Genomic DNA, 111245 nt, shown 5'->3' on the forward strand with positions numbered 1-111245 from the left:
GCGGCGTCGATGAACATGGAGGAGACGGCGTTCGCCATGACAGCGGGCGTCATCGGCCGGCTCTACCTGTCCGGTTTCCTGGGCGGGCTCAGCGACGAACAGTTCGCGCTGGTAGGCGAAGCCGTTGCGCTCCACAAAGACTGGCGCCACCGCATCGCCGGGGCGCATCCGGTGTGGCCGTTGGGGCTCCCCGGCTGGGATGACGACGTCATCGCGCTGCAACTGAACACCGGTTCCGAGTCGTTGCTGGCGCTATGGTCGCGCGGTGAGGCTAGGGAGATCACGCTGCCAGGGCTGCGCGGGCGGACCATGGAGCAGGTCTATCCGGTCGCTTTGCCGGAGTGGACCCTCCGCGCGGCTGAGGGACTACCGGTCATCGAGGTGCCCGCCGGTCCGGCCGCAAGGATCTTCGCGGTACGGTGACGGGCTGACGACGTCGGCCATTTCACGAATGCGGGCAAGTATTGTTTACGTCCTGAACAGAAAGAGTGATCCAGACCGATGACTTCCAGCCGTGAGTATGCGGGGTACCTCTACGTCCATTTCAAACGCGAAGCAGCGGACGGTGAGCAGGTCTATTTCGCCCTGAGCGAGGGGAACCACCCGCTTCACTTCCACGACCTCAACGGCGGCAAGCCGGTCCTGCACTCGGCTTTGGGTGAATGCGGCGTCCGCGACCCGCACATCGTCCGTTCCCCTGACGGCGAGCGCTTTTACATGGTGGCCACGGACCTGTGCCTCTACGCGAACCTTGACTGGGACCGGCATCAGCGCTGGGGCAGCCGTTTCATCATGATCTGGGAGTCGACGGATCTGGTGGACTGGGGAGAGGGCCGCCTCGTCGAGGTCGCACCGCCCGAAGCAGGTAACACGTGGGCGCCGGAGTCGGTCTGGGATCCCGGGCAGGACGCCTTCCTCGTGCACTGGTCATCGAAGCTCTATGACAACGCTGAACACGAAGGTGAGAGCTATAACCGGATCATGTACGCCACCACGCGCGACTTCCGGGAGTTCTCCAAGCCGCGCGTCTGGATCGATCGGGGTTGGCCTACCATCGACACCACCGTAATCGGCCACGACGGCCTGTACTACCGCTTCCTCAAGGACGAGCGCACCCGCAGCGGGGAGGCGCCCAACGGCAAATCAGTCTTCAGTGAGACCGCCGATTCCCTGACGGCGGCAGGCTGGAAGCCGCTGACTGAAGGTATCGGCCTCGACGGGATCAGCAGGGGCGAGGGACCCTTGGTGTACAAGTCGAACACCGAGGACAAGTGGTTCCTATGGTTGGACGAGTTCACGCCGGAACGCCGTTACGTTCCCTTCGAGACGACTGACCTGGCCGGCGGCCAGTGGACTCCCTGCAAGGACGTCCGGCTGCCGGAGGATCCCTGTCACGGTGTGGTGCTGCCGGTGACGGCCGAAGAGTACGCGCGGCTCAGCGCCGCGTGGGGAGACCGGGTTCGCAGCAGCGTGTCGCAGGGCTCACTGGGGAGGTAGCGGTACCGCCCGATCGGGCGTCTCCGGTGTCCGCAGTCCGCTGTAGGCTGTACCGACACCGGCAACGAATATGAGGACGGCGAGATAGACCGGGCCCAGGTGCTCAAGCGTCGCCAGGCCCCATGGGTAGTGTGCGGGGACGGAAATGGCGAGCCCGACAACCGGGACGATAATCGCCGTGGCGAAGGCCCACCGTTCTCCTCGTCGCACGCCGTACCAGGACAGGCCAACGATGGCCAGTCCGGTGGCCGCAATGAAGCCGCTGATGGCAAGGTGGAGATGGCTGATGTAGTGATACAGCTGTGGGCTGAACTCCTCCACATCAGCCTTCCCCTTGTCCACTTGATCGGGGCCGATGCCCAACTCGAGGAAGATGCCCGTGAAGTTGAGCACCAGGAAGACTGCCGCGTAGCCCACGAAGGCGAGCCCGGCCAGCGTCATGAGGGCGGCACCCGTGCGGAGGCGGCGGGACTGTTTCCCGTGGAGAGCTTGTACAGGAGACATGGCCACCGCACCTTTCCAACACAACGGGCTACCTGAATAGGAAGCCGTCTACTTCAAGCCTGAACCTAGCCTTGTCCGCAGAACAGGGCCTTGAAGGCTCGGATTCGCCAACAAGCCTAGGAACCGTGCCAGGCGGCCAAGTAAAAAGCAGCCCAAGGCGTTGACAGGAATCAACTAACGCGCGTAACCTAAATCACAACGCCGCTGGTAACGCGCGTTAGTAACTCAGACTAGGCCGGTCTCCCGACTGGCTCCAAGGCAGAATTCCGGAGCATTCAATGGCGAACAGCAACGCACGCGCACAGGCTGTGGGTGGGGGCGCGGCCGCACCGTCGGCTTCGGGAACCCCCGCGCAACGCGGCGTCACCATGGCGGATGTTGCCAAGCATGCCGGAGTGTCCCGCACCGCCGTCTCGTTCGTCCTGAGCAACCGCGGGGACACCAGCATTTCGCAGGAAACCAAGCACCGCATTCTCGAAGCCGTCCAGACCCTGGGATACCGGCCCAACGCCGGGGCCCGGGCCCTGGCCTCGCAACGGAGTGACTGGTACGGAATCGTCACGGAGATCGTCACGGCACCGTTCGCCGTCGACATCATCAAGGGCGCACAGGACCAGGCCTGGCTGGACCGCAAGTTCCTGCTCATCGCCCCGTCAGACCAGGCCGACGCCGTAGGACCAAACCAGGGCCTGGAAGATGCCGCCGTGGAAAAGCTGCTGGAACAAAGGGTGGAAGGACTTCTGTACGCGGCCACCTTCCACCGGCCCGTACACGTTCCGAAAAGCACCCACGAGGTGCCCACCGTCCTGATCAACTGCTTCGACGCGGACGGGAAGCTGCCCTCGATCGTCCCGGACGAACGCGGGGGCGGCCGGGTCGCCGTCGAACGCCTGCTCCAGGCCGGACACAAGCGGATCGGTGTCATCAACCTGGATCCGAACATCCCCGCCGCCGTCGGGCGCCTGGAAGGATGCCGCGAGGCACTCGCCGGTGCCGGCCTGGAACTGGACCCTGAACTTGTAGTCTCGGGATACGCGACGGCGGACGGCGGCTACGAGGCAGCGTGCGAAATCCTCGACAGATTTCCGGCCGATGCAGGCAGGCCAACGGCACTGTTCTGCCTCAATGACCGGATGGCCATGGGCGCCTATGACGCCATCAAGGAACGTGGACTGGCCATCCCCCAAGACATCGCCGTGATCGGCTTCGACAACCAGGAACTCATTGCGGCCTACCTCAGGCCCAAACTGACAACGGTTGCGTTGCCCTTCCAGGAGATGGGTGCGCTGGGTGTCCAGACACTCGCAAGCCTTACAGCAGGACAGCCGATCACCGCACACCAGCAAATGGTCGACTGTCCGCTGCTAGAACGCTTTTCAGTCTGACGGCAAATCAACAACTGAAGAGCAACCCCAACCACACCTTCACCTTCAGCGATGAAGAGAGGAAAGAGATATCCATCATGACACAATCGCGATTCCTCAGGTCTGCCCGCATCACCGCGGCCAGCCTGGCAGTAGGTGCCCTACTGCTCACCGGCTGCTCGGCCAACCAGGGCGGCCAGTCCAACGCCGGCGGTTCGGCTGAAAGCGCCCTCCTGACCATTCCGCGGGAGGACATGGGCACCTTCGTCAGGAACTTCAACCCGTTTGCCCCCACCGTGGCCCCCATGACGCAACAGGCCATCTACGAATCCCTGTTGATCTACAACCCCGCCAAGGGTGAAACCACGCCGTGGCTTGCCAGCGAGTGGAAGGCTGCAGAGGACGGAAAGTCCGTCGTCTTCACGCTCCGTGAGGGCGTGAAATGGTCCGACGGCCAGCCCCTCGTTCCCGCTGACGTGGTGACCACCTTCGCGCTGCAGAAGAAGATCAAGGGCGGCTACGAGTACCTGGACACGGTTGCTGCCGAGGGCACGAACCAGGTGAAGTTCACGTTCAAGACTGCCTGGTCGCCGGCCCTGTTCGACCTGGGCCAGCTGAGTATCCTGCCCGACCACGTCTGGTCCAAGATCGCCGATCCTGAGAAGGACGCCAACGAAAAGCCCGTGGGCACCGGCCCCTACACCGAGGTGGACACCTTCCAGGCGCAGTCCTTTGTGCTGAAGAAGAACCCCAACTACTGGCAGCCGGAAAAGCAGAAGATCGCCGGCATCAAGATGCTCGCCTTCGCCGGAAACGACGGCGCCAACCTCGCCGCCGCCAACGGCGACGTGGACTGGGCTCCGCAGTACATGCCCAACATCGAAAAGACGTTCATCTCGAAGGACCCGGACCACCGCAGGTACTGGTTCCCGCCCACGGGTTCGATGATTAACTGGCAGCTGAACACCACCAAGGCCCCGTTTGATGACGCCAACGTCCGCAAGGCCCTCAGCATGGCGGTGGACCGTGAACAGGTCACCAAGATCGGCATGAGCGGCTACACCAAGCCCGCCGACTGCACGGGCCTGTCCGGGAACTATGAAACGTGGAAGAACAAAAAGGTCCAGGAGGATTGCGACTGGACCAAGCTGGACGTTGACGCGGCGAACAAGCTGCTCGACGAGGCCGGCTACGCCAAGGGCGCGGACGGCAAGCGTTCCTTCAAGGACGGAAAGCCCTTCGAATTCAAGATCTCCGTGGGCGCCGCTTCCTCTGACTGGCTCTCCGTGGCCAACGTGATCGCACAGAACCTTGCCGAGGTGGGCGTCACCGTCAAGGTGGATTCCCCGGACTGGGCCGCCGTGGTGGCCGGTTACGAGACGGGCGACTTCGACTCCGGCATCGTGTGGAGCGCCAACGACCCCAGCCCGTACAAGTACTTCGCGGGCCTGATGGGAACGTCCACGGTGAAGCCGGTGGGGGAGAAGGCCTTCGAGAACTACCACCGCTTCGGTGACCCGACGGCGGACGGCCTCCTCACCGAGTTCGCCGCCGCGGCAGACGAGGACACCCAGCACGCGGTCGCGGACAAACTCCAGGAGGAGTACAGCGCCGAGGCCCCGGTCATCCCGCTGTTCGCCGGCCCGGAATGGGGCGCCTACAACGACACCCGGTTCACGGGGTGGCCCACCGAGGACAACCCGTACGCCACGCTGTCAGTCCGGGCGCCCACCACTGTGCTGGTCCTGACGTCGCTGGAACCCCGCAAGTAATCCCCACCGCCACCCTGGCGGCGTGGGCCTAGCGCCCGCAACTCCCCGCGGGCCCGCGCTGCTGCTCAACGCAGCAGCGCGGGTCCGCCAGCCAAACTTTCCGCAATTCCCGAATGGAGGGAAACCGTGCGCTTTATCCTGCGCCGCCTGGGTTTCTACCTGATTGCCTTCTGGGTGTCCATCACTTTGAATTTCCTGCTCCCGCGCTTTATGCCCGGTGATCCCGTCTCCCGCATGTTCGCCCGCACGCAGGACCGGATGCAGCCCGAACAGATCGAGGCGCTCCGCAAGCTCCTCGGCGTGGACGACCGGCCCCTATGGGAGCAGTACATCGGTTACCTGCACAACATGCTCACCGGGCAGATGGGTGTCTCCATCTCCCGCTTCCCCACACCGGTGACAGAGGTGATTGCCTCCCAGGTGGGCTGGACGCTCCTGCTGGGCGGGACTGCACTGGTGATTGCCGCCGTCGTGGGCAACCTGCTGGGAATCCTGGCGGCGTGGCGGCGTGGAGGCGCCATCGACTCCGCCCTCCCGCCGATCCTGATTTTCATCGGATCCTTCCCCTACTTCTGGCTCGCCATGGGCGCCCTGTACCTGTTTGGCGTCACCCTGGGCTGGTTCCCCATCCGGCACGCCTTCAGCGACACCATCGAGCCCAGCTTCAGCTGGGAGTTTATGTCCGACGTCGGCATGCACCTGGTGCTGCCGGCCCTCACTATCGTGCTGGTCTCGGTGGGCGGCTGGATGCTGGGCATGCGGAACACCATGATCGCCACCAACGCCGAGGATTACATCACGATGGCAGAAGCAAAAGGCCTGCGGCCGGGGCGGATCATGTTCCGCTACGCCGCCCGCAACGCCATGCTGCCGTCGGTCACGAGCTTCGGCATGAGCCTGGGTTTTGTGGTGGGCGGCGCGCTCCTGACAGAGGTGGTGTTTGCCTACCCCGGGGTGGGCTACCAGCTCCTGAACGCCGTGCAGGGCCTGGACTATCCGCTGATGCAGGGCCTCTTCCTGACCATCACGGCCGCCGTGCTGCTGGCCAACTTCCTGGTGGACATCCTGTACGTCCGCCTCGATCCGCGTGTGCGCAGCAACTAGGAAGGACGGACCATGACAAGCTCCATCGCAACCACAGCCTCCACCATTTCGGCGGAGACCCTCGCCGGCTCCCGTCCCGGCAAATCGTCAGGACAGTCGTCCGACGGCGGCGCCGGACTTCCGCCCCAAGGTTCAGTCCGGCAGCCCAACAGGACACTCCTGCACGGGCTGCTGACCAACAAGAAGGCCATGGCCGGCACCGCCATCCTGCTCACCTTCATCGCCCTGGCGCTGCTCGCCCCCGTGCTGTATCCGGACAACCCCTCCAAGATCACGGGCATGGCATCCCAGGAACCCGACGCTGAATTTTGGCTGGGCACAACCGCCAAGGGCCAGGACGTCCTGGCCCTGACCATCCACGGGGCGCGCAGCTCACTGCTGGTGGGCCTGACCGTGGGTTTTGCCTCCACGTTCATCGGCATCCTGGTGGGGCTGGCCTCGGCGTACTTTGGCAAGTTCATCGACGAAGCCCTGTCCCTGACCACCAACGTGTTCCTGCTCCTGCCGGGACTGCCGCTGCTGGTGATCCTGGCCGCGTTCCTGCCGCCGGGCCTTGGGACAGTGATCCTGGTCCTGGTGGTCACCGGCTGGGCGGGATCGGCCCGGGTGCTGCGCTCGCAGGCCCTGTCCATCCGCTCCAAGGACTTTGTTGCCGCTGCCGTGGTGACCGGTGAACGGCCGCTGCGGATCATGTTCCGGGAAATCCTGCCCAATATGGCCTCCATCGTGATGGGCACGCTCCTTGCGTGCATCATCTACGGAATCGGCGCCCAGGCCGGCCTGGAGTTCCTGGGCCTGGGGGACGTCAGCACGGTCTCCTGGGGCAACAACCTGTACTGGGCAGGCAATGAAGGAGCCCTGCTGACAGGCAGCTGGTGGGTGTTTGTGCCGTCCGGCCTGTGCATTGCCCTGGTCGCCTTCTCGCTGTCGCTGATCAATTACGCAGTGGATGAAGTCACCAACCCGCGCCTGCGGAAGATCCGGAAGACCAAGCCGGCAGCCACTAAATCCGCTACCTCCGGAAAGCGAGCAGCAGCATGACCGTCTCCCAAACCTCCTTCGGCTCCCACGAACCGGTGCTGGAGATCAAGGACCTCACCGTGAAGTACCGCGGTGACACCCGGTCCACCACCGCCGTCGACCGCGTTTCCTTCAACATCGGTGTGGGCGAAATCTTCGGCCTGGCCGGCGAGTCAGGCTGCGGCAAATCCACCATCGCAAACGCCATCATGCGGTTGCTGCGGGACCCCGCGGAGATCTCCGGCGGCAGCATCCGATTCGGCGGCAGGGATGTCCTGTCCATGGGCAGCGAGGAGCTGCGGCGTTTCCGCTGGCAGGACGTAGCCATGGTGTTCCAGTCGGCCATGAACTCGCTGAACCCGGTGATGACCATCGGGGACCAGATCGTGGATATCTACACCACGCATGCAGGCTACTCCCGCAAGGAGTCGCTGCGGCGGGCTGCGGAACTGCTTGAGCTGGTCCGGATCGACCCCGCCCGGCTGAAATCGTATCCGCACCAGCTGTCGGGCGGGATGCGCCAGCGTGCGGTCATCGCCATGGCCGTGGCGCTGAAGCCCTCGCTGCTGATCCTGGATGAGCCAACCACCGCCCTGGACGTGGTGGTGCAGCAGGAGATTATGGCCCAGATCAAGGAACTGCAGCACGAACTGGGCTTCTCTGTCCTGTTCATTACCCACGACATGTCCCTCATGGTGGAGCTTTCGCACCGGATGGCTGTGATGTACGGCGGCCGGATTGTGGAAACTGCCCGGGCCAAGCACATCCATACGGCTCCGCTGCACCCGTATACGCAGGCCCTGATGGGGGCCTTCCCGCCGCTGACCGGCCCGCGGGTCCCGCTGACAGGCCTGGCCGACGGCGTGAAGTTCAATGACATCGCGGACCTCCAGGAAGTCTCTCCCGGGCACTTCGTCTCTCCCCTTCCCGTTCTGCAAGGAGCGCAGCCATGAGCACCAACACCCCAGCCCCCGAGGTTCCAGCCCTGGAGGTGCGCGGCCTGGTCAAGGACTTCCACAGCGGCGGACTGTTCTCCCGGGCCTCCGTGCGGGCCCTGGGCGGTGTGGACCTGGCCATCGGCAAGGGCGAGATCGTGGCGCTTGTGGGCGAGTCCGGTTCAGGCAAGAGCACCCTGGCCCGCTGTGTGGCCCGGCTTGAAAAGCCCACGGCCGGCCAGATCCTGGTCAACGGCGTGAACGTCCTGAAGCGGGACCGCTTCCAGGCCTCCAGGGAATACCGGTCGCAGCTGCAGATGGTTTTCCAGGACCCGTTTGGTTCGCTGAACCCGGTCCACCGGATCGAGCACTTCCTCACCCGGTCACTGACCCTCCACGGTAAGGCGGGGACCCCGGACCAGCTGCGGACGCGCCTGGATCAGCTCATGGCCACGGTGGGCTTGACGCCGGACATGCTTAACTCCTACCCGCATGAGCTTTCCGGCGGCCAGCGGCAGCGGGTAGCCATCGCCAGGGCGCTCGCCGTTGAGCCGGACGTGATCCTGGCTGACGAACCGACGTCCATGCTCGATGTCTCCGTCCGGATCGGAATCCTCAACCTGATGCGCCAGCTGCGGGAAAGCCAGGGGATCTCCATGCTCTACATCACCCATGACCTGGCGTCTGCCCGCTATCTGGCGGACCGCATCGCCGTGATGTTCGCTGGTGAAATTGTGGAGGAAGGCGAATCGCTTGACCTGCTGGCCAACCCGGCCCACCCCTACACCCGACTCCTGGTCTCCGCCGTGCCGGACCCTTCACGCACCGGCTCCTACGATCCCGCTGAACGGGCAGCACTGCGGGCTGCGGTGATGGAATCGGCGTCGTGCGCTTTCGACGGCGACCCGCAGCAGCGCTGCTCGGCCACCGAACCGGTACGGCACGCCGTGGGTGATGCCGCCAACCGGCACTGGGTCCGCTGCCACCTCTACCGGCCGCCGGCCGCCGCGGCCGGCCACGCACTTTCGTCCGATGCCTCAGCCCCCCTCGCGGCGGCAGACGGCTCCCTCACAGAATCAAAGGCATCCGCATGACTGAACTGACCCACCCCCTGGCCACCGTCCCCCGGGACGAGCTGGTGGCCCGGGCCGAGGCGGACCCGCACCGGCCGCGTTTCCACTTCGTCTCTCCCGGCGGGTGGCTGAATGACCCCAACGGTGTGGGCCAGTGGAACGGCACCTTCCACCTCTTCTACCAGTACAACCCGGAGGGAGCATTCCACCACCGCATCCTGTGGGGCCACGCCACCAGCGGGGACCTCGTGCATTGGACGGATCAGCCTGTGGCTTTGGAACCCACTGCGGGGCCGGATGCTGACGGCTGCTGGTCGGGAGTGCTGGTAAACGACGCCGGGACGCCCACGCTGGTCTACTCCGGCCGGCACGGTGAGCGTGAACTTCCCTGCGTGGCAACAGGTTCCCCCGACCTCGTGACCTGGACCAAGTCTGATGCGAACCCCGTCATCGCGGGCCCACCCGCGGGCGTGGAGATCACGGCCTACCGCGACCACTGTGTGTGGCGCGAAGGATCCCGCTGGCGGCAGCTGGTGGGCTCGGGCATCCGGGGGAGGGGCGGCACCGCCTTCCTCTACGAGTCCGAGGACCTGCGGGCCTGGACGTACGTGGGGCCGCTCCTCATTGGCAATGCCTCCGCCGGAGACCCGGCAGGCAGCAGCTGGGAAGGCACCATGTGGGAGTGCGTGGATCTCTTTCGCGCCGGCACCGGGACACTGGGGGACGGGGCCGACGGCGGCGACGCGCAAGTGGACGCCCTGGTCTTCTCCGCCTGGGACGACGGCGCCACCCGCCATCCGTTGTACTGGACCGGCCGCTACAGCGGGGATTCATTCACACCACGCCAATTGCACAGACTGGACTACGGCGGCCGCTACTTCTACGCGCCCCAGTCGTTCGCTGACGAATCCGGCAGGCGGGTGATGTTCGGCTGGCTCCAGGAGGGCCGCACGGACGAGGCCATGGTGGAGGCAGGCTGGTCCGGGGTGATGAGCCTGCCGCGCATTGCCACCCTGGACCCGGCTGGGGAGCTGGTGTTTGCCCCGGTACCTGAAATCGAATCCCTGCGCTACGGCCACGTCCGGCTGGGCCCGGAGGCTCTCAGCGGCTTCGAGGTGCTGGACGGCGTCGACGGAAACCAGCTGGATCTTGAACTGGATCTGGAACTCGAACCTGGAAGTATCTTCAGGCTCGGCGTCCTGGGCACGGCCTCGGGAACCGGGGACATGGCAGAGGAAACCGTCATTGAGGTGGGGTGCCAGGCAGGCGAGGGTTCTGACGGGTCATATATCCGGCTGGACCGCACGCGAAGCAGCCTGGACACGTCGGTGGACGTTGAGGAACTCTCCGGCCCGGTTGCCCTCCCCGACGGGGGACTGCGGCTTCGCGTCATCGTGGACCACTCGGCGCTGGAGGTCTTTGCCAACGGTAAACCCCTGACAGCGCGGGCCTACCCCACCCTCGGCGGCGGGAGCGTGCGGCTGTCCGCTGCCGGGCCGGTGCGGCTGCGGCAACTCGACGCCTGGCGGATGGAAGACGTTTTCGACGGGCCTCGCCCGCTCTTTCCCTGAAATTTCCGCGGATACTCCCTGCCTGCCGCTCAGACCTTCTTCGTGGTGAAGCCCATGAGCGGCAGGGAGGGGTGCACACCGCTGCCCACATTTCCCTGGATCAAAGGTGATCTGAATGCCGAAAAGACTTGTCGCAGGAATCGCCGCAGCCGCCCTTGGGCTCGGCACGCTCACCGCGGGGGCCGTGCTGGCTCCGGCAATCCTCGCCGGCCCTGCACAGGCTTCGGGCCAGGCGCCCGTAACAGCCAACAGCACCAGCAGTCCCATTCCCGACGCCGTTGCCCTGCCGGACAGCGGCACCTGGACCCGGACCGCGGACGCCGGGTACACCGCCGTCGTCCCGGCCGGACAGAACGGCACGGCCATCAGTGAACAACGGATCAGCGGCACCGCCCGGTACACCGCCGGGGTGTCCGTCGATCCCGGGACGCCCTACGGTGTGGGGACGCTGCTCTTCAGGGCCGCCGCAGACGGCAGCGGCGGGTATGCGGTGGCCATCGATCCCAACCTGGACAGGGTCAGGCTGTTCGACCTCGCCACCGGGGAAGACGTGGTTCCGTCAGCCGCAGTGCCGCTGGACACCGGCCGCACCTACTCCGTGGACGTTCATGTGGACGGCCCGCGCATCTACGTTGCGGTGGACGGCGTGGAACGCCTGGATGCCCTGGACCAGCGGTATCAAAGCGGGCATCTGGGCCTGCTTGCCTACAACGGCAAGGTCCAGTTCGGGCAGCCCTCAGCCCGCTCTGTGGAGGCGAACGTCACCGGCTGGACCAGCTCCGGCGCCGGCTGGCAGGCGTCCGCCACCGGCTTGCGTGGCTCGGCAGGGGCCGGCGCCAACCTCCGGACCGTTGCCACCGGACAGACCCCGCAGGTCACCGATTTCACCGCGGACATCCAGATCCGTTCCGCGCACGCCGTTGGAGCGTTGCTCTTCCGCAGCAACAGCGCCGGCAGCGCAGGTTACGCCGCCGAGGTGGACCCGAACGCCGGCCGGCTGCGGCTCTACCGGATCGGCGACAACGCGACTCTGGGCACCTACAACACACCCATCACGGTGAACGAGGTTTATCGGCTCCGGGTGACGGCCGACGGCGGCAAGCTTGCCGTCCACTGGCAGACCGGCTTCCTTGACCCGAACGGCTACACCCCGGTCATTACCGCCCAGGACGCCTCCCATGGTTCCGGCCACGTCGGACTTCTGTCCTTCAATGGGGAATCGGTCTTCCAGGGGATGACGCTCAAGGGCCTGGAAAGTTCCCTCCAGGGCTGGCGGACCGCAGCCGGCAGTTGGGAACCTGACACCAGGGGCATGCGCGGCGCGGTGGACGGCTTGCCGGCGGGTGGGGAAGCCGCGCGCTTTATCCCGGCGGTGGCATCCGACGTCGTGGTGTCCCTTGACCTGGACGTTGCGGCCCCGGCCACGGCCGCTGTGGTGGTCCGCGGCAATGCTGACGGCAGCGGCGGCACAGAACTGAGGATCGACCCCAGCGCCGGGACCGTTCTCCTGAACGACCGGGCGAGCGGAACTGTCCTTGCCTCCGGCGCAATGCCACCGCACAGCTTTGCCGCCGGCCAGCTGAACCGGGTCCAGCTAACCGTTCAAGGGACACAGGCCACTGCCCTGGTCAACGGCATTCAAGCGCTTAGCGGGACGGCCGGGACTGCTGCAGGCAAGGGCTTCGGGCTGCGCGTTGGCGGCGGCGGAGCCTACTTCCAGAACGTCCGGGCGGACGATGTGGCGGCGTACATGAACGGCCTGTACCAGCCCGGCTACCACTACAGCCAGAACTCGGGCAACAGCTCAGACCCCAACGGGCTGGTGTACTTCGACGGCGAATATCATCTGTTCCACCAGGACCGGGGCCGCTGGGCCCACGCCGTGAGTACCGACCTGCTGCACTGGAAGCAGCTGCCCATCGCCCTGCCGCACCTGGCAGCCGGCGAATCGTGGTCCGGGTCCGCCGTGGTGGACGCCACGGACGCCACCGGACTCTTCGGCGGCGGGCAGGGCCTGGTGGCTTTCTACACCAGCTTTAATCACGATGCACCCAACGGGAACCAGTCGGTGCGCGCCGCCTACAGCGCCGACCATGGCCGTACCTGGCAGGTGGCCCAGGTCCCACCCGTAGTGCAAAATCCCGGAGGGTCCGACGGCGGCTGGGACTTCCGGGATCCGAAGGTCACCTGGGACAGCGCCACCGGTAAATGGATCATGGTGGTGGCCGCCGGGGACCACCTGCGGTTCTACACCTCCACAAACCTGCTGCACTGGACCTTTGCCAGCACCTTCGGTTACGGCAATTGGCTGCGCGGCGGAGTGCTGGAATGTCCGGACTTTTTTGAACTTCCCGTCGAAGGCCAGCCCGGGGTGAAGCGCTGGGTGCTCTGGTGGAGCACCGGAGCAGTGCGGTCGACGAACGGCTCCGCCGCCCAATATGTCACCGGCACCTGGAACGGTACCGCATTCACATCTGATACCGGTCCTGACCAGGTGCTGCAGGCGGATGCCGGCCGGGACTACTACGCCGCGATGAGCTTCTTCGGCGCTCCGGACGGCCGGCGCATCATGCTCGGATGGATGAGCAACTGGGACTATGCCTTCAGCCCTCCCACGGGCCGCTGGAACGGCCAGCTGAGCGTTCCGCGTGAGATCAGCCTGAAGGACGTTCCGGGCGCCGGGCTCCGGCTGGCCCAGGAACCCGTTCCGGAGCTTGCCGGCCTGCGGAGCTCCTCATGGCAGGCCTCGGATGTCCTGGTGACGCCGACGTCGGCCAATCCCCTGACTGGAGCCTCCGGGCGGTCTTTCGAACTGGAGGCCGAGGTGGCCGTTCCATCATCCGGGGGTGCATCGGCCTTTTCCTTCGGACTTCGGAAGGGGATTGCGGGGGGTGTGGTCCAGGAAACCCTGCTCCGCTATGACACCGGCGCGGGAACGCTCACGCTGGACCGCGGCCGGTCCGGCCGGGAGGATTTCACCAGGTATTTTGCCGCTGATCCGGCGGACAACGCCGGCACACGGTGGAGTTCCTCCACTGTTGCGGCGGCAGGCGGCGGCACGGAACGCCGGGTCAGCGTGCGGGTACTGGTGGATTCCTCATCCGTGGAAGTCTTCGGCGGAGACGGAACGGCGGCCATAACATCGCTCATCTTCCCCGGCCCGGACTCCACCGGACTGTCCCTGAACGCTTACGGCGGGAACGTCAGGCTGGTATCCGCCACCGTTCATCAGCTGGCTGACACCGCCCGGCTGACCAGCGCGCCGCCGTCGGCCGTTCTGCCGCCGGCAACGGGCGCAGCACGGCATAACATGGGCGCCTACACAGTGGTGCCCGGTGGCCGGTGGGAAAGCACTGGAGCGGGGCTGGCGGGAACATTCGACAAGGACTCAACGGCATTGAGCGCGGGAACCTACGCCAATGTCAAGGTGGAGGCCACCGTGCGCTTCGGCGGGGAAGCCTATGCCGGGGCCATGCTCAACAGCGATCTGGCGCCCGAGCGCGGGGACGGCGGTGCCGGATCCGTGCTGCTGCGGGCGTCGGATGACGGGTCTACCGCCTACTACGTCAATCTGGATCCAAACCTGCGGTTGGTGCGGATTTTCAAGCTTGAGAACGGCTCCTTCAATCCCGCTACCAGCATCCTGGCCAGCGTCCCGGTGCTGCTCACCCACGGCGTGAGCTACCGGCTCGAGGCCCAGGCCGACGGCGGCAGGCTTACGGTGAACCTGGACGGCGCCCGGCTGATCGACGTGGTGGATTCCAGCCTGGCATCGGGCAGGGTGGGACTGAATGTCTTCGACGGACGGGCGGCCTACCAGGACGTGAGCATCACGGCCCTGTCCTGACCGGAAGGGGTAGCGGCCAGGCCCCGCGCCCCTGTCTACTGGCTTATAACAGTAAGGCGGTACACACGCGCTTCAACAACCTGGCCGCGTCAACCACGGGAGTTCCTGCACATGGGTCCATCATCTCCCTTCAACGTTGATCGGCGCATGCAACGCCGGCGGCCTCCGCCGTTCTGGACCCTGTTACTCCTTTTCGGAGGTAACGGGTTGCAGGCTGGGTGCTACACCTTGCTGGTAGCGGACCTCGCCCAAGCGCTGCGGCTGTCTCCCGGGCCCCTGGGGCTCGCGCTGGCGGCCTTGTCTGCTGGTGGCATGATCGGCGTGCTGGTCCTCGGCCGTCTCATGGACACCTGGGGCCGGCGCAAGGTCCTGGTGCTGGGATGCGCAGGCGGCGGAATGTTCTTCATTGCCCTGGGCCAGGTGAACACCCTGCCGATGCTGATGGTTCTGATGTCGCTGGGAGGGGCCCTGTTGTCAGGGTTCGACTTGTCGCCCACCACCCTCGGTGGCGACTACGAGCGTGAACATGGAACAGCAGCGATGAACCCATTCTTTGCTGCCCAGGATCTCGGTGGTGCAATAGGAGCCGCGGTCTGCGGCCTGTCCCTTGGCCTGGGAGTCAGCTACTCCGTCCTCTATGCTGCGCTGGGATCACTTCTCGTCATTCTTGGACTGGCGTCGTTCTTCCTGCCACTGCCCAATCCGCCAACGGCGCTTGCCACGGCAGCTTCCCACGCTGTGGCCGCGGCACCCATGGAGCCAGGACGGCGGACCCGTGTGGAGTCCGCCAATGTCTTAGTGAATCGCGGAGTGCTTTCGGCTCTGGCGTTCGTCGCACTTATCTCTGTCATCGACGCCGCCATGGAGGGCTTTTCAAGTCTGTACTTGCGGGACACCCTCGGGGCAGGACCCGCTTTGGCAGGGCTGGCCATCGCGGCCTCCCTGGTTGCCAGCGGTGCCGGACGCCTGGGCGGGCACAAACTACTGCAGCGCCTGAGTGAACGAAAGGTAATGCTGATTGCTGCGGGAGCCACAGCACTGTCAATCGCCGTGATGATCAGCAGCAGTTTCGCCGTTGTGGCTGGAATCGGTCTGCTGCTTCTGCGTTTTAGCCAAGGACCAATTGTGCCAGTCGCTCATTCATTAGCTGCCCGTTCCACACATCACCGGGCCGGTCAGGCCTCCTCGCTTGTGTGGGTGGCGCTCTACGCAGCCTTCCTCAGCGGCCCGCTCCTCGTTGGGGTTATTGCCGAAGCCGGAGGCCTCCGGCTCGCGCTCGGGTGCTTCATCAGCGCGGCCGTCCTTATCGGGATACTGGCAACAACCCTGGCTAAACCCGTCCTGCGCGACGGGCCCACAAAGTAGTTCCTTGTCAGGTGAGGACACTGTCAGTCAGAACAGTCAGTGCAGATCTGACTGTTCTGCGCCAAATAAGGAACCCGGTCCGGGCTAGCGGATTTCTGTCCCTGGGTTCTGGAGGTCATACAGCTCGCGTGACGCGCCTATTGCTTCTTTGTTGTCCAAGGACCAGTCGGCGAGCTGTTTGACCAGCTGAACGAGGCCGCGTCCGCGTTCGGTGAGCTCGTAGGTGACTTGGGCAGGGACGGTTGGGTAGACCGTTCGGGTGACCAGGCCATCACGTTCCAGACGCCTGACCGTGAGCGTCAGCATGCGCTGTGAGATCCCATGGATCGTTCGCTGCAGTTCCCGGAAGCGCCTGGTGCCGGACGCCAGTTCCACGATGACCAGCACGGACCATTTGTCACCGATCCGGTCCAGGACGTCACGGATGCCGCAGTCCGGATGGTTTTCGCCTCCGCATGGTGCCGGCACTGCGGTTACTTCAGTGTGACTGCCTAACACCAAAGTGCCTCCTTGTGGGTCATCGGCCGCTTGCCGAAGGATGAGTCTGGATATCGAAAAGTACCAGTGAAATGAGCATGCCCATGATTCTTGTTACCGGGGCTTCCGGCAGCCTCGCCTCTGCCATCCTCCGTCACCTTTCCAAGGCAGGCGTTTCTGCATCCGGGGCCACCCGCAATCCGGCTCAGCGTCCACACCTTAGGGTGGTCGACTTCGACTCACCCGAAAAACTTTCCTTCACTGGCGTGGACACTCTCGTCCTGGTTTCTGCCGGAGCGGAAGAAGACGACGTGGTCATCGGCCGCCACGGGAATGCCATCACAGCGGCAGAGCGTGACGGGGTGAAGCACATCGTGTACACGAGCCTCGCCGCCGCCGGCGACCATCTGGGATTCGCCCTGGCCCACCGCTGGACGGAACGGCGCCTGCAGAACGGAACCGTTCGGTGGACGATTTTGCGGAACGGCTTGTACGCAGAGCTGGTCGGCCAGCTCCTGGCTCCGCGGGAGGGAGTCATCTCGGCTCCGTTTGGCCAAGGCGGCGTCGCCGCGGTGGCCCGTAACGATCTCGCAGAAGCTGCGGCTAAAATTGCCGCTAACCCGGAAAAGCATCACGACAGGATCTACGACCTTGTCGGAAATGAAGTCATCACCGCGCAGAAAGTCGCTGACAGGCTGGGTGCAGCCTACCGGCCGGGCACACTTGGCGAACTGAGGAAGGCCTTGGATTCTTCATCCCTTCTGCCATTCCAGCTTCCGATGCTGCTGTCCATCCATTCAGCTGCATCCCATGGATTCCTTGAAGAGACCGGCACTGACATCTCCGACATCCTTGGACGGGAGCTGGCGAATCCCCTGGATGTTGCCTCAGCCGCGGCCGGCTGAGGATTTATCGAGGGCAGGCAATAGCTTGGTGGTAATCAAGGTGCTCAGCAGCGTTCTGTTGTCAGAAGAAGCTGTCCAAGGGATATGAGTTCGCTGCGGAGAGCTTCATCGTCTATATCGGTCAGGGCGGGATCAATGCCGACGCTGGCAATTCCTCCGCCAAACAGGGAAACAGCCACCCTGCGGCGGGCGTCTGGTTCCGGCCCCAAGAGCATCCTGCCTAACTGCAAAATGAGTTCGGCTGCCTCGCTGTGTGTCTCGAGGAAGCGGCGGACTTCCGGATCATGGCTGAGTGCCGCCACCACTTCCCGTTGAGCGATCACGAGGCCGGAGATTCCCACGATGGCCGCCTCCTCAGGTGACTGCGAAGCTTCGGCGTCGGCGATGATGCGGCGCATCTGTTCGAAGGCGGGCGCGAGGACCGCTTCGATGATGCCGTCCTTGGTCCTGAACTGGTAATAGACGGCGGCTTTCCCAATTCCCAGGCGATCGGCAATCATCTGCAGGGAGGTCCCGCTGACGCCCCGCTCGGAGAAAAGTTCGAGGGCTGCCGCCACCACTCGGTCGCGTCCCTGGCCTCGCGGTGCTTTTGGTTTCCCCACAGTCCCCCCCTGATCGTGGCAGGCACGATTCGCCTGCACCGCTCCGTGTCCGAAGCGGCTGTAACCCATTCTACTCACAAGTTAGCCGAACGGCTTGTAAATATTGAGCCGATTGGCTAACTTGATAGTTAGCCAATCGGCTTGGATGTCAAGAATCCTGCATCCACCACAATCCCTTTCAGGAGGCCCTGTTATGGCCGCTTTTCTATACCGTTTTGGGCGCCGTATGTTCCGGCGCCGGCGTCTGGTCCTCATCCTGTGGGCCATCGTTCTTGCCGGGCTGGGGGTCGGCGCCACAACGTTGTCCGGCCCTGTATCCAATTCGGTATCGATTCCGGGTACGGAATCGCAGCGGGCGCTGGACTTGCTTACGTCGCGGACGGGGGCCAACGCAGATTCGGCTACAGCGAGGGTGGTATTTGTCGCCGCTGATGGCCAGACCCTGGCAACACCGTCAGCGCAGGAGGCAATCCAGACTGCGGTGAAGAACATCTCAGAGCTTCCACATGTCAGGGCCGTGGGAGATCCTTTCGTTTCACGCGCGGTTTCACCTGATGAGCGCACTGCATTCGCCACGGTCAGCTATGCGGTGAAGGCCTCCGACCTGGGAACGGCAGAGCGTGAAGCGCTGTTCGAAGCAGGTCGCAGCGCCCAGTCAGCGGGCCTGACTGTTGAGTTCGGTGGCGATGCTGTCACGGCATCCCCGGAGCAGAGCGCCACTGAGGGAATTGGCGTGATCGTGGCAGCCCTGGTTCTCCTGATCACCTTTGGAGCGCTCGTTGCGGCCGGACTGCCGCTGCTGACTGCGATTATCAGCGTTGGTGCCGGGATGCTCGGCATCCAGATCGCCAGCGGCTTCTTCGAGCTCGGTTCCAATACCGCGTCCCTGGCCCTCATGCTCGGCCTGGCGGTGGGAATTGATTACGCCCTGTTCATCGTCTCGCGGTACCGGCATGAGCTGATCGAAGGTCATTCCCCGGAAGAGGCGGCGGGCCGGGCGGTTGGTACGGCCGGATCGGCGGTTGTGTTCGCAGGGCTGACCGTCATTATCGCCCTCGCGGCGCTGTCTGTGGTGGGCATCCCGTTCCTGATGCAGATGGGCCTGGCCGCCGCTGTTACTGTCCTGGGCGCAGTTGTTATTGCCGTCACCCTGCTTCCGGCCCTGCTTGGCTTCGCCGGAGAAAGTGTCCTTGGTCGGAAGGGCCGCGCGGCCCGGGCAACCGGAGGAACCGAAATGCCGGAGAGCCTGCGGCTCCGGGCGCCCTTGGGGGAGCGGTGGGCCCGCGGCGTGCTCCGCCACCGCGTCCTTGCGGTGCTGGGTGTCATCATCACGCTCGGCGTCGTGGCAATACCTGCACTGGACATGCGCCTTGGGCTGCCTTCCGACGCGACAGCCTCTGCCCGGACCACAGAGCACAAGGCCTACCAGGCACTGGCTGACGGTTTCGGGGCCGGCTTCAACGGCCCTCTGGTGATCGTTGCCGACCTCGCCAATGCCGGGGCGCCCCAGCAGGCGGCACAGACCATCGGCGCGGACCTGGCCAAGATCGCCGGTGTCGCCGTCGTAACGCCGGCTGAGTTCGGACAGGGCGGCGACATCGCAGTGATCACCGTTATTCCGAAGAGCGGGCCAACCAGCGTCCAGACGGAGGACCTTGTCCATGAGATCCGTGCAAATGCCGACGACTGGAGGTCCCAGACCGGCGCGCAGGTCTACGTGACCGGAACCACCGCTGCAGGCATCGACGTCTCGCAGAAACTCTCCGATGCCCTCGTTCCTTATCTTGTTGTCATTGTCGGGCTCGCATTCATTTTGCTGATGCTCGTCTTCCGCAGCATTCTCATCCCGCTCAAGGCCGTCGGCGGCTTCCTTCTCAGCGTTATGGCAGCTTTCGGCGCCGTGGTGGCGGTATTCCAGAATGGGTTCGCCGCGGATCTCCTCGGCATCGACAACCCCGGACCCATCATCAGCTTCCTACCCATTCTCCTGGTGGGCATCCTGTTCGGCCTCGCAATGGACTATGAAGTATTTCTCGTGACCCGGATGCGCGAGGAGCGCGTCCACGGCGCCACCGCCGACGAATCGATCGCTCTCGGATTCCGACACGGGGCGCGCGTAGTCACGGCCGCCGCCCTGATCATGGTTGGCGTGTTCGCCGGGTTCATCACGGCTACCGAGCCCGTGGTCAAGTCCATCGGCTTCGCCCTTGCCATCGGGGTATTCGCCGACGCGTTCCTGGTACGGATGACCCTCGTTCCTGCCCTGATGTCCCTGCTCGGCAATAGGGCGTACTGGCTGCCCCGGTGGTTTGAGCGTGTCCTGCCCGACCTTGATGTGGAAGGCAGCAACCTCACCAAATCCCTTGACACGGCGCCCGCGACATCAGCACCTGCCAGCCAAAACGACGGGAACGACCGGAAGCCCGCGGCATTGCGGCACTGATCCAAGACCGGCTTGCTCGACGGCTGTGGCAGTGAACGCCCTGTAGTGAGCACTGTGCTCGCAACTGCCCCTGCTCGTCCCAGCTGCGCGACAGGCCGCCACAAGGTCTCCCTGCCGAAGATACTAGAGGCCGTCTCGTTGGCACCAGCCGTCACCGATGGCTGGTGCCTCCGGAACTCACTGGGGGCCAGGTTCAGCGCTTACCGGTGGGAATCCGCCAGTCGGATAGACCGTGATTCCGGTGATTTGGGCCGGTACCTCGGGACCAACCAGGACAAAGTTCTTGACCTCCAGGGGCGAGGCATCATCGAGGTAGGCATCCGAGAGCTCAATGAACTTGTTAAACACTTCGGACGGCGTATCCGGGGGGAGCCTGCGGCGCAGATCATCGACGTAGGGGCTGGCTCCTGCATACTTCAATTCCCTGCCTTCAGGAGTGTAAATTCTCAGCGAATACATGTTGATGGCCTTGGTTCCTTTCCGGTTATCAACTGCTGCCGAGATGTAGGTGACGGGTGGGGCGCCCACCATCGTCCGGAGCTCCTCAATGTCGGAGGCGGCCGGGCCAGGTACGTGCAGTGTGCCGGTGCCGCCGCCGTCGGCCGTGAAGGTGTAGGTGCCAGGGCCAGTGATCGATCGAGGTTCTGAAGAAGCCGTCGCTGCCGTGGGAACTGGTGATGACTGTTGAGTGGGGTCCACAATCGATTCGCCGTCGCAGCCTGTGAGTGCGATCAGCAGCGCGGAGCCAGCCAAAGCAAGACGAGCTTTCACTGATCTGCCTTTCAGGTGCGCCAAAGGCGCGCACCGCCAGGAGGTGGCCAAATCTTCAATACAAAAAAGTCTAGAACAGGACTGTTTTAGAAACACACGTCCCTCCATTCCCATATCCAAAGGGCATAGAGGACGTGAATCTGCTCACTAACCCGGATTTTCCAGGCAACATTTGACGTTCGCCAATCCGCTATGGCACGCGCGCGCGATTGCGGTATGTAAGCGCTTGCATTTGTTCACGCTCACATGAATTTTGGCCGTCCGAAACCGGGTTTTGAAAGGCCCGCGGAGGCTGCATAACGTGGAGGCAGGCCAGGAAGTCAGCATCATCCTGAGCCATCATCCGGGGCCCTACCCAAGCCCCGTACCCCTCGACACAATGGCGTCCTCGATGACGCCTGCCGTGTTGTCGGGTCCGCCGGAGTTTCAAGGACCAGGGCACCTGCCCGTCTTCCACGAACAGTTTCAACTCCGCGAGAAGAGCAAACATGCACAAGCACCCCAATTCACCCCGGATGCTGCGGTGGCGTTCTGCCGCCGCAGCACTGGCGGCAGCCGTAGCCGCATCGGCTTTCCTGGCCGTTCCGTCGGCGCAGGCCAACGAACCGTCCGATCCGCCGGCCGCACAGCAGATGCCGGCCCCCACCCCCGGCTTCCCGCTCCCTACGACGCACACGCAGCAGGCCCATGACCCGGCGTCGGACTTCACCGCAAAGTGGACCCGCGCCGACGCCAAGCAGATCATGGCCCAAAGCGATTCCACTGTGACTCCCGGCGAGAACTCCATGAGCCCGGACGTCACCATGCCGGAAATCCCCGAGGATTTCCCCACCATGAATGAGGATGTCTGGGTCTGGGACACCTGGTCCCTGACGGACGAGCACGCCAACCAGATCAGCTACAAGGGCTGGGACGTCATCTTCGCGCTCGTGGCGGACCGGCACGCCGGCTACGGCTTTGACCAGCGCCACTGGAACGCCCGGATCGGCTACTTCTTCCGCAAGACCAATGCGGACCCCGCCACTGACAAGTGGAACTACGGCGGCCACATGTTCGCCGACGGTGCCTCCATCGGAAACACCGAATGGTCAGGGTCCACCCGGCTGATGCAGGGTGACCAGGTCAACGTCTTCTACACCGCCACCACCTTCTACGATGTGGCCGAGCGCAACGCAGGCGGCGGCGGAATCGCCCCGGATGCGGCCATCGCCAAGGCGCTGGGCAGCATTCACGCCGACAAGAACGGCGTCACCTTCGACGGCTTCGAGCACACCAAGCTGCTGGAACCCGAGGGCAAGATGTACCAGACAAAGGAACAGAATCCGGGCTTTGCCTTCCGTGATCCCTACACGTTCGCGGACCCGGCGCACCCCGGCAAGACCTTTATGGTCTTCGAAGGAAACACCGGCGGCACCCGCGGCGAGTACCGCTGCGAGCAGGAGGACCTGGGTTACCAGCCGGGCGATCCGAACGCTGAAAGCCTGGAGCAGGTCAACAACACCGGCGCCTGGTTCCAGACTGCCAACGTGGGCCTCGCTGTGGCTGAGAACAAGGACCTGACCAAGTGGTCCTTCCTGCCTCCCATCCTGTCGGCCAACTGCGTCAATGACCAGACCGAGCGGCCCCAGATCTTCATCCAGAACGAAGATGGCAAGAACAAGTACTACCTCTTCACCATCAGCCACCAGTTCACCTATGCTGCCGGAATGCGCGGCCCCGACGGCGTCTACGGCTTTGTGGGCGACGGCATCCGCTCCGACTACCAGCCGATGAACAACAGCGGCCTTGCCCTGGGCTCCCCGACGGACCTGAACCTGCCGTCCGAATCACCGGAAAAGCCGACCGCCAACCAGAACGGCCGCCAGTTCCAGGCCTACTCGCACTACGTGCAGCCCGGCGGCCTGGTGCAGTCCTTCATCGACAACGTGAACGGCGTCCGCGGCGGATCCCTGTCACCCACCGTGAAGATCAACTTCCGCGACGGAATCTCGCAGGTTGACCGCACGTTCGGCCAGAACGGCCTCGGCCCGTTCGGCTACCTGCCCACCAATGTCAACGTAGGCGGTGCCGGCCACTACAAGTGACCGGAGCTTGGCGGCCAGCGCCCTGACGGGGCGCATGGGGTAATGCCTTGAGTAAATGGGGACGTCCGCGACTTTGCGCGGGCGTCCCCATGTTCGTCTTCACCTGTGACAGGTCTTGCAGTGGATTCCCCCACGTTGTCACACGCAGGGGATAGGGTTGGGATCAACAGAAGGGGGAGTGCCTGATGGAATACCAGAACCCACAACCCGATGCGGGTGTCCGTAACCACGTCGCCGCAAGTCCGACGCAGGCGCCGGTTCCGGGCCACGGCCGCACCGTCATCTCTGAAACTGCCGTTGCCAAGGTCGCCGGCATTGCCGCCCGCGCCGTACCCGGCGTCTACTCGTTGGGTTCCGGGTCCTCCCGTGCGCTCGGCGCCATCCGGGACGCCGTTGGCAGCTCGGACCATGCTGCAGGCGTGCACGCAGAGGTGGGCGAGACCCAGGTGGCAGTGGACATCAACCTGGTTGCCACCTATGGCACGCCCCTGCATTCGCTGGCAGATCAAGTCAGGTCTGCCGTTTACCGGGCCGTCGAAGAGCTGGTGGGACTTCAGGTCATTGAGGTAAATGTTGAAATCACGGACGTGTATGTGGCGCCGCCGGTGAAATCCCCGGCTGGGACCGGAACGGCCGGGGCAGTGGGCACCACCGAAAGAGAGGCACTCCTGTGAACCTGACCGTCGTGGGAATCGCCATTGGCGCCTTCGTAGCCTTTATGTCTTTTGCTTTCGGACTGTGGGGCTTTCTGGTTTCGCTGCTCTTTATGGCTATTGGTGCCCTGCTGGGCCGCGCCGCCGAAGGGAAACTGGATCTTCGCGGCGTCCTGGATGCCATCACCGGCCGGCGCTCCTCGTCATGAGCTCGCCGGCACCGGCCTTACCCGGGCAGGTATTGAACGGCCATAACCGCATCAGCACTCAAGCCCTGACCAGCCTTGCCAAGGCAGCGGCCGCCGATGCGCTGGGCGTGGACGCCGAGGATATCCGGGCAGACTGGTCCGACGACGACGGCCTGCTTGCGCTGTCTCTCGTCGCACCTATCAAGATCCCGCCGCTCAAGGCAGTGGCACGGGACCCCGGCCGTGTGGCCGCCTTCGGAGGAACCATCAGGGACCGGGCAGTCACGGCCAAGGCTCAGATCCTGGCGACTGTCGCCGCCCTCAGTGGTGCCAGCCTGAGCAGGGTGGACATTCGGATCAGCGGTGCCCGGATCAGTGAAGGAGGCCGCGTCCAGTGAGGCAGGGGCAGGATGACCTGGTGTCAGTGAATTTGAGGCCACGTCGGCAGGACCGGGAGAACCCGGGCGCCGACCAACCGGGGCCGGACATGCGACGTATCCTGCACCGCGAGACCCATTCATCCCGTGCGGCAGTTGCCACGCTGGCTGCCGTCTTGGTGATGGTGCTGGCCGCCTACGGCCTTCTCGAAGCTGCGGTGCACGCCATTGGGCAGCCGGCGTGGCTGATCGAACCCCAGTTGGCTGCGGAGCGCATCGTGGCGCTGCCGGCCGGACTGCCGCCCTTGCTGCTCGGCGTCCTGGGAGCTGTCCTGGCGATGGTGGGGCTGTTCTTCTTCCTCAACGCTGTTCTTCCCGGCAGGCGTGCCAGGCATGTGCTGAACGGCACCGGCCCGGATCCGGAAAACGCACCGGCAGTGGTGGTGGATGACGAGGTCATTGCTTCGGCGCTGGCCCGCAGCGCCAGGCTCGCTGCGAACGTTACGCCGGAGCAGGTCATGGTGGTGGTCTCCCGGCGCCAGGTCATCGTGAATGTCCGCCCCACGTCAGGGGTGCCGGTGGATGGAACCGCTGTCCTTGCCGCAGTTCAGGAAGAACTTGGCCAAATGGCCCTGGTTCCGTCGCCTGAGGTGCAGGTCAATGTCGCCACATCGGGGGTGATTGGCGCATGAACAGTACACCCGCGCTGCTCAACCGGATCCTGATAGGCATCCTGGGTGTTAAGTTGCTGGCTGTTGGCCTGCTGCTGATTCTGCTGGCTACGGTGCCGGCCGTCGCAACGTGGTGGCATTCGTGGTCCGGCTCAGCCTGGAACGGAATCAGGCAGGCATTCGATAGCACCCGGTTCCCTGGCAGGCCCGAAAGCTGGTTATGGATCCTGGTCGCGTTTGCCCTGTTGGTGCTGATTGGGCTCATGGTTGCCTGGATTGCCCAGCAGGGAAAGGGCCGGAGCAACCTGCTGGTCTCCGAATACGACCCCGGTACGGTGCCCGGTGACGTGCGGATTGGTGGAGGTGTGGCCGAGCAGGCCCTGAAACAGGCCCTCGCCGGGCGCGCAGACCTCGCCGGTGCCACAGTCACAACCTACGACGTCCAGGGCAGGCCTGCCCTGAAGGTCAGGCTGCAGCCACGTCAAGGAGTAGCGCCCCACCTCCTGGCAGCCGAAGTGGTTGCCCTCGTGGATGCCCTGGACGCCGTGGTGGGCAAACGAACCCCCGTTCTGATCCACATTGGTGCTGGCGCCCGGACCCGCTTCAGCCGGGCTGAGCGGGTCCGCTGACCTCCGCTGCACCTCGCTTGCCCGCATTACCGGCCTTGCAGGCTTTGTCATGTCAACAAAAAGGGACGCCGCGCTCCGGATGGAGCGCGGCGTCCCTTTTAAAACCTCAGTCCACCAGCAGGTATACCGTGCAGTCTGGCTGCACCTTGGTGAGGCCTGCGGCAACCTGCGAAGCCGGGCCGCTGGACAGTGCGGGTGAGTAGCCGGCGGGAACAGGGACCGGCCCTTCACCCAGGTTGCAAACCACGAGGAGGTCGCCGTTATGGAACGCCAACACGCCCTCCGCTGGCCGGTGGATGTCCGCCCAGCGGAAACTTCCGGCCCCCAGGCGACGGTCGGCGCGCAGTGCCAGCGCTGAACGGTAGAGCTCCAGGGTAGACCCGGGCACTCCGTCCTGCCTGTCGGCGGCCAGCTCACCGAAAGAGTCAGGCTGCGGGAGCCATGGGGCCGCCGGGCGGTCCGGACCGCTGCCGCTGGGGGCGGCGCCGCCGTCGTCTGGAGTGCCGGCGTCGTGCCTTACAGCGCCGGTGAACGCCTCGGAGAAGCCGTGACCGGGCTCGTTCGCTTTCCACGGAAGCGGGACCCGGCAGCCGTCCCTGCCGGTTTCCACGCCTCTTGTACGGAAGAAGGTGGGATCCTGGCGGGCCTCGTCCGGAAGGGTGGAGTGCTCGGGAAGGCCAAGTTCCTCGCCCTGATAGATGTAGGCGGAGCCGGGCAGGGCGAACATCACCAAAGTGGCGGCGCGGGCGCGTGCCAGGCCAAGGGCAGCGTCCGGCTGCTCGTCCCCGGCCGCAATGCCGTTAGGGAAAATGGTGGGGTCCTTCAGGCCGAAGCGGGTGGCATGACGGACGGTGTCGTGGTTGCTCAGGACCCAGGTTGAGGGTGCCTCCACGGAAGCGGCCGCCTTCAGCGACGCGTCGATGGCATTGGCCATGCGCTGGGCATTCCAGCCGGCCAGGAGGAAATCGAAGTTGAACGCCTGCTGCATTTCGTCCTTGCGGATGTAGCGGGCCAGTCGTTCCGCCGGCTCCACCCAGGCTTCGGCCACGAGCATCCGGTCTCCGCTGTAGGTTGCGAGCAGCCGGTTCCAGTCACGGTAGATGTCGTGGACCCCGTCCTGGTCAAAGAACGGCGACGGCGGGTAGAGCGGCGATCTCGCCCGGTGTGGTTCCTCGGCGTCGGTGTGGGCCCCGGGCGCATCACCTGTTGTGGTGCGGGGTTCCGGGACAGCCGGGGAGGTACCCTCCACCATGGCCGCCACCCCATCCCAGTCCGGAAGGCCCTCCGCCTTAACCATTCCGTGCGCCACGTCCACCCGGAAACCGTCCACGCCGCGGTCAAGCCAGAAACGCATGACCGAGCGCATCTCCTCCCGGACCTCGGGATTGTTCCAGTTCAGGTCCGGCTGTTTGGTGTCAAACAGGTGGAGGTACCACTCTCCCGGGCTGCCGTCGGCCTCGGTGACCCGGCTCCAGGCAGGGCCGCCAAAGATGGACCTCCAGTTGTTTGGTGCGGCGTTTCCATCGCCGGACCCGGGAACCCTGTCCCGCCCCGGGCGGAAGATGTACCGGTCCCGCTCCCTCGACCCAGGGCCGGCGGCGAGGGCCTCCTGGAACCACACGTGTTCGTCCGAGGTGTGGTTCGGAACCAGGTCCACAATGACTTTCAGTCCCAGGCTGTGAGCCTTCTGCAACATGGTGTCAAAGTCAGCAAGAGTCCCGAATAAGGGATCCACCTCGCGGTAGTCCGCCACGTCATAACCGGCATCAGCCTGTGGGGATTTATAGAACGGTGATAGCCAGATGGCGTTGACGCCCAGGCGCTGAAGATAGGACAAATGCGCCGTAACTCCGGGCAGATCGCCCATCCCGTCACCGTTGGAGTCAGCGAAGGAACGCGGGTAGATCTGGTAGACGACAGCACTCGCCCACCACGATCCTAACGTGGAATCCGGGGCGGGAACGTCTGTGTGGACCATTTGGTTCCTCTCATGTAACTATTTGATGTAAACGCTTGCATTTCTCACGGCAACGTTACTAGTGTGATGGTCACCACATCAAGCGCACTGTCGACATACTTGTCACTCAGCGAGGAGCCTCAAGCAAATGAAAACCCGTAAATTCTTACTCCCGGCGGCAACTGCCGGCATTCTGGCCCTCACGCTCTCCGCCTGTGCCGGTGGCGGCGGCGGGGGCACTACAGGCGGCGGCGATGCCGAAGCCAACCTCGAGGGCCGCGGCCCCATCACGTACGTCCAGGGCAAGGACAACAGCAACGTGGTCCGTCCCCTCCTGGAAAAATGGAACGCTGCCCACCCCGATGAGCAGGTCACCTTCAAGGAGCAGACCGACCAGGCTGACCAGCAGCACGATGACCTGGTCCAGAACTTCCAGGCCAAGAACGAAAACTATGACGTCGCCAGTGTTGACGTGATCTGGACTGCCGAATTCGCAGCCCGCGGCTGGCTGCAGCCTCTCGAAGGCGACATGGCAATTGATACCGAAGGCATGCTCGAACCCACTATCAAGGCCGGCACGTATCAGGGAAAGCTCTACACCGCTCCTGTTTCCTCGGACGGAGGCATCCTCTACTACCGTAAGGACCTGGTCCCGACGCCGCCCAAGACGTGGGACGAAATGATGGAAATGTGTTCCGTCGCCAAGGCCAACAACATCGGCTGCTACTCGGGACAGTTCAAGCAGTATGAGGGCTTGACGGTCAACGCCTCCGAAGCAATTAACTCAGCCGGCGGCTCGGTTCTGGATGACCAGGGCAAGCCGAGCCTGACCACCTCTGATGCCGAGCAAGGCCTTCAAAACCTGGTTGACGCCTTTGCCAACGGGAACATTCCTGCAGAAGCCATCACTTACCAGGAAGAGGAAAGCCGCCGTGCCTTCCAATCCGGCAACCTGCTCTTCCTCCGCAACTGGCCGTACGTCTATAACCTGGCAACCACTGAAGGTTCCTCAGTTGTCAAGGACACGCTGGGTATGACAGCCCTGCCAGGCGAGGACGGCCCCGGTGCATCCTCGCTCGGGGGACACAATGCCGCGATCAGTGTCTACTCCAAGAACAAGGCCACGGCACGGGATTTCGTGAAGTTCCTGATCGAAGAAGAACAGCAGAAGTTCTTCGCCACCCAGGGATCGCTGGCCCCGGTCCTCGGCTCACTGTATGAGGACCAGGAACTGGTGTCCAAGCTGCCGTACCTGCCGGTGCTGAAGACCTCCATTGAGAACGCGGTGCCGCGTCCCGTGACACCCTTCTACCCGGCAGTGTCCCAGGCTATCCAGGAGAACTCCTACGCGGCCCTGAAGGGTGAGAAGTCCGCGAAGCAGGCTCTGGAGGATATGCAGAAGTCCATCGAGTCCGCTGGCGCAGGATCGTAAGTTCGTCATGGCAACCGAATTGGGCCCGACGCCGGTAAAAGGGCCGGCGTCGGGCGGGACTCCGATCCACCACGCACCTAAGGGTGTTGGGGAAGACAATAAGATTCTGAGCCAGGGCAAGTGGGCTTCCTGGCTCCTGGCCCCCACCATCATCGCGCTGGGAATTGTGATCGTTTATCCGATCGTCAGCGCCATCGTCATGTCCCTCCAGAAGGACGCCGGCCTGGATCCCGCCACCGGGTTGTTCACGGCCGGCGGTCCAGCCGGAATCCAGAACTATGTGAACTGGCTTGGCCAGCAATGTGCCGCCCCAGGCGGCGGCACCGTCGCCTGTCCTCCCGGAACTCTGGGCGGCCAGTTTTGGTCGGCAACAGCAACGACGTTCTTCTTCACCATCGTCACCGTTACGTTTGAAACCATCCTTGGTTTCTGGATGGCAATGATCATGGCCCGGACCTTCAAGGGCCGGAGCATGGTCCGTGCAGCTGTGCTGGTGCCGTGGGCCATCCCCACTGCCGTGACGGCCCAGCTGTGGCTGTTCATCTTCGCGTTCGAGGGCATCGCCAACAAGCTGTTCAACGCGTCCATCCTCTGGACCGGGAGTGAGTGGCCGGCCAAGTGGGCTGTGATCATCGCAGACACGTGGAAGACCACCCCCTTTATGGCCCTGCTGATCCTGGCAGGCCTGCAAATGATCCCTGCGGATGTCTATGAGGCTGCCAAAGTTGACGGCGCCTCGGCCTGGCAGCGGTTCCGCCTGATCACCCTGCCGCTCGTCAAGCCGGCCCTGATGGTGGCCATTCTGTTCCGTACCCTCGATGCCCTACGGATGTTCGATCTTCCCTACATCCTGACGCAGGGGGCCAACAACACCACCACACTCTCGATCCTGGTGATCAATCAGATCAGGCAAGGCTTCAACTCGGCCGCTGCCTTGTCCACGATTACGTTCATCATCATCTTTCTGGTCGCTTTCATCTTCGTCCGCTTTCTTGGTGCGAACGTTGTGGAGCAAAGCGGCGCAACCGGTAAGGGGAAGAAATGACTTCGGCTACAGCCACGGAGTTGCGCGTCCGGCAGGACAAGGGACGCAAGACCGCCCAGAACCGGGAGAAGTGGGCTCAGGCGAGGACGTATATCAGCGCCGGGGTCATCCTGATCTGGTGCCTGGCACCGGCGTACTGGATGGTGGTCACGGCGTTCCGGGAGGTTGGCTTCACGTACGACACGTCAATACTGCCCACGCATGTCACCATGGACAACTTCGCCACAGCCTTCGACACGTCCTTCGGCAACCGCTTTGGACAGGCGCTCCTCAACAGCGTCATCATCGGCACGGTGGTCACGGTCGTTTCCCTGGTGATCGGCGTTTTCGCCGCTTACGCACTGGCCCGCCTGAATTTCAGGTTCAAGTACTTAGTGCTGGGATTCATCCTTGGCGCTTCGATGTTCCCAGGCGTCGCACTCATCACGCCGCTGTTCCAGCTCTTCACCAACATTGGCTGGATGGGTACATACCAGGCCCTGATCATCCCGAACATCTCGTTTGTGCTTCCGCTGACCGTCTACACCCTGACATCCTTCTTCCGCGAAATGCCGTGGGAATTGGAGGAATCAGCCCGGGTGGATGGTTGCACGCAGGGTCAGGCGTTCCGGAAGGTGATCATGCCGCTCGCGGCACCGGCTATCTTTACTACGGCAATCCTGGCCTTCATCTCCTCCTGGAATGAATTCCTGATCGCCAGCCAGCTGTCCAATGATGCGACGCAGCCTGTGACCGTGGCCATCGCCAGCTTCGCAGGTGCCCAGCCCAACCAGATCCCCTACACCGCCATTATGGCCGCGGGAACCATCGTTACCATTCCCTTGGTGATCCTGGTGCTGGTGCTCCAGCGTAAGATCATCGCCGGCCTGACGGCGGGTGCTGTCAAGTGATGCAGTCGTCAGGGCAGCGCGGGCAGAACGAAGGTCTCGTCCGCCCTGAACGCCGCAGGGCGCGGTCCGGTGAGGACTTTGACATCATCATCGGATTCCTCGGCTTTTGGGGCGTGGTCCTGCTGGTGGTCACTGTCTGGATGGAAGTGACAGGACAACCGGCGCTCGGCTGGGCATTGGGCCTCCTGGCCACCCTGCTGGCGATCTATGGGATGGTGCGGCTCCGCCGTCGGCTTCCCGCCAGGCGGTAGGCCAAAAGCCAGCCGGCCCACAGGCCAGCCATCCTGTCGGTAGTCCACCCGCTGGCGCCGCGCTCTCCGTTGGGGGAGGGCGGCGCCAGCAGTTTTCCTCCCGCAGGTAACACTGCGAAGTAGGGGGACGCGCAAAATACTATGACTTGGGGGTATCTGGGCATTACGGATGCCCACCGGGCCGATAAGGGGACACCGTGGCACGCATTACTGAAAGGTCCCAACGGGGAGGGCACAGCGGCGTCAGCATTGAGGATGTCGCTGCAGCCGCGGGCGTATCCACCGCCACCGTGTCCAGGGCCGTCCGGGGACTGCCCCGGGTATCACCGGCCACCCGGGAGAAGATCCTGGAAGTGGCCGGCGCCTTGGGTTACGTTGCTTCATCGTCGGCTTCCGGGCTTGCCACCGGGCGCACCAAAACCATCGGCGTGCTGGCTCCCTTTGTGAGCCGCTGGTTCTTCTCCAAGGCCATTGAGGGAGCGGACCGAGAACTCCATGCGCGGCACTACAACCTGTCGCTGTTCAACCTCGGCGGACACGGCAGCAACCGCGAACGGCTCTTCAGCAAGACCATGGTCTATAAACAGATTGATGCCCTGCTGGTTCTTTGTATGGCGCTGACGCATGACGAGCTGGACCATCTCCAGAAGATCGACATCCCGCTGGTGGTCGTGGGCGGCCACGTGGAGGAATGCGCCTACATCGGCATTGACGATTACGCCGCGGCTTCAACCGCCGTGATGCACCTGATCGATCTTGGGCACCGGGACATCGCCCTCCTTCATGGCGACGACGAAACAGACCTTAATTTCGACGTTCCCCGTGTGCGCATCCTGGCATTCAAGGACGTGATGACGGCCTCCGGCCTGCCCACCCGTCCCGAATGGGATGAGTGGGGAGATTTCACCGTCCGGAGCGGGCAGGAAGCCTTCCGCCGGCTTTGGGCGCGGAGCGGCCCCAAACCCACCGCCATTTTCTGCGCCTCTGACGAAATGGCCATGGGTGTCATTTTTGAAGCAGCCAGGATGGGAGTCCGCGTGCCGGAGGAGCTCTCCGTGGTGGGCATCGACAACCATGACTTCGCTGACGCCGTGGGCCTGACCACCGTTGGGCAGAGGCCGGACGAACAGGCCGAACTCGCCACCAAGATGCTTCTTGACGAATTGGATGGTGTTGCCGGGGCGGTGCAGTCCGCCGTCGCTCCCCATCAGCTGATTGTCAGGCGAACCACGGCCCCGCCGCCCTGCTAAGCCGCCCCCTGTGAACGTGTCTGTCAAACGTTTGGGAGGAACTCCGGAAACCTTTACGGCGCTAGGACGCGCGGGCCAGTTGGCGGATGGGGATCCAGCGGGATGCCAGCCTGCGGTAGGCTGCCGCGGCTCCTGTCATGTCTCCTTCGGCAAGGCACTCGATACCCAGCCTGATGTCCATGGGGGACTCGTCGGGGTACACCTTGTCCGCCACCGCTCCATAGTCCAGTTCCACCATGGAATTCACGTGGAACAGCTCCAGCCACTCCGTGAGTTGGGCGAGGTCATCAAGCATGTCCAGGTCAGGCGCCGCCAGGGCCAGGTTGGCCACTGCGTAACGGGCCCGCTCCATCGCCTCGGTGATCGGGGCCCAGACCCTTACCGTCAGGATCCGTCCGCCTGATTCGACGACGTCTTTGGGATCTGATTCCATAAACAGCGAGAACCAGCTGAACGGGATGCCCCAGGTGGAGGCGCGTGTGTGCACCCGGATGGACCCGTCCCGGGCCTTGACCTGGTCGATCCGCTCCTGGTGCTTGTCCCGCTGTTCCTCGGGTATCAGCATTTCCGCCAGGGGGCCGTGGATGCCTTCCATCAGGGCGTTGGCAGCGAGACCGGCGCGCAGGACCAGTTGGCTGGGGCAGTACAGCAGTACCTGCTCCGCCCCGGAGCCGGATGACGAGCCGGATGAAGCGCCAGGGGCGGCGTCGCCGTCGGCCGCTTCTGCTTTGGGCGTATCAGCTGGGGGGACTCCCGGAGCGGTGGTGACGCGCACGAGGTCGGTTCGCCCGGTGGGAAAGGGATCCCCGCCGGATCTGGTGATACGGCCCAGGGACGCCAGCAGTTCGGCGTTTTCCACCGCCGCGCGGGAGGCGGTGCGTGCGCCGGCGGCCTGGATGGCAGCGCGCTGGTCCTCGGGGAAGGCGTCCAGGGGTTCGTAGACCCGCAGGGTGGAGGAGAACGGCAGCCCAGCCTGGCCCCGGTACAGATTTCCGGTCATTGTTCCCTCCCTGTCGCGGTCCAGGACGCTACCATCAGTCTGCCAGATCCACCACAACGGGGGCGTGGTCGGAGGCGCCCTTGCCCTTGCGTTCCTCGCGGTCGATCGAGGCGCCGGTCACCCGGGCAGCCAGGGCGGGGGAGGCGAGCACGAAGTCGATCCTCATGCCCTCCTTCTTGGGAAAGCGCAGCTGGGTGTAGTCCCAGTAGGTGTAGACGCCGGGGCCGGAAGTGTAGGGACGGACCACGTCGTTGAAGCCGGCCTCCTCAAACGCATAGAAGGCCGCGCGTTCCGGCGGGCTGACGTGGGTATACCGGTTCGTGACGAACAGGTCGATATCCCACACATCCTCATCCCGGGGCGCGATGTTCCAGTCGCCCATCAGGGCCACCTGGGCGTGCGGGTCCGACGTGACCAGGCCCTGGGCGTGGTTCTTCAGGGAATCCAGCCACTTCAGCTTGTAGGGCATGTGCTCATCATCGAGGGAGCGTCCGTTGGGGATGTACAGGCTCCAAATCCGGACACCGCCGCAGGTTGCCGCCATTGCGCGGGCTTCCTGGACGGGATCCTTCCCTGCCTTGCCGAATGCCGGCTGGTCCAGGAACGTCCGCTCAACGTCCTCCAGCCCCACCCGGGAGACGATGGCCACGCCGTTCCACTGATTCACGCCGAAGTGGGCCACCTCGTAGCCCATGCGCTCGAAGAGTTCCCAGGGAAAGTTCTCATCCGAGCACTTCGTCTCCTGGATAGCCAGGACGTCGCAATCACTGCGCTGAAGCCAGGCCTCCACGCGGTCGGCACGGGCACGGAGGGAGTTTACGTTCCAGGTAGCAATCTTCACATCCCCTAACTTACCGAACGCCGGCGAGTGTTGCGGCGGAAACGGGGCACTATGGCGCGGACACGCCACGAGATGGCGCGTCAATGCTCAAAATGACGGTCAAAGTGCCCCACGACGGCGGGGCGTCAGCTTGGCGCAGGAGGGCTGCGGGACGCTGGAATTTAGTAGGAAGTCCGAGTATATTCGCTTCCAGAGATGACCTGGATCACATGCGAAGGAGCAGTCAGCCATGGTGCGCGAGCTATCCCATTACGTAGGTGGCCAGCGGGTGAACGGGACATCCGGCCGGTACGGGGACGTTTTCGATCCCTGCACGGGACAGGTCCAGGCGCGGCTGCCCTTGGCTAGCCGCGCGGAAGTCCAAAACGCGGTTGCCGCCGCGGAGAAGGCCCAACCGGAGTGGGCTGCCATGAACCCGCAGCGCCGGGGCCGCATCCTGCTCGCGTTTGTTGGGCTGGTGAACAGGAACCTGGACGAGCTGGCCACCCTCCTGTCCTCCGAACATGGCAAAACACTTGCGGACGCCAAAGGCGACATCCAGCGCGGCATTGAGGTGGTGGAGTTCGCGGCAGGCGCTCCGCACCTGCTCAAGGGCGAGTTTTCCACCGACGCCGGTGCGGGCATCGATGTCCACTCCCTGCGCCAGCCCCTGGGCGTTGTCGCCGGCATCACCCCCTTCAACTTCCCGGCCATGATCCCGCTCTGGAAGTCCGGGCCGGCCCTCGCGGCAGGCAACGCCTTTATCCTCAAACCGTCTGAACGGGATCCGTCCGTGCCGCTGCGCCTTGCCGAGCTCTACTCGGAGGCAGGGGTGCCCGACGGTGTGTTCAACGTGGTCAACGGGGACAAGGAAGCCGTGGACGCGCTGTTGGAGGATTCCCGCGTAAAGGCGATTGGGTTTGTGGGCTCAACACCCATCGCGCAGTACATTTATGCCACCGCCGCCGCCCACGGCAAGCGCGCCCAGTGCTTCGGCGGCGCCAAGAACCACATGGTGATCATGCCCGACGCCGACTTGGAAATGGCCGCCGATGCCCTGATCGGTGCGGGATACGGCTCGGCGGGGGAACGCTGCATGGCCGTCTCCGTGGCGGTGCCGGTGGGCGAGGAAACCGCCAACAGGCTGGTGGCCAAACTCCAGGACCGGGTCAAAGGGCTCAAGGTGGGACCCAGCCTGGACAAGGACTCGGACTTCGGGCCGGTGGTGACAGCGGCCGCCAAAGAACGGATTGAAGGCTACATCCAGGCCGGACTGGATGAAGGCGCCACACTGCTTGCCGACGGACGCGGCCTTGCCGTGGAAGGACACGAAGGCGGCTTCTGGGTTGGTCCCACCCTCTTTGACCACGTCACCCGTGACATGAAGATCTACCGGGAAGAGATCTTCGGACCAGTCCTCAGTGTGCTCCGGGCCGCCGACTACGACGAGGCCCTCAGGCTCTGCAGTGAACACGAATACGGCAACGGGGTGGCCATCTTCACCCGCGACGGCGACGCCGCGAGGGACTTCGCCAGCCGGGTCGAAGTGGGCATGGTGGGCATCAATGTCCCCATCCCGGTCCCCATCGCGTATTACACCTTCGGCGGCTGGAAAGCCTCCGGATTCGGCGACCTCAACCAGCACGGCGCGGACGCCTTCCGCTTCTACACCAAGACCAAGACCGTCACCACGCGCTGGCCTTCCGGAATCCGCCAGGGCGCCAGCTTTGTGATGCCGGAAGGAAGCTGATGCCGGACAGCCGCAACGACGTTGCGGGAACAGAACCCGGCGCAGAATCTGTCACATCAACCAGCCCGGAAGTGATCTTCGAGCGGCGCGGCCATCTGGGTGTCATCACCCTCAACCGGCCACAGGCCGTTAACGCCCTGACCGCAGGCATGGTGGAAGCCATCCGGGTGCAGCTGAGCGCCTGGGCAGAGGACGACGGCGTGGCCACCGTTTTGGTGCAGGGCGCCGGTGAGCGGGGGCTGTGCGCCGGGGGCGACATTGTGGCGATTTACCATGACCTGCTGGCTGGCGGAACGCAAACAGCGGACTTCTGGCAGACGGAGTACAGGCTGAACTCGCTGATCTCCCGCTACCCCAAACCCTATGTGGCCCTGATGGACGGGCTGGTCCTGGGCGGAGGCGTTGGCATCTCGGCCCACGGCTCGGTCCGGCTGGTCACGGAGCGGACCCGGATGGGCATGCCGGAGACCACCATTGGCTTTGTGCCCGACGTCGGCGGCACCCTGTTGCTTTCCAGGTCACCGGGGGAGGCAGGCACCCACGCCGCCCTGACGGGTGCGCATTTAAGCGCGGCAGATGCCCTGTTCCTGGGTCTTGCGGACGGCTACGTTCCGTCCGAAAGCCTTGCCGAGCTGGCGGTGGCGCTGGAGCGCGAAACTCCGGAGGACGCCGTCGAGCGCTTCCTTACAGCGCCGCCGGCGTCCGGCCTGGAGGCCCAGCGGGAGTGGATTGACGAGTGCTACGCCTCCTCCGACGCCGAAGAAATCCTCCGCAGGCTGACCGCGGCCGGGGGAGAGGCCGCGGAGGCCGCCCGCACCATCGAGGCCAAGTCGCCCACTGCCGTAAAGGTGGCTTTGGAATCGCTGCGCCGGGTCAAAGGCCTGACGCTGGACGAGGCGCTGGCCCAGGAATACCGGGTGGGGCTCAGGTTCCTGGCCGCTCCCGACTTCCGCGAAGGGATCCGGGCACAGGTGGTGGACAAGGACCGCACACCACACTGGAAGCCGGCCACCCTGCGTGACGTGCGGCCGGAAGACGTGGAACAGTTTTTCGTGCCGCTGGGTGACAGAGAGCTGAACCTTCACACAAAGGAGACGGACCATGCCTGAGAACAGCACCATCGCCTTCCTGGGCCTGGGCCACATGGGCGGGCCCATGGCCGTCAACCTGGTCAGGGCCGGATATCAGGTGGCCGGCTTCGACGTGGTGCCCGCCGCCCTCGAGGCTGCCAAGAACCAGGGCGTACCCGCCGCGGCCAGTGCTGCCGACGCCGTGTCCGGCGCGGGCGTGGTGCTGACCATGTTCCCCAGCGGCCAGCATGTGCTGGACGCCTACCGCGGCGCCGACGGGCAGCCCGGACTGCTGGCCACCGCCGCCCCCGGGACCATGTTCCTGGACTGCTCCACCATCAATGTGGACGAGGCCCGGGAAGCTTCCACTCTCGCCATCGACGCCGGCCACCGTGCGGTGGACGCTCCCGTTTCCGGCGGCGTGGTGGGGGCCGAGGCAGGCACCCTCACCTTCATGGTGGGCGGCGGGCCTGAGGACTTTGAGGCCGTCCGCCCCCTGCTGGAAGTAATGGGCAAACGCGTGGTGCACTGCGGGGGCCATGGCGCCGGCCAGGCAGCCAAGATCTGCAACAACCTGATCCTGGGGGTCTCCATGATCGCCGTGAGCGAGGCGTTCGTCCTCGGCGAGAAACTGGGACTGAGTCACCAGGCACTGTTCGACGTCGCCTCCGCGGCGTCAGGCCAGTGCTGGGCCCTGACCACCAACTGTCCCGTTCCTGGTCCCGTCCCCGCCAGCCCCGCCAACCGTGACTACCAGCCGGGATTTGCCGGCGCGCTGATGGCCAAGGACCTCAGGCTTGCAGTCAATGCACTCCGCAGCACCGGGGTGGCGGCCCGGCTGGGGCCACTGGCGTCCGAAATCTACGATACGTTTGCCGCGGAAGGCGGTGCTGGCCGGGACTTCTCCGGCATCATCACCGATATCCGCGACAAATCACAGGAGGACGGGAGCCAGGCATGACGGAATACGCAAACATTCTTGTGGAGCGGCGCGGCAGGGTGGGCCTGGTAACCCTTAACCGGCCCGAGGCATTGAACGCCCTTAACCGGGCCACCATGGAGGAACTGGTGTCCGCTGTCGGGGGCATGGACGCTGATCCAGGGATCGGGGCAGTGGTGATCACCGGTTCCGGCAAGGCCTTCGCTGCCGGGGCGGACATCAAGGAGATGGCCTCCCAGACGTACATGGAGATGTACGCCGCCGACTGGTTCCGCGGCTGGGAGGACTTTACCCGGCTCCGCATTCCCACCATTGCTGCCGTCTCTGGCTTCGCGCTGGGCGGCGGGTGTGAGCTCGCCATGATGTGCGACCTGATTTTCGCCGGGGACAACGCGAAGTTTGGCCAGCCTGAGATCAACCTTGGCGTGCTGCCCGGGATGGGCGGATCGCAGCGGCTCACCCGTGCCGTAGGCAAGGCCAAGGCCATGGATCTGATCCTCACCGGCAGGTTCATCGGTGCCGAGGAAGCTGAGCGCTCCGGCCTGGTCTCGCGGGTGGTGCCCGCCGAGGATGTGGTGGACGAAGCGCTCAAGGCCGCCGAGGTCATAGCTTCCAAGTCAAAGCCAGTGGCCATGGCGGCAAAGGAAGCCGTAAATACCGCCTTTGAAACGGGGCTCGCGCAGGGTGTCCTTTTCGAGCGCCGGATCTTCCACTCCCTCTTCGCCACACAGGACCAAAAGGAAGGCATGGCCGCCTTCACCGAAAAGCGGCAGCCCGAGTTCAGGCACCGCTGAGGGTGAGGGATTCCTGGTAGGCGGTGACATCCCGGCGGAGTTCCTCCGCCATCAGATCGTTGTTAATCGCGACGGCGGTCCAGGCCGCCGCTGCCGCCGACGCCAGCACCTGTGCTTTGATATCCGTTACGTTGCCGGCCGCCCATACACCCGAAACGGCTGTCGCTCCGTCGGCGTCAGTCTCCAGGTAATCCCCTACGCCCATCGGATGGGGTGACAGCGTGAGGCCAAGCCCGGCAAAGGCGTCCAGCCGGGCGCCGACCTGCGGACCCACCACTACTGCGTCCACCGCCACCTCCGGGCCGCCCGCAAGGGCAACCCCGCGGAGGGAGTCCTGTTCGACGCGAAGCGCCTCCACGGTTCCCTCCACCACTTTGATGCCCCTCGCGGCCAGCTGCTCCAGCTCCACGTCCGTGGGGTTGGTCCTGTTGTTCAGGAACAGGGTAATGTTGCTGCTCCACTGCCGGAACAGCAGGGCCTGGTGAGTGGACCAGGGCCCATTCCCCAGGATCCCGATCGCCTGGTCCTGCACTTCCCAGCCGTGGCAGAACGGACAGTGAAGCACGTCCTTCCCCCAGCGCTCGCGGATTCCTGTGATGTCCGGCAGCTCGTCCGTCAGGCCGGTGGTGACCAGGAGGCGGCGGCCGCGGACCGTGCGCCCGTCCTTAAGGGAGGCCGTAAAGCCTGACTCACGGCTGCCTTCTGCACGGGACACCTCGCCGTCGACGACGTCTGCGCCGTAATGCTCCGCCTCCGCGCGGCCTATCCTGAGAAGTTCCGCCGGGCTGATGCCGTCCCGGCTGAGGAATCCGTGGACCCCTTCGGCAGGGGCGTTCCGGGGACTCCCGGCGTCGATCACCACCACCGACCGCCGGGAGCGTCCCAGCATCTGGGCCGCACTCAGCCCCGCGGCACCGCCGCCGATGATCATTACGTCGTATGGTTCTTCAGCTTTTTCCGTCATGTCATCATCATGTTGTGCTCCCCACACGCTTGGCAAAGATCCTTGCCGGAATGGCAAAATGATCGCATGGATGAACAGTTAGACGATGTCCTGGCCGCCGTGGGCCCCCGTCTGCGTGCGCTGCGGATGAGCAGGAACACCACGTTGTCGGCACTTGCCGAAGCCACCGGCATCTCGGTCAGTACCCTGTCGCGGCTGGAATCCGGGCTGCGGCGGCCAAACCTCGAGTTGTTGCTGCCGCTGGCCAAGGCGCACCAGGTTCCGCTGGATGAACTGGTGGGTGCCCCGGACATGGGGGATCCGCGCGTTCATCTGCGCCCCATCGTCCGCAACCGCATGACGATTATTCCGCTGACACGGCGGCCCGGCGGTATCCAGGCGTACAAGCACATCCTGCCGGCGGGCAGGCTGGAGGAACCGAATCCGCAGGTCCATGAAGGCTATGAATGGCTCTATGTTCTCAACGGCAGGCTGCGGATGGTTTTGGGTGCGCAGGACCTTGTCCTGGGCGCGGGCGAAGCCGCAGAATTTGATACCCGGATCCCTCATTGGTTCGGCAGGGCCGACGGGAAGGCTGTGGAGTTCCTCAGTCTTTTTGGACGCCAGGGCGAACGGATGCATGTGCGGGCCAAACCGGGGCAGCCAGCCGCGGACTCCTAGCCTTTTTGCAGGTTCCTCAGGTAGACACGGCACTGGATGCAAAACGGCTTTGGGAGCGGAATGGGGGAATTATGTGGGGAGCATCCGTAGCTGCAGCCGGCACGGCGGACAACCTGGACGGACTGGTGGGGGTGGCTGCGCGGGCCATTGATAACCTCGGCGAATGGGGAGTGGGCCTCTTTACCCTTGCCGAGACTGTCCTGCCGCCAATCCCCAGCGAAGTGATTCTTCCCCTGGCGGGCTTCCTCGCCAAACAGGGAGATTTGAACGTTGCCCTCGTGTTCGTCACCAGTACCCTGGGTGCTTATGTTGGGGCTCTCCTGCTCTACTGGGTGGGGTCGAAACTGGGCCTTGAGCGGTCCATCCGTGCTCTGTCGAAGCTTCCGCTGATGGATCGGGAGGACTTCGAAAAGGCCGCGGACTGGTTCCGGCGCCACGGCAGATCTTCGATTTTTTTCGGCAGACTGCTTCCCGGCGTCCGGAGCCTGATCTCCCTGCCGGCCGGTGCCTCCAACATGCACCTGGCCACTTTCAGCCTCTACACGCTCGCCGGAAGCGGGCTCTGGAATGGTGCACTCATCGGCCTGGGCTACCTGCTGGGGTCCCAGTACCGGCTCATCGAACAGTATTCCCGCTTGCTGAACTACGCCGTGTACGGCGCACTGTCGGTCCTGGTGGTTTGGCTGGTTGTGAGAGGTGTCCGCCGCAGCAGGGCCCGCCAGCGCTAGGGACCGGTTCAGAGGTCTCGCGGGATTTCCTGTTACTCAATCTCCTGGCAGCAGCCGGGGAACATCAGGGGAAGTGGCGGCCGGCATGCCCTGCCACCTGCTCATCATGGCCGGGAGCTCTTTCCCGTGTTCAGACCTGGAGGACAGCACGGACACCGGCGATGGGGCTTCCTTCCAGAACTGGACGAGGTGCCGTTCGACGGAGGATTCCACCACCAGGTCATAGGCCGCATCCCTTCCAGTGGTGTGGAGGCGAGCACGGTAACTGCCGCTCTCGATGTCCCGGATGGTGCCCACCTCCTTCATGTCCCAGCCTGTGGGCTCGTTGAAGAAGTGTGATGCGAGGCCCTGATCTCAAAAGCTGCGGCTTCAATCACCGTCAGGGATTTCGCCGGGCGGCGGTGCGCCGGGATGACAGGCCCTCGGCGACCCCGATGAGCAGGACAGAGGCGATGACAGCCACAATAAAACCGACGAAGTTAAGTTCGAAGATGTTTCCGGTGCCCAGGAGGTTAGCGATGACGCCTCCAATGACAGAGCCGGCCAGCCCGAGGAGCAGCGTGGCGAGGATGCCCAGGTTCTGTTTGCCTGGTTTGATCAAGCGGGCCAAGGCACCAATGACGAGGCCGGCAACAATGAATCCGATCATGATGTTTCCTTTCGTCGTACTGAACAGCATGCTTCCGGATCTGCTGGCGCTTTGGAGGCAGCGCCTGTGTCGATCATAAAACGTGAAATCCTCCTGTCCTCCTGTCCTGCTGTCCTTCTGTCTTTATAAGGCGCTCTTGCCTGCAGCCGCAGACGCCTTGGAAAGCTGCCGCCGGGCCGGCGCCAGCACGCCAGCGAAAACCATCACCAGCAGGCCGGCGGCGGGGACGATGAGCAGGCCGAGCCGAAGGGATGTGGCATCGGCTATGGCGCCGACCACCGGAGGGGAGAGGAGGAAACCCAAACGCAGCAGCCAACTGACGATGGTGAGGCCTGTGCCTGGGCGGAATCCCGGCAATTCATCCGCCGCGTGCATGGCGGCAGGGATCAGGGTGGCAACGCCGAACCCGGCAAGGCCGAACCCGGCGATGCTTCCCATGACAGACGGAAAAGCGAGGGCCACGCCCATCCCGAGCAGCACAATAAAGCCGCCGGCTCGGGCAACAGAGCGTTGACCGAAGCGGTCCACCAGCCGGTCACCAATGATCCGTCCTACAAACTGGGTTCCCTGCAGGGCAATAAAGCCCGCGCCGGCGATGAAGGCGGACGCGCCGAGCGAACCCGAGAGATAGATTGCGGACCAGGAGCTGCCCGAATCCTCGACGAGTGCCCCGGCGGAGGCAATGATGACCAAGGCAAGGAGTGCTCCATACTTGGTCACACTCTTGCTGGCGGGCTTGCCAGTTTCGGCGGCGCGTTCCAGGCGTTCACTGCCCGTATCATCGTCGCCAACGGAGTCCAGAGGTTCAGGGCCGGAGAGCAGCAGCCTGTACGAAAGGGCAGCCATGAGGCTGAAGACCACTGCCGCCATGCCGAGGTGGAAGAAGCGGGACACGGCCAGTTCGGCGGCAGCGGCGCCCAGGACGCCGCCCGCCACAGCGCCCACACTCCAGACGGCGTGGAAGGAGTTGAGGATTGACCGTCCATAGAGACGCTGCACCCGAAGACCATGCGAGTTCTGGGCAACATCGGTGATGGAGTCCATGGCACCGGCGAGGAAAAAGCCGGCAGCCAGGGCCGCCCACGCAGGTGCGCCGGCAGCCAGCAGGATCCCCAGCGATGCCAGCACGGTGGCGACAATGGCCACTCTTGAGGACCTGAACCGGCGCACCAGGAAGCCTGCGCTCAGGCCCGCCAGCAGTGCACCGAACGGAAAGGCAGCAACAGCCAGTCCGAAGACGGCATTGGTGAGCCCGAGGTCCGTTTTGATCTCCGGGTATCTCGGCAGCAGGCTGGCGAAAATGGCACCGTTGGTGAAGAACAGTACGTTTACTGCGAATCGTGCACGGCGGGCCTCCCTAGCGGGCTGCCGGGCTAGAAGCGGTGCGATGGCCATCGGGATTCCATTCCTCTTTGCAGGTGGCGGGCTGCCCGCGCGGGGCATACCGTGAACGTTCACGAAACCGTGGTCAACGGTACGGGAGGGTAGGGATTTTGACCAGAGGGTGACGCCTCAGTCGGTGAAGTCGCCGGCCTTGCGGCGGAAATCGGCGAGGATCCGGATCAGGTGGCCAATGTCTTCGGGGGTGAATCCGGACTGGCCGAAGACCTCGGCGTTCAGTACCGCCGTCGCGCTTTTCGCGAGAGTACGGCCTTGGGCGGTGAGTTCAATCAGTGTGGTGCGGCCATCTGTGGGGTGCGGTGAGCGGGTCACCAGCCCCGCGCTTTGGAGGCGGTCGACGGCGTTGGTCACCGACGTCGGATGGACCTGGAGAAGGGAGCTTGCCTTGTTCATGGGCAGTGCGCCGCTCCGGGTGAAGCTGAGCAGAGCCAGCAGTTCGTACCTGGCAAACGTCAGGCCGAAGGGCTTGAGGGAGGCCTCGATCCTGGCCGTGAGGATTTGCTGGGTGCGCATGATTGCGGTGATTGCAGCCATGGGGGCGGCAACGTCAGCCCAGCCGTGCTCCTCCCAGTTGTGCTGGGCGTCCGAGATGGGGTCGCGCGGAAGCGGGGAACCCACGGTCAGCCCTTCAGCCCCTGGCAGCCCATGTTATGTATGGCCCAACTAAGTAGCTCCAACTGTCGTTTTGACCCCTCAAAACGACAGTTAGCGCTACCTGGTTGGGTTGCTGCGGGAAGCGTAGGGCGGTATCCGGCGGTTCCGCCGTCTTGAATGGCTGACATGGAGGACCTTTCGCCACAGTGATGCGCATCACTAAATCACCAACCCTGTGCAATATACTAGGACATCCAAGGGTTCGGTAGAGCGAAGGGATCACTGCCCGTGCAGCCACATGGACACGAGAAGGATGCCTTTCCTGGAACTGGCGGCACGCCACCCTTTCCTGATGCGGACCTGCTGTACATCGTGGACCTTTTGCCCGAGTCCGAGCGTCAGCGATACCGTGCCATCCGGACCTTCCTTCAGTCCTCAGTGCGGCACGCATCCATTGACTACTGGAACCGTGAAGAATTCCCGTTCGGGCTGCTTGCAGAGATGGGCAAGCACGGGCTTGGCGGACTGCAGACGGACGGCAGCTCCAAACTTTTCAAGGGCCTGATGTACGTGGAGCTGGCGCGGGCCGACGTATCCCTCTCCGCCCTGGTGGGGATCCATAACGAACTCATCGTGGGCATGATCAATGAACTCGGCTCCGAGGAGCAGCGGCAGCGCTGGCTGCCGGGCCTGACCTCCTTTACCCAGCTGGGAGCGTTCGCCCTGACGGAACCGGACCATGGATCAGACATTGCGGGCGGCCTTGAAACATCTGCCCGGCTTGAGGGCGGCGAATGGGTGATCAACGGCGCCAAGCGCTGGATCGGCGCCGGAACCATTGCCGACTTTGCCCTGGTATGGGCCCGCGACCAGGCCGACGGGCGCATCAAGGGCTTCATCGTGGAGACAGACCGCCCTGGTTACCGGGCCACCAAGATTTCCAACAAGATCGGACTGCGGATCATGCAGAATGCGGACATTGTGCTGGACGAAGTCCGCGTTCCTGAGTCCAACATATTGCCGGGCGCTACTGACTTCTCCAAGGCCAACGACCTGCTGCGGGATTCGCGTGCGTGGGTGGGATGGCAGGCTGCTGGCATCCAGCTCGCGGCCTTCGACGTGGCCCGTTCCTACTCGCTGACGCGCCGGCAGTTTGGCAAGGAGTTGGCCCGCTTTCAGCTGATCCAGCAGCAGTTGGCCGAAATCCTGGGCAATGCGTCCGCCTCACTCGCCCTGATGGCGCAGGTAGCCAGGATCCAGGAGGAAGGCCGGCTGGAAATGGTGCAGGCCGCCATGGCCAAATCCACCGGCACCAGGCTGGCGCGGGCTTCCGTGGCGATGGGGAGATCACTCCTGGGCGGCAATGGGATCAGCACGGACTACGAGATGGCCAAGCTCTTTGGCGACGCCGAGATCCTGTACACCTACGAGGGCAGCTACGAAATCAATTCGTTGATTGTGGGGCGTGCCGTCACGGGGAAGTCGGCCTTCGTCTAGGCGGTCTTCACATAGGGGCCTTAACGTGGCGTTCGTTATACGAAGTGCCGGAAGAAGCGGGCGAAGGCTACTCAGTCAGGTCTACGATGCTGCCGCTGGCAGCGCTTTCCCTGACTGCCACAATGCCGGCTTTCACCGCACTAATGCTGCCCAGTTGTGGTGAAACGGCAATCACCGAACCGTCGCTGCCGCGCAGGAGGAACCTGAACGGCAGTGGTCCGTCATTGTCCCGAAAGACTTCGAATTTACCCGCCATTGGACTACCTTGCTCCCGGTTGCTGTGCTGGGACCATCATCCGGCCCGAAATAGTAATACTGCTTGTCAATAATAATAAACCATTCGACCGGTATGTTTCTCGTGTTTGACAGTTTCAGTCATTATGGCTGGTGGATCGCCCGCAGACCTTTCAGCGGCGCTTGCCATACGCGGTATGCTTTTGCCACTCAGCGGTTCGCGAAAGGAAAACCCATGCGCTTTGAACGCGGGAAGACCGACGGCGGCGCATCCTCCGGGACGGACGGCCAGCCCTCGTTCAGCAACACAGTTCCCCGCGAACTCGTGCACCGCCGCGCCATCTCCGAAGTTTTTATGACGGACATCCACCGGGTTGGTGAGGGCCGGTACCTGGCCGCCGCACAATGGCCGCGGCTGCATCCCTTCTTCCATTCCGGGGCTGGGGCGTATGACACTGCCCTGATCGCCGAATCACTCCGGCAGGCTACGATCCTGGTTGCCCATGCCATGGAAGGCGTGCCTCTGGGACAGGTTTTCCTGATGCCCGACATGGCCGTTCAGTCCCTCGGCGGCCACGCCGGCGATCCCGGCACTCCTGCCGAGGTCCATGTGCTGCTCGACGCCTCCGTCTCACGACGGAACGCGCACGGACCGGGCGCCATGCGGATAAAGGCCAGGTTCGACGTCGGCGGGCGCGCCATTGCCACCGGAACGGCCGGAGCACGGCTGGTGGATCCGGAAAGTTATGCCAGGATGCGGCGCCGGGCCGGCGCTGATGGCCCATCTCCTCAGACCAAGCCGCTGCCGGCCGAACTGGTGGGGCACCGGTTCTCACACAATGTTGTCCTCGGCCACGAGGGGCCGGCCGGTAGCTGGCCACTGCACGTTGACGGCAGCAACCCCACGTTCTTCGACCATCCCCTGGACCACGTCCCGGGGCTTCTGATGGTGGAAGCGGTCCGGCAGGCCCTTCGTGTGCGGATGGGGGCCCCCTGCCTGGACTTTCAGGCCTTCGAGGCTGTGTTCCGGAAAATGGTGGAACTCACTGACGACGCGTCCGTATCACTGCAGCGTATGACCGTGGGCGGCCAGGATGAGGGGCATGCTTCTGCCGCCATCACGGTGGACGGCACGGTGTGCGTGGAGCTTGATTGCCGGTTTGCAGTCAGTCCGCCGAGTGATCTCCGGCAGGATCCGCCCCACGAATGCTCAGGTGCGCAACGGCCAGGAACTCAGGCAATTTGGCGTCGGGAACCATTCCAGGCAAGAGGATCGACCACATATCCTCGATCCGCCTCAGGACATCAGCACGGTGGGTGAGGATGCCTGAGACCATCTGCACGCCTGTAAAGGATGCCACGAGATACCGTGCAAACGCGGCGGCATCCACCGCCTGGTGGATGTCCCCCTCGGCCTGGCCCTGCCGGGTCAGCAGCTCCATGGTGTGGATCCAGTCGTGGTAGGGCCGCGTCACCGATTGCCCGAAGGCAGACGCCTCAAGGGTCAGGCGAATGCCCGCCCGGACGATGGGTTCCTCAACCAGCAGCCGGCCAAAACTGCCACAGGTCATGATCATGGTGGACAGGGCGCCGCGGCCGAGGTCCGCGACGCGCTGGCCTTCGCGGCTGACCACTTCATGCTGGGATTCGATCACTGCCAGCGCCAGATCCTCTTTGGATTTGAAGTGGAAGTACAGCGCACCCTTGGTCACTCCGGCCCGTTCGGCAACGCTGCTCAGGCTCGTGTTGCCGTAGCCGATTTCCTCGAAAACGGCCGCCGCGCCTTCCACAATGGACACCTTTGTAGCCTTGGCGCGTTCCTGCAGGGGCATCTATGCGACCTTTCGTTGAGGATGTGCACATGCTGTACAGCTGGCCCGGCCTTTCCTGACACAGCACCGGCCGGCTCCGTAGGCAGGCCACCCGGATGACGCAGAGCTTGCCCGGGATGACCGTCCTGCTTGTGGGCGGATCCGGTTTTATCGGCCAGAACGCCCTTCAAGCCATCGCTGCCCGGAAGGAAATTAAGCTTCGCGTCCTCACCCGGCGGACCACCGCCCTCATGAAGGCCAGTGAAGCCAGCATATACGTCGGCGACCTCATGGACCGCTCAACCCTTCAAGCGGCACTGTTCGGAGCGGACGCCATCATCAACGCATCCTCCTACACCGGAGCCGACGCTTCCAAAGCCGAAGCTGTCAACCATGAAGGGGTGCGGAACCTGCTTAGCGTTGCCCATGACTGCGGCGTCCCGGGGTTCATCCAGCTCAGCACAACCGCGGTCTACGGCAGCGGGCCGCACCGCGGGGACACGGAGATGGAACTTGCCTGCCGGCCGGAATCGACTGTCAGCCGCACCCGGCGGGCGGCCGAAGAACTCGTACTGGCGGCTGGAGGCACAGTGCTTCGAGCAGGCTTAATCTACGGTCCTGGCGACATTTGGTTTATTCCGTCCCTGATCCGCATGGCCACAATGCTGGGAGGGCCGGTGGGCGACGGCGAGTCCAAACTTTCGGTTATCGGCGTCGAGTATTTGGGCGGCCTGATTGCCGGGCTGCTCCCGCTCGGCAGCCAGATACGCGGGGTCTTCCATGCCGCTGAACCCGTTCCGGTGAGCGTCGGGCAGATCCTGCAGCACATCGAAGACAACGTGACAGGTCCCCGCTGGTCACGCAGTACTGACTTGGCGGCGGCCATCGCACTGCTCCACGGAAACGGCCTGACGGAGCATCAGGTGGCGCTGCTCTCACAGGACCACTGGTATCAGTCCGACAGGCTCTGGACTATGGCGGGCGTGGAACCGCCACGCTTTGGATTCTCCCGGGCAGCGGCTGAGTGGTACCGCCGCTTATGACCTGTAGCGGGCCGGAGGAATGCAGAAGCTCCCCCGACGGCGCCCGTGGGCACCAGCGGGGGAGCTTCCAGACGATTACAGCGGGCGAATGTTCTCTGCCTGGGGGCCCTTGGGGCCCTGGGTCACATCGAATTCGACTTTCTGGTTCTCGTCCAGTGAGCGGTATCCGCTGCTGGCGATTGCGGAGTAGTGCGCGAAAACATCGGCGGATCCGTCGTCCGGAGCGATGAAGCCAAAGCCCTTTTCAGCGTTGAACCATTTAACTGTGCCTGTTGCCATTGCTAACTTCCTTTGTAACCCTTTTCTGGTCCTGCTCGGACGGCAGGCAGACGCGAAGACTGTCCTCCGCTGTTTCAAACCTAGGGGCTGCGGGGTGGCCGTGCAATAGCTGCGGTCATCAACTGTCCCACCTGTCACGTTGGAATGTTCCTCCCGAAGCGCGGGCAGCACACCTCACAGGTGCCTTTTAGGGGGTGGATTCCGGTGTTAACGGGTCGTTCGCCGAACTCGCCAGGACCTTGCGGGTGGCCGGGATCCGCTAGCGCATACCCTCCCGGCGGATGGCCGTGGCGATGGCCGCCGCGCGGGTCTCCACGCCGAGCTTGGCATAAATGTGCGCCAGATGGGTTTTGACGGTGGCCTCGGAGATGAACAGCCGCTGCCCCAGCTCCCGGTTGCTGAGCCCCTCAGTGAGAAGGCTCAGCAGCTCCGCCTCCCGGGGCGTCAGGACGTCATCGGGATTGCGCAGCTGCTGGAAGAGCCGCGAGGCCACGGGCGGACTCATGACGCTCTTTCCCTGGACGGCGCCGCGGAGGGCGGCGAAAATTTCGTCCGGGGCGGCGTCCTTGAGGAGGTAGCCCATGGCGCCGGCGTCCACCGCCCGGACAATATCGGCGTCCGAATCATAGGTGGTGAAAACCAGAATGGCCTGCCGGCTGTTGCGCTGCCGCAGCTGCCTGATGGCCTCGATCCCATCCATCCCCGGGCCCATGGCCAGATCCATCACCACCACGGCAGGGGAGTACTGTTCCACGAGTTCCAGCGCCTCCTCGCCGGAGCTCGCCTCGGCCACCACCTCAAAGTCAGGCTGGGTACCCAGCAGCGCCTTGAGGCCGCTCCGGACCACCAGATGGTCATCCACCAGGAGGACAGTGATGGGGTTCATGCCTGCTCCCGGTCTGTTTGCTCCGCCTGCCCTACCCGCTCCGGCTGGAGTGGCTGCTCCGCCTGCCCTACCCGCTCTGCCTCCGCTGACTGTCCCGTCTGCAGGCGGGTCGGAACCTGGGCGGCCACTATCGTCCCTTCGCCGGGCGAGCTTTCCACCGAGAATACGCCGCCCAGCTGCTCCACCCGCTGGCGCATCGCCCGCAGCCCGTAGCCCCCGGCGTCCGACGGCGGTGCGGCCGCCGCAGGGTCAAAGCCCGTTCCGTCGTCGTAAACGTCCAGCGTGACCGAGTCGGGAAGGAAACCCAGTGTCACCGTTGCGGTGGTGGCGTTCGCGTGCTGCTGGATGTTCGCCGCCGCGCTCTGGACCACCCGCAGCAGCGTGTGCCGGACCTCCGTGGTGACGTTCCCGGGTTCGCCCGTAACCAGGAGCCGGGCATGCGGAACGTACCGGGCGGCGGCCTGGTGCAGTGCCTCGGCCAGCGGTGAAACGTCCAGTCCCGGGGAAGCAAGCTCGTGGACCAGGCTGCGGGTCTCCGAGAGGTTCCTGCGCAGCAGTTCAGTGGCCTGGCTGACATCCCGGCGTGACTCCTGGCTGGGCCACGAACGGTCCGCGGCTTCCAGAAGCAGGAGGCTGCTGGCCAAGCCCTGCGTCACGGTGTCGTGGATCTCCCGTGATACACGTTCGCGTTCGGCGATGGTTCCGGCCCGGCGCTCGCTGGCTGCCAGCTCGCCTTGCACCTGTGAGACCTCGGCGTGAAGGCGGCGCTGCTGCTCGGCGTCGTGCTCGATCCGGTCGTAGATCAGCGTCAGCATCACGCCGACGGCAAGCGGCCCCAGCAGCATCGCGAGGTCGGTGCCGTCGCTCAGCCGGAACAGCCCGACGGCGGTGGCAGCCGCCGTCGCCCCCGCCGCAACGTAGCCCACAGTGCCCGTGAAGGCGGTCCGGCACAGGAAGAAGATCGCGAAGGAACACCAGGCAAAGCTTGGTGCGGCAATGACCAGGACAGCCCAGATGGCCACCAGCACCACCATCCAGACCGCCCAGGGCCGCCTCTGCCGGGCCAGCACCGCAATCACGGCGTAAACGGCGCAGACCGCTCCCGCCAGTCCCAGGACCAGGAGGTTGTCCTGCAGGCTGTGCCGCATGGCATAACGGACTGCTGATGCGACGAGCAGGACGGCGAAGCCCAGGTGCACGGCGGCGTCGATCCTGCCCAGGCGGCCTGGGGGCGCATCAGATCCGGCGGGCAGGGCGGCGCCCGTGGACGGCACTTCGGGGGGAGTAGCTGGCGAGGGCATGATGTCCGGTTCAGGTCAGGGGAGGTCTTATCCCATGCTATTGCCCGCGCCACCGCAGGTCTCTCAGCCTTTTGGCTGATGCTGCCAGCCATTCGGGGGACCCTGGCGCAGCCAAAGGCCCGATGTGTGTTCGGGCTGGGCTGGACAGGATGGAAGGAGCCGATTCCGGAACGCTGGAATCGATCAACGCCCTCAACCCAAGGAGAACACTGTGAAGAAGTCAAACAAGATTGCCGCCGCCGCCGCTGCCGGAGCCTTGCTGCTGACCGGAGGGCTGACCGCTGCGGCGAATGCCGGGCCCGGCCAAGCGGCTGCCCCCGCTGCACTTCAGGCGGCCGTGTCCGCCGTGGACGTCCCGCAGGCACCGGAAACGGTTGTGGCGCAGCAACGCATCACCGTCGGGGCCTCGTCCGACGCTGTCAGCGCCGCCCTGGCCAAATGCCAGGCGGACAAACTGCCGTTTGTCACGGTGGCGTTGGTGGACAGGTTCGGCACGGTCCAGGCTCTCCTGCGCGGGGACAACGCCGCCGAGCACACCATTGAGGCAGCGAAGCAGAAGGCCTACACCGCTGCTGCCTTTGGTGCACCGACGAGTGAGCTCGCCAAGCGCATCAACGGCACGGGCCCCAGCATCGCGGACCTCCCCGGCACTCTGTTCCTGGCCGGCGGTGTTCCGCTCAAGGTCAATGGAGTCTCCGTGGCCGGGATCGGTGTGGGTGGCGCCCCCGACGGCAACCTGGACGAAGCGTGCGCTGCCGCCGGTGCTGACGCCATCGCCGCTGCGGCTGCCGGCGCAGCCAAGTAGGCTCGGATCCATGAGGCGGTTCAGCTACTGGCGCCCGGCACGGAGGGCAACGGTCCTTTTCCTGGCCTGTGGTGTAACGGTCTGTTTGGCGGCGTGCCAGGCGGATCCTGGTGAGCCACAGCAGGAGGGGGCGCCGGCGTCGTCCGTTCCGGCAAACCCGGAGCCTACCCCAGCCGCCTCTTCCACCGATGCCACTTCCCCAGCCGCCACAACAGCTCCTGCCACGCCACCGCCGCTGTCCGCGGAGGACCAGGCCCGGCTCGACCAGGAGCTCATTGCTGCCGCGAAGGCCAACAACGTGGCGCTGGTGACCGAGCTGATCGGACGTGGTGGAAACGTCAATGCCAAGGATGCCATCCAGGACTCGGCGTTCCTCTATGCCGGGGCGGAGGGCTTCAACGAGGTCCTCCGGCTGACCCTGGACGCCGGTGCAGACGTCACCAGCACCAACCGCTACGGCGGGACGGCACTGATCCCGGCCAGCGAGCACGGCCACGTGGAGACCGTCCGCATCCTCCTGGCAGCCGGCGTGCCCGTGAACCACGTGAACAACCTGGGCTGGACCGCCATGCAGGAGGCCATTCTGCTCAACAACGGCGGGCCGAGGCAGCAGGAGGTGGTATGGCTGCTCCTCGAGGCAGGTGCTGACCCCACCGTCCGGGATCCCCAGGGCCGCACAGCCCTGGAGAACGCCGAACGCCTGGGCTTCGTGGAGATCGCCAACCTCATCCGCGCCGGCTAGTTCAGGTTCCGGCTTATTGTGGCCAAGGTTTTCATGCTGACCGTCGTGGGGCACATTGGCGCAGACACGCCGACGTTTAGGCGTCACCAGCCGAAAACTGGCCTCAAACCCGCCCACGACGGCGGAGCCCACGCCCTTACACGGCTTCGAGCACGCTGACGTAGTTGGCGATGCCCACGCCGCCCATGTTCTGCACCGCTGCCCGGCGTGGCTTGGCCAGCTGCATGTCGCCCGCGGTGCCTGTCAGCTGCATGGCCGCGATGACGTGCTGCGATACTCCAGTTGCGCCGACAGGGTGTCCCTTGGCCTTGAGCCCGCCGGAGACGTTGATGGGCAGTCTGCCGTCCTTGAACACCCAGCCTTCCTCCACAGCGCGGGCTCCCTGGCCGGGCTCCGTGAGTCCCACGGCCTCATACATCACCAGTTCGGCGATGGTGAAGCAGTCGTGGACTTCTGCGAAATCCAGGTCTTCCAGCGCGACGCCGGCCATCGCCAGCGCGCGGTGCCATGACTGGCGGGTGGCGGCGAAGGCAGTGGGATCCCGCCGCTCGGCGGGGAAGAAGTCGTTGGCGTGACCGAAACCGGCCAGCCGTACCGGCGACGTAACACCTCCCGTGGGTGACACGGACAGCACGACGGCGGCGGCGCCGTCGGACACGGGGGAGCAGTCGGTGCGGCGCAGCGGATCCGCCACCAGGGGGTTCTTGTCCGAGACGGTGCGGCAGAACTCCTCGCCAAGGTCCTTGCGAAGCTGGGCGTAGGGGTTGTCCACACCGTTGCGGTGGTTCTTCGCCGCGATGGTGCCCAGGACGTCGCCCAGTTTTCCGTTGCCGTCCCCGTACCGCTTCTCATAGTGCTTAGCGACGTCGGCAAAGAGCCCCGTGAATCCGGTGGTGGACGGGTGGCCGGCCATGTCGTAGTCAGCGCCCAGCAGGGCGGCCCCGACGACGTCCGCGCCGGCGTGCGTCATTTTCTCGGCGCCGATGACCAGGACCGTCCTGGCCGTTCCGGCGAGCAGCGACTTGGTGCCCTGTTGGAAGGCGGCGGATCCCGAGGCGCAGGCGTTCTCCACCCGGGTGGCAGCGACGTTGGCCAGGTCCGGTGAGACCTGCAGCGCGAGCGACGACGGGAAGGCCAAAGGCATCATGCCCGAGTTGAACTGGCCCAGGTAGATCTCGTCGATCTGCCCGGGCTCGATGCCGGCGCTGCTGATGGCCTCCGTGGCAACCTGCACGATCAGCGACTCGAGCGTCTCCTCCGTGAGCTTGCCGAACCGGCTGTGGCCCCATCCGGTGAGTAGGACGTCTTTTCCAAACTGTTCTTTCAGGCTCATGCTGGGGCTCCTTCGAAGGCGGGGGCAGTGTTGTTTTCCAGTGCGACGGCGAACTCCGCCTCGGTCTTCCCGCGGATCTCCTCCACGCTGACGCCTGGCGCCAGGCGGGTCAGGGTGAGCTGCCGGCCGCCGTCGGCTGTTCCTTGTTCATTCCTCACCAGGTCAAAGACCGCGAGGTCGCTGATGATCCGGTCCACGCAGCTGAGCCCTGTCAGCGGAAGGGTGCATTCGGTGACGATTTTTGCGGTGCCGTCCTTGGCAACGTGTTCGGTGAGGACAACAACACGCGGTGTCCCGGCCACCAGGTCCATGGCGCCGCCCATGCCCTTGACCATCTTGCCGGGGATGGTCCAGTTGGCCAGATCGCCGTTGCCCGAGACCTGCATGGCGCCCAGGATGGCCACCTTGACGTGGCCGCCGCGGATCATCCCGAAGGAGGTGGCGGAGTCGAAGATGCTGCCGCCCGGAAGGACTGTGACGGTCTGCTTGCCGGCGTTGATGAGATCGGCATCTTCCTCGCCCTCATACGGGAACGGACCCATGCCGAGCAGGCCGTTTTCGCTCTGCAGGACCACGCGGACGCCGTCGGGCAGGTTGTTGGCCACCAGTGTGGGGATGCCGATGCCCAGGTTCACGTAGTCGCCGTCGTTCAATTCTTCGGCCGCGATGGCAGCCATTTCATCCCTGGTCCAGGCCATGGGGTTCTCCTTGGTTCAAAGTGGGGGCTTAAATGTTCGTTCGCGCGTGGGTGGGGCGGGATCAGGTGGGGCGAGATCAGGCGGGGACGGGTTCGGAGGCGCGCGGGCGGACGGTCCGCTGTTCGATGTCCTTCACCCTCCCGGACGACTGGACAAGCCGTTGGACGTAGACGCCTGGCGTGACAATGTGGTTCGGATCCAGCTCGCCGCGCTCCACGATCACTTCGGCTTCCGCTATGGTGACCGCGCCGGCGCTGGCTACCACCGGGTTGAAGTTCCGGGCCGTGTATCTGTACACGAGGTTCCCGTCTGTGTCGGCAGTGTGCGCGTGGACGAGGGCGACATCGGCCAGGATGGCCCGCTCCTGGACGTACGTTTCGCCGTCGAACACCTCATGTGGCTTTCCTTCGGCAACCAGGGTTCCCACGCCGGTCTTGGTGTAGAACGCCGGGATGCCCGCCCCGCCGGCTCGAAGCCGTTCGGCGAGGGTCCCCTGCGGGGTGAACTCCACCTCCAGGAGGCCGGCGAGGTATTGCTCGGCGAACAGCTTGTTTTCGCCCACATAGGAGGCGATGACCTTGCGGACCTGGCCGGCCTCGATCAGTATCCCCAGGCCCTTGCCGTCGACGCCCATGTTGTTGGACACGACTGTCAGGTTCCGGACGCCGGAGTTCCGGACAGCGTCGATGAGGTCCGCCGCGATACCGCTGAGGCCAAAGCCGCCGACGGCCAGCGTGATGCCGTCCTTGAGCACGTCATGCAGGGCCTCGACAGCGCTGGGTTTGAGTTTGGACATTTTGTCTCCTCATTGAGAGTGTGTTCCTTAACGCATTCCACGTTATGGACTCGGTGTCTGAATGTGGAGCGTACGGGAGCTGAAGTCGCACTGTCAAGGACAGAGTTTTAGACCAAAATGCCCGGATTTTATAGTGTGGACGGTAAGGTCAGCAGTGTCCATATTATGGATTACTAGGAGAGAAAATGAACCAACTTCCCGTCCAGGGTGCCCAGGTAGTCAGCCGAATTGCTGGCCTGTTACGGATTGTGGGGCGAAAGCCCGAGGGGAGCACACTGGTTGAAGTGGTCCGGGAATCGGGCCTCACGCGGCCCACGGTTCACAGGCTCCTGACGTCCCTGGCGTCCGAGGGGCTGCTGGACCACGAGGCCCGCACCGGCAACTGGGTCCTGGGCCCGGAGATCCTGCTGATGGGCTCGGTTGCTTCGGCCCGGTTCCCGCTTGAGGAGATCGCCCGGCCCAGCCTCCGCCGGCTGGCAGAGGAAACGGGGGAGAGTGCCTTCTTCTCCATCCGCCGCGGTTTTGAAACGGTCTGCCTCCTGCGCGAAGAAGGCAGCTTTCCGGTCCGTTCCTTTGTGCTGCACGAAGGCGTCCGGTTCCCGTTGGGTGTTGCCTCGGCAGGAACCGCGATCATGGCCTTCCTGCCGGAAGCGGAGCAGGACCAGCTGCTGGATAACTGGGCGGCCCATGCCGGACAGTTCGCCGCCGGTCATCCCGAAGGCGTGGTCCGGGAAAATTTGCAGAAGACCCGTGAGGCTGGCTTTTCCGTCAACCCGGGCCTGGTGCTGGAGGGAAGCTGGGGGATGGGCGCCGCCGTGTTTGATCCGGCGGGTCGCCCGTCCGGTGCGCTGTCCCTCACCGGCATCGAGCCGCGGTTCCGGCAGGAGCGCCGGGACTTCCTGGGGCGGCTGCTGATGGAGGAGGCGCACCGGATCACCGTTCAGCTGGCCGGCCCCGGCAAGGAACTGTAATCACTGAGGCTGGGGCCTAGCGCGTGCCGGGGCCCACGGTGTCGTGTGCTTCCACTAGCCACGCCTCGATGTCTGCGTCCAGCTGGCCGGCATGAGTGAACGAAAACCGGTGCGTGTAGACCTTCCTGGTCGTAGGAAATTTCTGCAGCAGCGCAGAGTGGTCCACTTGCCGCAACAGGTCAATGGCCACTTCCAGCCGGCCGGAGAGAATGAATGCCTCGGCAAAGACGCGCCGGTCCGCCCACGCCACCTCGGTGCGGTGAACCCGCTCCTCGCACTCGCCCGCGGCAAGTACCAAGGCGCGGAACCGGCGGAAAAGTTCGACGGCGGCAGGCGGCTTCCCCGCGAGGTACGTGTCGACGTCGTGGGTCATGGACGTCGTGGTTTCATGCCCGCTTAGAGGCCGACGCGGGGCTCCTCGGGACCCTCATGCTTCCACCAGGAGTCGAAGATGCTGACGGGCACCGTGCGCTTGTGACGTGTGCGAAGGTACTTACCTTCAATCTTTTCAGCGACCTCGTCCGGTACGTCCCGGCCCTCAAGATAGTCGTCGATCTGGTCGTAGCTGAGGCCCAGTTCGTCTTCGTCAGTGCGGCCGGGCTTGCCGTCCAGAAGGTCGGCGGTGGGCACCTTTTCCCAGATGCGTGCCGGCGCCCCGAGTTCAGCGAGCAGTTCACGGTTCTGGCGCTTGTTCAAGCCGAACAGGGGCAGGATGTCAGCTCCGCCGTCGCCGTACTTGGTGAAGAACCCCGTAACCGACTCGGCGCCGTGGTCCGTGCCGATGACCAGGTAGTTGTATTCACCGGCCAGGGCATACTGGGCGGTCATGCGCGTGCGTGCCTTGGTGTTGCCCTTGTGGAAATCGGAAATACCGTTTCCCACAGTCTTTTCGAACTCGTCCTCGAAGCCGTCCACGGCGGCGGAGATGTTGAACGTCCACTGGGTCTTGGCCTGGATGAAGTCCAAAGCCGCCTGCGCGTCCTCTTCATCGTGCTGCACACCGTAAGGCAGCCGCACTGCCACAAAGTTGGCCTCGACACCTTCGGCCTCCAGTTCCTCCACGGCAAGCTGGGCCAGGCGGCCCGCCAGCGAGGAGTCCAGGCCGCCGGAGATGCCCAGGACAAAGCCCTTCGTCTGCGTTGCCTTGAGGTAGTCCTTGAGGAAGTCGACGCGTTTGCGCACCTCCCCGGCGGGGTCGATCCGGGGCTGCACGCCCATTTCTTCAACGATTCTGGCCTGGAGTTCGCGCATGTGACCCAGCCTAGCCAGCAGTGTCAATACGGCTCAACTGTGTCCCCAGTGACCACGCGGGGTTGATGCAGGAGAACCATCCAGCGGTGCGGGGTGCCGTCGTCGGCGGTTCTGGATCCGGCACCGCAATCCCTGCCCCTGCCAGCCACTAAACTGGACCCCATGACTTCTTCCCCCCTCGATACCGCCTCCGCACGCGCCCGCCTTTTGGAACTGATCAAGGAGCTCGCCGTCGTCCGGGGCAAGGTCATCCTCTCCAGCGGAGCGGAGGCGGACTATTACATTGACCTGCGCCGCATCACCCTGCACCACGAGGCTTCCAAGCTGGTGGGTCAGGTCATGTTGTCCCTGGTGGACGACGCCGGCATTGACTTTGAGTGCGCCGGGGGCCTGACCATGGGGGCAGACCCAGTGGGTACCGCTGTGATGCACGCCGCGGCAGATGCCGGGCGGACAGTTGACGCCTTTGTGGTGCGCAAGGCGCAGAAGTCCTACGGCATGGGCCGCCAGGTTGAGGGCCCGTCAGTTGAGGGACGCAAGGTACTGGTCCTGGAGGACACGTCCACCACAGGCGGCTCTGCCCTGACCGCTGTTGAGGGTGTCCGCAAGGCCGGGGGGAATGTGGTGGCGGTTGCCGTCATCGTGGACCGGGACACCGGAGCGAAGGAAAAGATCGAGGCCGAAACCGGTGTGCCCTATCTTTACGCCTTCGGCAAGGACGAGCTGGGACTCGCCTGACCGCTTGGCGCTGGGGAGCCTAGGAGCGGTGCAGAAAACCCCGCTGACCTGCACGGCTGGACTCGTACTTGAGGGTGACCTACTATTTGCCCTAACCCACTTCAGGACCCCCTTTGGAGAACGTGCACCATGCTCCCGCCAGAACAGCCTTTGAATACCACCGAGCAAATCCAGAACCTCATCCTGGACAGTGCGGATTTTGAGGCGTTCGTCAACGAACTTGCCAGGTTCTCAGCCCACCAGATGGCCGGCGACGGCGACGACGCCTTGTGCGGGATCACCCTGCTCAGGGACCGCAAAGCGGCCACGATCGGCTGGAGCAGTGACTCCGCGCGGGAAGTGGATGAAATCCAGTACTCGCTCTCACAAGGACCTTGCCTCACAGCGGCCGAGGAAGAACGTGAGGTCCACGTGCCGGACCTGTACCAGGAGAACCGCTGGGGCCCTGACTATGCCAATGCCGTGGCATCCCACGGACTGCGGTCAGTCCTCTCCGTGCCGTTCAACCTCCAGGGCGAGGCCAAGGCTGCCCTGAACCTCTATTCAGACGTGCCGAACAAATTCGATGAGCGCGCGTCCGCCCGGGCCAGGGGCTACACACGGGAAATCTCACAGGCGCTGCGGCTGGCTGTCCGCTTTTCACTCCACACGGACAGTGCCGCCAATCTTCGGGCCACCCTGGAATCCAGAACCATCATCGACATCGCCATAGGCATTGTGATGGCACAGAACCGCTGCAGCCAGGATGCGGCCGTCCGGATCCTCACGGACGCGTCCAGCAACAGCAACACCAAGATCCGCGACATCGCGAAGTCGCTGGTTGAATCCGTCGGCGGGACGGGAACCCGCACGCACTATCAGGAGCCGGACCAGGCCCAGGCCGGTTAGGTTGTTGCAGGCAGTTGCTAATTGCCTGGCACAGGCATTGGCGCTTGGCAGGACGACGGCTTGTGCGGAAGTGCGTGGGAGGATACGCTAGCGGAGGTTGAGCCGTCGGCCATAGACCCCTTTTTTTGGAGTACCTATGGACCGCAGACTTTATGCCCACGTTAAGCTGGATGTCACCGCTGATGTCGTGAGGATCGATGTTCGGGGCAGCCTCAATGAGCAATCCCGCCCATCCCTTGTCCACGTCATCCGCCGCGTCAGGCGCATGGGGATCAGATCGCATATCCGGGTTGACCTCTCCCGTGCAGCCATTATCGAATCATCAGCACTCGCGGGTCTTCGCAATGATCTTAACTCCATTGACGGTGCCACCTTTCCCGGCAGCAACGGAGCAGGCGTCTCCCTTGATCTGACGGCCTGGACAGAGGAGAGCTCCACCGCCCCCCGCCTCGGAGAGCGGCCGCTGGACATTGCCGGTGGACTGACAGATGTATTCGAAGAGCAGGGCGCCGGCGGAGATCCTGCCGGTTTGGGAGAGCTGGGGGCCCGTCCGTTATCGGAGTATTCCGACGACGAACTCCTGGCCGCCAGCGACTCGATCTTTTCGCTGTTGGACAGTCCCGAGGCGTTCGCCGGATCTGATCTCCTGGCCCGCTACAACGACATAGGCGAGGAGATTTCGCGCCGGAATCCCTCCGATGCTGTTTTCAAGCCGGCAGCGGGGGAGGCCGCTAGCTGATTCCCGTTCCGGCTGAGGGCGGCAAGGGCACAGTTGCAGTAGGGGCTGCCGCTGTGACTACGGTAGAGATGTGCCGCTACAGGGGGAATCTGAGCAACACGAACAGCCAGGGGCTGCAGGAGCCCGTCTGCTCGCGGATGCCGCTGCCCTCAGGACGTTCTCTCGCCGGAGTTTCTTTATAGGGGCCGGAGCCTCATCATTGCTCGCCGCAGACATGCTGTTGACCCGGCGAGTCCAGACGGAGCGCAGGGTCAACAGGATCCTCACTGTCCCGGACGATTTCGCGGACGCTTACTACCCGGATGCCAGCTGGTTCCTGTTCCCCGGCTACAAGACCAGCTGGGAGGAAGCCCAATGGATCCTGAACTCCCTCCGCGGTGCCCTGAACAAGCGAGGCCAGCTGGCCGCCGTCGGCTATTCCAATCAGGGGCTGGATATTGACGAACTGGTGATCGCCGTCATTGAGCACGTCAGGGCGAGAAAGCTTACCAAGCTGTTCTTCTACGGCCACAGCTTCGGTGGCATGGTGGCCACCCAGGTAGCCGCCCGGCTACGCGAACTTCACGGCGTTGAAGTGGCGTTCATCCTGCTCGATTCCACGCCCTACAGCAAACACGACGTCCTGGACCAGAGCTGGTTCGACGGCGTTGTGTTCCTCTACGAGCGCGGATTCCGGGTCCCGTCGGTGGTCCGCGGCGGCTATGAGCTGGGGGAGCGCGTCATCCACAAGGACGAACGGACCTGGCGCCAGATCCTGGACCAGACCATGGAGCAGCTGTCCCCGATCGCTCCCTCCAGTGTGCTCATCCAGTCCGAGTCCGCCTACATCTACCACTTTGACGGGATGCGGTTCGCGGACAAGCTTGGTGGGACCCGGATGGCGTTCATCGGCAATCCATACGACCGGACAGTCCGGTACCAGACCGCGTTGGAAGCCTGGACGGTGGCCTACCGTGCCAACATGGTGTCCTCCGACCAGCAGACGGACGGTGCCCGGCCGGCGCATGCCAGCCCGGGATGGAATCCAACGATTTACCGGCCCATCCTGGAGCGGCTCCTGAACGAGATCTTCCCCCTCCCCGGCGGAGGGTCCAGGGTGACGGTCTTCTAAATCTGGTTCTTCAGGTCAGCCACCGAAGTGAGCACCTGGTTGGGCCGGAAGGGGTACGACGCGATGTCATCGCGCTGGGTGATGCCGGTCAGCACCAGGACAGTATGCAGGCCCGCTTCCATGCCCGCAATGATGTCCGTGTCCATCCGATCACCGATCATGGCAGTGGTCTCCGAGTGTGCATCAATCTGGTTCATCGCGGACCTGAACATCATGGGATTCGGCTTGCCCACAATGTAGGGTTCCCGTCCGGTTGCCTTGGTGATAAGAGCGGCGATGGCGCCCGTGGCGGGCATGGGGCCGTCCTTCGACGGGCCCGTGGCGTCGGGGTTGGTGGCGATAAACCGGGCGCCGGCCAGGATGAGGCGGATGGCCATGGTGATCGCCTCAAAAGAGTACGTGCGGGTTTCGCCCAGCACCACAAAGTCCGGGTCCTGGTCCGTGAGGATGAAGCCTGCCTCATGCAGCGCCGTCGTCAGCCCGGCTTCACCAATGGTGTAGGCGCGGTTGCCGGAACCCGAGCCCAGCACCTGGTTCTTGAGGAACTGGGCTGTGGCCAGGGCGGAGGTCCAGATGTTCTCCTCGGGAACCTCCAAACCGGAAGCGCGGAGCCGTGCGGCAAGGTCGCGGGGAGTGAAGATGGAGTTGTTCGTCAGCACCAGGAAGCGCCGGGAAGTATCCACCCAACGCTGGATCAGTTCAGCTGCGCCCGGGACCGCCTGGTTTTCGTGGACCAGGACGCCGTCCATGTCCGTCAGCCAGCACTCAATTTCCCGGCCGCTTCGGTAGATGGTTGACGATTCGCTGACCTGGTCCGCTTTTGCCATGTTGTTATCCTCCAACGCTGATGTGCCGGTTGCGGATCCCAGTCTGTCATTCTTCGCCTGCGGCACCATCCGCGGCCTGAAGAATGACGGCCGGTCAGCCCGGAACTCTTCCAGCCTGGGAACTCTACCCGCCCGCAACTCTTCCGCAGCGTCTACCACTCGCGTCTTCCATTAGGCTCATACGTGGCACTACTGTGCCAAGTGCTGCGGCTCGGGGGATGTCCGCAGCAATTTGATTGTGCCGGCCCGCGCCGGCAGGCCCCCGACGCCGGATATCACATGGCATCCCGGGAACCTCAGGATGCCCACAAGCACCTGAAAGGGCCTGCCAATGACCAACCAGTACAACCCACCGCCGCCTCCACCCCAGGGGCCTGACGGCCACCAAAACGGCTATCCGAACCCGCCGTACCAGCCTGCGCCTGACCAAACGGCGCCCTACCAAACCGCGCCGTACCAAACCGCGCCGTACCAAACCGCGCCGGACCAAAACGTTCCGTATCCGCATGGATTCCCGCAGGCCGGCCAGCCGGGACCGAATCAAGCCGGCCCCTACCAGCCCGGACCGAACCCCTCTGAACCCGGCAGCGGCAACAAAACCATGTTCATCGTTCTGGGCGTCGTCGCAGCAGCTGTCATCGCGGCTCTGGTGGCGGTATTCATTTGGGTCATCCCGGCATTCAGCAACCAGGGAGGGGATACTCCGGATCCTGTGGCGGCCTCAGCCGATCCCACAGATGGTGCAGACGGAAAGAAAACGGCAGAACCTTCCGCCGCTCCCAGCCCCACTGATACGTCGGCGGACATGCCGGCGGGCGCCATTCCGCTGCCCCCGGGTTGGGACACGCTGCAGGGACCCACTGACATCCCGGCCGACGGCGACCCGCTGTTCCGGAAGTTCGTCACCGGCGAATCCTCCTTCCAGTACCTTGCCTCCTGGACCCAGGACGATACGTTCGGAATCACCACGGACCCCATTTCCGGTGTGACCATGCAGCAGAAGGCGCAAGGCACCGAGGAACGGGATGGCGACGGCATCGCCCTGGCGTTCGCGTTTTTCGCGGAAGCGGAGGAGGGCAAGTACGGCAAGGAGCCGGCCAAGATCCAGGCGGGAATCCAGGAAATTGAGGCAAAGTTCAAGGCCATGCCCGCCGCGGAGCTGCCCCAGCACCTTGTGGGACACAAGTGCACCAGCAATTTCAAGACCACGACGCCGGAACTCAGGCAGTTCCGTCGCGCAGTTGCCGTGGTGATTGGCTTCACCTGCACCAATGCCCGGGCGGAAACCATCCAGGCCGTCAACCTTTTCACGGTGACGCCTTGGGGAACCCCGCAGATGATGGGCATCAGCGGGCACGAAAGCTACTGGGCGGCCAACCCCGGGCTGATGGAGAAGCTGGGTAACTCCTACCGCGCCAATAAGTGGAAGCTGGCCGGCTGACACCAACGCCTGCCCGGCCGGGGCCCGCGGCCGGGCAGGCGCAGCTAGAGTTGATGCGTGACTGACCACCCCCAGATTCCAGCCCCGCCCGTGCCAGCGCCCCGGGAGGATGCCGTGCCCAAGGCGGAGGTCGGCGTCGGGCCCTGGGAAGGGGACCTCCCTTCCGGTGACCATTGGGACCCGGACCTGCTCGCCGACGGTGACCGGCGAAACGTGGTGGACCAGTACCGCTACTGGAAGCACGACGCCATCGTGGCCGACCTCGATTCCAGGCGCCACAACTTCCACATCGCCATCGAGAACTGGCAGCACGATCTCAACATCGGCACGGTGGTCCGCACCGCCAACGCGTTCCTCGCCAAGGAAGTCCACATCATCGGACGACGCCGGTGGAACAGGCGCGGAGCCATGGTCACCGACCGTTACCAGCATGTCCGCCACCACCCCACCGTGGAGGATTTCGTGGCATGGGCGCAGGGGGAGGGGCTGGCGATCATCGGCATCGACATCTTCCCGGACTCGGTGCCGCTGGAAACGTACGAGCTGCCCAAAGACTGCGTGCTCGTGTTTGGGCAGGAAGGCCCCGGTCTGACCCCCGAAGTGCATGAGGCGGCGCTGGCCACCCTCTCCATCGAGCAGTTTGGCAGCACCCGCTCCATCAACGCCGCCTCGGCTGCGGCGATCGCCATGCACGCCTGGGTCCGCCGGCACGTTTTCAACCAGCACGTCTGAACCTCCCGCAGCCCGCCGAGATGACACTTGGCGGCAGTTTTTGCCCGTGCGATTGCCGTTAAGTGCCATCTCGATCCTTCTCTAGACGCAAGCCTGTGGATAACCCCTGCCTGGCCAGGGAGAACCGGCAACAATGGAACATGCACAGGGCGCCCCTCCCCGAACACCTCAGGCAGGGTTCCTTTTCGCTCCGCGCGTCGGATAAGGCCGGCGTCAGCAGGACCCGGACGGCGGCAGGGGACCTCGCCACCGTTTCACGCGGAATCCGGATGTACCTGGGATCAGAGGCTGTGGGTGCCGCAGCGCTTCGTGCCTACACTGAGCTCGACGACGCCTCCGTGCTGTCCCACGGCTCCGCCGCGCGCGTCCTACGCGTCGCCCTGCCACACTGGCTCGAGGATGACTGGCGGATTCATGTGGCCCGCAGACGTGGTTTCAGCACGCCCCGTCGCATCAACGTTGTGGGCCACCTCCTCACGCTGCTCCCGGATGAGGTAGTGGAGTACGACGGCGTCCGCGTCACCTCGCCCGCACGCACTTGGCTGGACCTCGCCTCGATCCTAACCATGGACGAACTTATCGTCGCCGGCGATTCCCTGGTTTGCGGTCACGGCCCTGAGTTTCCCAGGCCACGTGAACCGGTGTGTACACTCGGTGACCTCCTCAACATTATCGGCAGGCATCCGGGGATCCGGGGGATCAGGAGGGCACGAACAGCCCTGGAATCCGTCCGGGTTGGCTCGGGCTCCCAGCCTGAATCGCGGATGCGGCTGGCTATTGTGAGGGCGGGGCTGCCTGAACCCGTCCTGAATTATGTGGTCTTTGGCGCTGACGGACCGCCCGTTTTGTGGCCTGACGCCGCCTACCCGGACCAGCGTATCGCCGTCCAGTACGAGGGCGCCCACCACAATGACTCCGATCAGTACTTGCGGGACATCCGGAGGGCTGACACAACTGCCCAGTACGGCTGGCTTGAGGTCCGCGTGTCCAAGCTTGACCTCGCCGGTGACCGCCCCGCCGTCGTGGGTAAGGTCAGGTCCGCACTGGCCGCTCGGGGCTGGCGCGCGAGATGACACTTGGCGGCAGTGTTTGTCCGCTCGATTTGCCGTTAAGTGCCATATCGATCCAAGAACGTACCCCTGTATTACCAGTTTCCGTGACCCGAAACACGGCCCGGCGGCAGAACTGACTAGGATGGTTCCTAGCCGACGAGGTTCACTCCAGGGTTAAGAACCCGCAGACGAAATTCACATGAGGAGTCAGCATGCCCATTGCAACCCCAGAGATCTACTCCGAGATGATCGACCGCGCTAAGACGGGCGGCTTCGCATACCCGGCCGTCAACGTCACCTCCTCGCAGACGCTGAACGCGGCCCTCCGCGGTTTCGCCGATGCTGAGTCCGATGGCATCGTCCAGGTTTCCACCGGCGGTGCCGCCTACTGGTCCGGCGCCTCCACCAAGGACATGGTGGCCGGTTCCCTGGGCTTCGCAGCCTTTGCGCGCGAAGTTGCCAAGAACTACAACGTCAACATCGCCCTCCACACGGACCACTGCCCCAAAGACAAGCTGGACGGCTTTGTGCTGCCGCTGCTGGCCGCTTCCGAGGCCGAGGTCAAGGCAGGCCGCAATCCGCTGTTCAACTCCCACATGTGGGACGGTTCCGCAGAAACCCTGCAGGAGAACCTCCGCATCGCCCGTGAACTGCTGGAGCGCACCGCCGCCGCGAAGATCATCCTTGAAGTTGAGATCGGCACTGTCGGTGGCGAGGAAGACGGCGTCGAGAACGCCATCAACGACAAGCTGTACACCACGGTGGAGGATGCCCTGGCCACCGTCGAGGCCCTGGGTGCCGGCGAGAACGGCCGCTACATCACGGCACTGACCTTCGGCAACGTGCACGGCGTGTACAAGCCGGGCGGCGTGAAGCTGCGCCCGGAGATCCTGAAGGACATCCAAGCCCAGGTGGGCGCCAAGATCGGCAAGGACAACCCGTTCGACCTCGTCTTCCACGGCGGATCAGGCTCCTCTGACCAGGAAATCGCCGACGCCGTGTCCTACGGAACCATCAAGATGAACATCGACACCGACACCCAGTACGCCTACACGCGTCCGGTGGTTGACCACATGTTCAAGAACTACGACGGCGTCCTGAAGGTTGACGGCGAAGTGGGCAACAAGAAGCTTTACGATCCCCGCGTCTGGGGCGCCTCGGCCGAAGCAGGCCTTGCTGCCCGTGTGGTGGAGGCGGCCAAACAGCTCGGCTCCCTCGGCAAGACGTTCTAGTATGTCCGACGAGTTCCGCAGGAACCTGATGGGCCCCGAGCCCACCCTCTTGCCTGCCGAGACCGAGGTCTACGAGCAGCTGGAGGCGGGCCAGGAGGCACTGGATCTGGTGGAGAAGCACCCCACCTCCTCGCTGCTGTGGGCTGTGCTCGCGGAAGAGGCGTGGGCCGAGGGCCGCACCATCGATTCCTACGCCTATTCCCGTGTGGGCTATCACCGCGGCCTGGATTCGCTGCGGCGTAACGGCTGGCGCGGCGTCGGCCCCATCCCGTGGGAGCATGAGCCCAACCGCGGTTTCCTGCGTGCGCTCTATTCGCTGGGCCGTGCATCGGCGGCCATCGGCGAGGCCGAGGAACCGGAACGGATCGAGAAGTTCCTCAACGACTCCGACCCGGCAGCGAAAGCGGCCATCGAAGGCAAGTAAACCAAAAGTTAAATAACGACGGCGGGTGGTCACCTTTATTGAAAAGGTGGCCACCCGCCGTCGTTCCTTCAGAGTTTTTGTCCAGATATGGCGACCAAAAGTCCCTTTTGGTCGCCATATCTGGACAAAAACTCCGTAGTGGAGGGGGAGCGTGGGGCTAGCTGGGCTTCGTCAGGCCTGTGCGCGCCATGGCATCCGCATAGGCCACGTGCATTTCTTCAAGGTACTGTTCCTGCCGGGCCGGAGTACCGGCGAAGGCTCGGCCACTGAGGGAGCGGACCTTGTAGGTTTTCAGTCCGCGGCGCCAGAGCAGGGGCACCTCGGTCTTCAGCAGCAGGTTGGCCAGGCGGTTGGCTTCGGTGCCGTGGGCCACGATGACGGAAGCCCGGGGCACGAGGGCCAGGAACTTGAGCAGCGGCTTGAGGCCGGAGGCGATCTGGTCCGGCGTGAACTTGCCGTTGGGCTCGCCCGGGGTGTGCCACGGGTGGACGTTCCACGGCATCACGAACTCCGGACGCAGGCCCAGTTTCCACTGGACGCCCAGCATGCGGGTGGCGGCGTCGTCGTCGCCGGCGGTGATGAACCCGGACTTGTCCGCTTCGCCGATGTTCGAGTACAGGCTGATGATGCGGCATTCATCCACGTCGTGCATGGGGTCAACGTAGGGAACTTCGGTGTGCGGCTTGACGCTCTGCAGGGAATCGCACAGCTCGTTGACGGCTGCGACGTTGGGTTCGTAACGGCGGCTCATGAGCTGCTCGCGAAAAGATTCAGGTGCCAGGGCTGTCATGTATTGCTATGTCTCCTGCGGGGCTCGGTGATGCTGCCAATCCGGAAAATGGGCGCATCGTGGCGCGGCAGGTTCCGGGATGGTTTGAAATGTGGAGTGGACCGATTCCTGGTCGGTCCTTATCAGTTTAGCAAGCCCCGCAAAACGCAGGCACGCCCAAGGCCTTCCCGTGATGGAAGGCACAGGGCGCCGGGATCGCTGCACCTACCAGAGGCGCTGGCTGGCGCGGCGGGCGCCCTCGCCGAGCGCCTCAAGTTTGGCGAAGGCGATCTGCGGGTGAACCCGGCCGCCCAGCCCGCAGTCCGTGGACGCAATAACATTCTCCCGGCCCACCAGCTCGGCGAAGCGGACAATCCGGTCAGCCACGAGATCCGGGTGTTCCACCACGTTGGTTGCGTGTGAGACCACTCCGGGAATGATGGCCTTGCCCTCGGGAAGCCTGGTGTCTTCCCACACCCGCCACTCGTGCTCGTGCCTGACGTTGGCGGCCTCGAAGGAGTAGGCCCCGGCATTGACCTGCAGCACAGATCCAACGATGTCCGCGAACGGAATGTCCGTGGTGTGCGGCCCGTGCCAGGAACCCCAGCAGACGTGGAGGCGGATCTGTTCCTGGGGCAGGTCGCGCAGGGCCCAGTTGGTGGCCTCGATGCGCAGCTGGATGAACTTGAGGTAGTCCTCCAACGACGGCTCGGGGTTGATCTGATCCCAGCTTTCCGCGAGTGAGGGGTCATCGAGCTGCACCGTCAGGCCGGCGTCGATGATGGCCTTGTATTCCTCCCGCATGGCATCAGCGCAGGCGTACAGCAGTTCCTCGTCCGACTTGTAGTACTCGTTGGCCACCCTGGCGCACGAACCGGGGGAGAGGGACGCCAGAAAGCCTTCCGTCAGGCCCGCCGCGGCCAGGCCCTTTTTCAAATTGGTGACATCGGAGGCCACCAGGTCATGCCCCGTGTAGGTCAGGGGTCCCGCGATTTTCGGCTGCGTCACGCTTTTGCGGTGCGCCAGGATGCCCGAGGACGGATCGGTGTACGCGTCGTTGAAAGCCAGCCGGTCCCGGCGGTCCGGAAACGACGTCAGCACAATATGCCCCGGAGACGAGCGATGCACCACGGGGTCCTTCCACCTGTCCACGTCAGTGGGTTCCAGGCCGCCCAGCCTGGCGAAGGAGTAGTTCCACCAGGCGCCGTAATCAACGGAAGTGGACATGGTGTGCCCGTACTCGCCGTCGTTCGCAATGTCGACGCCGAGGTCTTTCTGCCGCTGGACCACATCCGCCACCGATGCTTCCAGCAGCTCCAGGAATTCGGGCGTGATGCCCTCGGATTCCTTTGTGGCGTTTGCCGCGATGAGCTCCGGCGTGCGAGGCAGTGAACCTGCATGCGTGACCTGGATGTGGTCAGTATTGGGGGACATGGATACTTCCTTTCCATCGGTCCTGGCAGTAGCACCTGCGGACAGGATTGTCCCTGCACCCGCGGTTGCTGCGGCGTCAGCGAGCCAGGTCTCTCGGCCGCTCCGGATGGGTACTCTCACTTAATGTCATCAGCCGGGTGCGGGCAAGCCTTCGCCGGATTGTTTCATCGGATGGCGGCGGAGGCGGGGGTGGAGAAACCAAGGGCCCGCGGGCCACGAACAAGTGGAGAAACCCCGGCATCCGCTAAACTTGGCTGGTAAGAGCCCCGAACTCTTGCCTGGCAGGCCACTGAATCTGTGCCTGCCGGACTGTAGCCGTCGGGGCATTCTCATGAACGGCGCTGACTTCCGGCTGAACACCTGCTGCCTCACCTGGGTGGATCAACCGGAATGCGGCCCGAACGAATGGGGGAGGATCCCATGCCAGCTATCGTGATCGTAGGAGCCCAATGGGGCGACGAGGGAAAAGGCAAGGCCACTGATCTCCTCGGCGGCCGCGTCGACTATGTGGTTAAGCCCAACGGCGGCAATAACGCCGGGCATACCGTCGTCGTAGGCGGTGAGAAGTATGAGCTCAAGCTCCTTCCGGCCGGCATTCTCAGCCCCAATGCGGTTCCCATCATCGGCAACGGCTGTGTGGTGAACCTTGAAGCCCTGTTCCAGGAAATTGAGGGGCTCCAGGCCCGCGGCGCAGACACCTCCAAACTGCGCGTCTCCGCCAACGCACACCTGGTGGCGCCTTTTCACCAGGTGCTGGACAAGGTCACCGAACGTTACCTCGGAAGCCGCGCCATCGGCACCACGGGCCGCGGCATCGGGCCCGCCTACATGGACAAGGTGGCCCGGCTGGGCATCCGTGTCCAGGACGTCTTCGACGAATCCATCCTCCGCCAGAAGGTGGAAGGATCGCTCCGCCAGAAGAACGAGCTCCTGGTCAAGGTCTACAACCGCCGCGACATCGATGTTGAGGAGATTGTTGAATACTTCCTGTCCTTTGCCGAGCGTCTCCGCCCGCTGGTCATCGACAGCACACTGGTCCTGAACAAGGCCCTGGATGAGGGCAAGGTAGTGCTCATGGAAGGCGGCCAGGCCACCTTCCTGGACGTGGACCACGGCACCTACCCGTTCGTCACTTCCTCCAACCCCACCGCCGGCGGAGCCTCCGTTGGCTCCGGCATCGGTCCCACCCGGATCTCGCGCTCCATCGGCATCATCAAGGCGTACACCACGCGTGTGGGCGCCGGCCCGTTCCCCACGGAGCTCTTCGACGAGATGGGCGTGTACCTGCAGAAGACGGGCGGCGAGTTCGGCGTCAACACCGGCCGTCCCCGCCGCTGCGGCTGGTACGACGCCGTCCTGGCCCGCCATGCGTCCCGCGTCAACGGCTTCACGGACTACTTCGTCACCAAACTGGATGTACTCACCGGCATCGAGCAGATTCCGGTGTGCGTGGCCTATGACGTCGACGGGGTCAGGCATGACGAAATGCCCATGACCCAGACCGAGTTCCACCATGCCAAGCCCATCTTCGAGTACTTCGAGGGATGGACCGAGGACATTACCGCGGCCCGCACCATGGATGACCTGCCGGAGAATGCACGCAACTACGTCCTGGCCCTGGAAAAGCTCTCCGGCACGCGCTTTTCCGCCATTGGCGTGGGTCCGGACCGTGACCAGACGATTGTGGTTAACGACCTCATCAATGACTAACTGTTTCTGAAAGTCCGACGCCGGCGGGTCACCTTGAACAGGTGGCCCGCCGGCGTCGTTACGGGGTAACGCTGCATGGATGCGGGGCTCATCTTAAGTAGGATACTCACCAACTTAGGTGTGAAATAGACATAATGCTGTTAGTCTGTTTAAGCACCTACAGAGAGTGAGCAATGATGCTTCTCGAAAGAGACCTCATCCAGTCCGTCGGCTTCCGCAACGTCACGGAAGGCGGACGTGTGACCGGCTTCCAGTTCAGGGTCCGGATGCCTTCCTACCGGGGCATGGCCGCTTCCCTCATTGACGGCATCGCGGTCCGCGTTGGCGATCTGGTGAACGTTGGCCCCGACGTTCCGCGTTGGACGTTTGGCGGGCGGACCTACACGCTGCAGCAACTCTGGGAAAGTGATGGCGTCCGCTGGCCCTTGGAGGAAGCGGCACTGGTGACCGTTCCCCTCGACGGCGGGCTGCCGCAAGGCGTCCACGAGCTCAGCATCGAGTTGCGGCTGCGAATGTCCTACATTCCCGTCGAGCACCAGCCCACCATCCACCGGGTCAGCCGGAAGGTCACGCTGGCACCGGAAGGCGGCGAAGATACCTTCCGCTACGGCGTTTCCCTGTACAGCTTCATGGGTGACTACGGCACGGTCATGGACCTTGAAACGGCTTTGGCCGCCGTCGCCGACGTAGGCGCCATCGGCGTCGAGATCCTCGGCGAGGGCCACGTCCCCAACTATCCGGAACCTTCTGCGGCGTGGATCGACAACTGGTTCGGCCTGCTCGAGAAGTACTCTTTGGAGCCCACGAACTACGGCTCTTGGATTGACACCCGGCTCCACCCCGGCAGGAGCATGACGGCAACCGAAGGTGCCGAGGCACTGCAACGGGACCTGAGGCTTGCCCACCGGCTGGGATTCGGCTTCGTCCGCCCAAAGATCGGGGTCGTGTCCAGCGACCTGGTTCCGGACCCGATCTGGACGGAGTCAGTGGAACGCTCGCTCGACCTGGCTCACGAGCTGGGGATCATCATCTGCCCCGAGATCCACTCGCCAACGCCCATCAAGCATCCCGTCGTCGAGGACTACATCGGCCTCATCGAACGGACGGGAACCAAGAACTTTGGTCTCCTCATCGACACCGGCATCTTCCAGGACCGGCCCATCCCGCTGCGGGAAGGGGAGACGCGCGAGACCCGCCCCGCCTTCCTGGACGGCATCGGCGTCGATCCGGCCGATTTCGCGGACATCGCCCAGTACGTGGTGTTCATCCAGGCGAAGTTCCACGACATCAACGAGCAGCTGGAAGACCATCAGATTCCCTGGCGGCCCGTGCTGAATGCGCTCAAGGACGCCGGTTACAGCGGCTACCTTTCCAGTGAATACGAAGGCGAACGCACCCCCTGGCGGGCCATCGAGCAGTTGCGGCGCCAGCATGCCCTCATCCGTCGCATTGCGGCCGAACTTCCCTGACCTATCCCATCTCCCAGCAAAGAGAACAACCATGCCCAATGGATTTATTGACGAATCAAGCCTCCGCCCCCATCCGGAAGGCCTCGCGCTGGTACTGACGCTGCCGTGGTACCGCAGCCTTTGGCTCTCCTCGGTGTCCAGCCTCCGGCTGAGTATCGACGGCCAGGAGATTCCTTCCGGGGACCTGTCACTGGAACTGGGCGGTGTCCGCTACGCGCTTGCCGACTTGCCGGCGCAAAGCGAGACTCTCTGGTACCTCCAGGAACATCCCCTGCTCATCGTCACAAGGGAGAGCCCGGCTTCCCTGGGCGAGCAGCACACCATCCAGCTCATAGGGGAGCTTCGACTGCCGTACATGCAGATCGCACCGGGCCAGGACGGCGGTCCCGGCATGTACGTGCCCAACTTCGTGAACCAGACGCTGGAGCTGACCGTGACCGACAGGGCGGCGACGGCTCCTGAACTGGCGACGGCGGTGACGCCGCCTCCGCCGAAGGCTGAGGATGATCCGTTCTCCCTGGGGCTCACGCTGTACTCGGCCAGCGCCGAATTCCGGGCGGGCTGGTACGACTTTGACGGCCTGCTGAACCGGGTGGCGGAGCTGGGGATAGGCCCCGGCATCGAGATCGTGGCGTCCCAGGTCCTGCCCACCTACCCCAACGTGACTGATAATTTTGCACGTTCCTGGCAGGAGGCCTTCGACAAGCACGGCTTCACCGCCAGCTCCTTTGGCGCGAATCTTGATATGGGCCGGCGCCGTGACCGCGACATGACTCCGGATGAGGAATACGGGTTCACGGAGACGCTCTTCCGCGGTGCCAAGAAGCTCGGCTTCCCGCTGGTCCGCATCCAGAGCGCGAAGCCGGAACTGCTTCGCCGGCTCCTTCCGCTGGCCGAGGACCTCGAACTCAAGCTTGCCTACGAGATCCACGCGCCGCTGGGACCCAACTCGCCGGAGATCAGAAAGGTCCGGGAGGTCTATGCGGAGCTTGATTCACCGCTGCTGGGCTTCGTGGCTGACTTCTCCTCGACCATGCACAGCATGTCACCCACCCTCCTGCGCGCTGTCCGCCGGGCCGGACTCGACGACGAAGCCGTCCTCAGGCTGCAGGCGATCTGGGCCACCGACGCCCCCATGCGCGCCCGACAGGAAGAGTTCATTGGCTATCTCAAGGGACGCGGCTTTGATCCTGCCCGCCTCGGTTCCTTCGCCCACCTCGCCTTCAACATGCATGGCCACGTGAGCCCGGAGGAGTGGTCTGACATCATGCCGCAGATCATGCATGTCCACGCGAAGTTCTATGACATCGATGAGCACGGCAACGAGCCGGCAATCGACTATCCGGAACTGGTCCGGGTGTTCGTTGAGGGCGGCTACCGCGGCTACTGGTCCAGCGAGTGGGAGGGGCACGCCTTCGCTGAGCTCGGCGAAGTGGATCCGCTGCTGCTAGTCCGGAAGCAGCACGACCTCATTCGCAAGAGCATGCGGACGGCGCTCGCATCAGCCTGAGGCTGCACAACGAATCCCGCGCGCCTCGATGCCCGACCCATTACCGGGCCGGGCATCGAGGCATTAAAGGGGCTTGGCCGCGGCCGCTGCGACGATGTCAGCCGCGTCCTTGAACAGGCCGCGCATCCATTCATGCTCGGAATCGCGGTTGTGTACTGGATGCCACCACAGGGCATTAACCAGCGGAGTGGCATCGAATGGAAGCGGCAGGATCCGCACTCCGCCCACCCGCAGCGCAAACGGGACCAGCGCTGCCTGGATGAGCGCGATCCGGTTGGTCCCCACCACAAAATGCGGCAAGGACTGGAAACTTTCAACCACCACATCCACCCGCGGTTCAACACCCAGCTGCATGATTTGCCGTTCCGCGGACGTTGATGCTGAGCGGGTCTGATACGTCATGACCCACGGAAGTTCGGCGATGTTCTCCATGGTGATCTGCTCGCCCACGGCCTCGTTGGAGGAAGAGACGACGGCGACCCACCCGTCCCGCCACAGGTCCAGGCAGGGGAGTCCGGACAGGAAGCCGTGGGGGATCACCATGCCGTCTACCGAACGAAGGCGGTTGGCTGCATCTTCCACCACCATCGGGTTGTGGAGCATAAACCGGAACCTGACACCCGGCGCGCGTTCAGCCGCAAGCTCGGAAACTACCCGGCCAACAGTGGTGAACCCATAATCCGAACCGTAGATGGAGAACTCGCGCTCGGATTCGGCGGGTTCCCACGTTGCCTGGCTCTCGAAGACGCGGCGGGCGGCTTCCAGGGCCGTGGTGGTGTGTTCCGCCAGCCGCAGGGCGAAGGGCGTGAGCTCATAGGCGTTGCCCCGGCGGGCAAGGATGGGATCCCCGAAGTGGGACCGGAGGCGCGCAAGCGAGGCGCTCAACGCCGGCTGGCTCAGGTGCAGGCGCTCGGCCGCCCTGGTCACGCTCCGCTCAGTGATGAGGGCATCCAGCGATATCAAGAGGTTGAGGTCTAGCCGGGAAAGCAGGACATGGTTTGTCACGGCGCGGCGTTTCTTTCGGCGGTGAACTACGTCCCATCAGTGTATCAGCGGCATCAATACATTTGCCGGGCCATATCAGAGGGTTGGATGCGGAGAGCTTCCGTGGACCTCCGTGGAACTTATGTCTGGTATACGCAATACTTATGTGCTTTTTCTGCACATCTCCTGCATACTAGTGAGTGACCGGGGTCACGGCTCCCGGATATTTCGACAACGAAGTCAGAAAGGCTGGACATGTCACAGCACAGTCGCTATTCGGGCCTGAAGGCCGGCGCCCTCGCCGTCCCCACCATCGCAGCCCTCGTCCTCACCGGCTGCTCGGCCCCCACCGGCAGCACCTCCTCCGGAGGCTCGCAGGAATTTTCCCTGTCATTTGCCACTTCCAACACCATCGAGAGCCCCTTCCAGGTCCTGGGTGAGAAGTACATGGAAGCCAACCCGAACGTGAAGATCACGTTCAACCCCCAGCCCAACGACTCCTACGACCAGACGTTGCGGACCCAGCTCCAGGCCGGGAACGCCTCCGACGTCGTGGTGACCTCGCCCGGTTCGGGCACCGGGCGCAGTATCCTGCCGCTCGTTCAGGCAGGCTTCCTGGAGCCGTTGGACGATGCCGCCAAGGAACTGGTTCCGGAGGGCAGCGAAGCCCTCTTCGGAACTGACGGCAAAGTCTACGGCCAGGCACCCGAGATCACCGTAGTTGGCCTGGTCGCCAACGAGACTGCTGCCAAGGCTGCCGGCATATCCGAGTTCCCGGCAGACTTCTCTGCTCTTGAGGAGCAGTGCAAGAAGCTTGAATCGTCCGGCAAGTCGTTCATTGCGCTGGCCGGGTCCGCTGCTCCGAACACCGGCCTGATGGCGATGTCCCTCGCGGCCTCGCGGGTATATGCCGAGGACCCGAAGTGGAATGAAAAGCGGGCTGCCAAGGAAACCACGTTCGCTGACTCCGACGGCTGGAAGTCATCCCTCGAGGCGGTGGTCACACTGAACGAGGCCGGCTGCTTCCAGAAAGGCGCCGCAGGTGCCGGCTTTGACGCCATCACCAAGGGCCTTGCCAGCGGATCATCGGTTGCCGGCTTTATCCCGGGTCCCAGCTGGAAGCAGTTGAAGTCCGCCGCTGCGGACTCTGAATTCGACGTCCGCGCACTCCCGGCCGAAGGCTCAGGCCAGAGCTTCGTCTACGCCAGTGCCAACTACGCGTTCTCCGTCAACGCCGCGTCCAAGAACAAGGATGCTGCCAAGGCGTTCCTGACCTGGGCCGCTGAGCCTGAGCAGACCAAGGCCTTCGCGGAAATCGATGGCGCCCTGCCGGTCACCGGCCTGGACAGCTACGACTTCGACGCCGGCGCTTATAAGAACGTCGGCGGGCTCATCAAGGACGGAAAGTACGGTCCTCTGCCGAACAGCCAGTGGCCCAACTCCGCTGTCTACGACGCCCTCGCCACCGGCGTCCAGGGACTAATCACCGGCCAGAAGAACCCTGACCAGGTCCTGCAGGCCATGGACGCAGCCTGGGGCCAGTGACCGTTTCACACCACCCAGGTTCCGACGACTCAAAGGGACAAACAAGGATTACCATGACTGCGACGATGCAACCCAAAAGCGAAGCAGCTGAAGTGCCCCGGCGAGGCAGGCGCACTCCGGGGGCGGGCCCAAAGACCCGCCCCCGGGGGACCGGCCTGCAGTTGGGACACTGGTGGTGGGCGCTGCCCGGGATCACCCTCGTCATAGCCATCCACTACGTGGCAACGGGTATAGGCGGCTTCTTCGCCTTCACCAACTGGACCGGCATCGGCTCGTTCCAAGTCACAGGCTGGCAGAACTTCGAAGCAATCTTCAAGGATCCCACCAAGCTCGGAGCCCTCTCCAACACCCTCTTCCTCGCCTTCGGCTCCGTTTTCCTCGGCAACGTTGCGGGGCTGGTCATTGCCCTTGGCCTGAACCGGGTCCTGAAGACGCGCTACATCCTCCGGACACTCTTCTTTATGCCCGTGGTGCTCAGCCCCCTGGCCACGGCCTACATCTGGAAGTACATCTTCGACTTTGACGGCCCCATCAACGCCTTCCTCATATCGATCGGCGCCGAGGACCTCGCAAAGCCCTGGCTCGCAGACCCGCAGTGGGCCATCTGGACAGTGCTCGTGGTGCTGGTCTGGGGCTCCACCGGCTTCGCCATGGTGATCTTTATGGCCGGGCTTGCCGGCGTCCCGGTGGAAGTCGAGGAGGCCGCCGCGATCGACGGCGCCAACCTGTGGCAGCGCTTCCGGAACGTCACGCTGCCGGCCATCCGCCCTGCCGTCGCCATCGCCACCACCCTTGGGATCGTCCAGGGCCTGCGGGTCTTCGACCCCATTATGGCCCTGACCGGGGGCGGACCCGCCGGGGCAACCGAAACGCTGGCCACCCAGGTCTACAAGCAGGCATTCGCGCTCGGCAACTTTGGCGGCGGCGCCGCCCTGGCCCTGGTGCTCGCCGTCATCATCCTGTTCTTCGCCGTAATCCAGCAGCGGCTGACGCGATCGAACCCTGAGGACTAACCATGTTCCGTTACACCAAATTCACCCTGCTCCGCGAAATGGGCCTCTGGGCGCTGGCGCTGATCTTCCTCGCCCCGTTCTACTTCCTGGTGACCACCGCCCTGAAGCCGGACAGCGAGATGTACACAACGTCACCCCTAGCCGTGCCGAAGAGCCCGGACTTCAGTAACTTCGTCGATGTCCTGACGGCCACTGGCAACTCCAACGTCGTGATGGGGCTCGTGAACAGCCTCATCATCACCACGGGCAGCATCATCGGCCTGATCGCACTGGGCTCAATCACCGGCTACGTCATCTCACGCAGCACCCGCCGGTGGAGCAAGGGCGTCTACTACCTGTTCCTGATCGCCATCATCCTCCCCGGTCAGCTCGGCGCCGTCCCCCTGTATATGGGTGCGCGCGCCATGGGCCTGACGGGGTCGGCGTGGGGCCTGATCGTCCTGTACACGGGCATGCTCCTGCCGCTGTCGATCTTCCTCTACGCCAACTTCTTCCGGGGGCTTGGGACCGATTATGAGGAAGCAGCCACCATCGACGGTGCCAGCAGGACCCAGATCTTCTCCAAGGTGGTGCTGCCCATGATGGCCCCCGCCACGGGAACGGTCACCATTTTCGCCGGACTCATCGTCTGGAACGACTTCTTCACCTCGCTGATCTTCCTCGGCGGCTCCGCCAACCAAACACTGCCGGTGGCCATGTACTACTACATCGGTTCACTGGTCTCGCAGTGGAACTCGATCTTCGCCATCGTGATCGTGTCCATGATTCCCATCCTGGCGCTGTTCCTGTTTGCGCAGAAGCGCTTCATCCAGGGCTTCTCCGGCGGCCTGAAAGGCTGACCCGCCGCTTGACCACCGCTTCACCACTGCGCAGCGATCGAACGCGTCGCGGCGATGTTCCACACCCAAAAACGGGTGCACACCCAAATACGGGCGCATCGCCAGCCCAAGTTTTAGTTGAACACCCTCACCTTCCAGGAGACACGCATGTACCAACTTGCACCCAACATCGACCTCTTGTTCGCAGAAGCCGGCGACAGCGCCGCTGACCGTGTCCGCGCCGCAGCCGCCGCCGGTTTCGACGCGGTGGAAATGTGGGGCCCGACGGGGAAGGACATTCCCGCGCTCAAGGGTGCGTTAGAGGAGACGGGTGTGCAGCTCACCGCCCAGTTGGCAGAGCCGCGGATGCAGTTCATGATCCCGCCGAAGGACCACGCGCCCTTCTATACAGGACTTGATGCCGGCGTCGAAGTGGCTCAGCAGCTGGGTTGCCCGCGGATCGTGGTGGGCAGCGGCACCGGCTTCGGCGGCCGTAAGCGGCAGGACCAGCTGGATGAACTGATTGAGATCTTCACCAAAGGCGCAGCCCACATTGAAGGTTCCGGCATCACCCTGGTCCTCGAACCGGTGAACACCAGGGTGGACCACCCCGGTGCCCTGCTGGACCGCACCTCCGAAGCCGTCTACATCGCCAGGGGCGTCAACTCGCCCCATTTCGGCGTCCTCTACGACCTCTACCACTCCACCGTCGAAGGCGAGGACGTCGTCGCTGAACTGGCCAATGCCGGTGACCTCATTAAGTACGTACAGATCGCCGACGCCCCAGGACGCGGCGAACCCGGCTCGGGTTCCATCGACTGGCCTGCCCGGCTCGGTGACCTGCGGAACAGCGGCTACACCGGCCCCATCGGGCTTGAGTACTACCCGACCATCGATTCGGCAAAGTCCGTCCGCCGAATCCAGGAACTGGTGGCTGGGCGGTGAGCGGTCACCGGTACCCGGCGGCAGTCGACGTCGCCATCGTTGGCAGCGGCCCCACGGCATCGGCGTACGCGCGGATCTTGAGCGAGGAAGCTCCCGGTGCCACAATCGCCATGTTCGAAGTCGGCCCCACGGTGAGCAATCCGCCCGGGGCGCATGTCAAGAACATCGAGGATCCTAAATCCCGCAGCGTCGCGCAGCGCGCTTCGGAAGGCCCCGGCGCCGATGCCGAAACGGTGAGCTCACCCGGCGCCGTCAAGAGCGGGGAGCGCCGGGCCAGGGCCGGAACCTATTTGCTGCAGGATGGCTACGCCTTCCCGGGCGAGGACGGCATGCCCGTAGCGGCCATGTCCAGCAATGTGGGCGGCATGGCCGCCCACTGGACCGCCGCCTGCCCCCGCCCGGGTGGAAAGGAGCGCATTCCGTTCCTGCCGGACCTGGAAGATCTCCTTGACGACGCCGACCGCCTCCTGGGCGTGACCACCCATGCCTTCGACGGCGCACCTTTCTCGGACCTCGTCATCAGGCGCCTGGCAGCGGTGGCGGACCAAGGCCGAAAGGCGGCGTACCGGGTCCAGCCGATGCCGCTTGCTGTTCACCGGCGGGAGGACGGCGGCCTCGTGTGGTCAGGCTCCGACGTCGTGATGGGGGACGTCACCCGGGAGAACCCGCAGTTCGAACTCTTTGATGAGTCGCTGGTGACCCGTGTGCTCGTGGAGGACGGCGCTGCTTCCGGCGTCGAAGTCCAGGACCGCCGCAGCGGGGAGACCCATCGGGTGGCTGCCCGTTACGTCGTGGTGGGCGGGGATGCGCTGCGCACGCCGCAGCTCCTCTGGGCTTCCGGGATCCGTCCGGACGCCCTGGGCCGCTACCTCAACGACCAGGCGCAGGTGGTGTTCGCGAGCAGGCTGCGCGATGTCACGGCTCCGCAGGTCCCGGCAGCCGCCAACGGTGCCCTCAGCGAGCAAAGCGGGGTTGCCTGGGTGCCTTACACGGACGAAGCGCCCTTCCACGGCCAGATCATGCAGCTGGACGCGTCCCCTGTCCCCTTGGCCGAAGATGACCCCGTTGTGCCGGGATCGATCGTGGGGCTGGGCCTGTTCTGCGCCAAGGACCTGCAGCGCGAGGACCGGGTGGCGTTCGACGACGACGCCCGCGACTCCTACGGAATGCCCGCCATGCGCATCCACTACCGGCTTACCGGGCGGGACCACGAGGTACTCGACCGTGCGAGGCAGGAGATTGTCAGCCTGGGCAGGGCGGTTGGGGAGCCACTCGACGAGCGTCCGTTTGTCATGCCGCCCGGAGCGTCGTTGCACTACCAGGGCACAACACGCATGGGCGAGACGGACGACGGCGAGAGTGTCTGTTCTCCCGACAGCCAGGTCTGGCAGGTTCCCGGCCTCTTCGTGGCCGGCAACGGCGTCATTCCCACCGCGACGGCATGCAATCCCACACTGACGGCCGTTGCGCTCGCCGTGCGTGGGGCGCGGAAAATCAGGGAAGAACTCAACGGCGCTTTACTTATGTCTGAATCAGACAATAGAATGACTAAATAAAGAAGAAGTGGCTGATGGCCCCTTCGTTCAATAACAGGCATTTCATTCACAGGCAGGGCCTTCACACGCAAGGCACGCCGCAGACAAGGAGGTCTCGATGATCGCCGACCGCATTATCGAGCAAGGAACACTCACCACGCAGGGCGGCCGCACCGCCGTCGAAGTCCGCATCCCCTGGTACCGCGCCCTTCCGGGCTCGTGCATCGCCGGCGCAGCACTGACAGTTGACGGTGTTGCCGCCCCCGAGGACACCCTGCGCTGGACCATGAATAACCGGACGTTCCGGTTTGAAGAACTCGTGGACGAGACCGGTGAGTGGTGGTTCCCGCTGGACTCGGCAGTTCTTTCCGGCGACGTTCCCGTCCAGGACGACCACGCCGAGCACGAGGTCCGGGTGGACCTGAAGCTCTACATCCCGTACATCATCACCGACCACGGCGTGCTGCACATTGAAGAGCACGACACCAAGACCATGAAGGTGGCACAGCGATGACCAGCCTCGGCACGCCGATCCAGGGCGTCACCCTTTACAGCTTCACGCGGGCCTTCCACGCTCGGCAGTATGATCTCGACGGCCTGATCCGCAAGGTGGCGGCCGAGGGCTTCGGCCCGGGGCTCGAGGTTATTGGATTCTCCAGCTTCCGGGGCTTCCCGGACCGCATCGACGACACCTTCGTTGGGCAGTTCCGCGACCTGGTGGCAGAGGTTGACCTGGTCCCCACCTCCCTCGCAGTCAACGTTGACACGGGCATCCGCCGCGACCGGCTCATGAACCACGACGAGCTGGTCGAATACATGCGCAAGCAGATCGAAGTAGCCGCCCGGCTCGGCTTCCCGATCGCGCGAGTGCAGATCTCACTGACGCCGGACGCCATGGAAAGCCTGCTGCCCGTGGCCGAAAAGTACGGCGTCACCCTGGCCCTCGAAGTCCACGCGGACCAGCACGGCGCCCACGAGCGCGTCCTGGCCCTGCGCGACCGCTACGAGAAGCTCGATTCTCCGCTGCTTGGGTTCACCGCCGACTGGGGCGCCACCGTCACAGGGTTTGCACCCTCGCTGCTGGAGGCCTACCGGCGCCGCGGTGCTTCCGAGGAACTCCTCCGCCAAGTGGTTGACCTGTGGAACGGCTTCTATGCGGAAGGACCTCCCAACACGCAGAAGATCCACGGTGAGCGCTTCGGTGCCTTCATCGGCCTGGCAGCACGCAACGGCCGACCGGACCTCGGCATCGATTTCGGCATTAACGGAACGGGGCTGTTCGGGCCTGCACCGCTGGACACCTGGCTGGAAATCATGCCATGGGTCCGCCACGTGCACGGCAAGTTCTTCGGCATCGACGAGAATGGCGAAGAGCCCTCGGTGCCGGTGCGTGACCTGGTCCGGCAGCTCGTGGAGAACGGCTACAACGGCGCCATCTCCAGCGAATACGAAGGCTGGCACTGGAACAACTGGCAGGACCCGTTCGACATCATCCGCGCGGAGCAGGCCGTCCAGCGTTCAGCCGCTGCAAACGCCGGTTCCGCCATGATCACGGATGCTGCGGAAGCCCGCCGCATCCTCAGCAGCCACCTCGCCCAGCCCGTCCGCGGCTGAAACAAAAGGAATCAAAGACATGCCAGAAGGAATCGCAGGCTCGGGCATCGAGCTTGGCATCACCCTCTATTCACTGACCTCCGAATTCGCCGCCGGGCTCTACACCCCGGAGACCCTGATCAAGGCCGTCGCCGATGAAGGCCTCGGCCCGGGCGTGGAGTTCAACATCGCCCAGATGCTGCGTACCTACCCGGATGTGGACGAGGATTTCGTCCGCCTGTGGCGGGACAGCATGGACCGCTACGGACTGACCCCCAGCGCAGTCGGCACCAACCTGGACATGGGCCGGCGCAAGGACCGCGACATGACGCCGGACGAGGAGTTCGACTTCTTCGCCAGGCAGCTCAAGACCGCCAACACGCTGGGCTTCAACAAGATCGTCATCCGGTCCGCGGGCAAGGAACTGCTCCGCCGGCTGCTTCCGCTGGCCGAGAAGTACGACCAGAAGCTCGGCTACGAGATCCACGCGCCCCAGGGACCGAACGATCCCAAGATTCTGCAGATCCGCGAGATGTATGAGGAGCTCGGCAGCGACCGGCTGGGCTTCACGGCAGACTTCAGTTCCACCATGCACAGCCTGTCGCCCACGCTGTTCCGAACCCTGACCCAGATGGGACTGCCCGAGGAGCACTTCGCCGTAATGCAGGACATCTGGCGCAAGCCCCTGCCCATGCAGGAGCGCAACCAGGAGTTCGAGGACTACCTGCGCGAAAACAACTTCGATCCCGCCCAGCTGGGCCCGTTCACCCGGCTGGCGTTCAACATGCACGGACTGGTCCCGCCGGAGGAATGGCTGGACATCATGCCCCAGATGTTCCACGTCCACGCAAAGTTCTACGACATCGACGAGAACGGCAACGAGCCCGCCATGGACATCCCGCGCATCGTGCGGCAGTTCGTGAAGGGCGGCTACACAGGATTCCTCTCCAGCGAATGGGAAGGCCACGCGTTCGCCGACCTGGGCGAATCGGACCCCATTGACCTGGTCAAGAAGCAGCACTCCCTGATGCGGCGTGCCATAGAAGAATCAGTCGTTCGAGCCTAGAGGAGAGACCTATGTCCACAACAGAAGCCTCCGCCGTCGAAAGCTCCACCGCCGAAACTGGCCTTGCCGCCGAGGTGAAGCGCCTGCGCGCAGAACTCGCCGAAGCCCTGTCGCTGGCCCACCGGGCCAACGACAGGGGTGACATCGAAAACCTGTTCAACCGCTACATGTACCTGCACAACGCCTTTGAAGATGAGCAGATCATCCCGCTGTGGGTGAAGCCGGGTACTCCCGGCATCCGGGCCAGGTACACCAATGCAGGCCAGTACACCGATTACGAAAGCGTCATCCGTTACCACCAGGGCCGCCCACGGCCCGAGGGAAAGCTGATCCTGCACTACACCACGACCCCGGTCATCGAGGTGGCCGCGGATGGCAACACGGCCAAGGGTGTCTGGATCATCACCGGCAACGAGTCCGGCCTGACGGACCCTGAGGTGGCCAAGGACAGCCCGGACTACATGTACTCGCCGGGCGAGGTCCAGGGCAAGAAGGTCTGGGCCCACTGGGTGTGGTGCAAGTATGCAGTGGACTTCCTGCGCCAGGACGGGGAATGGAAGATCTGGAAGTTCCGCTGCTACGAACTCCTGCGGGCACCGTTCGAGGAAAACTGGATCAGCTTCGCCGAGAAAAACCAGCACGCCTTCGCCCTGGACCTGATGTACTTCGGCGACGACGGCAAGCCGGTGTTTATGCCACCCGCCGATGAACCCGTGCCCCAGGAATACCACCCGTACAGTCCAACCGCGCGGCAAACGCTGGAACCCAAGCCGCCGGTACCCCACCAGACATTCGTTGAGACCTTTGAGTAAGGACTAATCATGGCAACCCATAACTCCCTGTTCCAGGACACCGACGTCCGCAGGCACCCCGAGGGCATTTCGGTTTCCGTGCAACTGCCCTGGTACCGCAGTCTCTGGCTCTCTGCTGTTGACGACGTCGCCGCCACCGTCAACGGCTTGGAGATCCCCAAGGAATCACTCCGCTTCGAACTGCAGGGCAAGTCCTACTCCATTGCTGAACTGCCGGAGCAGTGGGAAACCCTGTGGTTCGTCGCGGACAAGCCCGACGTGATCATCCCGCTGGACCGCATCCCTGACGCCGGCGAGGAAATCGACGTCGAAGTCATCCTCACCCTCCGCCTCCTGTACATGCAGATCGCGCCCATGCGCTATGTGGGCAACCGCGTCGCTGTTGAACGCAAGGTGGTGCTCGCATGAAAACCCTCCGCGTGGCCATGATCGGCTACGGCTTCATGGGGGCAGCGCACTCACAGGGCTGGCGCACCGCACCGCGGGTGTTCGACCTGCCGGCCGAGCCGGAAATGGCAGTCGTGGTCGGACGGAACCCCGAAGCGGTGGCCGCCGCCGCCCGCAAGTGGGGCTGGGCGGAGTCAGCCACAGACTGGCGCGAGGTGATCGCGCGGGACGATATCGACGTCGTCGACATTGTCACCCCCGGCGACTCCCACGCAGAGATCGCGATCGCGGCGCTGGAAGCGGGCAAGCACGTCCTGTGTGAAAAGCCGCTGGCCAACACCGTGGCCGAGGCCGAAGCCATGGCCGAAGCGGCCGAGCGGGCCGCAGCACAGGGAATCCGGGCCATGGTGGGTTTCACCTACCGCCGGGTTCCGGCTGTCACCTTCCTGCGCAACCTCATCGCCGAAGGTGCCGTGGGGACGATCAACCAGGTGCGTGCCTCCTACCGGCAGGACTGGCTGGTGGACCCGGAGATGCCGCTGGCCTGGCGGCTGCAGAAGGAGCACGCCGGTTCCGGCGCGCTGGGGGACATCGGCGCCCATGCCATCGACCTCGCCCAGTTCGTGACAGGGCTGAACCTGGAGAAGGTGTCCGGCGTCATCGACACCATCGTGAAGGAGCGACCCCTTCTTGATTCCGGTTCGGGCCTTTCCGGCACTGCCGGTGTTGGCAAAGGCCAGGTGACAGTGGACGACATCGCCATCTTCACCGGCCGCTTCGAATCCGGAGCCCTAGCTTCCTTTGAGGCCTCGCGCTTTGCCACCGGGCGGAAGAACGCGCTTCAGATCGAGGTCTCGGGCGACAAGGGCGCCCTGGCGTTCGATCTCGAGGACCTCAACAGCGTCCAGTTTTACGACCGCACCGTACCCGCGGACCGCCAGGGGTTCCGGAAGATCCTGGTCACCGAAGCGGAACATCCCTACGTTTCGGGATGGTGGCCGGCCGGCCACATGCTTGGCTACGAGCACGGGTTCTCGCACCAGGTCAAGGACCTCGTGGAGGGCATCGTGGGCGGCACCGACCCGCATCCAACGTTCGCTGACGGACTGAGGGTGCAGCGGGTGCTGGAGGCCGTCGAGCGCAGTTCCGACAATGATTCCGCCTGGATGCGCGTTGCCGCAGACGTCCCGGCGCAGGTCTCGTAGGAAGGGAAGTACATGGCACGACCAATAACGTTGTTCACCGGCCAGTGGGCCGACCTGCCGTTCGAGGAGGTGGCCCGGCTCGCTGGCGAGTGGGGCTACGACGGGCTCGAAATCGCGTGCTGGGGTGACCACCTGGATCCCTGGCGCTGGGACGACGACGCCTACGTCCAGGGCAAGCTGGACATCCTTGAACGCCATGGCCTCAAGGTATGGACCATCGCCAACCACCTCAAGGGCCAGGCCGTCTGTGACGACCCCATCGACGAGCGGCACCGCGGCATCCTGCCGGATGCCGTGTGGGGCGACGGTGATCCTGAGGGTGTCCGACGGCGGGCTGCCGAGGAAATGAAGAACACTGCGCGGCTCGCCGCGAAACTGGGCGTGAAGACAGTGACCGGGTTTACTGGTTCGTCCATCTGGAAGTACGTGGCGATGTTTCCGCCTGCCTCCGAAAAGATGGTCGACGCCGGGTACCAGGATTTTGCGGACCGGTGGAACCCCATCCTTGACGTCTTTGATGAGGTGGGCGTCCGGTTCGCGCACGAGGTGCACCCGTCCGAGATCGCCTACGACTACTGGACAACGCACCGCGCCTTGGAAGCGATCGGGCACCGCGAGGCCTTCGGGCTGAACTGGGATCCGAGCCACATGGTGTGGCAGGACATCGACCCCGTGGGGTTCCTCTGGGACTTCAAGGACCGGATCTACCACGTGCACTGCAAGGATACGAAGAAGCGCCTGTCCAACGGCCGCAACGGCCGGCTCTCCTCCCACCTGGCCTGGGCTGACCCGCGCCGAGGGTGGGACTTCATTTCCACCGGCCATGGAGACGTGCCGTGGGAGGATGCCTTCCGGATGCTGAATTCCATCAACTACCGCGGCCCGCTCTCCGTGGAGTGGGAGGACGCCGGCATGGACCGCCTGGAAGGTGCCCCGGAAGCGCTCGCGTTCGTGCGCAGGCTCTCCGGCTATGAACCTTCCGCCGCGGCTTTCGACGCCGCCTTCAGTACGAAATAGCGCCGCATAGCATCACAACACGCAGCTCACACCAGATGGCCGGTCCCGAAACCCGGGGCCGGCCATTCTGCTGTCTGAGCCTTCTGTTTGGTCAGACGGCAGCCCGCGTGACTGGCGCTGCCTGCGTAAAGGCCTCCTCCGCCAGGGCCAGGTGCCTCCGCGTCATCTCCGTGGGGTCGTCCTGCAGCCATTCGTGGCCGCCCCACTCGCTGGTGAGCGTCCCGGTGAAACCGTTCCTGCCCAGAAGGCCGCCGACGTCCCGCAGCGGCTGCGAAACCCGGCCGCCGTCGTCGTCCAGGTCCCAGAACTTCAGATGGAAGGCGCCGACCAGCGGGAGGATGCCTTGCAGGTCTGCGGCATCGCTCCGGCCAAAGCGGATGAGCAGGTTCATAAAGAGCGTATGGATATTCGGCGGAACCTGCCCGGACTGGAGCAAAGCCGTGACGGCGTCCAGGGTGGCGGGGTCCCGCCAGTCCTTCTCCAGGCGGCGGAGAAGTTCAGCGGACAGGCCTCCCCGCCGCAGTTCATTTAGATAGGTCACCGGGAGGGCAGGCATCAGCATGCTGATGTCCACGAGTACCCGCACATGGTCATCTGCAAGCCCGGCTATCGCCTCCAGGGCCGGTTCGACGGCAGGATTCCCGGGGGCCTGCTGCCCTTGGATCTCTTCATACAGCACGAGGTCGAGCTCGTGCAGCAGCGGCTGCACCAGCGTGAGCAGTTCGGTGCCGGCCTGGCCGATGGGCAGCCGAACCCCGCTGGCTCCCACCCGGTGCGCTGCCTGGATTTGGGGCACCAGGAAGTCCAGGCGCTGCTGCAGCGTGCGGCGGTCGGTTGGTGAGGTGAAATCGTCGAGGCTGGCACCGACGATACTGACACTTCCGCCCTTTGCGGCCAGGGAGTGCTTCAGTTCGTCCACCTCGGCGTCCTGTGGGGCCGGGAAGGACCGCCAGAGCAGTCCGGGTTCGAGCTCAATTGTCTGCACTACCGAATCCGCGATGCCAGCCACGATCTCGTGTGCGGTTCGGCGGGCGGCGGCGATCTCGGGGGTCCAGTTGAAGGAGCTGGCGCACAAGGTCCAGCCGTCGGGGATTGCGGGGGCCATTGGGTACCTTCCCATTTATGCCTGTTAATGACAAACTTATGTCACTTTCAGGATAAAGGATGAGAACCATGTTGCAAACTGCTTTGCGCGAAGATGCGCTGACAGCCACGCCGAAAGGCTTCGAACTTCGAATTGGCCTGCCGTGGATACGGTCCATGCCCCTGTCCAGCGTCCTTGAACTCATGGTGGAGATCGACGGCGTCCCGCTGGAGGCAAGCGAGTTGGCAGTGGTGCTGGATGCCCGGGATGTGCCGGCGGATTCGCTCCAGGGAGTGTCTGGCTGGTGGTTTGTCCAGGACAGGCTTGTGGTGTCCTGCCGCCGGAAACTTCAGGACGGCGTTCATGCCGTCGCCGTCGGCTTCCAACTGCTGGTGCCCTACCTCCAGGCGCGTCCAGGTACCCCGTTGGTCCTGCCGTTCCGGCTGGAGGCTGGGTTGGTACTTGACCACGCGCCGGTGCCCAGTGTCTCCCGGGATGTGGCCTGAGCAGGGGCAAGCCCGGTTCGCAGCGGAACCTATGCGGTGACGGCGACCCGTTCCGGTGACGGCCTGCCGTCCGCAAACCAGCGGGGGAAGGTGATATCAAACAGCTGTTCGCGGGCCAGTTCAGCTCCACCACGCAGTGGTTCGCGAGTGTCGTTGACGGACAGCGTGATGGTGAGGTCGCGGGTGGCGAGTGGCAGCGACAGTTCGTAAACGCGTTGGCGAACTTCGGCAAGGAAAACCTCACCGGCTGAACCCATGGCTCCACCGATAACGATCACCCCGGGATTGAACATGTTCACCAGTGCGGAGATGGTCTCGCCCGCCACGCGTGCCGATTTCTGGACCAGCGTGATGGCCAGCGGATCGCCGGCCTGCGCGGCGAGGGTGATGTCCTCCAGGCTCAGCGTTCCCTTCCTAGCCCGGGCGGTCAACGAACTGCTGGCGCCGTCCTTGATGGCTTCCTCGGCGTCCCTGACGAGAGCCCAACCGCCTGCTACCGCTTCCAGGCAGCCGATCTTGCCGCAGCGGCACTGGGCGTCGGAGTCCGATACACGGACGTGGCCGATGTCGCCGGCCGCGCCGTTGGCACCACGGTGGATCCTGCCCTGGGACAGCAGGCCGGCTCCAATTCCCGAACCGATCTTGCAGTAGATGAGGTCCGCAAGGGACTCGCGACGGCGGGCGCGCTCACCGAGGGCAAGCAGGTTGACGTCGTTATCCACCCAGACCGGCGCGTTGAAGCGCTCCTCAAACGGTGTGCGGACATCGAACCCGTTCCACCCCGGCATGATCGGAGGCGCCACTGGCTGTCCCGAAGCGAAGTCGACAGGTCCGGGAAGGCCAACGACGACGCCCCAAACCGGGACGTCGGGGTGCTTCTTGAGCATGTCGTCGACGAGGGCCGTCACCATGTCGAGGGTCTTTTCCGGGCCCTGGGCGATATCCCAGGGGCGGTGCGCATGGTCCAGGATGTCGCCGTCGAGCGCGGTGAAGCCGACGTGCACGTGGGCGGCCCCGAGGGCACAGATGATGATACGCCCCTGCTCGGCGCGAAAACGGAGGGTCCGCGGTGCACGTCCGCCGGACGACGCGCCGAACTCACCGTCCCCCAGGAACCCGATCTGAATGGCCTGGTCCACGCGCTGGCTGACAACGCCCCTGCCCAGGCCGGTAACCTTGCCGATTTCGGGGCGGGTGGTTGCCTCGCCTGTTCGCACGAGGTTGACGATCCTGAGGAGGCTCGTCACTTCATCCGTCTGGGCCGCAAAGCGGAGGGTGGACTCTGTCGTCATGGTTAACAATTCTCACACACAAGGACCTACTAAGGTGGCATTATTCCGGACTATAGCCAGAAGTTCCCTTACTTATGAATAATAGAAACATAAGAAGGGGGCAATGATGCCTTGGAACGTAGGAATACTGGGCGCTGGGCCGGGAGTGGCGGCACTGCACCTGCCAGTGCTGGGCAGGATGACGGAGCTGTTTACGGTGGTGCATCTGGCAGACGCCGGAAGCGGGCGGGCCAAGGCCCTGGCGGCGAGGCTTGGTGCCCGGTGGTCAGAAGGGGAGGTGGAACTGCTCCACGACCCCGACGTGGAGGTGGTGGCAGTCTGCAGCCCGCCAGCTGAGCATGCACGCCAGATCCTGGCGGCGGTCGCCGCCGGCAAGCGCGCAGTGTTCTGTGAGAAGCCGCTGGCCACCAGCAGGGAGGAAGCGGAAAACGTGATCTCGGCCTGCCGCGAGGCCGGCACCATCCTGCTCGTGGGAACCAACCACCTGTTTGATGGAGCATGGGGCCGCGCAAAGCATCACCTGGTCGCCCTCGAGGGCCGGGTGCAGGCGATCTCCGTGACACTCGCGCTCCCGCCGAATGACAGGTACCACCGGCTGGTGGCCGAGGGCGGCCCTTTCCAGGCTGTCCGGCGGGGACGCCCTGACCTCGGCAATCCCGCCATTGCCGCCGACGTCCTGAGGCAGCTGCTGAACGGCCTCGCAATCCACGATCTTCCTGCAGTGAGGGACATAGCACCGGGCATCGACGAAGTGGTGTACGCGCGGATCGCTCCGCCGATCGGCTATGTGGTGGGCTACCGGGCAGGCAACGTCCTGGTCCAGTTGGCACTCACCATGCTTCCGCAAGGGCCCGATGCCCTCTGGCAGATGAGCATCGCCACGTCCCACGACCGCATCGAGGTCAGCTTCCCGCCTGCCTTCGTGCATGCCGGAAGCGCTGCCACCCGTGTGCGAAGCGTTGATGGTCAATGGACCGAGTACCGGCGGGATCCCGAGGATGGTTATGTGGCCGAGTGGCGCCTGCTCGCCGCGCTGCTTGAAGACTCGGCGCCAGTGGAGTACGACGAACTGCTCGCCGACTCGCATTTTGCCATCGATCTCGCCGACGCTGCCGCCGCGAAGCTCCTCGAAGAGGTGGCTCAATGAGCCCGGTGGGAGGAGGCCGTGGCGTCCTGGCCGCGTTGCCTGCCTACCTGGCCGCTATTGCCGAGCTTCCCCTCAGCGCCGGATTGACGGATGAGGTCAGCGGCGCGGTGGCGGTAGTGCCGGGATCGGGCGATTGGTGGCAGGCGATGCTGGCAGCTCGCGCGGGGGGAGCCGCAGCGGTGGTGCTGGCCGACCCGGCGGTGCTTCCCCGGGATGCCGTAGTGTCCCACTGGTGGCCGGACGACATCCCGGTGATCGTCGAGCGCCCCCGCCTGCGGCCTGACGTCGTTGCCGATGCGGTGGCGGCAAGACGGGGCAGCTCGGCCCGCATCATCACGGTCGAGTGCGCTGCCCCCGCTGCAGGCCTTGATGCGGTTATTCGGGACGGATTTGGCTGGGCGCGGTCGATTGCCCGGGGGCCCCTCAGCCTCAAGACGGGCATCGCCACCTCGCACGGAAGGATGGCGCTCCTTGATTTTGACTCCCTGGGGAGTGGACCAATCCCTGCCACCCTGGTGGTGACGGCGGCCGGTGGCTTTGATGCCGGAGGCCTGCTCAAAATGCTGGTCCTCGGCGAAGTGAGAACGGAACTGACCGTTGACCAGGCCGCCGGCCTGACGCGACTGGAGACCTCAACGGAAGAAGGCGCTTTGAGGACGCCTGAACGGTATGAGTCGTCAGCCCGACTGGCGCTCCGGCGGGCCATTCAGGCCCGGTCAGAGGGTATTCAGGTGCCAGACCTGGGCGAGCTGCTTGAGGATATGGCCCTCACCTGGGCGTTGCTCGACTCATGATCAGCGATGGGTAGTCGTCGAATTCCGGCTTTCTTTTGTTGCTTTCAGACTAAAGTGAGGTATGATGAGTACTGGCGCCGGGGTTCCTGCCGAACCCGTTCTCCGTCGTGATGGTGCGACGGAGGCACAATACGTCGCGTCGACGGCCCGATCGTTCGGGTAGATCACTATGCCACTTTCGCCTTTGAGACTCCGTCTCCTTGTAATCTCCCTGCTCACGGTCTCCTTTCTCGGGGCGTTGGACCACACGGTGGTATCCACTTCACTGGCCACCATCGCCGGTGAGCTGGGCGCGCTGAAACTCATGAGCTGGGTTGTGGTGGGGTACACGCTCGCGAGCACAGTGCTGCTGCCGGTGCTTGGGAAGCTGGGTGATGTCCTGGGCGCCCGGCGGATCTTTATTGGTTCGCTGGTGGTGTTCCTTGCCGCGTCCCTGGCGTGCGGTTTCGCGACGGACATGGCGTGGCTCATTGCCGCCCGCGTCCTGCAGGGGATGAGCTCCGCCGGCCTGCAGCTGATGTCCCAGACCATCATTGCCCGCGTCACCACCCAGCGTGAACGTCCGCGCTACATGGCCATCATCGGCGCGGCTTTCCCCATTGCCATCCTGGTGGGCCCGGTTCTCGGCGGCGCCATCACTGATTACTGGGGCTGGCAGTGGGTCTTCTGGATCAATATCCCGGTGGGTGCAGCGGCCTTGGTGCTCGCGCTGATTGCTGTGCCGCACCTGGAGCCAGGGCCTGCGCCCCGCCACTTCGACGTTGCCGGGGCGGCGGTGTTCACTGCCTCGCTGGTGGCCCTCGTCCTCGCGGTCACCTGGGCTGCGGAACGCAGCGCTGGCCCTGCCACGGCTGCTGCGCTCGCGGTCAGTATCCTGGGGTTTGCGGCGTTCTTTTTTATCGAGCGCCGCGCGCCCGAGCCCATGGTGCCGCTCCACTTCTTTGCCAACCGGACCATTGGGGCGGGCACAGCGCTCTCGGCGATTATCGGCGTCGGGCTCTTCTCTATCACTGCGTACCTCCCCACATACTTCCAGATGGCCTACCAGACCACGGCCACCGTGTCCGGTCTCGTTCCGATCGCCACCGTGTTTGGCATGCTGATCAGCAACCTGCTCACCGGATGGCTGGCCAGCCGGACGGGCCGGTACCGGATCTTCCCGATCCTGGGGACTTCGCTGGGAGCCGCCGGGCTGTTCGCGATGGCCCTGCTGCCGGCCGGGCTTCCGCTGTGGGTGCCCATGGTGGTGATGGGCGTGGTGGGCATCGGCACCGGTGCGTTCATGAGCCTGATTGTCGCAGTGGTGCAGGGTGCCGTTCCGGCCAACCAGACCGGGACCATCACGGCCACCGTCAACCTGGTGCGCCAGGTGGGCTCAACAGTGGCGACGGCAATCATCGGCGGAGTCATCGGCTTCGGCGTGGCCGCCCTCCTGCCGGCGGGCCTTGACGCTTCAACCCTGACACCGCAGCTGGTCCACGGTGCTGCGCCGGCAGTCCAGGAAAGCGTGGCGCAGATCTACAGCTCGGTCTTCATCCCCATCTTCATCGCCCTGGCGGCCACCTATGCGGTGGGAATTGTCGCGGCTGTCCTGCTTCCGCAGGGCCGCCTTTCCGACGAACCCGTTCCCGCTGCCCCCTCAACTTCCGAATCGCTTTCGGCCTGATCCAAAGGAGACATTATGTCCAGCCCCACCATCGCCGTCGTCGGCAGCGGGCCCATCGGCTCAACCTACGCCCGGCTGCTCGTGCAGCGGGTCCCGAACGTCCGTGTGGTGATGTTCGAAGCCGGCCCGCAGCTCACCGAAGTTCCCGGTGAAAGCGTTCGGAACATCCCCGACCCGGCCGAAAAGGCCCGTGCCCGGGAAATGTCCCAGGGGCCGCAGGCCGGCGCGTACAGGGAATCGCTGGGCATCCCTGCCGGAACCGTCACCGAAGGCATGTTCACCGCACGCCAAGGCACCCATCTGCTGGACTTCGGCGGCACCGGTTCCGCGCATGCCGCGTCGTTCCCGGCAGCGGCTGCGGCCACCAACGTCGGCGGCCAGGGTGCTCACTGGACTTGCGCGACGCCGTCGCCCGCCTTTAGTGAGAAGATCCCGTTCATCGGGGACGACGAGTGGGACGGGCTGATTGAGGAGGCCAAGCAGCTGCTGCACGTCCACAGCGCCGCCTTCGCCGATTCCAAAGTCGGAGAAGCCATCCGGTCTCTCCTTGATGAGGAGTTCGGGGCGGAACTGCCGGAAGGCTACGGGGTAGGCACCCTTCCGGTTGCCGGGGATCCGCAGCCTGACGGGTCCGTGCGCTGGGCGGGTGCCGACGTCGTCCTGGGCCCGCTCATCGACAAGGAGAACCCGCTCTCCAAGCGGTTCGAACTCCGCGACCTCACCCTGGTGCGCCGGGTGGAACTGGACGGACACCGCGTTACCGGGGTCTCGGTCCAGGACCTCCGCACAGGCCAGGAAGCATTTGTTGCGGCTGACCTGGTGGTGGTTGCCGCCGATGCCTTCCGGTCGCCGCAGCTCCTCTGGGCATCGGGGGTGCGGCCCAAGGCCCTCGGCCACTACCTGACTGAGCACCCGGTGGTCATTTCAACGGTGGCGCTGGACGAAGAGAAGATGGGGCGCTACGCCACCGAGGAGGACCTCAAGGCCGAACTGGCCCGGCGCGCGCTCAATCCGGCGGATCCGGTGGCGGCGGTGAACCGCATCCCGTTCTCTGAGCCGGAGCACCCCTTCTCTGTCCAGGTGATGTATTCCGAGACAACGCCCTTCCCGATGGAGCCGGGAACGCCCCACTCACAAAACCGCTGGGGCTACGTCAACATGGGCTACGGCATGCGCAAGCACCCCCGCTACGAGGATGCGGTCACCTTCAACGACAACGAGCCCGACTACCGGGGATTCCCGAACATGACCATCGACTACGCGCTCACCGAACGGGAGAACGTGGAGATTGCCCAGGCAACCGAGCGGCTGCGCCGTGCCGGAAAGGCCCTTGGCGCCTTCGTCGCCGAACCCCGGCTCATGCCGAACGGCTCAAGCCTGCACTATCAGGGCACCATGCGGATGGGCGAGACCAACGATGGAACGTCGGTGGCTGATCCGTGGTCGCGCGTATGGGGCTACGAAAACCTGGTGGTGGGCGGAAATGCCCTGATTCCGACGGCGACGGCGATGAATCCCACCTTGATGAGCGTGGCGATCGCGGTGCGCGGCGCCCGAAAGGTTGCTGAAGAGCTTGGTTCGGGGAACGCCTGAGGAGCCCTTGGCCGGGCCACCGCGCTGAAGTGCCCCGTTACCCGTTTCGTTCGACGAAGAGGGCCGCCACGAGCTCGCCGCGGCTGGCGACGCAGACCTTAGCGAAGATGTGGCGCAGGTGTTCCTGGGCCGTGTAGGGCGAAATCCCGAGCCTGTGGGCTATCCGGTGAGTGCCATGGCCCCTCAGGATGAGTCCGGCTACCTGCTGCTCGCGGGGAGTCAGCCCATAGATCGCTGCGGTCAATGGCAGCAGGTGCTCACGGCTGGCCGGAGCAATAATGACGCTCACGGCGCCGGTCCCCAGCTCAGTCACGATCCCGTGCAACGCGGCCCATTGTCCGTTGATCAACCGAATACGCAGCATGGCTGGCGGACTTCCCCCAGCCAACGCGGCGAACGCAACCGCGTGGATGGGCAGCGGAAGATCGGCGTCGGGCCGGGGACCGCCGGGGAACAGTGCCAGCCACTCCCTTACCGAGGCGCTCACGGCGACCGGGCGGCCCACACGATCGAGGACCACCAGCCCTGGCGAGACGGGGGTCCGTGCCCCGGAAGTGGCATCCGTGAGCAGTCCGCGCCGGATGCCTTCGGCCAGGCATGGAGCAACCGACCGCATGAACTGCCGGTCTGACTCGTCGAAGGCTGCCATCGCACGCGACCGGTTGAGGCGTACGGTGGCCCAGACATGCCCGTCGGCGCCACGCAACGCCACCAGCATCTCTTGGGCGAGGTCGTGGCCGTGCATATAGTCGCGGTAGATCGGACTGAGCCAGGGGTTCCCGTCCGTGACCTCGGCAAGGGTCTGGACTCCGGTGGGGTTCTGCGCGACGTCGACCGACTTGTTGACGTCGTCATCGAGGTACTCCCAACGCATTTGCGCTGCGGTGTCCAGTTCGCAGTCGGGACCGTACACACCGCTGATCAGCAGCGATCGGGGGTCGAGGGCGTACCATGTCGGTATTGCGGCTGCACCGGCCTCCGAGGGCACCGCCCGGGCAACAAGCGGGCCGGCTGCGGCGCAGAACCCTTCGACGTGGAGACCGGCGTCGACCAGTTCGTCCAGGTCCCGCCGTACTCGATCCGCTGCTCGTAAGTTCATCGCTGCCGCCTCGCGTTCCTCCGAACCGTCAATAACAGACTCGTGGTATGGACGCCCCCCGTCAAGGCTCGCAGTATGGCTGGTATGGGTGAAACTATTGGTCATGGGGACCGGATTGCACGGGCGTTCGTGGCCGCTGTGGGGAGCGGTGACCCGACCCGCTGGGCGGCGATGTTTACCGACGACGCAACTTACAAAACGCCGGACTTTCCGAACCCGGTTCAGGGTCGGGACGCGCTGCGGGCGATGGCGATCACGTTCTTCACGGCGTTCCCCGACATGGAACTTATGGTGCGGTCAGTGATCGAGCAAGGCAACGTTGTGGTCCTGGAAGGCGCGACCAAGGGCAGTTTTACGGGGCCGTTGACGATGGCCGATGGAGAGGTCCCGCCGACCGGCAAGTCCTTCGAGGCACCTCTCGTCTCGGTGTTGGAGTTGTCCGATTCAGGGCTGATTACGGCATGCCGCGAGTATTACGACACCGCAGCCTTTGCCGCTCAGCTCGGCCTGACCGGCTGAAAATCGGCGGTTGAGGACGCCTGAAAATTCTTAAAAGTTTTTTCTGCCGGGGCGTAACCCTTTGGATGCCGCCGGCGATTACCTTTATGTAGCGCCGGGCTGGAACTTGTCCCCCATCATGTTCCAGCCCGGCTCTTACTGTCTCAGCATCCATCGAGGCAGGGATATTGGGGCGGTACTGGCTGCACCTGAGAAGGCAGCCAAGTTACTGCGGGGTAAAGTTAGCTGGGCAAGGGCATTCCGCGTCAGCGTCGGTGGCCCTAGACTGAGCAAGCAAAGTCCCCCCAGCGAAGGCCCTGCGTCCGTGAACGATGTGCTGACTGATGATGTTTTGCGGGACAATGCCCGTGATCCTGAGTTCTTCAGCCTTGTGTACCGGACATATGCGTCACAGGTCCAGGGCTACCTCGCAGCCCGCGGAGTCGAAGATCCGGAGGCGGTTATGCAGGAAGTCTTCCTCGCCGTCCTTCCCCGGCTGGCGACGGTTAGCGGCGGCATTTCCGGCTTGCGCACTTTCATCTTTTCAGTAGCCCACGCGCGAATGGTGGACGATCACCGCAGGCAAAGCCGCACCCCGCTAAAGCTTCCCTTCGAGGCGGATTTGGACCAGCGCGAGGAATCTTCCGCTGAGGCGCAGGCCCTGCAGCGGGTCTCCTCCCGGGAGGTCCTGGACCTCCTTCAGGCGCTGCCGGACGAGCAGCGCGAAGTGCTCACCCTCCGCCTCATCGGAGGCCTCACCGTCGACCAGGCGGCCGTGGTCATGGGCAAGAGCGCCGGAGCAGTCAAGCAACTCCAGCGGCGTGCTTTGAGCAATCTCCGCGAGCAGTCGGCAGTAAAGGAGTACGTGGCGCCATGACACCCAGCACAAGCCGTGTCATCAGGACCGTGGATGAGATGTTGCTCGACGCCGGGCAGGTGCACGCTGACGAGCTTCGCGCCGCACTACTCGCCCTGGGGTCCCTGGGAACGGTACCGGCGCCTGCACCCAATGCCGAACTTTCAGCCTTGCTGGCCGGACGGAATGATCAGCTTGCCCACCGCCGCAGGCTGCGACGGCGCCGGTCCGGAGTTGTGGGCCTGGCGGTTATTGCAGGTATGGGACTGGGCGTCACTGGTGTGGCCGCCGGTGTGCCGGGTGGAAGCCAGCAGGCCAGCATGTCCGTCCAGCACCTGCTGGAGGGCTGGACGCCCTCCTGGACCATCGCGGCAGGCGCACCTGGCGGAAACGGTGGACTGATGCCGGCTCCGGCAGACGCTTCAGGAACCTTCGAGCAGCCACTGCCCATCCGGGCAGAACAACGCGGAAAGCCTGCAGCGCCCGCGCCGGGACGCGCGGCGCCTGAAACGGGCTCACCGGCGGACGAACGGGCGCACACTCCGGCACGCAAGGCAACAGGCGACGGCGGTTCTGAAGCGGGCGGTGCTGCCGCCAACGGGAACGCTCCCGACGGCGGTGCTGCCGACGGCGGTGCTGCCGCTAACGGTGCTGCCGACGGCGGTGCTGCGGCCAGCAGCGACGCTGCGGCAAAAGGCGAAGATTCCACCAAAGGGCACGATGCCAAAGGTTCCGACGCCCAGGAAGCTGTGAATCCGGCCGCCCCGGCGACGGAGAAATCCCTCAACGGGAAAGCCAGCGCCGGGAAAGCCAGCGCCGGGAAACCGAGCGCCGGATCCGGGAAACCGAGCCCCGGGGCTGCCTGGCTGAAAAAGTTCCGGCGTTAGCCCGGCTAGGCTTGGTCCATGGGACACACCAACGATCCTGCAGTCATCGAACGCCTGATGCGCACCAAGGGGCGGTGGGCGATCGTGGGCCTGACCACCAACGAGTGGCGGGCGGCCTATGACACGTCCCTGTTCATCAGGGACCGGCTTGGTATCGAGATCATCCCCGTCAACCTGCCGGGGGACCCGGTACACGGCGAAACGGGCTACCGCAGCCTGGCAGACATTCCCCCGGAGAAGCAGCCCATCGACGTCGTGGACTGCTTTGTTAACTCGCAGAGGGTAGGAGCGGTGGTTGACCAAGCCATCGCCGTGGGCGCCAAAGCGGTGTGGCTGCAACTGGGCGTCATTGACGAGGCCGCCGTGGAGCGTGCCAAGGCCGCCGGACTGGACGTGGTGATGGACGTCTGCCCCGCGCAGCAGGCCTGGAAGTACAAACTCTAATCCGCGCTGGCCAGCGCTATGGGGTCAGCGCTTCATGAGTTCGGGGTAGTGGCGCTCGGTAACGTCGGGGTGTGCGCGCATTCTGCCCTTGAGCATGTTGAGCCCAAATGAAGCAAGCATCGGGTTGGCGGGGTCATCGGAGATGCCGCGGGCCTGCGCCTTGAGCTCCGCCGGCAGCGGCACGGGTTCAATCACGGCATCCAGCCTGGGTGACCAGAAGAACGGCACCGAGTAACGGTCCACCCCCGGCGGCGGTGCCTGGACGCGGTGGATGGTGGCAGCCAGGTAGCCTTCCGTGGCCACCTCCAGCATCTCACCGAGGTTGACCACCAGCGCCCCCGGAATGGGTTCCACCGCAGCCCAATCACTGGCTCCGGGCGGCAGCACCTCCAGGCCGCCCACCCCGTCCTGCAGCAGGAGGGTCACAAAACCGTAGTCGGCGTGCGAACCCACCCCCTGGTCGCCGGCCGCTTCCACCACACCGCCCACGTAATGAACCAGCTTGCCCATCCAGGCCGGGGTATCCCTGAACGGTTCATCGAAATAGTCCTCCGGCAGCTGGAGGGAAACGGCGATGGCGCGGAGGAGTTCAGCGCCCACCCGGGACATCAGTTCGGCCCAGGCCATGGCTGCGGGTTCAAGCTCCGGCAACGACTCATCCGGCCACATGTTGTGGCCCTGAAGCAGCCAGTACGGCTGATCCGGAGGGTAATCCAGAACCGGTTCGCGGTCCGGGGAGTAATCAATCTGCTCGCGTGCGTCAGCCCTGCCCTGGGTGACTTCAGTGCCCATCCGTGTATAGCCGCGGAAATGCGGGGAAAGCCGATTGTCCAGCTTCATGCGCTCCTCGAGGGGCAGATCGAAGAACCGCTTTATCAGTTCCAACAGGTCCTCCGCCTGCCCGGGCGAGGCGCCGTAGCCCGTGAGCTGGAAGAAGCCCACCCGATGGGTGGCGTCCCGCAGCTGGTCAATGAATTCCGGACTGAAGGGACCGTAGGGTTGGCGTGCGGTGCTCAGGTCCAGAACAGGTATGGTCGCCTGGTCATGTGACATGCTCGCAGACTAGCACTGCCGTGGAAGGCTTTGTAGGCTCGCTGCATGGATGTAGCCCAGCTCAGGAAAATCTGCCTGTCGTTTCCCGGGGCCTTTGAGGATTTTCCGTTTGGGCCTGAGACCTCCGTGTTCAAGGTCAGGGCCCACGTGGCCGGCGGATCCAGGCATGAGGCCAAGATGTTCGCCGCCTCGGCCATGAACCCGGACGACTGGTCCGTGAGCCTGAAATGCGAGCCTGCCCTGGCAGAGCAGCTTCGTGCGGCCCATCCCGAAATCACCGGCGCCTGGCATATGAACAAGACCCACTGGAACGGTGTCCGCCTCGATGGTGCCCTGCCGGATGACATGATCCGTGACATGGTGGAGGATTCCTACGATTTGGTGGTGGCCACCTTGAGCCGCAAACAGCAGGAGCAGCTCGGCTGGGCCCGGCTGTCCGGATCGCAGGGTGCGTCGCTTGACTGAAAAGCGTCTGGCGGCGGGCGAACTCGATTACCCGGGCATTGGCTCCACCGAGCACGGGCGGACACCGGAGGGGTACGCCTGTGTGGTGTCACGGACGTACATCGGGAAAGGCACCGCAATCTACCTCAGGGTGGCCAAGGGAATCCTCACCTGGGAGCTGCAGAAGCGGTCGGGGCTGCGCGTCCGGACGGAGTCCGATCAGGTCGTTCCCGGTGCACGGATAGTGAGCGGATTCGGCGTCGGGCCCTTCCGCCTGAATGCCCCGTGCGAAGTGGTGTGGGTTCGCCGGGCGGGGACCGGTGAAGGCCCGCAGTCGGCCGGCTTCGGCTATGGCACCCTTCCCGGTCATCCGGTGAGAGGTGAGGAGGCCTTCGAGGTGGAGATCGACGCGCAGGAAAGCGTGTTTTTGAAGATCACGGCATTCAGCCGGCCCGCCAACTGGATGTACCAGGTGGGCGGGGTGCTGGCCCGTGCGGCGCAAAGCCACATCACTTCCCGCTACATTGAAGGGGCGCGCCAACTCGCCGCCGATGAGATCTGATCAGGAGAAGTTACATGCTGGACCAAGAGGCCCTGGACCGTTTGTGGGACGTCAATGATCCGGAACTTTCCGAACAACGGCTCCGGACGGCCATGGCTGACCCGGATTATGACGACGACGAAAAGGCCGAACTGGCCACACAGGTAGGCCGGGCCATCGGGCTGCAGGGCCGTTTCGAGGAGGCCGATGCCCTGCTCGACTCCATCGACGGCGACGAACCCACCGTTGGAGTCCGGATCCTGCTGGAGCGGGGCCGGGTCCTGAATTCGAGTGGCCATGCTGCCATGGCGGTGCCCTTGTTCGAGCAGGCGGCTGAAATGGTAGATCACCTAGGTGAGGAGTTCCTGGCCGTGGACGCTCTTCGCCTGCTGGCCCTCGCCGACTCCGCCCACGCGGAACTCTGGCTGCGCAGTGCGCTGGAGTACGCTTCCACCGCGCGTGATCAGCTGACCCGGCGCTGGATGGTGGGACTGCATCATGATCTGGGCCGGGAGTTGCATGGTTCAGGAAGGTTCACGGAAGCGCTGGTGGAATTCCAACTGGCCGAACAGTGGGCCGAACGCGTGGGCACGCCGGCGCAGCAGCGCACCGCGCAGCAAGGAATCCAGGAGTGCGAACTGGCTTTGGCAGCAGGCTGAAGAGAACAACGCGGCCCCGGTGCGTTGACCGCCAGACGGCGTGGGTAGCATGGGGGCATGTGGATCGGCTGGATCGAATTCGACATCCTTTTAGGCGATGTTCAAAGCCTGAAGGAGAAACGTTCCCTCATCAGGCCCCTCGTCGCGGAGATCAAACGCCGCTTCGACGTTTCGGTGGCTGAGGTGGGGGACCACGAGCAGTACCGGCGCAGCCAGGTGGGCGCGGGACTGGTGGCAGCTGACCGGGCGCACCTCGTGGAGGTGCTCACCGCCGTCGAACGCTTTGTTGCTGCCCGCCCGGAGTTTGAGTTGCTGAGTGCAAGGCAGCGGGAGCTGCACAGCGAAGACTGACCGGGGCGGTCAGGAAGTCAGGTCGCCTTCCTGCCACACCGCGTCCCAGGTGATGCCTGCCAGCTTGTTCTGGCCCTCCAGGCTTGGATGGAAGTAATCAAGGACGCTCACGTCGCTGGCGGTGAATTTGTATCCGTACACCGCTCCGCCATCGCTGCGGCACATGCCGGGATAGGCTGCGCAGGAGCTGGAGAGGATGGCATTGAAGGCTGCCTGCCTCTGCACCACGAGCTGACGCGTCTCTTCGCTGTTCGAAGCCGAGAGCATGGACTGACAGATGCTTCCACCGGACCAGGCCGCCTGCGCCGCCGGGTCGCTGTGCAGGACAGTCCATAACTGGTACAAATCCGGGATGCTGCTCACAAAGACCTTCGGCCGGGGGCGCATCCGGTCCAGTATGGCCAGCGCCTCGTCCACTGCCGCCCTGAAGGCAGCCTCGGTGGTCATGGTATTTGCGGACGATGTGCAGAGATCGTTGGCGCCCACCAGGACAGTGACGTAAGCGGCTCTTTGGCTGGCAGCCATGGCAGCTTGCGCCGGAATGCCCGCCACCTTAGCCCCGCTCCTGGAGTTGTTGTAATTTCTTCCGGAGATTGCCGGCTGCAGGCGGAGCAGCCGTTCATAGTGGCTGACGACGCCGTCATTCCCGCTGTCGCCGCTGGACCACGAATGGACCGGGTGGTCGCCAAACCCGCAACAGGCGCTGAAGGCCCGGGTAATGGAATCCCCGATGGCAGCCATGCTCCGGGGATAGCGGCTGGTTGGCGTCGGTGCCGCCGAAACCAGGACAAGGACCAGCAACACCACGAAACTCAGGAACCTTGCCACCTTGCCCATAGCACGATGTTAAAGCCAAAAATCCGCAGCGGTTTCGCCAATCCGCTCCCCCCTTCAGGGGTACGTTTGTCCGAAACCGCCGCGGATCCTTGAGGAGTGCGACGCGGAGGGTACTAGCCGAAGTACTTCGGCAAGGTGGCCTCGTGGGCTTCGCGGAGGGCATCGAGGGACAGCGTCTCCACGCCGTTGATCTCCAGCTGGCCGCTGGCGGCGTCCACGATGCCGATCCTGATGTGGGCAAAGCCGCGGGCTGTGCACATGTCCGTGAAGCGGATCTCTTCGGACCTCGGGACGCCGACGATGGCACGGCCCTGGCTCTCGGAGAACAGGGCCGTAAACAGGTCCACGCCGTCGCGGTCCAGGACGTCCTGCAGTGCGATGCGGGCGCCTACACCGTAACGCAGCGAGGACTCCACGAGTGCCGCCGCGAGGCCGCCTTCGGAGAGGTCGTGCGCGGAGTCAACCATGCCGTCCCGGGAGGCGTTGATCAGGATTTCACCGAGCGCGCGTTCCGCGGCGAGGTCAACCTTGGGCGGAAGCCCGCCCAGGTGGCCGCGCAGGTTGGACCATTCAGATCCGTCCAGTTCAGCCGCAGTGGTGCCCAGCAGGTAGATGGCCTGACCGTCCTCGCGCCAGCCCGACGGCGTGCGGCGGGCGACGTCGTCGAACTTGCCCAGCACAGCCACCACGGGGGAGGGGTGGATGGGCGTGGTGCCGGTCTGGTTGTACAGCGAGACGTTGCCACCGGTGACGGGGATGCCCAGCACCATGCAGGCGTCGGACAGGCCGCGGATGGCTTCGGCCAGCTGCCACATGACGTCCGGATCCTCGGGGGAACCGAAGTTCAGGCAGTCGCTGACAGCCATCGGGACAGCGCCTGAAGTGGCCACGTTGCGGTAGGCCTCGGCCAGCGCCAGCTGTGCACCGTGGTACGGATCGAGGAAGGTGTAACGGCCGTTGGCGTCGGTGGCCAAAGCCACACCAAGGCCGGTTTCCTCATCCACCCTGACCACACCGGCGTCATCTGGCATGGCCATGGAGGTGTTGCCGCCAACATAACGGTCGTACTGGTTGGTGATCCAGGACTTGTCACACATGTTCGGCGAAGCGATGAGCTCCGTTACGGCGGCAGCCAACTCTGCAGGGGCGGCGGGGCGGCCTGCGTCCTGGACGGACCCGGTGAACGTGTCAGCCTGAAGCGAGTCCTGCCACTCCGGCCGTGCGTACGGGCGGTCGTACACCGGACCGTCGTGCGCAACGGTGCGGGGATCGACGTCGACGATCACTTCGCCCTCCCACGTGATGATGAGGCGGCCGGTGTCGGTCACCTCACCCAGCCAGGAGTACTCCACGGCCCACTTGTCCATCACGGCTTCGAAGGCTTCGATGTTCTCCGGAGTCACTACAGCCATCATGCGTTCCTGCGACTCGGACATCAGGATCTCGCCCGGAGTCAGCGTGGGGTCCCGCAGCAGGACGGAGGTCAGTTCAACTTCCATGCCGCCGTCGCCGTTGGAGGCGAGCTCTGACGTGGCGCAGGAAATGCCCGCGGCGCCCAGATCCTGGATGCCTTCAACCAGCGAGCCCTTGAACAGCTCCAGGCAGCACTCAATCAGGACCTTCTCGGCGAAGGGGTCGCCCACCTGCACGGCGGGGCGCTTGGACGGCTTGGTGTCGTCGAAGGACTCGGAGGCCAGCACCGAGGCGCCGCCAATTCCGTCTCCGCCGGTGCGGGCACCGAACAGGACCACCTTGTTGCCCTTGCCGGACGCGTTGGCCAGCCGGATGTCCTCGTGCCGCATCACGCCAACTGCGAGGGCGTTCACCAGCGGGTTGCCCTGGTACACCGAATCGAAGACCATCTCGCCGCCGATGTTGGGCAGGCCCAGGGAGTTTCCGTAGCCGCCGATGCCGGCAACAGCCCCGTGCATCACGCGGGCGGTGTCCGGGTGGTCGATGGCGCCGAAACGCAGCGGATCCATCACGGCCACCGGGCGTGCGCCCATGGAGATGATGTCGCGGACAATGCCGCCAATGCCGGTTGCGGCGCCCTGGTAGGGCTCCACGAACGACGGCGAGTTGTGGGACTCGATCTTGAACGTCACGGCCCAGCCGTCGCCCAGGTTGGTCACACCGGCGTTTTCGCCGATGCCTACCAGCATGTCCTTCTTCATCTCGTCGGTCACCTTCTCGCCAAACTGACGCAGGTGGTTCTTCGAGGACTTGTAGGAGCAGTGCTCGCTCCACATCACCGAGTACATGGCGAGCTCGGCGCCGGTGGGGCGGCGGCCCAGGACCTTGACCACTTCGTCGAACTCGTTCTGCTTCAGGCCCAGCTCGGCCCACGGGAGTTCGGTGTCCGGTGTCTTGGCTGCATTCTCGACGGTGTCGATATTGAACTTCTTGCTGACGGTTTCAGCTGAGGTACTCACTTGGCGCCTCCCACAATCTTGGTCAGGACGGAGGTGAAGAATCCGAGGCCGTCCGTGTCGGAACCGCCGATGCCATCCAGGGATTCGGGGCCGTAGCCCACCTCAACAGCGTGCTCGGGGTGCGGCATCAGGCCTACCACGTTGCCCGCAGCGTTGGAGATGCCGGCGATGTCGCGGCGGGAGCCGTTCGGGTTGAAGCCCACGTAGCGGAACACCACGCGGCCTTCAGCTTCCAGCGCATCCAGGGTCTTCTCGTCGGCGATGTACTGGCCGTCCTGGTTCTTCAGCGGCACGGTGATTTCCTGGCCCGCGGCGTAGTCCCTGGTCCAGTCCGTGGTGTTGTTCTCCACGCGCAGGACCTGGTCCCGGCACATGAATTTCAGGTGGTCGTTCTTGATCATGGAGCCGGGAAGCAGGTGCGACTCGGTCAGGATCTGGAACCCGTTGCAGATGCCCAGGACCGGCAGCCTCGCGTCCGAGTTGGCGGCATCGATGATCTTGGACATGAGCGGCGCAAAACGCGCAATCGCTCCGGCGCGGAGGTAGTCGCCGTAGGAGAAACCGCCAGGAATCACCACTGCATCCACGTCGCCCAGGGAGGTATCGGCGTGCCAGAGCTCGACGGCGGTGGCGCCGGCAAGGCGGACTGCGCGGGCGGCGTCGCGGTCATCAAGCGTGCCGGGGAAGGTCACAACGCCAATCTTGGCGCCGGCGAGGCGGGCGTCGGCCGCAACAGCGACCTCCCCGCCGATCAGGGGAAGCTCAGTCATCTCAGGCCTCGACGACCTCGACGTTGACGACGTCTTCGATCACGGGGTTGGACAGCAGGGTCTCTGCTGCCTCACGGGCCTGGGCCAGGATTGCGTCGGTCACCTCGCCGTCGACGGTCAGTTCAAAGCGCTTGCCCTGGCGGACAGAGCTAAAGCCGGTGAAGCCAAGACGGGGGAGTGCACCCACGATGGCCTTCCCCTGCGGGTCCAGAATCTCGGGCTTGGGCATGACGTCAACAACGATCCGGGGCATCCGGCAACTCCTGTGCGTGAGCTTTGGGTAAGGGCGCAGCGGAGTGGTGCCGTCTCACGCCGTACGGTGTCGTTAAAACCGTGTTGTAAAACAGTGTCGTTAAAGCATGGGACGGGCGCTCCGCGAGCTTGCCTGCCCATTCTACCGGGATTGGGGCTGCACTCTGTATTCGATGGGAACGACGGCGGCTCTGGCCCTGCGCGCAGACCGTCACTAGGATTGCTGAATGGTTGAGAAATCGAAATCCGTGCTGTTGCCCGTGATTGCCGCAGCTGTTTTCGCGGGGCTGGGCAGGATGGTTTTGCAGAAGATCAAGGCGGACCGGGCCGCGAGGGAACACAGGGTGACGGGTCCTGTCGATGAAAAGACCCGGCAATGGATCAGTGAGGTTGTCCGCACCCCGCGCGAGTAGGCGGCACCTCCCTCAAACAGGCTCTACCAAGGTATTCATGACGGGCGTTCCCTGAACGGGAGCGCCCGTTTTCTGTGCCCTTTTCGCGGCCAGCAACATGCGATATGACAAAAAATAAAACATGGTTAGCTGCCTATGTCATATTCATCTATCAGTCTGTACTGTTTGATTCGGCTGGTCTCGCCGGGTTACAAGATCTGTAATGCTGCTGCCGTTTCCGGCCGTTCAGGCCGGCCACATCGCCGGGCCCGTACCTCGTGAAAGGTGTACCCGCTCGTGAAATCAACTGGAAAGAGCCCCAGCAGGGGCCGGGGGTTCCGGAAAGCGGCGGCGCTCGCCGTCGGATTGCCGTTCCTCCTTGTCTCTTTGGCGCTGAGCCCCGCTACCGCGGCTACCGGCCAGCCTGGTAGTCATCCAGGTGCAGCAATAACGGCAAAGAACATCAATCCGGATGACTACCAGGCAGGGCGGTACATCGTTGTGCTTGCCGGGAAACCCGCTGCCACGTATGACGGCGGTACACCTGGCCTGGCCGCCACCAAGCCTGAAAGCGGCCGAAAGCTGGATGCCGGGCGGCCCGAGGTCCAGCAGTACCAGGCACACCTCGAGGCGAAGCAGAACGAGGTAGCCGCGGGCGAAAACGTCCAGATCAAGCGGAAGTACACCGCGGCGATCAACGGATTCTCAGCCGACCTTACTGCCGGGCAGGCCGTGAAGCTCGCAAAGGATCCAGCCGTACTGCTTGTTGCCCCGGACACTGAGAACGCCCCGGACTATTCCACCACCGACTTCCTCAAGCTCAGCGGGCCCAACGGCAGCTGGAACACCGTCTTTGGCGGCCAGGAGAATGCCGGCAAGGGCGTTGTGGTTGGTGTCATCGACTCCGGCTACACACCCTCCAACCCGTTCTTCGCCGGCCAGGACGTACAGCCGCTCACCGGTCAGGCCCAGGTGGGGGTTCCCTACCGGACGGGAGAGGGCAAGATTGCCATGCTGAAGTCCGACGGCGATACTTTCGTGGGCGAATGCCAGAAGGGTGAGGGCACGGGGGCGGCGTTCGACGGGAGTGCCTGCAACTCGAAGGTTTTGAGCGCCCGCTACTTTGCGGATGACTTCAAGAAGTATGTTGCACCGGAACACCGCGCCCCGGAGGAACTCATCTCACCGGTTGATGTGGGCAGCCACGGCACGCACACAGCCAGTACTGCAGTAGGCAACGCCAACGTCAAGACCAACCTTGGCGCGACCGACATGGGCATCACCAGCGGCGTTGCTCCTGCTGCAAAGCTTTCGGTGTACAAAGTCTGCTGGGAGGACGATAACCCTGACACCGGCGGCTGCTACAGCTCCGCATCTGTGGCTGCGATCAACCAGGCCATCCTGGACGGTGTGGATGTCCTCAACTACTCCATCTCCGGCAGCACCTCCACCACCACGGATCCTGTCTCCCTTGCCTTTCTCTCGGCGGCATCAGCCGGCATCTTCGTTGCCGGCTCGGCGGGAAACTCCGGTCCCGCCGCCAGCACGGTCAACCACGGCGCACCATGGCTGACGACGGTGGCCGCAAGTTCGTTTTCCACTGAACTCCAGGGCACGGTTGAATTCGAAGACGGCAGCAAGTTCCGCGGCGCCAGCCTGATGGCCAACCCTGTTCCCGCCAGCAATGCTGTGCTGGCTGTTGACGCTGCGGCCGCCGGGGCAGCCAACCCTGTACTCTGCGGCCCGAACGTGCTGGACCCCGCCAAAGTCGCCGGGAAGATAGTGGTCTGTGACAGGGGTGTCATTGACCGGGTTGCCAAGAGCGCGGAGGTTCAGCGGGCGGGCGGCGTCGGCATGATCCTGGTCAACCTGGCCACCTCCTCGGAGGACCTGGACCGCCATTCCGTCCCTACCGTGCACGTGAATCCTCCTGCGACACAGGAGATCAAGAACAAGATCACCGCGAATCCGGCCATCAAGGTTGCCCTCGTCAACAAGGACACCACCGGGCTTCCGGCGGCACCTCAGCCGCAGGTTGCAGGTTTCTCTTCACGGGGACCCCTCCTTGCCACCGGCTCGGACCTTCTCAAGCCTGATGTTGCAGCGCCCGGTGTGGCCGTCCTGGCCGGCGTGTCTCCCATAGGCTCCGGCGGTGACCAGTTTGGCATGATGTCCGGAACATCCATGGCGGCGCCGCACGTGGCAGGCTTTGGCGCCCTGGTCCTCGCCAAGAACCCCGGCTGGTCCCCGGCCACGGTCAAGTCAGCCATGATGACCACGGCCGGCGATGTCAAAAATGCGGACGGCTCCCGGAACAGCGATGTGTTTGCCACCGGTGCGGGCCAGGTGGACGTGGCAAGGGTGTTGGATCCCGGCCTGGTCTACGACAATACCGGGGACGACTACCTCAGGTTCATCCAGGGAACTGGCCTGGACCTTGGCATTCCGGACTTGGGAACCACCGCACCGCGGGACATGAATATTGCCTCGTTCGCGCTGGGAACCCTCACCGGCAAGACGGAGGTTACCCGCACTGTCACGGCGCTGACGCCCGGGCTCTACCGCGCCCAGGCCAATGTACCGGGGGTTAAGGTGAGCGTGACGCCGTCGGTCCTCAACTTCGAGGCCGCGGGCGAAAAGCGCACTTTCAAGGTCAAGTTCGAAAACACCGGAGCGGCCCTGGGGCAGTTCGCCATGGGAAGCCTGGTCTGGCAAGGCGCCGGGAAGAACATCACATCACCTATTGCGGTCCGGCCGCAGTCCGTGGTGGCTCCTTCCAACCTGGCCTTCACGTCGGAGGGCGGAACCGGTCAGGGCGCGATCCCGGTGGTTTCCGGTACGAACACACCTGTCAACGTCACGCTGGACGGACTGTCGAAGGCCGATTCCTCGGCGATTGAGCTGGTTCCCGGACCGTTGGCACTGGAGACCAACGCATCGAACTTTGCCAAGGAGGTCACCGTGCCCGCCGGAACGCCGCTGGCCAAATTCTCCGTCTTTTCCTCCACCGAGGAGGCGGACTTCGACATGGTGGTCTTCAACCCCGCGGGCCAGGTCCTGCTGGCGCAGACGGCTTCGGCCAGCGAATCCATATCCGTGCCAAACCCCGCCCCGGGTGTCTACACGATCTACGTGAATCTCTACGCCAGTTCCAACGGCCAGCCCACCAAGGCGTCGGTGGATGCCGCAGTGCTGGGGGCGAATGTAGGAAATGCCACCGTGTCCCCGAACCCGCTGCGGCTTGGAAACGGCCAGTCCGGCGTCCTGTCGCTGGCCTGGAAGGACCTGGCCGAAGGTTCGTACATTGGCCGGGTCAGCTTTGCCGGTTCCAGCACGCCCACCTTCGTCTCGGTGGTTGTGACACCGGGCACCGCGGGGGTGGTTCCGGCTGACGAACAGGCTGATGATCCTGCAAAGCCCGACCAAGAAGAAATGAAGGAAAAGGTCAGGAAGGACAAGAAAAAGCAGGAGGTTTCCGAAACTTCCGGGATCAGGGACATGGATATCTAGCCATAATCCTTAACGCTAGAGGCGCCGCCGGCTCACAACGATCCGGCGGCGCTTTTCTTGTGCGCGCTGGCGGCAGCTGCCCGCTACGTCTGTGCCCTCTACGTCTGATAAGAGCCAGGGCTTCCGCCCAACAGCGGGGCCATCGCCTTCCACCGGGCGATCTCGCAGCCGTCAGTGCGTCGGAACTGAGCACTGACGGGACGGCCACGAAAAGTTCCCGTCACCACGGCCACCTGGGGTCCGCCGTACTGCTGGGTGCATAACCTGGGCGGGCCGGGCTTCGGAAAGAAAATGTCCTCGCCGAACTGTTCCACAGCTGCAAGCGCTGCCTCCGGATCGGGCAGGTTCGACCCCGCTGCAGGGTGGCCGTCCTCGGCAACCAGGCGGAAGACGTACTCGCTGGAACCTGGCTGTTCGGTGAGCCTGATGGTCAGGTTTGTAGCTGCCACTCCGTCACCGGGCGCCATCATGCTGGTCCTCCGGAAAGCGGGGCCAGTTTCACTGCGAGCCGCTCGCGGAGGGCGGCGGCTTCAGCAGCAAAGCCCCGCTGGTTCTCCATGTAGGCGGCTTTACCCTCGGCTGTTTCGATCCGGATGGGAGGGTAACCCCACTCGGCCAGATCGTAGGGGGAGGCCTGCATATCCATGGCACGTATCCGCCACGACAGTTCAAAACAGTCCATCACCAGCTCGCTGGGAAGCGCCGGCACCAGCTTGTAGGCCCACTTGTACAGATCCATGTTGGCGTGCAGGCAGCCGGGCTGTTCCAGATCCCGCTGCTTTTCCCGGCTGGGCTCGAGCTCGTTCAGCGGCTTGGCGTCGGGGGTGTAGAAGCGGAAGGCATCAAAATGGGAGCAGCGGATCCGGTTGTCCTCCACTACCTTGTCCGTGCCGGCGGAGCCCAGCCTCAGGTTCAGGTACTCGTGCCGCAGGTCGAACTTGTCCTGGCGGTAGACCATGGCCCATTCATGCAGGCCGAAGCAGCCGAACTGGGCAGGTCGGGCCGCCGTTCCGCGGAGAATGATCCCGGCGAAGGTGACTGCCTGGTGCCGGTCCTCCAGAAAGGCGGGGGTGTCAACGGTGACCGCCGTGCTGCCGGAAGGCATCCCCAGGGAGGCGAGTTCGCCGTCGTCGAGCATTCTGTAGTGTTTCCAGCTGCTGCGGGCAGCCGCCTGGGCGCCGGTGAGGACGACGCCGGCGCCCGGGTGCCAGCGCAGCAGCTGGCCAGGCTTCTGGGTGTAGTAGGTGAAGAGAAAATCTTCAACCGGGTGCTTCTGCCCCGCTGAACGGCGGGCAAGGTAGGGATCGGCATAGCGGCGGACCCGTTCCTGGTACGCTGCCTGGCGCACCTGCCACTCGCCGTCCGTCAGCAGGCTAAGCTGCTCCACCAGTGGCACCCAGTATGTCCCGGGCAGCGTCCCAGGCGCTGATCTCGCAGCCGTTCCTGCG

The 111245-nt window shown here is 64.3% G+C and carries 111 protein-coding genes, 1 pseudogene and 1 riboswitch (2 of these 113 cut by a window edge); of the genes and pseudogenes, 75 read left to right on the forward strand and 37 right to left on the reverse strand.

What is annotated here, in order from left to right; genetic code table 11:
* On the forward strand, window positions 1-423 hold the 3' portion of the coding sequence (locus M1E17_RS02965; RefSeq protein ID WP_457967963.1) for a glycoside hydrolase family 36 protein. The gene continues 1620 nt to the left of window position 1, outside the view; 423 of the gene's 2043 nt are visible here — the last part of the coding sequence; the start codon falls outside the window, past its left edge; the stop codon is at window positions 421-423.
* Window positions 424-501: 78 nt separating this feature from the next.
* Window positions 502-1497 carry a glycoside hydrolase family 43 protein gene (locus M1E17_RS02970; RefSeq protein WP_457965352.1) on the forward strand — a complete coding sequence of 332 codons (996 nt, stop codon included), beginning with the start codon at window positions 502-504 and terminating at the stop codon, window positions 1495-1497.
* Here M1E17_RS02970 and M1E17_RS02975 read toward each other — a convergent pair.
* Window positions 1483-2001: a hypothetical protein gene (locus M1E17_RS02975; RefSeq protein ID WP_457965353.1), complete on the reverse strand. Its 519-nt coding sequence runs from the start codon at window positions 1999-2001 to the stop codon at window positions 1483-1485. The two genes, M1E17_RS02970 and M1E17_RS02975, sit on opposite strands and share 15 nt — an antisense overlap.
* A 368-nt stretch (window positions 2002-2369) precedes the next feature.
* Here M1E17_RS02975 and M1E17_RS02980 point away from each other — a divergent pair, with 368 nt between their 5' ends.
* The 9 genes from M1E17_RS02980 to M1E17_RS03020 all read left to right on the forward strand — a co-directional run bounded on the left by M1E17_RS02980 (window position 2370) and on the right by M1E17_RS03020 (window position 16052).
* On the forward strand, window positions 2370-3386 hold the full coding sequence (locus M1E17_RS02980; protein WP_457967965.1) for a LacI family DNA-binding transcriptional regulator: 1017 nt from the start codon (window positions 2370-2372) through the stop codon (window positions 3384-3386).
* A 77-nt stretch (window positions 3387-3463) separates the two neighbouring features.
* Window positions 3464-5137, forward strand: a complete 1674-nt coding sequence (locus M1E17_RS02985; protein WP_457965354.1) for an ABC transporter substrate-binding protein — start codon at window positions 3464-3466, stop codon at window positions 5135-5137.
* Window positions 5138-5263: 126 nt separating this feature from the next.
* Window positions 5264-6241, forward strand: coding sequence for an ABC transporter permease (locus M1E17_RS02990; protein WP_267277567.1), 978 nt, complete (start codon window positions 5264-5266; stop codon window positions 6239-6241).
* Window positions 6242-6253: 12 nt separating this feature from the next.
* Window positions 6254-7282 carry an ABC transporter permease gene (locus tag M1E17_RS02995; protein WP_457965356.1) on the forward strand — a complete coding sequence of 343 codons (1029 nt, stop codon included), beginning with the start codon at window positions 6254-6256 and terminating at the stop codon, window positions 7280-7282.
* Window positions 7279-8214: an ABC transporter ATP-binding protein gene (locus M1E17_RS03000; RefSeq protein ID WP_457965357.1), complete on the forward strand. Its 936-nt coding sequence runs from the start codon at window positions 7279-7281 to the stop codon at window positions 8212-8214. Before M1E17_RS02995 ends, M1E17_RS03000 begins: the two co-directional genes overlap by 4 nt.
* The gene (locus tag M1E17_RS03005; RefSeq protein ID WP_457965358.1) at window positions 8211-9290 is read left to right on the forward strand and encodes an ABC transporter ATP-binding protein; all 1080 of its coding nucleotides are present in this window, start codon (window positions 8211-8213) and stop codon (window positions 9288-9290) included. The genes M1E17_RS03000 and M1E17_RS03005 overlap by 4 nt, the downstream gene beginning before the upstream one ends.
* Window positions 9287-10840 (forward strand): glycoside hydrolase family 32 protein, encoded by a 1554-nt coding sequence (locus M1E17_RS03010; RefSeq protein WP_457965359.1) that lies wholly within the window; start codon window positions 9287-9289, stop codon window positions 10838-10840. The genes M1E17_RS03005 and M1E17_RS03010 overlap by 4 nt, the downstream gene beginning before the upstream one ends.
* A gap of 115 nt (window positions 10841-10955) precedes the next feature.
* On the forward strand, window positions 10956-14687 hold the full coding sequence (locus M1E17_RS03015) for a glycoside hydrolase family 32 protein (protein ID WP_457965360.1): 3732 nt from the start codon (window positions 10956-10958) through the stop codon (window positions 14685-14687).
* A 228-nt stretch (window positions 14688-14915) separates the two neighbouring features.
* Complete coding sequence (locus tag M1E17_RS03020; protein WP_457965361.1) at window positions 14916-16052, forward strand: MFS transporter; 1137 nt, start codon at window positions 14916-14918, stop codon at window positions 16050-16052.
* An 84-nt stretch (window positions 16053-16136) separates the two neighbouring features.
* On the opposite strand, the gene M1E17_RS03025 is transcribed toward M1E17_RS03020, so the two are convergent.
* Window positions 16137-16550 carry a winged helix-turn-helix transcriptional regulator gene (locus M1E17_RS03025; protein ID WP_457967966.1) on the reverse strand — a complete coding sequence of 138 codons (414 nt, stop codon included), beginning with the start codon at window positions 16548-16550 and terminating at the stop codon, window positions 16137-16139.
* Window positions 16551-16633: 83 nt separating this feature from the next.
* On the opposite strand from M1E17_RS03025, the gene M1E17_RS03030 reads away from it, so the two are divergent.
* On the forward strand, window positions 16634-17434 hold the full coding sequence (locus M1E17_RS03030) for an NAD(P)H-binding protein (RefSeq protein WP_457965363.1): 801 nt from the start codon (window positions 16634-16636) through the stop codon (window positions 17432-17434).
* A gap of 44 nt (window positions 17435-17478) precedes the next feature.
* On the opposite strand, the gene M1E17_RS03035 is transcribed toward M1E17_RS03030, so the two are convergent.
* Complete coding sequence (locus M1E17_RS03035; RefSeq protein WP_457965365.1) at window positions 17479-18036, reverse strand: TetR/AcrR family transcriptional regulator; 558 nt, start codon at window positions 18034-18036, stop codon at window positions 17479-17481.
* Between the two features lie 193 nt (window positions 18037-18229).
* Between M1E17_RS03035 and M1E17_RS03040 the strand changes: the two genes are divergently transcribed.
* Window positions 18230-20479 carry an MMPL family transporter gene (locus M1E17_RS03040; protein ID WP_457965367.1) on the forward strand — a complete coding sequence of 750 codons (2250 nt, stop codon included), beginning with the start codon at window positions 18230-18232 and terminating at the stop codon, window positions 20477-20479.
* Window positions 20480-20656: 177 nt separating this feature from the next.
* Here M1E17_RS03040 and M1E17_RS03045 read toward each other — a convergent pair whose 3' ends face one another.
* Window positions 20657-21250, reverse strand: a complete 594-nt coding sequence (locus M1E17_RS03045) for a hypothetical protein (RefSeq protein WP_457965368.1) — start codon at window positions 21248-21250, stop codon at window positions 20657-20659.
* A 488-nt stretch (window positions 21251-21738) separates the two neighbouring features.
* Between M1E17_RS03045 and M1E17_RS03050 the strand changes: the two genes are divergently transcribed.
* From M1E17_RS03050 to M1E17_RS03075, 6 genes are all read left to right on the forward strand, one after another.
* Window positions 21739-23334, forward strand: coding sequence for a glycoside hydrolase family 68 protein (locus M1E17_RS03050; RefSeq protein ID WP_457965370.1), 1596 nt, complete (start codon window positions 21739-21741; stop codon window positions 23332-23334).
* A 185-nt stretch (window positions 23335-23519) separates the two neighbouring features.
* Complete coding sequence (locus M1E17_RS03055; RefSeq protein WP_457965372.1) at window positions 23520-24008, forward strand: Asp23/Gls24 family envelope stress response protein; 489 nt, start codon at window positions 23520-23522, stop codon at window positions 24006-24008.
* On the forward strand, window positions 24005-24196 hold the full coding sequence (locus M1E17_RS03060) for a hypothetical protein (RefSeq protein WP_457965373.1): 192 nt from the start codon (window positions 24005-24007) through the stop codon (window positions 24194-24196). Before M1E17_RS03055 ends, M1E17_RS03060 begins: the two co-directional genes overlap by 4 nt.
* Window positions 24193-24573: a hypothetical protein gene (locus M1E17_RS03065; RefSeq protein ID WP_457965375.1), complete on the forward strand. Its 381-nt coding sequence runs from the start codon at window positions 24193-24195 to the stop codon at window positions 24571-24573. The genes M1E17_RS03060 and M1E17_RS03065 overlap by 4 nt, the downstream gene beginning before the upstream one ends.
* Before the next feature lie 89 nt (window positions 24574-24662).
* Entirely contained in the window at window positions 24663-25244 is a 582-nt protein-coding gene (locus tag M1E17_RS03070; RefSeq protein ID WP_457965376.1) for a DUF6286 domain-containing protein, read from the forward strand.
* Window positions 25241-25852, forward strand: a complete 612-nt coding sequence (locus M1E17_RS03075) for a hypothetical protein (RefSeq protein ID WP_457965378.1) — start codon at window positions 25241-25243, stop codon at window positions 25850-25852. The genes M1E17_RS03070 and M1E17_RS03075 overlap by 4 nt, the downstream gene beginning before the upstream one ends.
* Before the next feature lie 106 nt (window positions 25853-25958).
* On the opposite strand, the gene M1E17_RS03080 is transcribed toward M1E17_RS03075, so the two are convergent.
* Entirely contained in the window at window positions 25959-27830 is a 1872-nt protein-coding gene (locus tag M1E17_RS03080; RefSeq protein WP_457965380.1) for a glycoside hydrolase family 13 protein, read from the reverse strand.
* 127 nt (window positions 27831-27957) lie between these two features.
* Between M1E17_RS03080 and M1E17_RS03085 the strand changes: the two genes are divergently transcribed.
* The 5 genes from M1E17_RS03085 (at window position 27958) to M1E17_RS03105 (ending at window position 32677) form a co-directional block, all read left to right on the forward strand.
* Window positions 27958-29241 carry an ABC transporter substrate-binding protein gene (locus tag M1E17_RS03085; protein WP_457965382.1) on the forward strand — a complete coding sequence of 428 codons (1284 nt, stop codon included), beginning with the start codon at window positions 27958-27960 and terminating at the stop codon, window positions 29239-29241.
* A 7-nt stretch (window positions 29242-29248) separates the two neighbouring features.
* Window positions 29249-30286 (forward strand): carbohydrate ABC transporter permease, encoded by a 1038-nt coding sequence (locus tag M1E17_RS03090; protein WP_457965384.1) that lies wholly within the window; start codon window positions 29249-29251, stop codon window positions 30284-30286.
* Window positions 30283-31176 (forward strand): carbohydrate ABC transporter permease, encoded by an 894-nt coding sequence (locus M1E17_RS03095; RefSeq protein ID WP_457965386.1) that lies wholly within the window; start codon window positions 30283-30285, stop codon window positions 31174-31176. The genes M1E17_RS03090 and M1E17_RS03095 overlap by 4 nt, the downstream gene beginning before the upstream one ends.
* On the forward strand, window positions 31176-31427 hold the full coding sequence (locus M1E17_RS03100) for a hypothetical protein (protein WP_457967968.1): 252 nt from the start codon (window positions 31176-31178) through the stop codon (window positions 31425-31427). The genes M1E17_RS03095 and M1E17_RS03100 overlap by 1 nt, the downstream gene beginning before the upstream one ends.
* 197 nt (window positions 31428-31624) lie before the next feature.
* Window positions 31625-32677 carry a LacI family DNA-binding transcriptional regulator gene (locus tag M1E17_RS03105; protein WP_267277588.1) on the forward strand — a complete coding sequence of 351 codons (1053 nt, stop codon included), beginning with the start codon at window positions 31625-31627 and terminating at the stop codon, window positions 32675-32677.
* 61 nt (window positions 32678-32738) lie between these two features.
* Here the strand turns inward: M1E17_RS03105 and M1E17_RS03110 are convergent, their stop codons facing one another.
* Window positions 32739-33677, reverse strand: coding sequence for a hypothetical protein (locus M1E17_RS03110; protein WP_457965387.1), 939 nt, complete (start codon window positions 33675-33677; stop codon window positions 32739-32741).
* Window positions 33678-33711: 34 nt separating this feature from the next.
* Window positions 33712-34518 (reverse strand): exodeoxyribonuclease III, encoded by an 807-nt coding sequence (locus M1E17_RS03115; RefSeq protein ID WP_457965388.1) that lies wholly within the window; start codon window positions 34516-34518, stop codon window positions 33712-33714.
* Between the two features lie 229 nt (window positions 34519-34747).
* Between M1E17_RS03115 and M1E17_RS03120 the strand changes: the two genes are divergently transcribed.
* From M1E17_RS03120 to M1E17_RS03135, 4 genes are read left to right on the forward strand one after another with little or no spacing between them, the layout of a single operon-like run.
* Entirely contained in the window at window positions 34748-36247 is a 1500-nt protein-coding gene (locus M1E17_RS03120) for a CoA-acylating methylmalonate-semialdehyde dehydrogenase (protein WP_457965390.1), read from the forward strand.
* Window positions 36247-37356: an enoyl-CoA hydratase/isomerase family protein gene (locus M1E17_RS03125; RefSeq protein ID WP_457965392.1), complete on the forward strand. Its 1110-nt coding sequence runs from the start codon at window positions 36247-36249 to the stop codon at window positions 37354-37356. The genes M1E17_RS03120 and M1E17_RS03125 overlap by 1 nt, the downstream gene beginning before the upstream one ends.
* Window positions 37349-38278: a 3-hydroxyisobutyrate dehydrogenase gene (mmsB, locus tag M1E17_RS03130; protein WP_457965393.1), complete on the forward strand. Its 930-nt coding sequence runs from the start codon at window positions 37349-37351 to the stop codon at window positions 38276-38278. Before M1E17_RS03125 ends, mmsB begins: the two co-directional genes overlap by 8 nt.
* On the forward strand, window positions 38275-39051 hold the full coding sequence (locus tag M1E17_RS03135) for an enoyl-CoA hydratase (RefSeq protein WP_457965395.1): 777 nt from the start codon (window positions 38275-38277) through the stop codon (window positions 39049-39051). Before mmsB ends, M1E17_RS03135 begins: the two co-directional genes overlap by 4 nt.
* Here the strand turns inward: M1E17_RS03135 and M1E17_RS03140 are convergent.
* On the reverse strand, window positions 39038-40015 hold the full coding sequence (locus tag M1E17_RS03140) for an NAD(P)/FAD-dependent oxidoreductase (RefSeq protein WP_457965396.1): 978 nt from the start codon (window positions 40013-40015) through the stop codon (window positions 39038-39040). The genes M1E17_RS03135 and M1E17_RS03140 overlap by 14 nt on opposite strands.
* Before the next feature lie 66 nt (window positions 40016-40081).
* Here M1E17_RS03140 and M1E17_RS03145 point away from each other — a divergent pair, with 66 nt between their 5' ends.
* Window positions 40082-40675 (forward strand): helix-turn-helix domain-containing protein, encoded by a 594-nt coding sequence (locus tag M1E17_RS03145; RefSeq protein ID WP_457965397.1) that lies wholly within the window; start codon window positions 40082-40084, stop codon window positions 40673-40675.
* 71 nt (window positions 40676-40746) lie between these two features.
* Window positions 40747-41403 carry a DedA family protein gene (locus tag M1E17_RS03150; protein ID WP_457965399.1) on the forward strand — a complete coding sequence of 219 codons (657 nt, stop codon included), beginning with the start codon at window positions 40747-40749 and terminating at the stop codon, window positions 41401-41403.
* Window positions 41404-41439: 36 nt separating this feature from the next.
* On the opposite strand, the gene M1E17_RS03155 is transcribed toward M1E17_RS03150, so the two are convergent.
* The 4 genes from M1E17_RS03155 to M1E17_RS03170 form a co-directional block, all read right to left on the reverse strand.
* Entirely contained in the window at window positions 41440-41709 is a 270-nt protein-coding gene (locus tag M1E17_RS03155; RefSeq protein WP_457965401.1) for a hypothetical protein, read from the reverse strand.
* A gap of 73 nt (window positions 41710-41782) precedes the next feature.
* Window positions 41783-42052: a GlsB/YeaQ/YmgE family stress response membrane protein gene (locus tag M1E17_RS03160; protein WP_457965402.1), complete on the reverse strand. Its 270-nt coding sequence runs from the start codon at window positions 42050-42052 to the stop codon at window positions 41783-41785.
* 123 nt (window positions 42053-42175) lie between these two features.
* Window positions 42176-43447 (reverse strand): MFS transporter, encoded by a 1272-nt coding sequence (locus M1E17_RS03165; protein WP_457965403.1) that lies wholly within the window; start codon window positions 43445-43447, stop codon window positions 42176-42178.
* 117 nt (window positions 43448-43564) lie between these two features.
* Window positions 43565-44071: a MarR family winged helix-turn-helix transcriptional regulator gene (locus M1E17_RS03170; RefSeq protein WP_457965405.1), complete on the reverse strand. Its 507-nt coding sequence runs from the start codon at window positions 44069-44071 to the stop codon at window positions 43565-43567.
* A 264-nt stretch (window positions 44072-44335) separates the two neighbouring features.
* Here M1E17_RS03170 and M1E17_RS03175 point away from each other — a divergent pair, with 264 nt between their 5' ends.
* Window positions 44336-45544, forward strand: coding sequence for an acyl-CoA dehydrogenase family protein (locus tag M1E17_RS03175; protein ID WP_457965406.1), 1209 nt, complete (start codon window positions 44336-44338; stop codon window positions 45542-45544).
* Window positions 45545-45611: 67 nt separating this feature from the next.
* Here M1E17_RS03175 and M1E17_RS03180 read toward each other — a convergent pair whose 3' ends face one another.
* Complete coding sequence (locus tag M1E17_RS03180; RefSeq protein WP_457965408.1) at window positions 45612-45800, reverse strand: YegP family protein; 189 nt, start codon at window positions 45798-45800, stop codon at window positions 45612-45614.
* Window positions 45801-46133: 333 nt separating this feature from the next.
* Between M1E17_RS03180 and M1E17_RS03185 the strand changes: the two are divergent.
* Window positions 46134-46850: pseudogene (locus M1E17_RS03185) on the forward strand (ScbA/BarX family gamma-butyrolactone biosynthesis protein); the annotation flags it as partial.
* Window positions 46851-46944: 94 nt separating this feature from the next.
* Here the strand turns inward: M1E17_RS03185 and M1E17_RS03190 are convergent.
* Window positions 46945-47610 (reverse strand): ScbR family autoregulator-binding transcription factor, encoded by a 666-nt coding sequence (locus M1E17_RS03190; protein ID WP_457965410.1) that lies wholly within the window; start codon window positions 47608-47610, stop codon window positions 46945-46947.
* Between the two features lie 116 nt (window positions 47611-47726).
* On the opposite strand from M1E17_RS03190, the gene M1E17_RS03195 reads away from it, so the two are divergent.
* Window positions 47727-48632: an NAD-dependent epimerase/dehydratase family protein gene (locus M1E17_RS03195; protein WP_457965412.1), complete on the forward strand. Its 906-nt coding sequence runs from the start codon at window positions 47727-47729 to the stop codon at window positions 48630-48632.
* 75 nt (window positions 48633-48707) lie between these two features.
* Here M1E17_RS03195 and M1E17_RS03200 read toward each other — a convergent pair whose 3' ends face one another.
* The 3 genes from M1E17_RS03200 to M1E17_RS03210 form a co-directional block, all read right to left on the reverse strand.
* Window positions 48708-48911, reverse strand: a complete 204-nt coding sequence (locus M1E17_RS03200; RefSeq protein WP_013599688.1) for a cold-shock protein — start codon at window positions 48909-48911, stop codon at window positions 48708-48710.
* Between the two features lie 259 nt (window positions 48912-49170).
* Entirely contained in the window at window positions 49171-49797 is a 627-nt protein-coding gene (locus M1E17_RS03205; protein WP_457965413.1) for a response regulator, read from the reverse strand.
* The gene (locus tag M1E17_RS03210) at window positions 49794-51098 is read right to left on the reverse strand and encodes a sensor histidine kinase (RefSeq protein ID WP_457965415.1); all 1305 of its coding nucleotides are present in this window, start codon (window positions 51096-51098) and stop codon (window positions 49794-49796) included. The genes M1E17_RS03205 and M1E17_RS03210 overlap by 4 nt, the downstream gene beginning before the upstream one ends.
* A gap of 211 nt (window positions 51099-51309) precedes the next feature.
* Here M1E17_RS03210 and M1E17_RS03215 point away from each other — a divergent pair, with 211 nt between their 5' ends.
* Both M1E17_RS03215 and M1E17_RS03220 read left to right on the forward strand, forming a co-directional pair.
* Complete coding sequence (locus M1E17_RS03215) at window positions 51310-51903, forward strand: GlcG/HbpS family heme-binding protein (RefSeq protein WP_457965416.1); 594 nt, start codon at window positions 51310-51312, stop codon at window positions 51901-51903.
* Window positions 51904-51913: 10 nt separating this feature from the next.
* Complete coding sequence (locus M1E17_RS03220; RefSeq protein WP_457965418.1) at window positions 51914-52645, forward strand: ankyrin repeat domain-containing protein; 732 nt, start codon at window positions 51914-51916, stop codon at window positions 52643-52645.
* A gap of 136 nt (window positions 52646-52781) precedes the next feature.
* On the opposite strand, the gene M1E17_RS03225 is transcribed toward M1E17_RS03220, so the two are convergent.
* From M1E17_RS03225 to M1E17_RS03235, 3 genes are all read right to left on the reverse strand, one after another.
* On the reverse strand, window positions 52782-53978 hold the full coding sequence (locus M1E17_RS03225) for an acetyl-CoA acetyltransferase (protein WP_457965420.1): 1197 nt from the start codon (window positions 53976-53978) through the stop codon (window positions 52782-52784).
* On the reverse strand, window positions 53975-54676 hold the full coding sequence (locus M1E17_RS03230; RefSeq protein WP_457965421.1) for a CoA transferase subunit B: 702 nt from the start codon (window positions 54674-54676) through the stop codon (window positions 53975-53977). Before M1E17_RS03230 ends, M1E17_RS03225 begins: the two co-directional genes overlap by 4 nt.
* 76 nt (window positions 54677-54752) lie before the next feature.
* Window positions 54753-55472: a CoA transferase subunit A gene (locus M1E17_RS03235; RefSeq protein ID WP_457965423.1), complete on the reverse strand. Its 720-nt coding sequence runs from the start codon at window positions 55470-55472 to the stop codon at window positions 54753-54755.
* A gap of 185 nt (window positions 55473-55657) precedes the next feature.
* Here M1E17_RS03235 and M1E17_RS03240 point away from each other — a divergent pair, with 185 nt between their 5' ends.
* Entirely contained in the window at window positions 55658-56443 is a 786-nt protein-coding gene (locus tag M1E17_RS03240; RefSeq protein WP_457965425.1) for an IclR family transcriptional regulator, read from the forward strand.
* Between the two features lie 16 nt (window positions 56444-56459).
* Here M1E17_RS03240 and M1E17_RS03245 read toward each other — a convergent pair whose 3' ends face one another.
* Both M1E17_RS03245 and nadE read right to left on the reverse strand, forming a co-directional pair.
* Window positions 56460-56816 (reverse strand): DUF5655 domain-containing protein, encoded by a 357-nt coding sequence (locus tag M1E17_RS03245; protein WP_457965427.1) that lies wholly within the window; start codon window positions 56814-56816, stop codon window positions 56460-56462.
* A gap of 23 nt (window positions 56817-56839) precedes the next feature.
* Window positions 56840-57694 (reverse strand): ammonia-dependent NAD(+) synthetase, encoded by an 855-nt coding sequence (nadE, locus tag M1E17_RS03250; protein ID WP_457965428.1) that lies wholly within the window; start codon window positions 57692-57694, stop codon window positions 56840-56842.
* Between the two features lie 162 nt (window positions 57695-57856).
* Between nadE and pyrE the strand changes: the two genes are divergently transcribed.
* From pyrE to M1E17_RS03270, 4 genes are all read left to right on the forward strand, one after another.
* Entirely contained in the window at window positions 57857-58432 is a 576-nt protein-coding gene (gene pyrE, locus M1E17_RS03255; protein WP_457965430.1) for an orotate phosphoribosyltransferase, read from the forward strand.
* 129 nt (window positions 58433-58561) lie between these two features.
* Window positions 58562-59320 carry a GAF and ANTAR domain-containing protein gene (locus M1E17_RS03260; RefSeq protein ID WP_457965431.1) on the forward strand — a complete coding sequence of 253 codons (759 nt, stop codon included), beginning with the start codon at window positions 58562-58564 and terminating at the stop codon, window positions 59318-59320.
* 136 nt (window positions 59321-59456) lie between these two features.
* A complete protein-coding gene (locus M1E17_RS03265) occupies window positions 59457-60059 on the forward strand; it encodes a hypothetical protein (protein ID WP_457965433.1) in 603 nt (200 codons plus the stop codon).
* 70 nt (window positions 60060-60129) lie between these two features.
* Window positions 60130-61170, forward strand: coding sequence for an alpha/beta fold hydrolase (locus M1E17_RS03270; protein WP_457965434.1), 1041 nt, complete (start codon window positions 60130-60132; stop codon window positions 61168-61170).
* On the opposite strand, the gene M1E17_RS03275 is transcribed toward M1E17_RS03270, so the two are convergent.
* Entirely contained in the window at window positions 61167-61997 is an 831-nt protein-coding gene (locus M1E17_RS03275) for an HAD-IIA family hydrolase (protein WP_457965436.1), read from the reverse strand. The two genes, M1E17_RS03270 and M1E17_RS03275, sit on opposite strands and share 4 nt — an antisense overlap.
* Before the next feature lie 331 nt (window positions 61998-62328).
* Between M1E17_RS03275 and M1E17_RS03280 the strand changes: the two genes are divergently transcribed.
* From M1E17_RS03280 to M1E17_RS03300, 5 genes are all read left to right on the forward strand, one after another.
* Complete coding sequence (locus tag M1E17_RS03280; RefSeq protein WP_457965437.1) at window positions 62329-63438, forward strand: hypothetical protein; 1110 nt, start codon at window positions 62329-62331, stop codon at window positions 63436-63438.
* A 57-nt stretch (window positions 63439-63495) separates the two neighbouring features.
* Window positions 63496-64170, forward strand: a complete 675-nt coding sequence (locus tag M1E17_RS03285; RefSeq protein ID WP_457965439.1) for a TrmH family RNA methyltransferase — start codon at window positions 63496-63498, stop codon at window positions 64168-64170.
* A gap of 140 nt (window positions 64171-64310) precedes the next feature.
* Window positions 64311-65243 carry a hypothetical protein gene (locus M1E17_RS03290; protein WP_457965440.1) on the forward strand — a complete coding sequence of 311 codons (933 nt, stop codon included), beginning with the start codon at window positions 64311-64313 and terminating at the stop codon, window positions 65241-65243.
* A gap of 191 nt (window positions 65244-65434) precedes the next feature.
* A complete protein-coding gene (gene fbaA / locus M1E17_RS03295) occupies window positions 65435-66454 on the forward strand; it encodes a class II fructose-bisphosphate aldolase (protein ID WP_457965442.1) in 1020 nt (339 codons plus the stop codon).
* 1 nt (window position 66455) lies between these two features.
* A complete protein-coding gene (locus M1E17_RS03300; RefSeq protein WP_457965443.1) occupies window positions 66456-66878 on the forward strand; it encodes a DUF3151 domain-containing protein in 423 nt (140 codons plus the stop codon).
* 157 nt (window positions 66879-67035) lie between these two features.
* Here the strand turns inward: M1E17_RS03300 and M1E17_RS03305 are convergent, their stop codons facing one another.
* Both M1E17_RS03305 and M1E17_RS03310 read right to left on the reverse strand, forming a co-directional pair.
* Entirely contained in the window at window positions 67036-67668 is a 633-nt protein-coding gene (locus tag M1E17_RS03305; RefSeq protein WP_457965444.1) for a uracil-DNA glycosylase, read from the reverse strand.
* A gap of 204 nt (window positions 67669-67872) precedes the next feature.
* The gene (locus M1E17_RS03310; protein ID WP_457965446.1) at window positions 67873-69081 is read right to left on the reverse strand and encodes a cobalamin-independent methionine synthase II family protein; all 1209 of its coding nucleotides are present in this window, start codon (window positions 69079-69081) and stop codon (window positions 67873-67875) included.
* A gap of 10 nt (window positions 69082-69091) precedes the next feature.
* Window positions 69092-69194: riboswitch (SAM riboswitch) on the reverse strand.
* A 307-nt stretch (window positions 69195-69501) separates the two neighbouring features.
* On the opposite strand from M1E17_RS03310, the gene M1E17_RS03315 reads away from it, so the two are divergent.
* The 3 genes from M1E17_RS03315 to M1E17_RS03325 all read left to right on the forward strand — a co-directional run bounded on the left by M1E17_RS03315 (window position 69502) and on the right by M1E17_RS03325 (window position 73770).
* The gene (locus M1E17_RS03315) at window positions 69502-70791 is read left to right on the forward strand and encodes an adenylosuccinate synthase (protein WP_457965448.1); all 1290 of its coding nucleotides are present in this window, start codon (window positions 69502-69504) and stop codon (window positions 70789-70791) included.
* Between the two features lie 176 nt (window positions 70792-70967).
* The gene (locus M1E17_RS03320) at window positions 70968-72260 is read left to right on the forward strand and encodes a C-glycoside deglycosidase beta subunit domain-containing protein (RefSeq protein WP_457967545.1); all 1293 of its coding nucleotides are present in this window, start codon (window positions 70968-70970) and stop codon (window positions 72258-72260) included.
* 31 nt (window positions 72261-72291) lie between these two features.
* On the forward strand, window positions 72292-73770 hold the full coding sequence (locus M1E17_RS03325; protein WP_457965449.1) for a sugar phosphate isomerase/epimerase family protein: 1479 nt from the start codon (window positions 72292-72294) through the stop codon (window positions 73768-73770).
* Window positions 73771-73833: 63 nt separating this feature from the next.
* Here the strand turns inward: M1E17_RS03325 and M1E17_RS03330 are convergent, their stop codons facing one another.
* Window positions 73834-74775: a LysR family transcriptional regulator gene (locus tag M1E17_RS03330; protein WP_457965451.1), complete on the reverse strand. Its 942-nt coding sequence runs from the start codon at window positions 74773-74775 to the stop codon at window positions 73834-73836.
* Between the two features lie 234 nt (window positions 74776-75009).
* Here M1E17_RS03330 and M1E17_RS03335 point away from each other — a divergent pair, with 234 nt between their 5' ends.
* The 12 genes from M1E17_RS03335 (at window position 75010) to M1E17_RS03390 (ending at window position 86690) form a co-directional block, all read left to right on the forward strand.
* On the forward strand, window positions 75010-76299 hold the full coding sequence (locus M1E17_RS03335) for an ABC transporter substrate-binding protein (protein ID WP_457965453.1): 1290 nt from the start codon (window positions 75010-75012) through the stop codon (window positions 76297-76299).
* 53 nt (window positions 76300-76352) lie between these two features.
* Window positions 76353-77312 carry a carbohydrate ABC transporter permease gene (locus tag M1E17_RS03340; RefSeq protein ID WP_457965454.1) on the forward strand — a complete coding sequence of 320 codons (960 nt, stop codon included), beginning with the start codon at window positions 76353-76355 and terminating at the stop codon, window positions 77310-77312.
* Between the two features lie 2 nt (window positions 77313-77314).
* Window positions 77315-78151: a carbohydrate ABC transporter permease gene (locus tag M1E17_RS03345; protein WP_457965456.1), complete on the forward strand. Its 837-nt coding sequence runs from the start codon at window positions 77315-77317 to the stop codon at window positions 78149-78151.
* Between the two features lie 147 nt (window positions 78152-78298).
* The gene (locus M1E17_RS03350) at window positions 78299-79075 is read left to right on the forward strand and encodes a TIM barrel protein (protein WP_457965458.1); all 777 of its coding nucleotides are present in this window, start codon (window positions 78299-78301) and stop codon (window positions 79073-79075) included.
* Window positions 79072-80631 carry a GMC oxidoreductase gene (locus tag M1E17_RS03355; RefSeq protein ID WP_457965459.1) on the forward strand — a complete coding sequence of 520 codons (1560 nt, stop codon included), beginning with the start codon at window positions 79072-79074 and terminating at the stop codon, window positions 80629-80631. The genes M1E17_RS03350 and M1E17_RS03355 overlap by 4 nt, the downstream gene beginning before the upstream one ends.
* A gap of 97 nt (window positions 80632-80728) precedes the next feature.
* The gene (locus tag M1E17_RS03360; RefSeq protein WP_457965461.1) at window positions 80729-81124 is read left to right on the forward strand and encodes a C-glycoside deglycosidase beta subunit domain-containing protein; all 396 of its coding nucleotides are present in this window, start codon (window positions 80729-80731) and stop codon (window positions 81122-81124) included.
* On the forward strand, window positions 81121-82224 hold the full coding sequence (locus tag M1E17_RS03365; protein ID WP_457965462.1) for a sugar phosphate isomerase/epimerase family protein: 1104 nt from the start codon (window positions 81121-81123) through the stop codon (window positions 82222-82224). Before M1E17_RS03360 ends, M1E17_RS03365 begins: the two co-directional genes overlap by 4 nt.
* A gap of 19 nt (window positions 82225-82243) precedes the next feature.
* Window positions 82244-83269, forward strand: a complete 1026-nt coding sequence (locus M1E17_RS03370) for a sugar phosphate isomerase/epimerase family protein (protein ID WP_457965464.1) — start codon at window positions 82244-82246, stop codon at window positions 83267-83269.
* A gap of 11 nt (window positions 83270-83280) precedes the next feature.
* Entirely contained in the window at window positions 83281-84081 is an 801-nt protein-coding gene (locus tag M1E17_RS03375; protein WP_457965465.1) for a nuclear transport factor 2 family protein, read from the forward strand.
* A 9-nt stretch (window positions 84082-84090) separates the two neighbouring features.
* Window positions 84091-84489: a C-glycoside deglycosidase beta subunit domain-containing protein gene (locus M1E17_RS03380; RefSeq protein WP_457965467.1), complete on the forward strand. Its 399-nt coding sequence runs from the start codon at window positions 84091-84093 to the stop codon at window positions 84487-84489.
* Window positions 84486-85673, forward strand: coding sequence for a Gfo/Idh/MocA family protein (locus tag M1E17_RS03385; protein WP_457965469.1), 1188 nt, complete (start codon window positions 84486-84488; stop codon window positions 85671-85673). The genes M1E17_RS03380 and M1E17_RS03385 overlap by 4 nt, the downstream gene beginning before the upstream one ends.
* A gap of 12 nt (window positions 85674-85685) precedes the next feature.
* Window positions 85686-86690: a sugar phosphate isomerase/epimerase family protein gene (locus M1E17_RS03390; RefSeq protein WP_457965471.1), complete on the forward strand. Its 1005-nt coding sequence runs from the start codon at window positions 85686-85688 to the stop codon at window positions 86688-86690.
* Between the two features lie 91 nt (window positions 86691-86781).
* Here M1E17_RS03390 and M1E17_RS03395 read toward each other — a convergent pair whose 3' ends face one another.
* Window positions 86782-87795, reverse strand: coding sequence for a restriction endonuclease subunit R (locus M1E17_RS03395; protein WP_457965473.1), 1014 nt, complete (start codon window positions 87793-87795; stop codon window positions 86782-86784).
* 68 nt (window positions 87796-87863) lie between these two features.
* Here M1E17_RS03395 and M1E17_RS03400 point away from each other — a divergent pair, with 68 nt between their 5' ends.
* Window positions 87864-88280: a C-glycoside deglycosidase beta subunit domain-containing protein gene (locus tag M1E17_RS03400; protein ID WP_457965475.1), complete on the forward strand. Its 417-nt coding sequence runs from the start codon at window positions 87864-87866 to the stop codon at window positions 88278-88280.
* A gap of 29 nt (window positions 88281-88309) precedes the next feature.
* On the opposite strand, the gene M1E17_RS03405 is transcribed toward M1E17_RS03400, so the two are convergent.
* Window positions 88310-89572 carry an ROK family protein gene (locus M1E17_RS03405; protein ID WP_457965476.1) on the reverse strand — a complete coding sequence of 421 codons (1263 nt, stop codon included), beginning with the start codon at window positions 89570-89572 and terminating at the stop codon, window positions 88310-88312.
* Between the two features lie 103 nt (window positions 89573-89675).
* On the opposite strand from M1E17_RS03405, the gene M1E17_RS03410 reads away from it, so the two are divergent.
* The 4 genes from M1E17_RS03410 to M1E17_RS03425 all read left to right on the forward strand — a co-directional run bounded on the left by M1E17_RS03410 (window position 89676) and on the right by M1E17_RS03425 (window position 94772).
* Entirely contained in the window at window positions 89676-90719 is a 1044-nt protein-coding gene (locus M1E17_RS03410) for a Gfo/Idh/MocA family protein (protein ID WP_457965478.1), read from the forward strand.
* Window positions 90716-91513 carry a hypothetical protein gene (locus tag M1E17_RS03415; protein WP_457965479.1) on the forward strand — a complete coding sequence of 266 codons (798 nt, stop codon included), beginning with the start codon at window positions 90716-90718 and terminating at the stop codon, window positions 91511-91513. Before M1E17_RS03410 ends, M1E17_RS03415 begins: the two co-directional genes overlap by 4 nt.
* A 250-nt stretch (window positions 91514-91763) precedes the next feature.
* A complete protein-coding gene (locus M1E17_RS03420) occupies window positions 91764-93179 on the forward strand; it encodes an MFS transporter (RefSeq protein ID WP_457965481.1) in 1416 nt (471 codons plus the stop codon).
* 15 nt (window positions 93180-93194) lie between these two features.
* Window positions 93195-94772 (forward strand): GMC oxidoreductase, encoded by a 1578-nt coding sequence (locus tag M1E17_RS03425; RefSeq protein ID WP_457965482.1) that lies wholly within the window; start codon window positions 93195-93197, stop codon window positions 94770-94772.
* 37 nt (window positions 94773-94809) lie between these two features.
* Here the strand turns inward: M1E17_RS03425 and M1E17_RS03430 are convergent, their stop codons facing one another.
* The gene (locus M1E17_RS03430; RefSeq protein WP_457965484.1) at window positions 94810-95871 is read right to left on the reverse strand and encodes a helix-turn-helix transcriptional regulator; all 1062 of its coding nucleotides are present in this window, start codon (window positions 95869-95871) and stop codon (window positions 94810-94812) included.
* 84 nt (window positions 95872-95955) lie between these two features.
* Between M1E17_RS03430 and M1E17_RS03435 the strand changes: the two genes are divergently transcribed.
* The 4 genes from M1E17_RS03435 to M1E17_RS03450 all read left to right on the forward strand — a co-directional run bounded on the left by M1E17_RS03435 (window position 95956) and on the right by M1E17_RS03450 (window position 98556).
* Window positions 95956-96390, forward strand: a complete 435-nt coding sequence (locus tag M1E17_RS03435; RefSeq protein WP_457965485.1) for a nuclear transport factor 2 family protein — start codon at window positions 95956-95958, stop codon at window positions 96388-96390.
* Between the two features lie 304 nt (window positions 96391-96694).
* The gene (locus M1E17_RS03440; RefSeq protein ID WP_457965486.1) at window positions 96695-97246 is read left to right on the forward strand and encodes an RNA polymerase sigma factor; all 552 of its coding nucleotides are present in this window, start codon (window positions 96695-96697) and stop codon (window positions 97244-97246) included.
* Window positions 97243-98112 (forward strand): hypothetical protein, encoded by an 870-nt coding sequence (locus M1E17_RS03445; protein WP_457965488.1) that lies wholly within the window; start codon window positions 97243-97245, stop codon window positions 98110-98112. Before M1E17_RS03440 ends, M1E17_RS03445 begins: the two co-directional genes overlap by 4 nt.
* A gap of 18 nt (window positions 98113-98130) precedes the next feature.
* A complete protein-coding gene (locus M1E17_RS03450; RefSeq protein ID WP_457965489.1) occupies window positions 98131-98556 on the forward strand; it encodes a CoA-binding protein in 426 nt (141 codons plus the stop codon).
* A gap of 24 nt (window positions 98557-98580) precedes the next feature.
* On the opposite strand, the gene M1E17_RS03455 is transcribed toward M1E17_RS03450, so the two are convergent.
* A complete protein-coding gene (locus tag M1E17_RS03455; RefSeq protein ID WP_457965491.1) occupies window positions 98581-99609 on the reverse strand; it encodes an isopenicillin N synthase family dioxygenase in 1029 nt (342 codons plus the stop codon).
* 45 nt (window positions 99610-99654) lie between these two features.
* On the opposite strand from M1E17_RS03455, the gene M1E17_RS03460 reads away from it, so the two are divergent.
* The 4 genes from M1E17_RS03460 to M1E17_RS03475 are packed head-to-tail and all read left to right on the forward strand — an operon-like array spanning window position 99655 to window position 101604.
* Entirely contained in the window at window positions 99655-100074 is a 420-nt protein-coding gene (locus tag M1E17_RS03460; RefSeq protein ID WP_457965493.1) for an MmcQ/YjbR family DNA-binding protein, read from the forward strand.
* A complete protein-coding gene (locus M1E17_RS03465; RefSeq protein WP_457965494.1) occupies window positions 100067-100615 on the forward strand; it encodes a DUF1990 family protein in 549 nt (182 codons plus the stop codon). The genes M1E17_RS03460 and M1E17_RS03465 overlap by 8 nt, the downstream gene beginning before the upstream one ends.
* A gap of 14 nt (window positions 100616-100629) precedes the next feature.
* Window positions 100630-101253, forward strand: coding sequence for a hypothetical protein (locus M1E17_RS03470; protein ID WP_457965495.1), 624 nt, complete (start codon window positions 100630-100632; stop codon window positions 101251-101253).
* A 57-nt stretch (window positions 101254-101310) separates the two neighbouring features.
* Window positions 101311-101604, forward strand: a complete 294-nt coding sequence (locus tag M1E17_RS03475) for a DUF503 domain-containing protein (RefSeq protein WP_457965496.1) — start codon at window positions 101311-101313, stop codon at window positions 101602-101604.
* Between the two features lie 9 nt (window positions 101605-101613).
* On the opposite strand, the gene M1E17_RS03480 is transcribed toward M1E17_RS03475, so the two are convergent.
* The 4 genes from M1E17_RS03480 to purS form a co-directional block, all read right to left on the reverse strand.
* Window positions 101614-102441, reverse strand: coding sequence for a GDSL-type esterase/lipase family protein (locus tag M1E17_RS03480; RefSeq protein WP_457965497.1), 828 nt, complete (start codon window positions 102439-102441; stop codon window positions 101614-101616).
* 113 nt (window positions 102442-102554) lie between these two features.
* The gene (purL, locus tag M1E17_RS03485) at window positions 102555-104873 is read right to left on the reverse strand and encodes a phosphoribosylformylglycinamidine synthase subunit PurL (protein ID WP_457965498.1); all 2319 of its coding nucleotides are present in this window, start codon (window positions 104871-104873) and stop codon (window positions 102555-102557) included.
* Window positions 104870-105643, reverse strand: coding sequence for a phosphoribosylformylglycinamidine synthase subunit PurQ (purQ, locus tag M1E17_RS03490; RefSeq protein ID WP_457965499.1), 774 nt, complete (start codon window positions 105641-105643; stop codon window positions 104870-104872). The genes purL and purQ overlap by 4 nt, the downstream gene beginning before the upstream one ends.
* Window position 105644: 1 nt before the next feature.
* Complete coding sequence (gene purS / locus M1E17_RS03495; RefSeq protein WP_066287204.1) at window positions 105645-105896, reverse strand: phosphoribosylformylglycinamidine synthase subunit PurS; 252 nt, start codon at window positions 105894-105896, stop codon at window positions 105645-105647.
* A 226-nt stretch (window positions 105897-106122) separates the two neighbouring features.
* Between purS and M1E17_RS03500 the strand changes: the two genes are divergently transcribed.
* Together M1E17_RS03500 and M1E17_RS03505 are read left to right on the forward strand one after the other, a co-directional pair.
* A complete protein-coding gene (locus tag M1E17_RS03500) occupies window positions 106123-106308 on the forward strand; it encodes a hypothetical protein (RefSeq protein WP_457965502.1) in 186 nt (61 codons plus the stop codon).
* Window positions 106309-106584: 276 nt separating this feature from the next.
* Window positions 106585-109797 carry a S8 family serine peptidase gene (locus M1E17_RS03505; protein WP_457965503.1) on the forward strand — a complete coding sequence of 1071 codons (3213 nt, stop codon included), beginning with the start codon at window positions 106585-106587 and terminating at the stop codon, window positions 109795-109797.
* A 98-nt stretch (window positions 109798-109895) separates the two neighbouring features.
* Here M1E17_RS03505 and M1E17_RS03510 read toward each other — a convergent pair whose 3' ends face one another.
* The 3 genes in view from M1E17_RS03510 to M1E17_RS03520 are tightly spaced (each overlapping or abutting the next) and all read right to left on the reverse strand, a layout consistent with a single transcriptional unit that may run on beyond the window.
* Complete coding sequence (locus M1E17_RS03510; protein WP_457965504.1) at window positions 109896-110267, reverse strand: serine protease inhibitor; 372 nt, start codon at window positions 110265-110267, stop codon at window positions 109896-109898.
* Window positions 110264-111193: a 3-methyladenine DNA glycosylase gene (locus M1E17_RS03515; RefSeq protein ID WP_457965506.1), complete on the reverse strand. Its 930-nt coding sequence runs from the start codon at window positions 111191-111193 to the stop codon at window positions 110264-110266. Before M1E17_RS03515 ends, M1E17_RS03510 begins: the two co-directional genes overlap by 4 nt.
* A protein-coding gene (locus M1E17_RS03520) for a serine protease inhibitor (protein ID WP_457965508.1) crosses the window boundary here: on the reverse strand, window positions 111171-111245 show its 3' portion. The gene runs 486 nt beyond the window's last position; the window shows 75 of its 561 coding nt (coding positions 487-561); its start codon lies off the right edge, out of view; the stop codon is at window positions 111171-111173. The genes M1E17_RS03515 and M1E17_RS03520 overlap by 23 nt, the downstream gene beginning before the upstream one ends.

The organism is Arthrobacter sp. D1-29, from assembly GCF_054130585.1.

Excerpts from the sequence above, each read along its gene's own strand:
- M1E17_RS02970 (WP_457965352.1), top strand. The coding sequence starts at position 502 with ATGACTTCCAGCCGTGAGTATGCGGGGTACCTCTACGTCCATTTCAAA.
- M1E17_RS02975 (WP_457965353.1), bottom strand. The coding sequence starts at position 2,001 with ATGTCTCCTGTACAAGCTCTCCACGGGAAACAGTCCCGCCGCCTCCGC.
- M1E17_RS02980 (WP_457967965.1), top strand. The coding sequence starts at position 2,370 with ATGGCGGATGTTGCCAAGCATGCCGGAGTGTCCCGCACCGCCGTCTCG.
- M1E17_RS02985 (WP_457965354.1), top strand. The coding sequence starts at position 3,464 with ATGACACAATCGCGATTCCTCAGGTCTGCCCGCATCACCGCGGCCAGC.
- M1E17_RS02995 (WP_457965356.1), top strand. The coding sequence starts at position 6,254 with ATGACAAGCTCCATCGCAACCACAGCCTCCACCATTTCGGCGGAGACC.
- M1E17_RS03000 (WP_457965357.1), top strand. The coding sequence starts at position 7,279 with ATGACCGTCTCCCAAACCTCCTTCGGCTCCCACGAACCGGTGCTGGAG.
- M1E17_RS03005 (WP_457965358.1), top strand. The coding sequence starts at position 8,211 with ATGAGCACCAACACCCCAGCCCCCGAGGTTCCAGCCCTGGAGGTGCGC.
- M1E17_RS03010 (WP_457965359.1), top strand. The coding sequence starts at position 9,287 with ATGACTGAACTGACCCACCCCCTGGCCACCGTCCCCCGGGACGAGCTG.
- M1E17_RS03015 (WP_457965360.1), top strand. The coding sequence starts at position 10,956 with ATGCCGAAAAGACTTGTCGCAGGAATCGCCGCAGCCGCCCTTGGGCTC.
- M1E17_RS03030 (WP_457965363.1), top strand. The coding sequence starts at position 16,634 with ATGATTCTTGTTACCGGGGCTTCCGGCAGCCTCGCCTCTGCCATCCTC.
- M1E17_RS03040 (WP_457965367.1), top strand. The coding sequence starts at position 18,230 with ATGGCCGCTTTTCTATACCGTTTTGGGCGCCGTATGTTCCGGCGCCGG.
- M1E17_RS03050 (WP_457965370.1), top strand. The coding sequence starts at position 21,739 with ATGCACAAGCACCCCAATTCACCCCGGATGCTGCGGTGGCGTTCTGCC.
- M1E17_RS03055 (WP_457965372.1), top strand. The coding sequence starts at position 23,520 with ATGGAATACCAGAACCCACAACCCGATGCGGGTGTCCGTAACCACGTC.
- M1E17_RS03065 (WP_457965375.1), top strand. The coding sequence starts at position 24,193 with ATGAGCTCGCCGGCACCGGCCTTACCCGGGCAGGTATTGAACGGCCAT.
- M1E17_RS03070 (WP_457965376.1), top strand. The coding sequence starts at position 24,663 with ATGCGACGTATCCTGCACCGCGAGACCCATTCATCCCGTGCGGCAGTT.
- M1E17_RS03075 (WP_457965378.1), top strand. The coding sequence starts at position 25,241 with ATGAACAGTACACCCGCGCTGCTCAACCGGATCCTGATAGGCATCCTG.
- M1E17_RS03080 (WP_457965380.1), bottom strand. The coding sequence starts at position 27,830 with ATGGTCCACACAGACGTTCCCGCCCCGGATTCCACGTTAGGATCGTGG.
- M1E17_RS03085 (WP_457965382.1), top strand. The coding sequence starts at position 27,958 with ATGAAAACCCGTAAATTCTTACTCCCGGCGGCAACTGCCGGCATTCTG.
- M1E17_RS03090 (WP_457965384.1), top strand. The coding sequence starts at position 29,249 with ATGGCAACCGAATTGGGCCCGACGCCGGTAAAAGGGCCGGCGTCGGGC.
- M1E17_RS03095 (WP_457965386.1), top strand. The coding sequence starts at position 30,283 with ATGACTTCGGCTACAGCCACGGAGTTGCGCGTCCGGCAGGACAAGGGA.
- M1E17_RS03100 (WP_457967968.1), top strand. The coding sequence starts at position 31,176 with ATGCAGTCGTCAGGGCAGCGCGGGCAGAACGAAGGTCTCGTCCGCCCT.
- M1E17_RS03110 (WP_457965387.1), bottom strand. The coding sequence starts at position 33,677 with ATGACCGGAAATCTGTACCGGGGCCAGGCTGGGCTGCCGTTCTCCTCC.
- M1E17_RS03120 (WP_457965390.1), top strand. The coding sequence starts at position 34,748 with ATGGTGCGCGAGCTATCCCATTACGTAGGTGGCCAGCGGGTGAACGGG.
- M1E17_RS03125 (WP_457965392.1), top strand. The coding sequence starts at position 36,247 with ATGCCGGACAGCCGCAACGACGTTGCGGGAACAGAACCCGGCGCAGAA.
- mmsB (WP_457965393.1), top strand. The coding sequence starts at position 37,349 with ATGCCTGAGAACAGCACCATCGCCTTCCTGGGCCTGGGCCACATGGGC.
- M1E17_RS03135 (WP_457965395.1), top strand. The coding sequence starts at position 38,275 with ATGACGGAATACGCAAACATTCTTGTGGAGCGGCGCGGCAGGGTGGGC.
- M1E17_RS03140 (WP_457965396.1), bottom strand. The coding sequence starts at position 40,015 with ATGACGGAAAAAGCTGAAGAACCATACGACGTAATGATCATCGGCGGC.
- M1E17_RS03145 (WP_457965397.1), top strand. The coding sequence starts at position 40,082 with ATGGATGAACAGTTAGACGATGTCCTGGCCGCCGTGGGCCCCCGTCTG.
- M1E17_RS03150 (WP_457965399.1), top strand. The coding sequence starts at position 40,747 with ATGTGGGGAGCATCCGTAGCTGCAGCCGGCACGGCGGACAACCTGGAC.
- M1E17_RS03155 (WP_457965401.1), bottom strand. The coding sequence starts at position 41,709 with ATGAAGGAGGTGGGCACCATCCGGGACATCGAGAGCGGCAGTTACCGT.
- M1E17_RS03160 (WP_457965402.1), bottom strand. The coding sequence starts at position 42,052 with ATGATCGGATTCATTGTTGCCGGCCTCGTCATTGGTGCCTTGGCCCGC.
- M1E17_RS03165 (WP_457965403.1), bottom strand. The coding sequence starts at position 43,447 with ATGGCCATCGCACCGCTTCTAGCCCGGCAGCCCGCTAGGGAGGCCCGC.
- M1E17_RS03180 (WP_457965408.1), bottom strand. The coding sequence starts at position 45,800 with ATGGCGGGTAAATTCGAAGTCTTTCGGGACAATGACGGACCACTGCCG.
- M1E17_RS03190 (WP_457965410.1), bottom strand. The coding sequence starts at position 47,610 with ATGCCCCTGCAGGAACGCGCCAAGGCTACAAAGGTGTCCATTGTGGAA.
- M1E17_RS03195 (WP_457965412.1), top strand. The coding sequence starts at position 47,727 with ATGACCGTCCTGCTTGTGGGCGGATCCGGTTTTATCGGCCAGAACGCC.
- M1E17_RS03200 (WP_013599688.1), bottom strand. The coding sequence starts at position 48,911 with ATGGCAACAGGCACAGTTAAATGGTTCAACGCTGAAAAGGGCTTTGGC.
- M1E17_RS03205 (WP_457965413.1), bottom strand. The coding sequence starts at position 49,797 with ATGAACCCCATCACTGTCCTCCTGGTGGATGACCATCTGGTGGTCCGG.
- M1E17_RS03210 (WP_457965415.1), bottom strand. The coding sequence starts at position 51,098 with ATGCCCTCGCCAGCTACTCCCCCCGAAGTGCCGTCCACGGGCGCCGCC.
- M1E17_RS03220 (WP_457965418.1), top strand. The coding sequence starts at position 51,914 with ATGAGGCGGTTCAGCTACTGGCGCCCGGCACGGAGGGCAACGGTCCTT.
- M1E17_RS03225 (WP_457965420.1), bottom strand. The coding sequence starts at position 53,978 with ATGAGCCTGAAAGAACAGTTTGGAAAAGACGTCCTACTCACCGGATGG.
- M1E17_RS03230 (WP_457965421.1), bottom strand. The coding sequence starts at position 54,676 with ATGGCCTGGACCAGGGATGAAATGGCTGCCATCGCGGCCGAAGAATTG.
- M1E17_RS03235 (WP_457965423.1), bottom strand. The coding sequence starts at position 55,472 with ATGTCCAAACTCAAACCCAGCGCTGTCGAGGCCCTGCATGACGTGCTC.
- M1E17_RS03240 (WP_457965425.1), top strand. The coding sequence starts at position 55,658 with ATGAACCAACTTCCCGTCCAGGGTGCCCAGGTAGTCAGCCGAATTGCT.
- M1E17_RS03245 (WP_457965427.1), bottom strand. The coding sequence starts at position 56,816 with ATGACCCACGACGTCGACACGTACCTCGCGGGGAAGCCGCCTGCCGCC.
- nadE (WP_457965428.1), bottom strand. The coding sequence starts at position 57,694 with ATGCGCGAACTCCAGGCCAGAATCGTTGAAGAAATGGGCGTGCAGCCC.
- pyrE (WP_457965430.1), top strand. The coding sequence starts at position 57,857 with ATGACTTCTTCCCCCCTCGATACCGCCTCCGCACGCGCCCGCCTTTTG.
- M1E17_RS03260 (WP_457965431.1), top strand. The coding sequence starts at position 58,562 with ATGCTCCCGCCAGAACAGCCTTTGAATACCACCGAGCAAATCCAGAAC.
- M1E17_RS03265 (WP_457965433.1), top strand. The coding sequence starts at position 59,457 with ATGGACCGCAGACTTTATGCCCACGTTAAGCTGGATGTCACCGCTGAT.
- M1E17_RS03275 (WP_457965436.1), bottom strand. The coding sequence starts at position 61,997 with ATGGCAAAAGCGGACCAGGTCAGCGAATCGTCAACCATCTACCGAAGC.
- M1E17_RS03280 (WP_457965437.1), top strand. The coding sequence starts at position 62,329 with ATGACCAACCAGTACAACCCACCGCCGCCTCCACCCCAGGGGCCTGAC.
- M1E17_RS03290 (WP_457965440.1), top strand. The coding sequence starts at position 64,311 with ATGCACAGGGCGCCCCTCCCCGAACACCTCAGGCAGGGTTCCTTTTCG.
- fbaA (WP_457965442.1), top strand. The coding sequence starts at position 65,435 with ATGCCCATTGCAACCCCAGAGATCTACTCCGAGATGATCGACCGCGCT.
- M1E17_RS03300 (WP_457965443.1), top strand. The coding sequence starts at position 66,456 with ATGTCCGACGAGTTCCGCAGGAACCTGATGGGCCCCGAGCCCACCCTC.
- M1E17_RS03305 (WP_457965444.1), bottom strand. The coding sequence starts at position 67,668 with ATGACAGCCCTGGCACCTGAATCTTTTCGCGAGCAGCTCATGAGCCGC.
- M1E17_RS03310 (WP_457965446.1), bottom strand. The coding sequence starts at position 69,081 with ATGTCCCCCAATACTGACCACATCCAGGTCACGCATGCAGGTTCACTG.
- M1E17_RS03315 (WP_457965448.1), top strand. The coding sequence starts at position 69,502 with ATGCCAGCTATCGTGATCGTAGGAGCCCAATGGGGCGACGAGGGAAAA.
- M1E17_RS03320 (WP_457967545.1), top strand. The coding sequence starts at position 70,968 with ATGCTTCTCGAAAGAGACCTCATCCAGTCCGTCGGCTTCCGCAACGTC.
- M1E17_RS03325 (WP_457965449.1), top strand. The coding sequence starts at position 72,292 with ATGCCCAATGGATTTATTGACGAATCAAGCCTCCGCCCCCATCCGGAA.
- M1E17_RS03335 (WP_457965453.1), top strand. The coding sequence starts at position 75,010 with ATGTCACAGCACAGTCGCTATTCGGGCCTGAAGGCCGGCGCCCTCGCC.
- M1E17_RS03340 (WP_457965454.1), top strand. The coding sequence starts at position 76,353 with ATGACTGCGACGATGCAACCCAAAAGCGAAGCAGCTGAAGTGCCCCGG.
- M1E17_RS03345 (WP_457965456.1), top strand. The coding sequence starts at position 77,315 with ATGTTCCGTTACACCAAATTCACCCTGCTCCGCGAAATGGGCCTCTGG.
- M1E17_RS03350 (WP_457965458.1), top strand. The coding sequence starts at position 78,299 with ATGTACCAACTTGCACCCAACATCGACCTCTTGTTCGCAGAAGCCGGC.
- M1E17_RS03360 (WP_457965461.1), top strand. The coding sequence starts at position 80,729 with ATGATCGCCGACCGCATTATCGAGCAAGGAACACTCACCACGCAGGGC.
- M1E17_RS03365 (WP_457965462.1), top strand. The coding sequence starts at position 81,121 with ATGACCAGCCTCGGCACGCCGATCCAGGGCGTCACCCTTTACAGCTTC.
- M1E17_RS03370 (WP_457965464.1), top strand. The coding sequence starts at position 82,244 with ATGCCAGAAGGAATCGCAGGCTCGGGCATCGAGCTTGGCATCACCCTC.
- M1E17_RS03375 (WP_457965465.1), top strand. The coding sequence starts at position 83,281 with ATGTCCACAACAGAAGCCTCCGCCGTCGAAAGCTCCACCGCCGAAACT.
- M1E17_RS03380 (WP_457965467.1), top strand. The coding sequence starts at position 84,091 with ATGGCAACCCATAACTCCCTGTTCCAGGACACCGACGTCCGCAGGCAC.
- M1E17_RS03385 (WP_457965469.1), top strand. The coding sequence starts at position 84,486 with ATGAAAACCCTCCGCGTGGCCATGATCGGCTACGGCTTCATGGGGGCA.
- M1E17_RS03390 (WP_457965471.1), top strand. The coding sequence starts at position 85,686 with ATGGCACGACCAATAACGTTGTTCACCGGCCAGTGGGCCGACCTGCCG.
- M1E17_RS03395 (WP_457965473.1), bottom strand. The coding sequence starts at position 87,795 with ATGGCCCCCGCAATCCCCGACGGCTGGACCTTGTGCGCCAGCTCCTTC.
- M1E17_RS03400 (WP_457965475.1), top strand. The coding sequence starts at position 87,864 with ATGTTGCAAACTGCTTTGCGCGAAGATGCGCTGACAGCCACGCCGAAA.
- M1E17_RS03405 (WP_457965476.1), bottom strand. The coding sequence starts at position 89,572 with ATGACGACAGAGTCCACCCTCCGCTTTGCGGCCCAGACGGATGAAGTG.
- M1E17_RS03410 (WP_457965478.1), top strand. The coding sequence starts at position 89,676 with ATGATGCCTTGGAACGTAGGAATACTGGGCGCTGGGCCGGGAGTGGCG.
- M1E17_RS03415 (WP_457965479.1), top strand. The coding sequence starts at position 90,716 with ATGAGCCCGGTGGGAGGAGGCCGTGGCGTCCTGGCCGCGTTGCCTGCC.
- M1E17_RS03425 (WP_457965482.1), top strand. The coding sequence starts at position 93,195 with ATGTCCAGCCCCACCATCGCCGTCGTCGGCAGCGGGCCCATCGGCTCA.
- M1E17_RS03430 (WP_457965484.1), bottom strand. The coding sequence starts at position 95,871 with ATGAACTTACGAGCAGCGGATCGAGTACGGCGGGACCTGGACGAACTG.
- M1E17_RS03435 (WP_457965485.1), top strand. The coding sequence starts at position 95,956 with ATGGGTGAAACTATTGGTCATGGGGACCGGATTGCACGGGCGTTCGTG.
- M1E17_RS03445 (WP_457965488.1), top strand. The coding sequence starts at position 97,243 with ATGACACCCAGCACAAGCCGTGTCATCAGGACCGTGGATGAGATGTTG.
- M1E17_RS03450 (WP_457965489.1), top strand. The coding sequence starts at position 98,131 with ATGGGACACACCAACGATCCTGCAGTCATCGAACGCCTGATGCGCACC.
- M1E17_RS03455 (WP_457965491.1), bottom strand. The coding sequence starts at position 99,609 with ATGTCACATGACCAGGCGACCATACCTGTTCTGGACCTGAGCACCGCA.
- M1E17_RS03460 (WP_457965493.1), top strand. The coding sequence starts at position 99,655 with ATGGATGTAGCCCAGCTCAGGAAAATCTGCCTGTCGTTTCCCGGGGCC.
- M1E17_RS03470 (WP_457965495.1), top strand. The coding sequence starts at position 100,630 with ATGCTGGACCAAGAGGCCCTGGACCGTTTGTGGGACGTCAATGATCCG.
- M1E17_RS03475 (WP_457965496.1), top strand. The coding sequence starts at position 101,311 with ATGTGGATCGGCTGGATCGAATTCGACATCCTTTTAGGCGATGTTCAA.
- M1E17_RS03480 (WP_457965497.1), bottom strand. The coding sequence starts at position 102,441 with ATGGGCAAGGTGGCAAGGTTCCTGAGTTTCGTGGTGTTGCTGGTCCTT.
- purQ (WP_457965499.1), bottom strand. The coding sequence starts at position 105,643 with ATGACTGAGCTTCCCCTGATCGGCGGGGAGGTCGCTGTTGCGGCCGAC.
- purS (WP_066287204.1), bottom strand. The coding sequence starts at position 105,896 with ATGCCCCGGATCGTTGTTGACGTCATGCCCAAGCCCGAGATTCTGGAC.
- M1E17_RS03500 (WP_457965502.1), top strand. The coding sequence starts at position 106,123 with ATGGTTGAGAAATCGAAATCCGTGCTGTTGCCCGTGATTGCCGCAGCT.
- M1E17_RS03510 (WP_457965504.1), bottom strand. The coding sequence starts at position 110,267 with ATGATGGCGCCCGGTGACGGAGTGGCAGCTACAAACCTGACCATCAGG.